General features: G+C 59.9%; 131 protein-coding genes and 1 other RNA gene (1 of these 132 running past the window's edge). 85 read left to right on the top strand and 47 right to left on the bottom strand.

The window, feature by feature from the left end:
• A protein-coding gene (locus tag TG4357_RS16820; RefSeq protein WP_058264066.1) for a glutathione S-transferase family protein crosses the window boundary here: on the bottom strand, positions 1 to 548 show its 5' portion. 94 nt of this gene lie to the left of the window's left edge; the window shows 548 of its 642 coding nt (coding positions 1-548); it begins with the start codon at positions 546 to 548; the stop codon falls past the left edge of the window.
• A gap of 277 nt (positions 549 to 825) precedes the next feature.
• On the opposite strand from TG4357_RS16820, the gene TG4357_RS16815 reads away from it, so the two are divergent.
• Genes TG4357_RS16815 through TG4357_RS16805 form a run of 3 tightly spaced genes read left to right on the top strand, consistent with a single transcriptional unit; the run spans position 826 to position 3,437 of the window.
• Complete coding sequence (locus tag TG4357_RS16815) at positions 826 to 2,010, top strand: zinc-dependent alcohol dehydrogenase (RefSeq protein WP_233487549.1); 1,185 nt, start codon at positions 826 to 828, stop codon at positions 2,008 to 2,010.
• 17 nt (positions 2,011 to 2,027) lie between these two features.
• Complete coding sequence (locus tag TG4357_RS16810; RefSeq protein ID WP_074646868.1) at positions 2,028 to 2,954, top strand: dihydrodipicolinate synthase family protein; 927 nt, start codon at positions 2,028 to 2,030, stop codon at positions 2,952 to 2,954.
• Positions 2,955 to 2,966: 12 nt separating this feature from the next.
• Positions 2,967 to 3,437 (top strand): cupin domain-containing protein, encoded by a 471-nt coding sequence (locus TG4357_RS16805; RefSeq protein ID WP_139193600.1) that lies wholly within the window; start codon positions 2,967 to 2,969, stop codon positions 3,435 to 3,437.
• A gap of 40 nt (positions 3,438 to 3,477) precedes the next feature.
• On the opposite strand, the gene TG4357_RS16800 is transcribed toward TG4357_RS16805, so the two are convergent.
• The 4 genes from TG4357_RS16800 to TG4357_RS16785 form a co-directional block, all read right to left on the bottom strand.
• Entirely contained in the window at positions 3,478 to 4,329 is an 852-nt protein-coding gene (locus TG4357_RS16800; protein WP_058264064.1) for an NAD(P)-dependent oxidoreductase, read from the bottom strand.
• Positions 4,326 to 5,396 carry a Gfo/Idh/MocA family protein gene (locus TG4357_RS16795; protein WP_058264183.1) on the bottom strand — a complete coding sequence of 357 codons (1,071 nt, stop codon included), beginning with the start codon at positions 5,394 to 5,396 and terminating at the stop codon, positions 4,326 to 4,328. The genes TG4357_RS16800 and TG4357_RS16795 overlap by 4 nt, the downstream gene beginning before the upstream one ends.
• A 101-nt stretch (positions 5,397 to 5,497) precedes the next feature.
• On the bottom strand, positions 5,498 to 6,175 hold the full coding sequence (locus TG4357_RS16790; RefSeq protein ID WP_074646838.1) for a FadR/GntR family transcriptional regulator: 678 nt from the start codon (positions 6,173 to 6,175) through the stop codon (positions 5,498 to 5,500).
• 167 nt (positions 6,176 to 6,342) lie between these two features.
• The gene (locus TG4357_RS16785; RefSeq protein WP_058264062.1) at positions 6,343 to 6,747 is read right to left on the bottom strand and encodes a cupin domain-containing protein; all 405 of its coding nucleotides are present in this window, start codon (positions 6,745 to 6,747) and stop codon (positions 6,343 to 6,345) included.
• A 65-nt stretch (positions 6,748 to 6,812) separates the two neighbouring features.
• Here TG4357_RS16785 and TG4357_RS16780 point away from each other — a divergent pair, with 65 nt between their 5' ends.
• A complete protein-coding gene (locus TG4357_RS16780) occupies positions 6,813 to 7,865 on the top strand; it encodes an Ldh family oxidoreductase (RefSeq protein WP_058264061.1) in 1,053 nt (350 codons plus the stop codon).
• Positions 7,866 to 8,131: 266 nt separating this feature from the next.
• Here TG4357_RS16780 and TG4357_RS16775 read toward each other — a convergent pair whose 3' ends face one another.
• The 11 genes from TG4357_RS16775 to TG4357_RS16725 all read right to left on the bottom strand — a co-directional run bounded on the left by TG4357_RS16775 (position 8,132) and on the right by TG4357_RS16725 (position 18,421).
• Positions 8,132 to 9,103, bottom strand: a complete 972-nt coding sequence (locus TG4357_RS16775) for a Bug family tripartite tricarboxylate transporter substrate binding protein (protein WP_082644180.1) — start codon at positions 9,101 to 9,103, stop codon at positions 8,132 to 8,134.
• A gap of 74 nt (positions 9,104 to 9,177) precedes the next feature.
• Positions 9,178 to 10,662 carry a tripartite tricarboxylate transporter permease gene (locus TG4357_RS16770; RefSeq protein WP_058264059.1) on the bottom strand — a complete coding sequence of 495 codons (1,485 nt, stop codon included), beginning with the start codon at positions 10,660 to 10,662 and terminating at the stop codon, positions 9,178 to 9,180.
• 33 nt (positions 10,663 to 10,695) lie between these two features.
• Positions 10,696 to 11,214, bottom strand: a complete 519-nt coding sequence (locus tag TG4357_RS16765; RefSeq protein WP_058264058.1) for a tripartite tricarboxylate transporter TctB family protein — start codon at positions 11,212 to 11,214, stop codon at positions 10,696 to 10,698.
• A 62-nt stretch (positions 11,215 to 11,276) separates the two neighbouring features.
• A complete protein-coding gene (locus TG4357_RS16760; protein ID WP_058264057.1) occupies positions 11,277 to 12,230 on the bottom strand; it encodes a TRAP transporter substrate-binding protein in 954 nt (317 codons plus the stop codon).
• Positions 12,227 to 13,357 (bottom strand): Gfo/Idh/MocA family protein, encoded by a 1,131-nt coding sequence (locus tag TG4357_RS16755; RefSeq protein WP_082644178.1) that lies wholly within the window; start codon positions 13,355 to 13,357, stop codon positions 12,227 to 12,229. Before TG4357_RS16755 ends, TG4357_RS16760 begins: the two co-directional genes overlap by 4 nt.
• A gap of 19 nt (positions 13,358 to 13,376) precedes the next feature.
• The gene (locus tag TG4357_RS16750) at positions 13,377 to 14,876 is read right to left on the bottom strand and encodes a tripartite tricarboxylate transporter permease (RefSeq protein ID WP_058264056.1); all 1,500 of its coding nucleotides are present in this window, start codon (positions 14,874 to 14,876) and stop codon (positions 13,377 to 13,379) included.
• A 3-nt stretch (positions 14,877 to 14,879) separates the two neighbouring features.
• Positions 14,880 to 15,446 (bottom strand): tripartite tricarboxylate transporter TctB family protein, encoded by a 567-nt coding sequence (locus TG4357_RS16745; protein WP_058264055.1) that lies wholly within the window; start codon positions 15,444 to 15,446, stop codon positions 14,880 to 14,882.
• Between the two features lie 77 nt (positions 15,447 to 15,523).
• Entirely contained in the window at positions 15,524 to 16,639 is a 1,116-nt protein-coding gene (locus TG4357_RS16740; protein ID WP_058264054.1) for a tripartite tricarboxylate transporter substrate binding protein, read from the bottom strand.
• Between the two features lie 124 nt (positions 16,640 to 16,763).
• The gene (locus tag TG4357_RS16735) at positions 16,764 to 16,973 is read right to left on the bottom strand and encodes a hypothetical protein (RefSeq protein ID WP_058264053.1); all 210 of its coding nucleotides are present in this window, start codon (positions 16,971 to 16,973) and stop codon (positions 16,764 to 16,766) included.
• Positions 16,970 to 17,887, bottom strand: a complete 918-nt coding sequence (locus TG4357_RS16730; protein WP_058264052.1) for an AEC family transporter — start codon at positions 17,885 to 17,887, stop codon at positions 16,970 to 16,972. The genes TG4357_RS16735 and TG4357_RS16730 overlap by 4 nt, the downstream gene beginning before the upstream one ends.
• Before the next feature lie 63 nt (positions 17,888 to 17,950).
• The gene (locus TG4357_RS16725; protein WP_058264051.1) at positions 17,951 to 18,421 is read right to left on the bottom strand and encodes an OsmC family protein; all 471 of its coding nucleotides are present in this window, start codon (positions 18,419 to 18,421) and stop codon (positions 17,951 to 17,953) included.
• 381 nt (positions 18,422 to 18,802) lie between these two features.
• Here TG4357_RS16725 and TG4357_RS16720 point away from each other — a divergent pair, with 381 nt between their 5' ends.
• Entirely contained in the window at positions 18,803 to 19,822 is a 1,020-nt protein-coding gene (locus TG4357_RS16720) for a Gfo/Idh/MocA family protein (RefSeq protein ID WP_058264050.1), read from the top strand.
• A gap of 31 nt (positions 19,823 to 19,853) precedes the next feature.
• On the opposite strand, the gene TG4357_RS16715 is transcribed toward TG4357_RS16720, so the two are convergent.
• Entirely contained in the window at positions 19,854 to 20,498 is a 645-nt protein-coding gene (locus tag TG4357_RS16715; RefSeq protein WP_082644175.1) for a TetR/AcrR family transcriptional regulator, read from the bottom strand.
• Between the two features lie 111 nt (positions 20,499 to 20,609).
• On the opposite strand from TG4357_RS16715, the gene TG4357_RS16710 reads away from it, so the two are divergent.
• On the top strand, positions 20,610 to 21,248 hold the full coding sequence (locus tag TG4357_RS16710; RefSeq protein ID WP_058264048.1) for a glutathione S-transferase family protein: 639 nt from the start codon (positions 20,610 to 20,612) through the stop codon (positions 21,246 to 21,248).
• Here the strand turns inward: TG4357_RS16710 and TG4357_RS16705 are convergent, their stop codons facing one another.
• From TG4357_RS16705 to TG4357_RS16695, 3 genes are all read right to left on the bottom strand, one after another.
• Complete coding sequence (locus TG4357_RS16705) at positions 21,249 to 22,028, bottom strand: alpha/beta fold hydrolase (RefSeq protein WP_058264047.1); 780 nt, start codon at positions 22,026 to 22,028, stop codon at positions 21,249 to 21,251. It lies immediately after the preceding gene.
• Positions 22,025 to 22,831: a hypothetical protein gene (locus tag TG4357_RS16700; RefSeq protein WP_058264046.1), complete on the bottom strand. Its 807-nt coding sequence runs from the start codon at positions 22,829 to 22,831 to the stop codon at positions 22,025 to 22,027. Before TG4357_RS16700 ends, TG4357_RS16705 begins: the two co-directional genes overlap by 4 nt.
• Before the next feature lie 129 nt (positions 22,832 to 22,960).
• Entirely contained in the window at positions 22,961 to 24,040 is a 1,080-nt protein-coding gene (locus TG4357_RS16695; RefSeq protein WP_058264045.1) for a C4-dicarboxylate TRAP transporter substrate-binding protein, read from the bottom strand.
• Between the two features lie 189 nt (positions 24,041 to 24,229).
• Here TG4357_RS16695 and TG4357_RS19575 point away from each other — a divergent pair, with 189 nt between their 5' ends.
• Together TG4357_RS19575 and TG4357_RS16685 are read left to right on the top strand one after the other, a co-directional pair.
• The gene (locus tag TG4357_RS19575; protein ID WP_058264044.1) at positions 24,230 to 24,769 is read left to right on the top strand and encodes a TRAP transporter small permease; all 540 of its coding nucleotides are present in this window, start codon (positions 24,230 to 24,232) and stop codon (positions 24,767 to 24,769) included.
• Positions 24,766 to 26,082, top strand: a complete 1,317-nt coding sequence (locus tag TG4357_RS16685; protein ID WP_058264043.1) for a TRAP transporter large permease — start codon at positions 24,766 to 24,768, stop codon at positions 26,080 to 26,082. The genes TG4357_RS19575 and TG4357_RS16685 overlap by 4 nt, the downstream gene beginning before the upstream one ends.
• A gap of 30 nt (positions 26,083 to 26,112) precedes the next feature.
• On the opposite strand, the gene TG4357_RS16680 is transcribed toward TG4357_RS16685, so the two are convergent.
• Entirely contained in the window at positions 26,113 to 27,036 is a 924-nt protein-coding gene (locus TG4357_RS16680) for a LysR family transcriptional regulator (protein ID WP_158509092.1), read from the bottom strand.
• A gap of 105 nt (positions 27,037 to 27,141) precedes the next feature.
• Between TG4357_RS16680 and TG4357_RS16675 the strand changes: the two genes are divergently transcribed.
• The gene (locus tag TG4357_RS16675; protein ID WP_058264041.1) at positions 27,142 to 27,651 is read left to right on the top strand and encodes a flavin reductase family protein; all 510 of its coding nucleotides are present in this window, start codon (positions 27,142 to 27,144) and stop codon (positions 27,649 to 27,651) included.
• Entirely contained in the window at positions 27,648 to 28,436 is a 789-nt protein-coding gene (locus tag TG4357_RS16670; protein WP_139193599.1) for a 3-keto-5-aminohexanoate cleavage protein, read from the top strand. The genes TG4357_RS16675 and TG4357_RS16670 overlap by 4 nt, the downstream gene beginning before the upstream one ends.
• Positions 28,437 to 28,673: 237 nt before the next feature.
• Here TG4357_RS16670 and TG4357_RS16665 read toward each other — a convergent pair whose 3' ends face one another.
• A complete protein-coding gene (locus TG4357_RS16665) occupies positions 28,674 to 29,777 on the bottom strand; it encodes an LLM class flavin-dependent oxidoreductase (RefSeq protein WP_058264039.1) in 1,104 nt (367 codons plus the stop codon).
• Positions 29,778 to 30,506: 729 nt separating this feature from the next.
• Between TG4357_RS16665 and TG4357_RS16660 the strand changes: the two genes are divergently transcribed.
• Entirely contained in the window at positions 30,507 to 30,821 is a 315-nt protein-coding gene (locus TG4357_RS16660) for a hypothetical protein (RefSeq protein WP_058264038.1), read from the top strand.
• Between the two features lie 19 nt (positions 30,822 to 30,840).
• Here the strand turns inward: TG4357_RS16660 and TG4357_RS19380 are convergent, their stop codons facing one another.
• Both TG4357_RS19380 and TG4357_RS19375 read right to left on the bottom strand, forming a co-directional pair.
• Entirely contained in the window at positions 30,841 to 31,152 is a 312-nt protein-coding gene (locus TG4357_RS19380; RefSeq protein WP_139193598.1) for a hypothetical protein, read from the bottom strand.
• 69 nt (positions 31,153 to 31,221) lie between these two features.
• The gene (locus TG4357_RS19375) at positions 31,222 to 31,917 is read right to left on the bottom strand and encodes a S24 family peptidase (RefSeq protein ID WP_074646836.1); all 696 of its coding nucleotides are present in this window, start codon (positions 31,915 to 31,917) and stop codon (positions 31,222 to 31,224) included.
• A 91-nt stretch (positions 31,918 to 32,008) separates the two neighbouring features.
• Here TG4357_RS19375 and TG4357_RS16650 point away from each other — a divergent pair, with 91 nt between their 5' ends.
• Genes TG4357_RS16650 through TG4357_RS16640 form a run of 3 tightly spaced genes read left to right on the top strand, consistent with a single transcriptional unit; the run spans position 32,009 to position 32,954 of the window.
• Positions 32,009 to 32,257 carry a hypothetical protein gene (locus TG4357_RS16650; RefSeq protein ID WP_058264036.1) on the top strand — a complete coding sequence of 83 codons (249 nt, stop codon included), beginning with the start codon at positions 32,009 to 32,011 and terminating at the stop codon, positions 32,255 to 32,257.
• The gene (locus TG4357_RS16645) at positions 32,257 to 32,670 is read left to right on the top strand and encodes a hypothetical protein (RefSeq protein WP_058264035.1); all 414 of its coding nucleotides are present in this window, start codon (positions 32,257 to 32,259) and stop codon (positions 32,668 to 32,670) included. The genes TG4357_RS16650 and TG4357_RS16645 overlap by 1 nt, the downstream gene beginning before the upstream one ends.
• Positions 32,667 to 32,954, top strand: a complete 288-nt coding sequence (locus TG4357_RS16640; protein ID WP_058264034.1) for a hypothetical protein — start codon at positions 32,667 to 32,669, stop codon at positions 32,952 to 32,954. The genes TG4357_RS16645 and TG4357_RS16640 overlap by 4 nt, the downstream gene beginning before the upstream one ends.
• A 138-nt stretch (positions 32,955 to 33,092) precedes the next feature.
• Here TG4357_RS16640 and TG4357_RS16635 read toward each other — a convergent pair whose 3' ends face one another.
• On the bottom strand, positions 33,093 to 33,326 hold the full coding sequence (locus TG4357_RS16635; protein WP_139193597.1) for a hypothetical protein: 234 nt from the start codon (positions 33,324 to 33,326) through the stop codon (positions 33,093 to 33,095).
• Between the two features lie 112 nt (positions 33,327 to 33,438).
• Between TG4357_RS16635 and TG4357_RS16630 the strand changes: the two genes are divergently transcribed.
• The 21 genes from TG4357_RS16630 to TG4357_RS16545 all read left to right on the top strand — a co-directional run bounded on the left by TG4357_RS16630 (position 33,439) and on the right by TG4357_RS16545 (position 44,718).
• Positions 33,439 to 34,287 (top strand): ParB/RepB/Spo0J family partition protein, encoded by an 849-nt coding sequence (locus TG4357_RS16630; RefSeq protein WP_058264181.1) that lies wholly within the window; start codon positions 33,439 to 33,441, stop codon positions 34,285 to 34,287.
• Positions 34,287 to 36,464 carry a transposase domain-containing protein gene (locus tag TG4357_RS16625; protein WP_058264032.1) on the top strand — a complete coding sequence of 726 codons (2,178 nt, stop codon included), beginning with the start codon at positions 34,287 to 34,289 and terminating at the stop codon, positions 36,462 to 36,464. Before TG4357_RS16630 ends, TG4357_RS16625 begins: the two co-directional genes overlap by 1 nt.
• Before the next feature lie 39 nt (positions 36,465 to 36,503).
• Complete coding sequence (locus tag TG4357_RS16620) at positions 36,504 to 37,244, top strand: AAA family ATPase (protein WP_058264031.1); 741 nt, start codon at positions 36,504 to 36,506, stop codon at positions 37,242 to 37,244.
• Positions 37,244 to 37,810 (top strand): hypothetical protein, encoded by a 567-nt coding sequence (locus TG4357_RS16615; RefSeq protein ID WP_058264030.1) that lies wholly within the window; start codon positions 37,244 to 37,246, stop codon positions 37,808 to 37,810. Before TG4357_RS16620 ends, TG4357_RS16615 begins: the two co-directional genes overlap by 1 nt.
• Positions 37,807 to 38,181 carry a hypothetical protein gene (locus TG4357_RS16610; protein WP_058264029.1) on the top strand — a complete coding sequence of 125 codons (375 nt, stop codon included), beginning with the start codon at positions 37,807 to 37,809 and terminating at the stop codon, positions 38,179 to 38,181. Before TG4357_RS16615 ends, TG4357_RS16610 begins: the two co-directional genes overlap by 4 nt.
• 14 nt (positions 38,182 to 38,195) lie before the next feature.
• Entirely contained in the window at positions 38,196 to 38,393 is a 198-nt protein-coding gene (locus TG4357_RS16605; RefSeq protein WP_074646835.1) for a hypothetical protein, read from the top strand.
• Between the two features lies 1 nt (position 38,394).
• The gene (locus TG4357_RS16600; RefSeq protein ID WP_082644173.1) at positions 38,395 to 39,249 is read left to right on the top strand and encodes a DUF3164 family protein; all 855 of its coding nucleotides are present in this window, start codon (positions 38,395 to 38,397) and stop codon (positions 39,247 to 39,249) included.
• Positions 39,250 to 39,300: 51 nt separating this feature from the next.
• Positions 39,301 to 39,591, top strand: coding sequence for an HU family DNA-binding protein (locus tag TG4357_RS16595; RefSeq protein ID WP_058264027.1), 291 nt, complete (start codon positions 39,301 to 39,303; stop codon positions 39,589 to 39,591).
• An RNA gene (locus tag TG4357_RS19190) (hammerhead ribozyme type II) lies at positions 39,592 to 39,664 on the top strand. It abuts the gene before it with no gap.
• Positions 39,665 to 39,673: 9 nt separating this feature from the next.
• Complete coding sequence (locus tag TG4357_RS16590) at positions 39,674 to 40,276, top strand: hypothetical protein (RefSeq protein WP_058264026.1); 603 nt, start codon at positions 39,674 to 39,676, stop codon at positions 40,274 to 40,276.
• Entirely contained in the window at positions 40,269 to 40,436 is a 168-nt protein-coding gene (locus TG4357_RS19570; protein WP_158509091.1) for a hypothetical protein, read from the top strand. Before TG4357_RS16590 ends, TG4357_RS19570 begins: the two co-directional genes overlap by 8 nt.
• Positions 40,423 to 40,551 carry a hypothetical protein gene (locus TG4357_RS19945; RefSeq protein ID WP_267886203.1) on the top strand — a complete coding sequence of 43 codons (129 nt, stop codon included), beginning with the start codon at positions 40,423 to 40,425 and terminating at the stop codon, positions 40,549 to 40,551. The genes TG4357_RS19570 and TG4357_RS19945 overlap by 14 nt, the downstream gene beginning before the upstream one ends.
• Positions 40,544 to 40,990, top strand: a complete 447-nt coding sequence (locus tag TG4357_RS16585; protein WP_058264025.1) for a gp16 family protein — start codon at positions 40,544 to 40,546, stop codon at positions 40,988 to 40,990. Before TG4357_RS19945 ends, TG4357_RS16585 begins: the two co-directional genes overlap by 8 nt.
• The gene (locus TG4357_RS16580) at positions 40,990 to 41,241 is read left to right on the top strand and encodes a hypothetical protein (RefSeq protein WP_058264024.1); all 252 of its coding nucleotides are present in this window, start codon (positions 40,990 to 40,992) and stop codon (positions 41,239 to 41,241) included. Before TG4357_RS16585 ends, TG4357_RS16580 begins: the two co-directional genes overlap by 1 nt.
• Positions 41,242 to 41,271: 30 nt before the next feature.
• Positions 41,272 to 41,649, top strand: coding sequence for a helix-turn-helix domain-containing protein (locus tag TG4357_RS16575; protein ID WP_058264023.1), 378 nt, complete (start codon positions 41,272 to 41,274; stop codon positions 41,647 to 41,649).
• 103 nt (positions 41,650 to 41,752) lie between these two features.
• A complete protein-coding gene (locus TG4357_RS16570; RefSeq protein WP_058264022.1) occupies positions 41,753 to 42,682 on the top strand; it encodes a glycoside hydrolase family protein in 930 nt (309 codons plus the stop codon).
• Entirely contained in the window at positions 42,682 to 43,215 is a 534-nt protein-coding gene (locus TG4357_RS16565; protein WP_058264021.1) for a 3TM-type holin, read from the top strand. Before TG4357_RS16570 ends, TG4357_RS16565 begins: the two co-directional genes overlap by 1 nt.
• A complete protein-coding gene (locus TG4357_RS19865; RefSeq protein ID WP_233487547.1) occupies positions 43,212 to 43,559 on the top strand; it encodes a DUF2730 family protein in 348 nt (115 codons plus the stop codon). The genes TG4357_RS16565 and TG4357_RS19865 overlap by 4 nt, the downstream gene beginning before the upstream one ends.
• Positions 43,556 to 43,855: a VpaChn25_0724 family phage protein gene (locus TG4357_RS16555; RefSeq protein WP_058264020.1), complete on the top strand. Its 300-nt coding sequence runs from the start codon at positions 43,556 to 43,558 to the stop codon at positions 43,853 to 43,855. Before TG4357_RS19865 ends, TG4357_RS16555 begins: the two co-directional genes overlap by 4 nt.
• A gap of 3 nt (positions 43,856 to 43,858) precedes the next feature.
• The gene (locus TG4357_RS16550) at positions 43,859 to 44,425 is read left to right on the top strand and encodes a phage protein Gp27 family protein (protein ID WP_058264019.1); all 567 of its coding nucleotides are present in this window, start codon (positions 43,859 to 43,861) and stop codon (positions 44,423 to 44,425) included.
• Positions 44,422 to 44,718: a ubiquitination-like system serine protease family protein gene (locus TG4357_RS16545; protein WP_058264018.1), complete on the top strand. Its 297-nt coding sequence runs from the start codon at positions 44,422 to 44,424 to the stop codon at positions 44,716 to 44,718. The genes TG4357_RS16550 and TG4357_RS16545 overlap by 4 nt, the downstream gene beginning before the upstream one ends.
• Positions 44,719 to 44,732: 14 nt before the next feature.
• Here the strand turns inward: TG4357_RS16545 and TG4357_RS16540 are convergent, their stop codons facing one another.
• Complete coding sequence (locus tag TG4357_RS16540) at positions 44,733 to 45,212, bottom strand: hypothetical protein (protein WP_058264017.1); 480 nt, start codon at positions 45,210 to 45,212, stop codon at positions 44,733 to 44,735.
• Positions 45,213 to 45,286: 74 nt separating this feature from the next.
• On the opposite strand from TG4357_RS16540, the gene TG4357_RS16535 reads away from it, so the two are divergent.
• The 33 genes from TG4357_RS16535 (at position 45,287) to TG4357_RS16390 (ending at position 74,715) form a co-directional block, all read left to right on the top strand.
• Positions 45,287 to 47,044: a hypothetical protein gene (locus TG4357_RS16535; RefSeq protein ID WP_233487545.1), complete on the top strand. Its 1,758-nt coding sequence runs from the start codon at positions 45,287 to 45,289 to the stop codon at positions 47,042 to 47,044.
• Between the two features lie 106 nt (positions 47,045 to 47,150).
• Positions 47,151 to 48,794 (top strand): DUF935 domain-containing protein, encoded by a 1,644-nt coding sequence (locus TG4357_RS16530; RefSeq protein ID WP_058264016.1) that lies wholly within the window; start codon positions 47,151 to 47,153, stop codon positions 48,792 to 48,794.
• Positions 48,781 to 49,938 carry a phage minor head protein gene (locus TG4357_RS16525; protein WP_233487543.1) on the top strand — a complete coding sequence of 386 codons (1,158 nt, stop codon included), beginning with the start codon at positions 48,781 to 48,783 and terminating at the stop codon, positions 49,936 to 49,938. The genes TG4357_RS16530 and TG4357_RS16525 overlap by 14 nt, the downstream gene beginning before the upstream one ends.
• A gap of 346 nt (positions 49,939 to 50,284) precedes the next feature.
• Entirely contained in the window at positions 50,285 to 50,767 is a 483-nt protein-coding gene (locus tag TG4357_RS16520) for a phage virion morphogenesis protein (RefSeq protein WP_058264015.1), read from the top strand.
• A gap of 103 nt (positions 50,768 to 50,870) precedes the next feature.
• A complete protein-coding gene (locus TG4357_RS16515) occupies positions 50,871 to 51,953 on the top strand; it encodes a phage protease (RefSeq protein ID WP_058264014.1) in 1,083 nt (360 codons plus the stop codon).
• A gap of 3 nt (positions 51,954 to 51,956) precedes the next feature.
• Positions 51,957 to 52,208, top strand: a complete 252-nt coding sequence (locus TG4357_RS19860; protein WP_233487542.1) for a hypothetical protein — start codon at positions 51,957 to 51,959, stop codon at positions 52,206 to 52,208.
• A complete protein-coding gene (locus TG4357_RS19855) occupies positions 52,201 to 52,389 on the top strand; it encodes a hypothetical protein (protein WP_233487541.1) in 189 nt (62 codons plus the stop codon). Before TG4357_RS19860 ends, TG4357_RS19855 begins: the two co-directional genes overlap by 8 nt.
• Positions 52,390 to 52,401: 12 nt before the next feature.
• Positions 52,402 to 53,295 (top strand): Mu-like prophage major head subunit gpT family protein, encoded by an 894-nt coding sequence (locus tag TG4357_RS16505; RefSeq protein WP_058264013.1) that lies wholly within the window; start codon positions 52,402 to 52,404, stop codon positions 53,293 to 53,295.
• Positions 53,296 to 53,306: 11 nt separating this feature from the next.
• Complete coding sequence (locus TG4357_RS16500) at positions 53,307 to 53,597, top strand: HI1506-related protein (RefSeq protein WP_058264012.1); 291 nt, start codon at positions 53,307 to 53,309, stop codon at positions 53,595 to 53,597.
• Between the two features lie 113 nt (positions 53,598 to 53,710).
• Positions 53,711 to 54,139, top strand: a complete 429-nt coding sequence (locus tag TG4357_RS16495; RefSeq protein WP_058264011.1) for a gp436 family protein — start codon at positions 53,711 to 53,713, stop codon at positions 54,137 to 54,139.
• Positions 54,139 to 54,567: a phage tail terminator protein gene (locus TG4357_RS16490; protein ID WP_058264010.1), complete on the top strand. Its 429-nt coding sequence runs from the start codon at positions 54,139 to 54,141 to the stop codon at positions 54,565 to 54,567. Before TG4357_RS16495 ends, TG4357_RS16490 begins: the two co-directional genes overlap by 1 nt.
• Positions 54,564 to 54,731 (top strand): hypothetical protein, encoded by a 168-nt coding sequence (locus TG4357_RS19565; protein ID WP_158509090.1) that lies wholly within the window; start codon positions 54,564 to 54,566, stop codon positions 54,729 to 54,731. Before TG4357_RS16490 ends, TG4357_RS19565 begins: the two co-directional genes overlap by 4 nt.
• A 3-nt stretch (positions 54,732 to 54,734) precedes the next feature.
• Positions 54,735 to 55,664, top strand: a complete 930-nt coding sequence (locus TG4357_RS16485; protein ID WP_058264009.1) for a phage tail tube protein — start codon at positions 54,735 to 54,737, stop codon at positions 55,662 to 55,664.
• Between the two features lie 10 nt (positions 55,665 to 55,674).
• Positions 55,675 to 56,004 (top strand): hypothetical protein, encoded by a 330-nt coding sequence (locus TG4357_RS16480; protein ID WP_058264008.1) that lies wholly within the window; start codon positions 55,675 to 55,677, stop codon positions 56,002 to 56,004.
• Between the two features lie 95 nt (positions 56,005 to 56,099).
• Entirely contained in the window at positions 56,100 to 56,369 is a 270-nt protein-coding gene (locus TG4357_RS16475) for a DUF1799 domain-containing protein (RefSeq protein ID WP_074646832.1), read from the top strand.
• Entirely contained in the window at positions 56,366 to 58,720 is a 2,355-nt protein-coding gene (locus tag TG4357_RS16470; protein WP_058264007.1) for a phage tail length tape measure family protein, read from the top strand. Before TG4357_RS16475 ends, TG4357_RS16470 begins: the two co-directional genes overlap by 4 nt.
• Entirely contained in the window at positions 58,720 to 59,379 is a 660-nt protein-coding gene (locus tag TG4357_RS16465) for a hypothetical protein (protein WP_058264006.1), read from the top strand. Before TG4357_RS16470 ends, TG4357_RS16465 begins: the two co-directional genes overlap by 1 nt.
• Positions 59,380 to 59,382: 3 nt before the next feature.
• Positions 59,383 to 60,030 carry a hypothetical protein gene (locus TG4357_RS16460; protein ID WP_058264005.1) on the top strand — a complete coding sequence of 216 codons (648 nt, stop codon included), beginning with the start codon at positions 59,383 to 59,385 and terminating at the stop codon, positions 60,028 to 60,030.
• A 4-nt stretch (positions 60,031 to 60,034) separates the two neighbouring features.
• The gene (locus tag TG4357_RS16455; RefSeq protein WP_058264004.1) at positions 60,035 to 60,439 is read left to right on the top strand and encodes a DUF6950 family protein; all 405 of its coding nucleotides are present in this window, start codon (positions 60,035 to 60,037) and stop codon (positions 60,437 to 60,439) included.
• Complete coding sequence (locus tag TG4357_RS16450; RefSeq protein ID WP_058264003.1) at positions 60,439 to 64,899, top strand: hypothetical protein; 4,461 nt, start codon at positions 60,439 to 60,441, stop codon at positions 64,897 to 64,899. Before TG4357_RS16455 ends, TG4357_RS16450 begins: the two co-directional genes overlap by 1 nt.
• The gene (locus TG4357_RS16445; protein WP_058264002.1) at positions 64,899 to 65,291 is read left to right on the top strand and encodes a tail fiber assembly protein; all 393 of its coding nucleotides are present in this window, start codon (positions 64,899 to 64,901) and stop codon (positions 65,289 to 65,291) included. The genes TG4357_RS16450 and TG4357_RS16445 overlap by 1 nt, the downstream gene beginning before the upstream one ends.
• On the top strand, positions 65,288 to 66,502 hold the full coding sequence (locus TG4357_RS16440; protein ID WP_058264001.1) for a pyocin knob domain-containing protein: 1,215 nt from the start codon (positions 65,288 to 65,290) through the stop codon (positions 66,500 to 66,502). Before TG4357_RS16445 ends, TG4357_RS16440 begins: the two co-directional genes overlap by 4 nt.
• A gap of 10 nt (positions 66,503 to 66,512) precedes the next feature.
• On the top strand, positions 66,513 to 66,830 hold the full coding sequence (locus TG4357_RS16435) for a hypothetical protein (RefSeq protein WP_058264000.1): 318 nt from the start codon (positions 66,513 to 66,515) through the stop codon (positions 66,828 to 66,830).
• Positions 66,831 to 66,920: 90 nt separating this feature from the next.
• Positions 66,921 to 67,178, top strand: coding sequence for a Com family DNA-binding transcriptional regulator (locus TG4357_RS20090; RefSeq protein WP_074646830.1), 258 nt, complete (start codon positions 66,921 to 66,923; stop codon positions 67,176 to 67,178).
• Complete coding sequence (locus TG4357_RS16430) at positions 67,150 to 68,049, top strand: DNA cytosine methyltransferase (protein WP_233487540.1); 900 nt, start codon at positions 67,150 to 67,152, stop codon at positions 68,047 to 68,049. Before TG4357_RS20090 ends, TG4357_RS16430 begins: the two co-directional genes overlap by 29 nt.
• The gene (locus TG4357_RS16425) at positions 68,046 to 68,849 is read left to right on the top strand and encodes a DNA adenine methylase (RefSeq protein WP_058263998.1); all 804 of its coding nucleotides are present in this window, start codon (positions 68,046 to 68,048) and stop codon (positions 68,847 to 68,849) included. The genes TG4357_RS16430 and TG4357_RS16425 overlap by 4 nt, the downstream gene beginning before the upstream one ends.
• A 120-nt stretch (positions 68,850 to 68,969) precedes the next feature.
• The gene (locus TG4357_RS16420; RefSeq protein ID WP_058263997.1) at positions 68,970 to 69,908 is read left to right on the top strand and encodes a hypothetical protein; all 939 of its coding nucleotides are present in this window, start codon (positions 68,970 to 68,972) and stop codon (positions 69,906 to 69,908) included.
• 11 nt (positions 69,909 to 69,919) lie between these two features.
• Complete coding sequence (locus TG4357_RS16415) at positions 69,920 to 70,414, top strand: hypothetical protein (protein WP_233487539.1); 495 nt, start codon at positions 69,920 to 69,922, stop codon at positions 70,412 to 70,414.
• 450 nt (positions 70,415 to 70,864) lie between these two features.
• A complete protein-coding gene (locus TG4357_RS16410; RefSeq protein ID WP_058263996.1) occupies positions 70,865 to 71,365 on the top strand; it encodes a type III secretion system chaperone family protein in 501 nt (166 codons plus the stop codon).
• A 40-nt stretch (positions 71,366 to 71,405) separates the two neighbouring features.
• Entirely contained in the window at positions 71,406 to 72,221 is an 816-nt protein-coding gene (proC, locus tag TG4357_RS16405) for a pyrroline-5-carboxylate reductase (protein WP_058263995.1), read from the top strand.
• Positions 72,214 to 72,552, top strand: coding sequence for a tRNA-binding protein (locus tag TG4357_RS16400; protein ID WP_058263994.1), 339 nt, complete (start codon positions 72,214 to 72,216; stop codon positions 72,550 to 72,552). Before proC ends, TG4357_RS16400 begins: the two co-directional genes overlap by 8 nt.
• Positions 72,549 to 73,511, top strand: coding sequence for a 2-hydroxyacid dehydrogenase (locus TG4357_RS16395; RefSeq protein ID WP_267886202.1), 963 nt, complete (start codon positions 72,549 to 72,551; stop codon positions 73,509 to 73,511). Before TG4357_RS16400 ends, TG4357_RS16395 begins: the two co-directional genes overlap by 4 nt.
• Positions 73,512 to 73,593: 82 nt before the next feature.
• Positions 73,594 to 74,715, top strand: coding sequence for a beta-ketoacyl-ACP synthase III (locus tag TG4357_RS16390; protein WP_058264174.1), 1,122 nt, complete (start codon positions 73,594 to 73,596; stop codon positions 74,713 to 74,715).
• Positions 74,716 to 74,752: 37 nt separating this feature from the next.
• On the opposite strand, the gene TG4357_RS16385 is transcribed toward TG4357_RS16390, so the two are convergent.
• Entirely contained in the window at positions 74,753 to 75,334 is a 582-nt protein-coding gene (locus tag TG4357_RS16385) for a thymidine kinase (RefSeq protein ID WP_058263993.1), read from the bottom strand.
• 328 nt (positions 75,335 to 75,662) lie between these two features.
• On the opposite strand from TG4357_RS16385, the gene TG4357_RS16380 reads away from it, so the two are divergent.
• Positions 75,663 to 76,118 carry a hypothetical protein gene (locus tag TG4357_RS16380; protein ID WP_058264173.1) on the top strand — a complete coding sequence of 152 codons (456 nt, stop codon included), beginning with the start codon at positions 75,663 to 75,665 and terminating at the stop codon, positions 76,116 to 76,118.
• Between the two features lie 3 nt (positions 76,119 to 76,121).
• Positions 76,122 to 77,039, top strand: a complete 918-nt coding sequence (locus TG4357_RS16375; RefSeq protein WP_058263992.1) for a helix-turn-helix transcriptional regulator — start codon at positions 76,122 to 76,124, stop codon at positions 77,037 to 77,039.
• A 372-nt stretch (positions 77,040 to 77,411) separates the two neighbouring features.
• Here TG4357_RS16375 and carB read toward each other — a convergent pair whose 3' ends face one another.
• Positions 77,412 to 80,741, bottom strand: a complete 3,330-nt coding sequence (carB, locus tag TG4357_RS16370; RefSeq protein ID WP_058264172.1) for a carbamoyl-phosphate synthase large subunit — start codon at positions 80,739 to 80,741, stop codon at positions 77,412 to 77,414.
• A 350-nt stretch (positions 80,742 to 81,091) separates the two neighbouring features.
• Here carB and aspS point away from each other — a divergent pair, with 350 nt between their 5' ends.
• The 3 genes from aspS (at position 81,092) to TG4357_RS16355 (ending at position 85,764) form a co-directional block, all read left to right on the top strand.
• Complete coding sequence (gene aspS / locus TG4357_RS16365; RefSeq protein ID WP_058263991.1) at positions 81,092 to 82,942, top strand: aspartate--tRNA ligase; 1,851 nt, start codon at positions 81,092 to 81,094, stop codon at positions 82,940 to 82,942.
• Between the two features lie 166 nt (positions 82,943 to 83,108).
• Complete coding sequence (locus TG4357_RS16360; protein ID WP_058263990.1) at positions 83,109 to 84,509, top strand: DUF1800 domain-containing protein; 1,401 nt, start codon at positions 83,109 to 83,111, stop codon at positions 84,507 to 84,509.
• A gap of 10 nt (positions 84,510 to 84,519) precedes the next feature.
• Positions 84,520 to 85,764 carry a DUF1501 domain-containing protein gene (locus TG4357_RS16355; protein ID WP_058263989.1) on the top strand — a complete coding sequence of 415 codons (1,245 nt, stop codon included), beginning with the start codon at positions 84,520 to 84,522 and terminating at the stop codon, positions 85,762 to 85,764.
• A gap of 112 nt (positions 85,765 to 85,876) precedes the next feature.
• On the opposite strand, the gene rpmE is transcribed toward TG4357_RS16355, so the two are convergent.
• From rpmE to TG4357_RS16340, 3 genes are all read right to left on the bottom strand, one after another.
• Complete coding sequence (gene rpmE / locus TG4357_RS16350) at positions 85,877 to 86,098, bottom strand: 50S ribosomal protein L31 (RefSeq protein ID WP_058263988.1); 222 nt, start codon at positions 86,096 to 86,098, stop codon at positions 85,877 to 85,879.
• 11 nt (positions 86,099 to 86,109) lie between these two features.
• On the bottom strand, positions 86,110 to 86,493 hold the full coding sequence (rplS, locus tag TG4357_RS16345) for a 50S ribosomal protein L19 (protein WP_058263987.1): 384 nt from the start codon (positions 86,491 to 86,493) through the stop codon (positions 86,110 to 86,112).
• A gap of 282 nt (positions 86,494 to 86,775) precedes the next feature.
• Positions 86,776 to 87,111: a YegP family protein gene (locus TG4357_RS16340; RefSeq protein ID WP_058263986.1), complete on the bottom strand. Its 336-nt coding sequence runs from the start codon at positions 87,109 to 87,111 to the stop codon at positions 86,776 to 86,778.
• A 276-nt stretch (positions 87,112 to 87,387) separates the two neighbouring features.
• Between TG4357_RS16340 and TG4357_RS16335 the strand changes: the two genes are divergently transcribed.
• Positions 87,388 to 87,840 carry a TspO/MBR family protein gene (locus TG4357_RS16335; RefSeq protein WP_058263985.1) on the top strand — a complete coding sequence of 151 codons (453 nt, stop codon included), beginning with the start codon at positions 87,388 to 87,390 and terminating at the stop codon, positions 87,838 to 87,840.
• A 64-nt stretch (positions 87,841 to 87,904) separates the two neighbouring features.
• On the opposite strand, the gene trmD is transcribed toward TG4357_RS16335, so the two are convergent.
• From trmD to TG4357_RS16310, 5 genes are all read right to left on the bottom strand, one after another.
• Positions 87,905 to 88,708: a tRNA (guanosine(37)-N1)-methyltransferase TrmD gene (trmD, locus tag TG4357_RS16330; protein WP_058263984.1), complete on the bottom strand. Its 804-nt coding sequence runs from the start codon at positions 88,706 to 88,708 to the stop codon at positions 87,905 to 87,907.
• A 39-nt stretch (positions 88,709 to 88,747) separates the two neighbouring features.
• On the bottom strand, positions 88,748 to 89,557 hold the full coding sequence (locus TG4357_RS16325) for a hypothetical protein (RefSeq protein WP_058263983.1): 810 nt from the start codon (positions 89,555 to 89,557) through the stop codon (positions 88,748 to 88,750).
• Positions 89,554 to 90,072, bottom strand: a complete 519-nt coding sequence (gene rimM, locus TG4357_RS16320) for a ribosome maturation factor RimM (RefSeq protein ID WP_058263982.1) — start codon at positions 90,070 to 90,072, stop codon at positions 89,554 to 89,556. The genes TG4357_RS16325 and rimM overlap by 4 nt, the downstream gene beginning before the upstream one ends.
• 103 nt (positions 90,073 to 90,175) lie before the next feature.
• Positions 90,176 to 91,450, bottom strand: a complete 1,275-nt coding sequence (locus TG4357_RS16315; RefSeq protein ID WP_233487538.1) for an MFS transporter — start codon at positions 91,448 to 91,450, stop codon at positions 90,176 to 90,178.
• A 21-nt stretch (positions 91,451 to 91,471) separates the two neighbouring features.
• Entirely contained in the window at positions 91,472 to 91,717 is a 246-nt protein-coding gene (locus tag TG4357_RS16310) for an accessory factor UbiK family protein (RefSeq protein ID WP_058263981.1), read from the bottom strand.
• Between the two features lie 95 nt (positions 91,718 to 91,812).
• On the opposite strand from TG4357_RS16310, the gene lgt reads away from it, so the two are divergent.
• The 5 genes from lgt to TG4357_RS16290 all read left to right on the top strand — a co-directional run bounded on the left by lgt (position 91,813) and on the right by TG4357_RS16290 (position 96,052).
• Entirely contained in the window at positions 91,813 to 92,700 is an 888-nt protein-coding gene (lgt, locus tag TG4357_RS16305; RefSeq protein ID WP_058263980.1) for a prolipoprotein diacylglyceryl transferase, read from the top strand.
• Complete coding sequence (locus TG4357_RS16300) at positions 92,697 to 93,758, top strand: class I SAM-dependent methyltransferase (RefSeq protein ID WP_058263979.1); 1,062 nt, start codon at positions 92,697 to 92,699, stop codon at positions 93,756 to 93,758. Before lgt ends, TG4357_RS16300 begins: the two co-directional genes overlap by 4 nt.
• Positions 93,755 to 94,510 carry a peptidoglycan editing factor PgeF gene (gene pgeF, locus TG4357_RS16295; protein ID WP_058263978.1) on the top strand — a complete coding sequence of 252 codons (756 nt, stop codon included), beginning with the start codon at positions 93,755 to 93,757 and terminating at the stop codon, positions 94,508 to 94,510. The genes TG4357_RS16300 and pgeF overlap by 4 nt, the downstream gene beginning before the upstream one ends.
• A 271-nt stretch (positions 94,511 to 94,781) precedes the next feature.
• Entirely contained in the window at positions 94,782 to 94,913 is a 132-nt protein-coding gene (locus TG4357_RS19940) for a hypothetical protein (protein WP_267886201.1), read from the top strand.
• 371 nt (positions 94,914 to 95,284) lie between these two features.
• Entirely contained in the window at positions 95,285 to 96,052 is a 768-nt protein-coding gene (locus tag TG4357_RS16290) for a Hint domain-containing protein (protein ID WP_139193596.1), read from the top strand.
• A 41-nt stretch (positions 96,053 to 96,093) separates the two neighbouring features.
• Here the strand turns inward: TG4357_RS16290 and TG4357_RS16285 are convergent, their stop codons facing one another.
• The gene (locus tag TG4357_RS16285) at positions 96,094 to 96,594 is read right to left on the bottom strand and encodes an Lrp/AsnC family transcriptional regulator (protein WP_058263976.1); all 501 of its coding nucleotides are present in this window, start codon (positions 96,592 to 96,594) and stop codon (positions 96,094 to 96,096) included.
• 195 nt (positions 96,595 to 96,789) lie between these two features.
• Between TG4357_RS16285 and trxB the strand changes: the two genes are divergently transcribed.
• Both trxB and TG4357_RS16275 read left to right on the top strand, forming a co-directional pair.
• Positions 96,790 to 97,734 (top strand): thioredoxin-disulfide reductase, encoded by a 945-nt coding sequence (gene trxB, locus TG4357_RS16280; RefSeq protein WP_058264170.1) that lies wholly within the window; start codon positions 96,790 to 96,792, stop codon positions 97,732 to 97,734.
• Between the two features lie 155 nt (positions 97,735 to 97,889).
• Positions 97,890 to 99,611 (top strand): bifunctional sulfate adenylyltransferase/adenylylsulfate kinase, encoded by a 1,722-nt coding sequence (locus TG4357_RS16275; protein WP_058263975.1) that lies wholly within the window; start codon positions 97,890 to 97,892, stop codon positions 99,609 to 99,611.
• 98 nt (positions 99,612 to 99,709) lie between these two features.
• Here the strand turns inward: TG4357_RS16275 and TG4357_RS16270 are convergent, their stop codons facing one another.
• The 3 genes from TG4357_RS16270 to TG4357_RS16260 all read right to left on the bottom strand — a co-directional run bounded on the left by TG4357_RS16270 (position 99,710) and on the right by TG4357_RS16260 (position 100,963).
• Entirely contained in the window at positions 99,710 to 100,189 is a 480-nt protein-coding gene (locus tag TG4357_RS16270) for a cytochrome b (RefSeq protein ID WP_058263974.1), read from the bottom strand.
• Positions 100,190 to 100,317: 128 nt separating this feature from the next.
• Positions 100,318 to 100,545, bottom strand: coding sequence for a DUF1150 family protein (locus TG4357_RS16265; RefSeq protein ID WP_058263973.1), 228 nt, complete (start codon positions 100,543 to 100,545; stop codon positions 100,318 to 100,320).
• Positions 100,546 to 100,549: 4 nt separating this feature from the next.
• Complete coding sequence (locus TG4357_RS16260) at positions 100,550 to 100,963, bottom strand: Hsp20 family protein (RefSeq protein ID WP_058263972.1); 414 nt, start codon at positions 100,961 to 100,963, stop codon at positions 100,550 to 100,552.
• 161 nt (positions 100,964 to 101,124) lie between these two features.
• Here TG4357_RS16260 and TG4357_RS16255 point away from each other — a divergent pair, with 161 nt between their 5' ends.
• Genes TG4357_RS16255 through TG4357_RS16245 form a run of 3 tightly spaced genes read left to right on the top strand, consistent with a single transcriptional unit; the run spans position 101,125 to position 102,945 of the window.
• Positions 101,125 to 101,349: a YdcH family protein gene (locus TG4357_RS16255; protein ID WP_058263971.1), complete on the top strand. Its 225-nt coding sequence runs from the start codon at positions 101,125 to 101,127 to the stop codon at positions 101,347 to 101,349.
• A gap of 47 nt (positions 101,350 to 101,396) precedes the next feature.
• Positions 101,397 to 101,885: a 5-(carboxyamino)imidazole ribonucleotide mutase gene (purE, locus tag TG4357_RS16250; RefSeq protein WP_058263970.1), complete on the top strand. Its 489-nt coding sequence runs from the start codon at positions 101,397 to 101,399 to the stop codon at positions 101,883 to 101,885.
• Positions 101,878 to 102,945 (top strand): 5-(carboxyamino)imidazole ribonucleotide synthase, encoded by a 1,068-nt coding sequence (locus TG4357_RS16245; RefSeq protein ID WP_058263969.1) that lies wholly within the window; start codon positions 101,878 to 101,880, stop codon positions 102,943 to 102,945. Before purE ends, TG4357_RS16245 begins: the two co-directional genes overlap by 8 nt.
• A 91-nt stretch (positions 102,946 to 103,036) precedes the next feature.
• Here TG4357_RS16245 and TG4357_RS16240 read toward each other — a convergent pair whose 3' ends face one another.
• The 4 genes from TG4357_RS16240 to TG4357_RS16225 all read right to left on the bottom strand — a co-directional run bounded on the left by TG4357_RS16240 (position 103,037) and on the right by TG4357_RS16225 (position 106,365).
• Complete coding sequence (locus TG4357_RS16240; RefSeq protein ID WP_058264169.1) at positions 103,037 to 104,164, bottom strand: alpha-D-ribose 1-methylphosphonate 5-triphosphate diphosphatase; 1,128 nt, start codon at positions 104,162 to 104,164, stop codon at positions 103,037 to 103,039.
• Positions 104,165 to 104,170: 6 nt separating this feature from the next.
• Positions 104,171 to 104,896, bottom strand: coding sequence for an alpha/beta fold hydrolase (locus tag TG4357_RS16235; RefSeq protein WP_058264168.1), 726 nt, complete (start codon positions 104,894 to 104,896; stop codon positions 104,171 to 104,173).
• 47 nt (positions 104,897 to 104,943) lie between these two features.
• Entirely contained in the window at positions 104,944 to 105,423 is a 480-nt protein-coding gene (locus TG4357_RS16230; protein WP_158509088.1) for a GNAT family N-acetyltransferase, read from the bottom strand.
• 141 nt (positions 105,424 to 105,564) lie between these two features.
• Positions 105,565 to 106,365, bottom strand: a complete 801-nt coding sequence (locus TG4357_RS16225) for a DUF6473 family protein (RefSeq protein WP_058263967.1) — start codon at positions 106,363 to 106,365, stop codon at positions 105,565 to 105,567.
• Between the two features lie 161 nt (positions 106,366 to 106,526).
• Between TG4357_RS16225 and TG4357_RS16220 the strand changes: the two genes are divergently transcribed.
• The gene (locus TG4357_RS16220; RefSeq protein WP_058263966.1) at positions 106,527 to 107,402 is read left to right on the top strand and encodes a 3-hydroxybutyryl-CoA dehydrogenase; all 876 of its coding nucleotides are present in this window, start codon (positions 106,527 to 106,529) and stop codon (positions 107,400 to 107,402) included.
• A 27-nt stretch (positions 107,403 to 107,429) separates the two neighbouring features.
• Here the strand turns inward: TG4357_RS16220 and TG4357_RS16215 are convergent, their stop codons facing one another.
• Genes TG4357_RS16215 through TG4357_RS16205 form a run of 3 tightly spaced genes read right to left on the bottom strand, consistent with a single transcriptional unit; the run spans position 107,430 to position 109,025 of the window.
• Positions 107,430 to 108,305 carry a lysophospholipid acyltransferase family protein gene (locus tag TG4357_RS16215; protein ID WP_074646856.1) on the bottom strand — a complete coding sequence of 292 codons (876 nt, stop codon included), beginning with the start codon at positions 108,303 to 108,305 and terminating at the stop codon, positions 107,430 to 107,432.
• A gap of 40 nt (positions 108,306 to 108,345) precedes the next feature.
• Positions 108,346 to 108,624 (bottom strand): HPr family phosphocarrier protein, encoded by a 279-nt coding sequence (locus tag TG4357_RS16210; protein WP_058263964.1) that lies wholly within the window; start codon positions 108,622 to 108,624, stop codon positions 108,346 to 108,348.
• Positions 108,625 to 108,629: 5 nt separating this feature from the next.
• Complete coding sequence (locus TG4357_RS16205; protein ID WP_058263963.1) at positions 108,630 to 109,025, bottom strand: PTS sugar transporter subunit IIA; 396 nt, start codon at positions 109,023 to 109,025, stop codon at positions 108,630 to 108,632.
• Positions 109,026 to 109,139 lie beyond the last annotated feature (114 nt).

Raw genomic sequence — 109,139 nt, 5'->3', positions numbered from 1 at the left:
ATATTGGCGAAGTCGGCCAGATCGATGCCCTGCCAATCGTAGCGCGAAATCCACGGCCAGATCGCCATGTCAGCGATCGTATAGCTGCCCTTGCCTTCGCCAACGACATAATCGCGCCCCTCAAGCCGGGTATTCAACACCTTGTAAAGCCGCTGCGCTTCCTTGCTGTAACGCTCTTCGGCATAGGGCGACTTTCCGGCGTTGTATTTCACGAAATGATGCACCTGGCCCAGCATCGGACCCAAGCCGCCCATCTGCCACATCAACCATTCCACCATGCGCCAGTATTCGTCTCCGGCCACCTGAAACCGGTCATATTTTTGCGCCAGATACATCATGATCGCGCCGGTTTCCATCAGATGGATGCCGGTGTCGTGATCGACGATGGCGGGGATTCGATTGTTCGGTGCGATCTTTAAAAACTCGGGCGCGAACTGTTCGTCTTTGGAAATATCGATGGGTTTGACGGTGTAGGGCACACCAAGTTCTTCAAGCAGGATGGAAACCTTGCGCCCGTTCGGGGTGGTCCAGGAATAGAGATCAATCATGTTCGGTCCTGTCAAATGGGCCTGACTTTGGCGCCAGGGTCGGGTGAAGTCTAGGCCGGAACCAACCGGCAGGGAAGCCAGAAATGGGTTTTCCTTGGCCTAATTGGTTATCCAATGAGCCAACAAATGGTATATTCACAATGGCACGAGCGCAAGAATAACGCCTTTTTTGGTCAGCTATAAAAGAAACTTCTTGCCATTCACATCCAATTTATTGCACTTGGTTCTCAATTGGACCAATCACACAATTGGTCAACCAATAGCGAGGAAAGCAGCAATGCACGATGACGCCATGACCACCAGCAAACCCGCCGCTTCGGCATCGCGTGGATTGGGGGACGAATTACCCGACACCATGCGGGCCTGGGTCCTGGGCGGACCGGACGAACTCAGCCTTCAATCCAAACCGATGCCGGTGCCGGGCCGCGCCGAAGTACTGGTGCGTATTGATGCCGTGGCAATCTGCGCCACCGACCTCGAAGTAATCAGCTACGGCACCCCCGCGATGATCGAAGGTGGCGCCCCGTTCAACAAGAATTTTACCCCGGGCCATGAATACATGGGCACGGTTGCCGCGCTTGGACCGGGCGTCGATGAATTTCGCGTTGGCGAACGGGTGACGGTCGAAATCCACGCCGGCTGCGGCCAGTGCAAGCGCTGCCGGATGGGCATGTATACCTCGTGCCACAATTACGGGATGAACTACGGCGACCACGACAAGGGACACCGCGCCAACGGCTTCACCACCAATGGCGGCTTTGCCGAATATGCTGTGAATAACATCAATACCCTGATCCGCGTACCGGATCAGATGTCGGACGAAGAAGCGACCCTCGTCGTGACCGCAGGCACCTCGATGTATGGGCTGACCGAACTGGGCGGTCTGGTCGCGGGTGAAAGCGTCGTGGTGATCGGCCCCGGTCCCATCGGTCTGCTGGCGGTGGCCGTGGCCAAGGCGCTTGGTGCGTCCCCGGTGATCCTGATCGGCACCCGCGAAAGCCGCAATGCGATCGGTCAGAAGCTGGGCGCGGATCATGTGATCGACGCCCGTTCCGAAGACGTCGTGGCGCGGGTGAAAGAACTGACCGGGAAAGGCGCCGATTACGTGGTTGATTGCGCTGGGACCGAAACCACTGTCAATCAAGCGGTACACATGACCAATCGCGGCGGGCGGATTTGCCTGGCGGCGTTTCCGAAATCTGCCGTGTCGTTCGATCTGGGCGCATTGGCGGTTAACAACATCTATCTTTACGGCATCCGTGGCGAAGGCAAATCGGCCACCCACCGCGCCATGGCTTTCATGGAGGCGGGGCGCTTTGACGCCAGCCTGGTGCATACGCACACCTTCCCGCTGGACGATCTGCCGACCGCGCTGAAACACGCCCGCGAACGGATCGACGACGCGATCAAGGTGGTGGTTTCGAACCAGCCGGGCATCACCGGCGGGGCCAAAGGCAAATGAAAGCAAAGGAACCTTCGATGACCAAAGCAAGACGCGGTATCTATGCCGCTGCCATTTCACCCTTTGGCGCGGATGGCGCGCTCGACCACGCCAAACTGCTGAACTATTGCCAACACCTGCTAACCGACGGTGGCTGTGACGGCGTCGCTCCCACCGGCACCACCGGCGAAGGCACCTCGGTGCCGATGGTGGATCGGCTGGCCCTGCCCGGTGTTTTTGCCGAAGCCGGGATCGAAACCGATCGCGTGATCTTCGGCACCGGTGCCCCCTCGGCCCAGGATTGCGTCGCCCTGACCAAGGCGGCCTGCGACGCGGGCTATGTCAATGTTCTGGTGCTGCCACCCTATTATTACAAATCGCCATCCGATGAGGGGCTTTTTGCCTATTACGCCAATCTTGTCGAAAAAATCGGGCGGGATGATCTGCGGATCTATCTCTACCACTTCCCGCAAATGTCTCAGGTGCCGCTATCGACCGATCTGGTGAACCGGCTGAGGTCGGAATTCGGTCCGGTGATTGCGGGCCTGAAGGACAGCAGCGGTGATTTCGAACAATCACGCGCCTTTGTCGAAGCAACCGGTGGCGTAGCCGAAAATTTCGACGTCTATCCGTCGTCCGAGGCGTTCTTGTGGGACGGCCTGTCGATCGGCACCGCCGGGATCATTTCGGGATCGACCAACATCTTTGCGCCAAAGGTGCAGATCGCCCGCCATGCCGCAGAAGGCCCCGAACGCGAAACCGCCATGCAGGCGGTGCGCGCAGCGCGGGCCGTCGCGCAAAAATACCCGCTGATGGCGGCGATGAAAACCGCCGAAGCCTGGCGCAGTGGCGACGATGGCTGGCTGCGCATGGCACCGCCGCTGCTGCCACTGACACCCGCGCAAAAAGACGCACTGAAGTCAGATCTGGCCGCGCTTGTCAGCACCATTGAACCCGCCAGCTAAGAAGGAAAAAAGATGACACAAACCAACACACACGGTCCCGATCATGTGGAAATGAATCCCGATCCTGCTGCCTTTGATCATTGGCCGGAAGGGATGTATCAGGAAATGCTCGGCGATGTGGATAATGGTTGCGTCGGTTCGGTGCTGGTGTCGGAAACCGACACGATGCGGATTTGGCACCTGCGCATTCCGCCGGGCAAACGCTGCCGGTTCCACCGCCATGTGAATCGGTATTTCTGGACCGCCGTCGTCCCGGGCAAAGCGCGTGGCTTCTTCTCGTCCGGCGAAATCCGCGATGTTGACCATTTTCAGGGGGAAACCCGCCACTTCAACTATGGGGAAGGCGATCAGATGCTGCATTCGGTGCAGAATATCGGTGATAGCGAACTGATTTTCACCACGGTTGAATTCATCGATGGGCCCAACGCCCCTCTGCCGGTGCCCGACAGTGTCCGCCTTGCCGCGCAAGGCAACCAGAAGTGACAATTAACATGCCCCACCAGATATCTGGCGGGGCACAAGTTTATCGCGGCAGACTGCGGGCGATTGGCAGCAACACCGCCGCATTGTCGAGATCGCCTTCGCCCTGCGCAATCGCGTCCCGCATCATTTCCAGATAGGTTTCTGTAAAGGGCAAGCCCTGCCCGGCCGCCACCGCCCCGGCCCGGATCAGGTCGAAATCCTTGGCCGATTGCACGATCCGGCCCTGTGCCGCAAAATCCCGATCGACCATCATCTGACCCTTGGCATCCATGACCGCGGAATAGGCGGCAGATGCCCGCGCCATTGTCAGAAAATCGTCCGGTGCCAGACCCATCGCTTCGGCGAAAACCATGCCTTCGGCCAATGCGGCGCGATTCAACCCAAGCACCAGATTGATGGCAAGCTTGGCACGATTGCCGTTGCCGATCGCCCCGACATGCAGATGCTGGCGCGACAGTAAATCAAAAACCGGGGCCAGTTCCTGTGCCACCCGCAGGTTCCCCGCCACCAGCAGCAGAACATCCCCCTTCGCCAGCGCCCGGCTGGACCCGGAAATCGGAGCCTCGATCAAGGTGATCCCCCGCGCCGCGGCGGTTTCTGCCAGCGCCTGCATCCGATCAGGGTCGCAGGTGCTGAGCGATACCAGAACCGTACGGCACTCTGGCGCGCGCTCGATCAGGGCTGACAACTGGTCGGTGTCGAAGACGCAGGAAAACACATAGTCGGACTGCCAGACCTTGGCGGCATCGCAAGCGTTGCCGCCAAGCCGGTCAAGCCGGGTCATATTTGCCGGATCAGGATCAAAGCCGCGCAGATCATGCCCGGCCCCGATCAAGCGCTCAGCAACGGCGCTGCCGATCAACCCAAGCCCGAAAATGCCGAACCGGCTCACTTTCCGGCTTTCATGTCCGCCAGCGTCGCCAGCGCATGATTGGACAACGGCAGCGAAACCACCTCGCCGGTTTCCGCAGAAATGTCGGCGGCGAGGTAGCTTTCCATCACCATCCGCGCATGTTCCGGGGCCACCAGCGGCGGCCGGTCCAACAGAACGGATTCCAGAAAATGCAGCGTTTCCGGCCCCATCTGGCCGGCATACATATGATCGACATGTTCACCCGGCATCGTGGACATCGGAAAACGGGTGCCATTCTCGACCGTATTCAGCCAATTGTCGCGCGACGTGTCGTCCAGAACCAGGGATCCTTCGGTCCCGGTGATCTCGATCCAGGTGGCGCAATAATTGGGATAGCTTGGCGGCAGGTTCCAGCCCCCGCCGACGACAACCAATGTGCCGTTATCCATGTTCACGGTATTCCACATGCAATCATAGGAGCCGTTCAGATCCTTCATGAAGCCATAGGCACCCTGCGAATAGACCTTGACCGGCTTGGCGCCCAACAACCAGTAGACGAAGTCCAGATCATGGGTCGATTCCATCGCCGCAGGCGACAGCTTGACCCGGTTGGCGATCTTTGCACCAAGGCTGCGCGACAGGTGGCGGCTGACCATCACATTGACGATCTTGCCCAACTTGCCTTCGGCGATAGCTTTTTTGGCATAGGCGATTTTCGGGTTGAAGCGCTGCGAATAGCCGATCGTGAACTTCACCCCTTTGTCGCGTGAAATGGCGATTAGGTCATCGGCTTCGGCCAGTTCCATTGCGATGGGTTTTTCCAGCAACACATGCTTACCCGCCTTCAGGCAGTCGCGCGCGATCGGGTAATGGGTCGGTTCGGGCGTGGTCGAAATATAGACCACCTCGATTGCCGGGTTCTTCACGATGTCCTGGTAATCTGCTGTGGTGGTCGCGGGATTGGTCAGCGCCGCGACTTCGGCCAACCGCTCGGGATTGATTTCACAGATATGCAGGCGATCGACCAAAGCCGATTTGGCCAGCGTTTCCGCCCGCATTCCGCCGCACCATCCGGTTCCGATCACCGCTACTTCTACCTGTCTCATTCGCACATCCATTTCTACCTAAGTCATTGATCAGATTTTACATTTGATCAATGTACCGGGCCAACAAGCTTTGCTGATACCTGCTATGTGTTCTTCTGATTTCAGCCCTCGGCGGTCATAGCGGAAACCGTACTGTTAAGATGCGCCTGCATCGCCGCGCTGGCCGCGGCACCGTCGCGGTTTTCCAGCGCAGTCAGGATCACATCATGTTCGGCAAAGGAATGGTAGGATGGATCCGGCCCCAGGTCAGAGGTTTTCAGCCGACGCCAGACCACCACCAGGCGCACGCCATTCATGATCTTGTGGAGCGCCTGAAGCAAAGAATTCCCCGAAGCCGCAGCCATGGTTTCGTGGAATTCGCCATCCAGAACCTCATATGCGCTCCAACTGGAGGCGGCACGCATTGCACCCGCCAACCGTCGCAATTCGCGCAACTGCATCGGCGTGGCGTTCATCGCCGCCAGCCGGGCGATTTCGGGTTCCAGCACCAGACGCGCCTTCATCGCATCAACCGGACCGGTGCTTTCGGCGAGCGTGGCAATGGCATCATCGATGCCACCGCCCCGGGCCGGGCGCGGGGCCTTCGACAGAAAGGTGCCGCGCCCGACATGACGGGTCAGCAACCCCTCGGATTCCAGCACCAAATTGGCTTTGCGAAGTTCGGCGCGGCTGACGCCGAGCCGCGCGCACAACTCGCGCTCGGGCGGCAGCCGACCGCCTTCCGTCAGCCCGGAACTGGCGATCCAATTCCGCACTCGTGTCAAGACTTTATCACTCATTGGTTCACCATAATTCGTGAAAAACCCAAAGCCATTAGCTCAATTTTTCTTTTATTTCAATTTAGTTGCAGTATATTCGGGACATGCCCCGCCAAAATGGCACACAAATGATACAATGGTCAACCATTTTGAACGACGCCACCCTTCAGCCCGGCGCGCCCCTCTTTTCAAACCTGATCCCGAGGCGACATATGCGCGACTGTTTCCCCCGTTTCAACAAAAGTCCGGGTCACGTCGCGCGCGCCGTAGATCCACAGGATCGTCAGTTGCCCGGCACCGGTATTGCGGAAATAATGCGGTACGTCGGCAGGCACAAAGCTGGTATCCAGCGGCCCCAGTTGCACCACTTCGCCCCCCACCATCGCTTCGGCGGTGCCGGACAGGATCGTCACCTGTTCAGCGCAGTTGTGGCTGTGCAAGGGGGCGGCGCTGCCCGCGGGAAACACGGTGGTCCCGGTGGTAAACGGCGCCGAAGGATCGGTGCCGCGCCCCACCATAAGTCGTGTTTCGACAAGGTCGCCACGGGCAAAGGGCACAATTTCCTCGTAGCGCACGATTTTTCCATCCGTCATGTTCTGATCCTTTCGATTTTCCGGACTGTCATCTGTTCTTCTTTCATCCCCCCAAGAGGTATCCCATGTCCCTGAACCAAACCGTTGCTCATGCCGATCTGAAAGCTTTCATCGCGCGATGCCTGGGGGCCTGCGGCATGCCCGAATCCGACGCCGCGACGGTTGCCGGACTGATGGCGCAGGCCGATCTTATGGGACAGGACGGGCACGGGGTGTTTCGCCTGCCGATGTATATCAAACGCATTCATGCCGGCGGCATGAACATGACGCCCAATTTCACCCGATTGCACGAACGCCCGGCCACCGCGCTGATTGATGGCGACAACGGAATGGGCCATTTGGTGATGCATCACGCCACCGAACTGGCGATGCAGAAGGCGCGCGGCACCGGCGTCGCCTGGGTTGGGGCGCGCCATTCCAACCATGCCGGGCCAGCATCGCTTTACGCGATGATGCCCGCGCGCGAAAACATGATTGGTCTTTACCTCGCGGTGGGCAGCGCCAACCATATGCCGCCCTGGGGCGGAACGGACATGTTGCTTAGCACCAATCCGATCGCTGTCGCCCTGCCTTCGCGGGATTTTCCGCCGATCGTTCTGGACATGGCAACAACGGTTGCGGCCTATGGCAAGGTCAAGACCGCTGCACAGCGCGGCGAAATGATGCCCGAAGGCTGGATGATCGACCGCGACGGCAAACCCTTGACCGATCCCAATCGCGCCGCCGACGGGTTCCTGCTGCCGATTGGCGGGCCCAAAGGATATGGGCTGTCGCTGATCTTCGGCATACTCGCGGGGGTTCTGAATGGCGCGGCCTTTGGCCGTGACGTGGTGGATTTCAATGCCGACGCGACCAGCACCACCAATACCGGCCATGTGATCCTTGCGTTGGATATCGCGGCGTTTGCCGATCCGGTCAAGTTCCGCGCCGATATCGATGATGTCTGGCGGCAAATGAAATCTTCGGCCCGCATGACCGGCGTCGATGAAATCCGTCTGCCCGGCGAGCGGCTGAACAAGGTGACCCGGGACCGCACCGCGCAGGGTATTCCCATCCCTGCCCCGCTGCGCGAGACGCTGGCCGATCTGGCCCGTGATCTGGGTGTCGCCGCTTTGTAGCGCAAGCCATGTCAATAACGTCGGCGGATTCAGTGAAATCCGCCGGCACCTCTTCCCGGCAGGTGCGCCGGGAAAGGTGGCATTCGGTTCACATGATCTGACACGGTCCGGCGTGGTGATGCCATTGAGGTACGCGATACTCTGCGCCCTTTGCGCAGATCCTTTACAAGCCCGAAATGGCCGGCTCAAACCATCGGCAAAGCGCCGGGCACTGGTCCCGGCGCTTTCCCTATTTGCACCGCAATCCATCGGTTGCGGCAACCGCATCACTGCGACGTCAGATCATTGACAAGTTCATGATAGGCCGTGGCCTGACTTTCGCGCAGCGCCTGATATTCCGGGCCGGTCATCGGATCGACGCTTTCGCCCAAGCGGGCCATCAATTTGGTGAACGTCGCATCCTTGGAAAGATCCGCAAAGGCCGCCGACAGTTTTTCCAATGCTTCGGGCGGGGTTCCCGCCGGGGCCAGCACAAAGCGGTGCATGAAACCGATATCGCCATCTACACCCACTTCTTCCAGGGTCGGAACGTCATCATAAATGCGCGTGGTGCCTGCCGTAGCCAAAACGCGGATCTTGCCCGCCTTGAGCAATTCACCGATCGCCGAAGGGAAGGCCAGTGAAATATCGGAATCTCCAGCCAACAGCGCCTGCATGGCAGGACCGCCCCCTTGATGCGGAACGAGATTCAGGGACAGATCCAGCTTTTTCATCATCAGCGCGGCAGGGACAAAGAACGCGCCCCAATTGCCGGAATGGCTCAGTTGAACCTTGCCCGGATTGGCCTTCGCGTCGTCTACGAAATCCTGAAACGTCTGATAGGGGCTGTCGCTGCGCACGATAACCGATGCCGGGGCATAGTTCACGCGGGCAATCGGAACGAAATCCTTGAGCGGCTCATAGGGTACGTTTTCGACATATTGCTGCAACATGTCGATGTAGTTGTGCGTAAACAGCAGCGTATAGCCATCGGCCGGCGCGCGCGCGACCTCTTGCGTGCCCTTCTGCCCACCTGCACCTGGGGTCAGCCGCACGATCATTGCCTGGCCCAGATAGCTGGGAATGACTGACGTGATGATCCGGGCGTTCAGATCATGCGATCCGCCAGCACCCAGCGGGATTACCATCGTCACCGGCTTTTCAGGGTATTCCGCCTGCGCAGGCGACATTGACGCCGCCAAAGCCGTCGCAGTAACGGCCAGTGCCGCCAGCGATTTCCTTGCCATTGAAGTAAACATTTTCTCTCTCCCTTGGTTGATTGATATTGTGGTTGGTTTTGGTAGGCGCGGCGGATCATCGCCGCGCCGTTGGATCAGGCCGTTTTCGGGCTGCTATAAAGCCGCTTCCAAAGCAGGAAGCCGAGAACCGGAGTGACAAGAAGAACCGCCAGCGCGCCGACCCGTTCGGTCAGGAAAAAGCTCAACGCATTACCGCCGGACATCGCGACGGTCTGGCCAAAGGCGTATTCCATCGATGGCCCGAGGATGAAGCCCATCACCATGGGCATCACGTCAAACCGGGCGGCCTTGGCGACGATGCCGAAGATACCGAAGCCCACGAGGATCAGCAGATCGACGGGATCGGACCGATAGACATAGGTGCCGGCAAAAGCGAACATGATGACCAGCGGGATCAGCACCGATGTCTTGATTGTCACCAAGCGCGAAAAGAACGGGATCGACAGATAGCCAATTGCCAGGAACAACAGGTTGGCAATCACCATCGCCACCAGGATGGCAAAAACGGTGGCCCCTTGTTCTTCGAACAGCTGCGGGCCGGGACGCAGACCCTGGGCCACAAAGGCCCCCAGCAGGATGGCGGTCACGTTGTCGCCCGGAATGCCCAACGTCAGCAGCGGCACCATCGTTGGCCCGTTCACGGCATTGTTGGCCGCCTCGGCTGCGGCGACGCCTTCGATTTCGCCCTCGCCAAAGGTTTCAGGATGTTTCGAAGCGTTCTTGGCGGCGGAATAGCCCATCATCGCGGCGACGATCTGCCCAAGGCCCGGCACGATGCCGATCGCCGTCCCAATCACAGTCGAGCGGCAAATGGTCGGCAGACAGCGGCGAAACTCGACCCGGCTAAGCCGTTCCCCCATCAGGGCCGCCAATTTGCGCCCTTTTTCGTTGCGGATCACCACAGACGCCACTTCGGGCAGGGCAAAGACACCGATCAGCATCGGCAGCAGTGGAATGCCGGATTTCAGGTCAAACAGGCCGAAGGTGAACCGTTCGACACCGCCCAACGGGTCTGTCCCGATAAATGACAGCCACAATCCCAGCATCATCATGATCAGGCTTTTCATCGGGTTGGCCCCCGACGTGGCGGCGATGATGACAAGGCTCATCAGCAGCACGGCAAACAATTCCGGCGGGCCGAACTGCATCACCAGAAAGGCGATGGGAAAGATCATCAGGATGGTGAAAACGTCACTGGCGGTATCGCCAAAAACCGACGCAAACAGCGCCATATCCAACGCTTTTCGGGATTTCCCTTGTTGGGTTAGCTTGTAGCCATCGCGAGACGTCGCAACCGCCGCCCCGGTGCCCGGCATCGAAATCAGGATGGCCGGGACGCTGCCGCCAAAGATTCCGCCCTTGTAGATGCCCAGCAAAAACGGAATGCCGACAATCGGGTCAAGGAAGAAGGAAATGGGCAGCAGGATCGCCATCGCCATCAAGGTGGTGAACCCGGGCAAGGACCCGACAAGCATACCGGCGAACAGGCCTATGCTCATCATGGCCATGGTGTCCAGGCGCATGGCCATGAAGAAGCCTTCGGTGAGTTGATCAATCATTGAGGTCTCGGAGTTTGGAGGGTTTCATCTGGATCACAGGGCCAGCAGACGTGCATAGGCCAACTCGATCACATTGAGTTCGGGAAGCGACACCGCCAGCAGGCGCGTCGCGGCAAGGTAAAGCAGCACCGGGCCGAGGACCGCAACGCAGGCCATCTGTGGCACCGACCGTGCCCCCATATGCAGTGAAATCAGCGTGGTCGCGATCGCCGTCGAGATCAGGAACCCGAACGGCGCCATGGTTAGGGCATAAAGCGTCATGATGCCGAATAGGGTGATCGCGCGAAGCCACTCGGTGCGCGTCATTCCCTTGGAAGGCTCGGCCACCGTGCCGGACCGGATCAGCAGCAGCGCACAGGCACAAAGCACCACGATCAGCGCCAATACGATACTGGGGAACAAGCTGGGCGGAATGGCAGATAGCGACCGGCCAAACAGCGCCTTTGGCGCGGCAACCAAACTGCTGAGGAAAACCAGCGACAGCCCAGACATCACCATAAGCGCCATCAAGGTCACGGTTTCGGGTGAAGATAGAAAGGTCTTGCGGGTCATGGAAATTCTCCTTCCAAAGCCTGGTCGTCCGGAGTGTAGTTCGGGGGTAGCAATCTGGTCGCTCATGCGGACACCTGCCTTTCGGTTGGGGGTAGAGTTTCAAAGAGCGCAAGCAGCCCAGGGTCCAGCCGCGCGCGACTTTGCCCGACTTCGGCACTGACGGCGGCCCGGTAACTCTGACGCTCGGATTCGTTCAGCGGAATCAGGGCGGCTCCGTCCGCCCGAAGCTTCTGTGCACAGATGTCGTCATCTTCACGCGCGAAGGCACGTTGGGCATCGGTGGCTGCGGCAACGGCACGGGTCACCGCGTCCCGAATGTCGTCGGGCCAGCTTTGCAGCCGCGTACGGTTGAACAGAACCGGCGCAATGCCCAGCAGATGACCGGTCAGGGTGATTGTCGCCTGGGTCTTGTGCAAGTCAAAATTGTAGATGTTGGTCAGCGGGTTTTCCTGCGCATCGACCTCGCCGCGGGTAACCGCCGCGGGCAGATCCTTTACGTCGATGACACGAGGATCGAAGCCCAGCGCCCGAAAGATGCGCTGATGATCCTCATTCGCCAATGTACGCAGCACCAGCCCGCGGCATTGCTCCGGCTGGTTCAAGGGGCGGTCGACGGTCGAGATATGCCGCAATCCGTTATCCCATGCCCCCAGCATCGCATAGCCGGTGTGCTGCGCGACCTCTTGCGCCAATCGATCACCCAACGCGCCATCCAGCATGGCAAATGTCTGCGCCCGGTCGGGCACCGCAAAATGCATGTCAAAGATCGAAAGCGCCGGAACCCGACCCGCCAGATAGCTGGACGAAAAATAGCAACCGTCCAGTTCGCCGCTTTCGGTCAGGCTCAGCAGATCGGCCGCCTTGTGCCCTTCCTCGATGATGTTTGGACGGAACACCACCTCGACCCGGTCCCCGGCCAGCCGGCGCAAGGTGTCGCAAAACACCTGCGCCCCACGGGTATGAACCGAACCCGGCCCTTGATAGCCGCCAAACGTGATACGGGTCCGTCCGGTCATCCAACCAATTCCCGCATCAATTCGTCCGGATCGACCGGAAAATCGACCGGCTGGCCGCGCTTGGCCGACAGGTCCATCGCCATGGTCATCAAAAGGTTGCGATGTCCGTCCGCGGCGGTCGCATGCGGTGTGGCTTGGCCAGAATACAGCCGTTGATACCACGCGTTGGTTTCTTCGCGCATCGGCCCCCAAAGCTGACCATTGTGAAGATCCCCCGGCGGGTAGCTGGTCAGGAAATCGACATGCCGGGGCGGAGCGACAAAGCCTTCGGGCACATACCCGCCGCCCTGTGCCACTTCGCTTGCCAGCACGACATCGCGATGGGTGTCCTCGATGTCGATCACGCCCTTGTCGCCGACGATACCGATCTCGAGACCATAGACAGCACCGGGCCAGACTTCAGGCAGGGCCCAGCTGATATTCATCGACCAGATCGTGCCATCGGTCATGGTAAAGACGCCAAAGGTTGAATCCTTGGTGCCGTGCTTGCTCAGCACCCGGTCGCAGGATTGGGCAAAGACTGACTTGGGCGTTTTCCCCTCCATCAGCCACATCGACATGTCCAGACTATGGGTGCCGGACACCACCATGGGCGTCAATGTCGCGCGTTCCTGGGTGCGTCGGGTGGTGGCAATCGGCACCATGCGGTTCATGAAAGCGCGGGTCACCACCGAATGCACATCACCGATCTGCCCGGTGATCAGTTTTTCCTTGATCGTCAGGAACCGGCGGCGGAATCGCTGGGTATATCCGACGACGGCATCGACACCTGCCGCCTCGATCGCTGCAAGGATCTGCGCCGACTGGCGCGCATCGGTAGCCAATGGCTTTTCGATGAACAGGTCGTGTCCCTGCTCAATCGCAAGCATGGTCGGATCGAAGTGGAAATTCTCATCCGTGGCGATGATCGTCGCCGTGACTTCGGGCCGTTTCAGTAATTCGCGGTAGTCATTTGTATAGAAATCGGCATCGACATCAGCGGCCAGCTTTTCACCAATATCCGACTTGATATCGCACAGCCCGATCCAGCCGACACCGGGAAAGGACCGCGCCAATTCGGCACGAATTCGTCCGATGGTTCCACAACCAACAATCGCCAGACCGATTTCTTTTCTTTGGGTTTTCACGTATATTTCTCCCTTTAACTCAGCTTGCCGCGACGGCGTCGGGCTGCGCACGCGCCGCCCGCAATCCGCGCAGAATGCCTTCGATGATGACGAACAGCACTGCGGCCATCAGGATGGTCCCGATCCATTGCGACAGGACAAATCCCAAGCTCTTGCCTTCAAAGACGAACAGCGCCCGACGCAGGTTTTCGTCCGCAAGTGGCGCCAGAATTACCCCCAAAACGATCGGAGCGACCGGAAAGCGGAACACCGTCAGCAACCATCCCGCCACGCCTGCGCCGAACATCACCCAGACGTCGAACATCGACAGCTTCACCGAATAGGCGCCAATCACGCAAACCGGGATGATCAGTGGCATCAGGATACCGCGCGGCAGGCTGAACAGCTTGACGCAGGGTTTGATCAGCGCAAAAGCGGCCAGATACATCAGGATGTTGGCGATGATCAGCGCGCCATAGATAAAATAGATCAAGCCGGGATGATCGACCTCGATGGTGGGTCCGACGCTGACATTCTTCAGCGTCAGCGCAGCCAGCAAAGCGGCCGCAGCGGCATTGCCGGGAATGCCCAGCGCCAGCGTTGGCAGCATCGACCCGCCGATATTGGCGTTGTTTGATGTTTCCGCACAAACCAGCGCCTGATAGCTGCCCTTGCCCCAGCGCGCCGCTTCTTCCGGGCTGGCCCGGCGGCGACCGATATCATAGGCAAGAAAGGATGCCACATTGGCCCCTGCCCCCGGAATTGCGCCGATCACCGCGCCCAGAACACCCGACCGGATCGCAGCCGGGCAATAGCGCATCAGCAAACCAAGCTGCGGCATGGTGCGGCCGACTTCGCCGGGAATGGTGGGGGCGTTTTTCGATGGCAATGTCCGCAGGATCTCGGACAGGCCGAACAGACCAATCAGGATCGCGACATAGGAAACGCCATCATACAGCATGAAACTGCCGAAGGTGAACCGGGGCACCGCGTGGATCTCGTCCAGACCGACCAAGGCGATCAGAATGCCGATCCAACCGGCGATCCAGCCCTTCAAAGGCATTGATCCTGCCGCCATCGACCCTGAAACCATGATTCCGATCACTGCCAGCCAGAACATTTCCCACGATTTGAAATTCAACGCGAATGTCAGGATCAGCGGAATGAAAAGGATCAGCAGGATAATCCCCACCGAGCCACCGACAAACGATGCGGCGATGGACATGCCAAGCGCCTGCCCGCCTTCGCCACGCTGCGCCAATTGATGACCTTCGATCATCGTGGGCACCGCATCGGGCGTGCCCGGAATGTTGATCAGGATGGCCGAAATCGCACCACCAAAGACCGATCCAGTATAAACCCCCAACATGAAACAAATCGAAATTTCCTGCGACATCCCTGCCGACAGACCGATCAGAAGCCCCATTGCCATCGTCGTGGACAGCCCCGGCAGAGCCCCCCAGATGATGCCAAGACAAACCCCTGCAAGGGTCATCGCCAGCAGAATCGGCGACATGAGTTGGGCAAAAGCATCAAGCATGTCTCAGAAGCCTCCAGGAAGCGGAATATTGAACAGTTTCTGGAACGTCAGCGACAGCGCCAGGGTCCAGCCCATGGCGGTCAGCACGGTAATCCAAAGCGGGCCGCGCCATGACGTGTGAATGATCGCGGCCAGCGCCAGCACAGTGACAGGCTCGAAGGCGGACAGAACGAAAGGGACGCTGCCGATCGAAAAATAGACCTGAAACGCCAGCACCTGCAGCGCGAGGATATAGAGCGCCACCGTCCCAGCCAGCGCCACCGTGCGCTTGTCTTGCGGCACGTCGCGGATGTCCTCGGGCTGGGCGGTCACTCCGGCGCGATGGCGGCGCAGCGCCGACAGGCCCAGCAACACGGCCATCGCCGCCAGCGATCCGGCCGCAATGAACGGCAACAGACCCGGCGCCGTCAGCACAGTGCCCGGCACCGGCAACCGCAGCGACGCGACCATAACCACGACAGCCAGCGCGAACAGGAAACCCGCAGCGATCAGGTCCAGCCGCGGCGGAGCATGACCTGAATTGGCGTCTTCGCCTTCGAATTTTATGTCATCCGCATTTACTTGTGTCATCTCGTGCCTCTGGTCGCGCAAATAGGATCGACGTTCGGGCCAGGGTCGATACCCGACCCGAACGCGGTTTCTATGCCTTAGGTAAAGGAAGGCGGGGTATACCCCTGCGGCGGCCACCAGGTATCGAAATCCTCTGGTGCGGGCAGGCCCAGTTCGGCAGCGGATTTGACTTCAGCGCCGATGGCGTCCTTGTTGTTGTTGAAGATGTCAACGGTGATCGTTTCCATCAACGCGCCCTGCCGGTCAGCAGCTTCGCCCACCAGCAAATCCAGATCAAAGAACTTCGCCTCCATCATTTCGCGGAAGCCCTCAGAAGACGCGGCAGCGCGGAACGCATCCGCCAATTCCTGCTGAATCTCGGGTGGCAGGCTTCGCTGCATCATGAAGTTGTAGGTTGCGCCCACCGGCAGGATTTTCTGGCTTTCTGGAATGATCCCACCAATCGACGGCAACACCGTTCCGTTCGGCAGGGTAATGTCCTTGGCGCCGGCATGGCACAGGTTGCGCATCTCGCCGGTGCGGATCAGGTCGATATGTTCGTGCAGACCACCACCGGCGATATCTGTTTCGCCCTGAAGCCCTGCCAGCGTCGCCGGTTTGCCGCCTTTATAGGGCACGTATTTCAGCTCGATTCCGGCCATCTTCGCAAGGATCAGCGCCACTTCGTGCCACACCCCTCCGGTCCCCGAAGTTGAAATCGTCAAGCTGCCGGGATCTGCCTTGGCTGCTGCGATCACGTCCTGCATGGATTGGAACGGCGAATCCTTGCGCACCGACCAGCTTGCGGGCGCATTGGCAGCTTTCATCGGGACCCAGTCTTCCCAAGGTACGAAATCGGCATGTCCAAGAACCCGCACGAAGCGGTTGTAGTTGGCCGCCCCCATCAGCGTATAGCCATCGGGCCGGGCGGCATCGACGAATTGGGTCGCCACGCCGCCAACCGCGCCGGGCTTATTGATGACATTGATCGTCCAGCCCTTGGCCCGCGCCATTTCATCGGCCAGTTTGCGCATGATCGCATCGGTACCGCCACCGGCCGCATACATCACCACAAGCGTGATCGGTCGCCGGGGATAGCTCTGCGCAAAGGCAGATCCGGGGATCGTGATGCTGAGCGCAGACAGACCCGCAGTCGCGGTGCCCGCTGCTAGGAAATTTCGACGGCTGACACCTGTCGTGTTAATTTTAGTCATATTTTCCTCCCTAATGAATTGAGCGCTCCACTCGCTCTGCCGTCTGACGCGGCTTTTTCACCGCCCCGCTAAGGGGTCAGTAAAAGATCGCTCTGTTCAGTGCCTTCTTTGGTCGACCTTTTTTTCATATTGAACCTTCAAAAACCATTAACGGATTTTTGTCGATATTGATACTATATTTGTTGCAATATCGGGTTTGTTTTACGAATTTTTCGGCGATTTTCGCACATTTTGGGCGACCAAAGAGAAACATTGGTTGCCGCCGGTTACCCCGTCGCGCAACAGCTGTATTTCCGTCCTGCCCCGGCACCGGATGCACTGCCAGCCGGGTCATTCTTGCGCCACCGAAACCGGCAATCCGCCACCTGAAATCTCTAGCGCCGTCCAGACCAGCACGGGCAGGCAGACAAAGGTTAACAGGGTCGAAACCACCACCGAACCGGCCACTTGCCGGGCGTCCCTCTGATAGCGTTCGGCAAAGACGTAGCTGATGATCGCCGTCGGCATCGTGGCCAGCAGGAACACCGTGCCCGCCGCGACGCCACTCAGGCCCAATACGAAAATGACGATCGCCGCCGAAAGAACACCGATCAGCAACCGGCCCACCGCCACCATCAGCGCGGGCCGCAAATCGGCGATTTGCAACGAAGCGAGCGACGTTCCCAGTAGCAACAACATCGCGGGAATCATCATGCCGCCCAACATTTCCGTCGTAGTCAGCAGGATCTGCGGTACCGGCAGATCGAACCATGTAACCAGCAACACCGCCGCCACCGAATAGATCAGCGGCTGCCGCGCCAGGGCCCGCAGCCGAAGCGTTCCGGCATAGATCGACAGGCCCACCGTGTGCTGCACCAACGCCACCACGAAGAAATAGGCCACACCCAGCTGCATGCCCTCGGACCCAAAGGCCAACACCACCAGCGGCAGCCCCATATTGCCCGAATTCGGCAGCATCAGGGGCGGCAGGAAGCTGCGCACCGATCCACCAACAAGAAGCAGCACCGCCAATCCAAGACCACCCGCCAGCGACAGGCATAACAGCGCAGCCGCGGCCATCCGCCCGATCGTTTCGGGCGTCACATGCAAAGACGTCAGCGTGTTGAAGATCAACGCAGGCGTCGCGACCAGAATGACCACCGTGCTCAGGGTTCGCGTTTCCAACCCAAGCGAAGACCGCCCCATTACATAGCCGATCAGGGTCATCGCAAGAATCGGACCCAGAATATTGACCATTTGTATCAACATGCGTGCGCGACCCTTGCCGGGTTGAACGATATGACGAAAGCGATGATTGCATGCGACACGGACCTAAACCGGCTCACCGTTCAGAATCCAGTTTTCGACCACCTTAGTGCCTGATTCCTGCAACATCTTAGACACCGCGCAATAGTCGCGCAGGATCTGCGTCACCCTGACGGCGCTTTCGCGCGGACCTTCGAAATCGGCATTGATGGTCAGCGTGACATCTGGAAACGGCACATCGATCGGATGGACCAGCCGGGTGCCATGACTGTCCATCGTGACGGCAATATCGATATCCATCGCGGTAAAGGTCACCCCATTCGCCGCCGCCAGCTTGTTCGAAATCACATGCGTGCACCCCACCAGCCCCATGAAAACATATTCCACCGGCATCGGACCTTCGTCGGTGCCGCCGCGCGGCACGGGTTCGTCAATGATCACGCTTTTGCCACGCGCCGATGCCACCGATTGAGTCGAAGACTTGTGACGCCCAGTCACGTTGAATTTCCAGATCGGCTTTTCTTTGACGGTCGACATGCGCATTCCTAAGGTGTGTGTGCGTCGTACCGGGAAAGGGCCTGATGTCTGGGCGGATCGCAAAAGCCTGTATAGGTAGCTTCGATCCTGACGCCAAATCGCGGGCTCCTCCCCAGAGTTCGCGGCTTGATCCGGAAAACATGCAGGCAACGGGCCCTCAAAGGAAATTGTGTTTTCTCCTATCATCCATCAACATTCATGATGGTGACGAGCAACACAGGGCTATCCAATTTCCTGAAGGATAGCATCAGGATACATCATTTGTTCGCACATCGGGGCTGTCGCTACTGTCCCGCTACCCGCCCGGATCGCGCCGCGCCTCCGGGCTTGTGGCGTAGCGCAGGTGTTACGCAGGACATTACTTCAAGCACGGAGCTTACCATGACCAAGGCCACCCCCGTCTTTACCGTCGCTATCGCTGGCTTTGGATGGTGGGGCAAACACATCGCCACGCGCTTGGCGGGACATCCTTGGCTGCGCGTCGTCGGAATCGTCGAACCCGTCGTTGAAAATCATGCCGGTATTCTGGATCTCGGGCTGACGGCCTGGACCGAATTGGCGCAGCCGCTGGCAGTACCGGATATCGACGCCGTCATCCTGACGACCCCCAACACGCTGCACGAAGCGCAAATCGCCGAAATCGCCAAATCCGGCAAACATGTATTTTGTGAAAAACCGCTTGGGTTGACCGCCGACAGTGCGCGCCGTTCCGTGCAGGCCTGTGCGGATGCCGGCGTACAACTGGGCATTGGCCATGAACGCCGTTTTGAACCGGCCATGCTGGCCCTGCGCACCGCGCTGGAATCGGGCGATCTGGGAACCATTATGCATGCCGAAGCGGCCTTCAGCCACGACAAGTTAATCAACGTACCGGCCAATGACTGGCGCACCCGCAAAGCGGTATCGCCAGCCGCAGGCATGACCGCGATGGGCATCCATCTCAGCGATCTTCTGATTTCGTTCTTCGGTCCGATCCGCACCTTGCACGCCTTCACAGCCGACCGGTCGCTGGGTTGGGAAACCGGCGACGTCGTCACCGTGCAAATGGCCTTCGAGGCGGGGATGACCGCAACATTCAGTTCCGTGCTTCACACCCCGCATTTCATTCGGATGCATGTCTTTGGCACCGAAAAATGGATCGAAGTGCTGAATGACAGCCATCCCGATACGCCCGACGGCATCGTTCGCATGCTGACGGCGCAGACCGGCAAACCCGTCGATCAGATCAACTATGACTGGGAAGATTCGGTAACCGCCAACCTTGAAGCCTTTGCAGATGCCGCCTGTGGTCGCGCGCCCTATCCCTTCACCACCGAAGAGATGGTGCACAACATTCAGGTGCTCGAAGCGATCGCGCTGTCCGCCGAAATCGGGCAAGCCGTGCAACTCGTCGATATCTGAACGACGCGGGCCGCCCCTGCGGCCCGTCGCTTCATCCGGCCTGCGCTTCGGTCATCAAAAAATACATGTTCAGGGCCTGCGCGATCATATGTTCGCGCCCCATATCGGCATCGATGCCCAGCACGTGCCGTCGCAACCCGTGATGCAACAGCCCACCATGCAGCAACCACGGCACCTCCAGGTCGGCGCGGCTGACCTGGAATCTCTGATCACGGCCCAGTTCAACGCGCCGCTCACGCACCAACGGTTTGAGTATCTGTTCTTCGACGACATGGTTATACCATTGGTAAATCTGCGCATCGCGCAGCGCCGCGAAATTCCACAACCGCAACCACACCGGGTCAAACACCGTTTCCGTGTAAGCTTCGTAAAACCGCTGGAACCGGTCACGCACCGGCAGGCTGCGATCCGCCAGCATCGCGTCCCATTCGGAATTCCAACTTTCCAGAAAAACCCGAGCATAGACCGCTTCGATCAGGCTCTCCTTGTTGGGGAAATACCGATAGAGCAGCGGTTGCGTGATCCCGGCACCACGCGCCACGTCGCGGGTGCTGCCGTCAAACCCGTTTTCGGCAAACAGCGCGACCGCGGCAGAGACGATTTCGTCTTTGCGGGCATCCGGCGACAGCCGACGACGCGACTGCAAAGCCGTTTTTGATTGACTGACACTGGCCACCTTCGCCCCGCCGTGATGATGCTACTTCGTCTCTATAACAGAACGCATTCCGTCCTTGCAGTCCAGAAAATTATCATGCGATAAATAACGGCAAACGCGGGGAGAGCAACAATGCGCCTTTGGGGACGGACAACTTCGGTCAATGTACAAAAGGTACTTTGGACGCTGGAAGAGCTGGGACTGGACTATGACAGACTGGATGCGGGCGGCGCCTTTGGCGGGCTGGACACGGCAGAATATGCCGCGCTGAACCCGACCCGCCGGGTGCCGACGCTTCTGGATGGCGAACTGGTGATCTGGGAATCGAATGTGATCGTGCGTTACCTTGCGCGGGCCTATGGCGACGGCACTTTGGCCGGGGCCACCGCCGCCGAAACTGCGCGCGCCGACATGTGGATGGAATGGTTTCAGAACAATCCCTATTCGGATTTCATCGCGCTGTTCTATCAGACCGTCCGGCTGCCACAATCGCAGCGCGATCCGGCGGCGCTTGATCGCGCGGTCAAGGGTTTGACCGATCATTTCCGGGTGCTTGATGCGCATCTGTCCGACCGGCCCTATGTCGCGGGGGATCGGTTCTCCATGGGCGATATCACCGTCGGAGCCAGCCTTTGGCGGTACTACAGGATGGATTTTGACCGCCCCGCCCTGCCCGCTCTGGCCGAATATTACGACCGGCTCGGGCAGCGGGCGGCCTACCGCAGCACTGTCATGACGTCCTATGACAGCCTGCGGCCGACCACCGGCTGATTAAACTTCCAGCCCAAGGAAACCCATGATCGCCACGGCAAAATCGTCGGGGCGGTCAATGTTGATCACATGTTTGGCCCCCGGCACCACGGTATATGCCGATCCCGGGCAGGCATCGGCCATCGCACGCATGGTTTCGGGGGTGGCACCGGCATCGTTTTCACCCGCAACAAACAAAGTGGGCACGGTCATGCCGCCCAACTGACGCAAGTAATCCAGCCCCATCAATGCATGGGCACAACCGCGATAGCCTTCTTCAGTGGTTTGCAGAAAGCTTTCGCGCAGCTTGGCTTCCCGTTCAGGATGGGCCGCGCGTGTTTCTTCGCTCAACCAGAACCCGACAGTGCCGTTCCAGACCGCCTCGATACCGCCATCTTCCATCTTGGCCAGCCGGTCATGCCAGCTTTGCACGAATGGCGGCGGCGCATCGGCACGCGCGGCGCAGCAGATCACCCGGTCGATCCGCTCGGGCGCGGCCAATCCCAGACCCAAAGCCGTCATGCCACCCAATGACAGGCCCATCACGCTGGCAGTCTTGACGTTATGCGCATCCAGAACCCCCAGCGCATCCGCAACGATGTCGTCAAAGCTGTAGGGCGAAGCCGGAGTCGGGCTTTGGCCGTGGCCGCGCGTATCACAGCGGATAACTCGGTAATGGCGTTCCAGCAGGGCCAATTGCGGCTCCCACATCGCCTCGGTCGCGCCAAGGCTGTTCAGCAACAGCAGCACCGGAATTTCTTTTTCTCCCGAAGCGGTGGAATGAAGGGTCTGAGTGGTCATGCGTATTCAAGCTTTCTGGTTTTGTGACGCATCTGCGCCTGATAGGTCGGCAGGACGGCGCCTGCAAACAAGGTCATGGACTGACGCGCCAGCGCGCGGTCGGGCCAATGATGATCCACCAAGGTCAGCGTCCCGAAGGCGGCCGACACTTCGGTGATGTCTTGCAGCCGATCCAGAACAGAGACCGGCGTACCATAGAGAACACAGCCATCGATCAATGCGTCGATCGAGGCATCATCCGCACCCGCCGGCGCGTGGCTGCGATAATAGGCGCGGCAGGGGCTGTCAGGATCCTTCGCCGCCGCCTCGGCGCGGGCCGGATCGTTGCTGACGATCACCGTGCGGGCGACCCGCCAATCATCGGGACGGGCGCGGCGCGCGGCATGGGTACAGCCGGTGACATGCGCGGCCCAATGTCGGGCCAATGTATCCGTATCCAGCCAACTGACCGACAGCGGGGCGTGCCCCTGAAATGACTGTGCCCGCACGTCGCAGGCCGTGCGCACGGGTGCGGCCAGAGGGTTTGTCGGCAACTGCGCAAAAGTTCGAATCTCGCCGTTCTGCGCGATCAGGCGCGGCATCGACCGTGCCGGTACATCCGGCAGGATGCGTAGAAAGGGTTCCTGTTCCGGTCTAAGCTCGGGCGGCAGCGCACAACCCGGCTTCAGGTAGGGTGCCGCAGTGTAAAATTCTGAAAAGCCCAGCGCGCGGGCCAGTTGGGCACGCCCATGCGATGGCGCGGCTCCCCGTCCGCCACATGCCGCAACGGCCTCTGCCGGGATATTGAGATATCCGAGTTTCATCAGGCCTCCTCCACAAGGCAGAGGCACATGACACCTCCTGCCATCAAGGCTAATGGCAACAGGCCCAACAGATGAAATTAACATTATTCGCAGCACCCATCAGGAATGTTGATGGGTGCTGCATTCAAGTCAATCGAAGGTGTATTCGACCGGCCACACATGCCCACCGGCTTTGGCGGCCTCGATGAAATCCTTCATCACCTTTGTGCCCGGCATCCCCCGCGAGTTCGCATCTCTGGCGCTTTTGCGCGGGAATTCAGCAAGGCTTTGCGCCCATTCGGCCTGCACATCATTGGGCAGTTCGGTGATGATCGCACCGTTTTCCCGCAGCGCCGCCAGACCGGCCGCTTGGCTGTCATCCATCGCCTTGCCGTTTCTGTGTTCCCATTGTGCACCGACTTCAGAGATGATTTGGCGCAGGTCATCCGGCAGGCTGGCCATCTTCTTCTGATTGGCGGTCAGAACGACGACCGGCATCGCCCCGAATCCGATCAGCGTGTAATAGGGCGACGGTTCATAGTATTTGAACCCGTTGTACCCGGCTGGCGTCATCAGCCAACCATCATAAACGCCGGTCTTCATGGCCATATAGCCTTCGGGCAGGCTTGATTGCACCGGCACTGCCCCCGCATATTCCAGCCACGGCAGGTTCGGTCCCGCACCGCCGATCTTGACGCCTTTGAGGTCGGACACCTGTGTCCACGCCATCTTGGTGCCCAGATGGTAATTGTCCCACGCCCCCAGTCCCAGCAACTGCTGACCGAATTCTTCTTCGAACACCTCAGAAAGCCAAGGGTTCTTGTCATAGACCACCCGCACTGCGGCGATTGCATCCGAAGACGCCTGCGGCCCGAACGGTTCGAAATAAGGGAAATTGTGCAGGTAAAGATTGGAAGGCTCAAAGCACACACAATAGCCGCCGAAATCCAACAACCCGCGCTGCACCGCCTCCAAAGTTTCAGACACGCCCGCGATGCCGCCACCATAGGATTCGATGAAAGTCACTTTATGTTCGGTTTCTTCTTCAGCGCGGCGCTTGACCTCGGCGACGAAGAAATCCGACATCGTCGTCACATAGGGTGCCGGGCCCTTGGGGTGCCCGGACCCGATGCGGAATGTGAACCGGTCCGCCTGCGCCGTGCCTGCTGCAACCGTCAGTCCCAGCGCTGCAATCGCCAGATTGCGCACCATCTTTGCCGTGAATGTCATTGTTTTCGACCCTCCCTTGCGTTGTTATGCCGTGTTCTGCCTCCCGGGAATGCGCATTTCCCTGCGCAAACCACCAGAATCGCGGCGATACCGCATTGTTACGCTAAATTATCACTCGATAAACAAAAATATTGCGCATTGAGGTTTCGAAACCTAATCTGCCCGGACGCATCTGGAGGAGGCACCAAGATGAATTCGCAATTGTTGATCGCGCGTTGGGCACATTTGCTGTCAGCAGGGTGGGTTTTCCTGCTAGCGCTGCTGATCATCGCCGATGTGCTGGGACGGACACTTTTCCTGCACCCGATCGCCGGAACTAAGGAAATCCTGCAAAACTCGGTCATCGCGGTCACTTTCTTGCAACTGCCTCTTGCGATCTATTCCGGATCGATGCTGCGCACCACCTTGCTGCAGGACCACCTTGGCCCGACTGGGACGCGTGCGCTGCGGCTGCTTGCCTGGCTGCTTGGCGCGCTGCTGTTTGCCGGGATCGCCTATGCCTGCTGGCCTGCGGCGCTCGATGCCGTGCGGTTGGGTGAATACGAAGGCGAAGGCGCGATGCGCATCTATACCTGGCCGGTACGGTTCCTGCTGGTCGCAACCTGCCTGTTTGCCGCCATCGCTTATGTTTCGATGCTGATCGCCGATCTGCGCGGAAAGCTGGAAGCAGACGGCAGAACCCTGATCCGCCCCATCCCCAAAGCCCCCGACGGAGCAGATAATACATGACTTTTATGATATTTGCTGTTCTGGGACTGCTGATGCTGCTGGTTTTGATGGGCGTCCACCTTGCGGTAGCCTTGGGCACGGTCAGTTTTATTGGCGTCACCTGGATGATGGGCAGCGTCGATATCGGCTTTTCCATCCTCAGCACCACGGCCTACGAAGCCCTGCGCAAAGATATCTTCATCATCATTCCATTATTCGTCCTGATGGGCGATTTTGTCAGCCGGTCGGGATCGGCCAACGATCTTTACGCGCTGTGCAACCGGGCCTTTCGTCGGTTGCCGGGCTGCCTTGGCGTGGCGACCGTGGCCGGAAATGCGATTTTCGCCGCCATCACCGGCGTGTCGATCGCGGCGGCTGCCACCTTTTCGCGTATCGCCTACCCCGAAATGGTCGCGCTTGGGTACAGCAAGCGGTTCTCGCTTGGCACCGTCGCAGGCAGCGCCTGCCTGGGCATGCTGATCCCGCCCTCGATCCTGATGATCGTCTGGGCGGTCCTGACCGAACAATCGATCGGGGCGCTGTTTATCGCCGGACTGGTTCCCGGCCTGCTTCTGGCAGCGGCCTTCTGTGTCTATTGCGTGATCTACGCGCTGCGCCATCCGGACTGTGCGCCCTGCCAACCCGCCCCTGACCCGTCAACACAAGGCACGGCCCTGTTGCTGCGGCAGTCGCTGGGTGGCCTGTCGATCCTGGGCCTGATCGCCGTGGTGATCGGGGGAATCTGGGGCGGTTTTCTGACCCCGACCGAAGCCGCAGGCTTCGGCGCGATCGGTGCGTTTCTCATCGGCCTGGCCAAGGGCATGACCTGGCGCGATGCCAAGGACGCGATCTACAGCGCCGGGCGCACCACCGCGCCGATCATGATCCTGTTGATTGCAGCCTCGATGTATTCGCGTTTTCTGGCGATGGGCGGGGCAACGCAGGTGATCGGGGATCTGCTGTTTTCGGTCAGTGAATCGCCGATCGTGGTGTTGGGGATCATCTTTACCGTCTGGATTCTGTTGGGAATGTTCATCGATTCCACCTCGATTATCCTGCTGACCGTACCGATCTTTGCCCCCGTCGCCACCACCATCGGGCTTGATCCGCTGGCCTTTGCGATCTTCGGCATCTTGGTGATCGAAGCCGGGCTGTTGACGCCCCCCTTCGGCATCATCGTCTTTACAGTCAAGGCCGCGGTGCCGGACCCCGATGTGGAACTGGCCGATATCTTCAAGGGCGCAATTCCGTTCTGGATCCTGATCCTTGCCGTTGCCGTGCTATGCGTCGCCTTCCCGCAGCTTTGCACCTGGTTGCCGGAAAACTTCATGTGACAAGGCATAACCGGGCGATACCGCCGCTCATCAGTGCGCGCTGATGGGCGGTATTTCCAATGCCGAATTCAGTTCTTCCTGCAAAATATCCGCAAAGGCCTGTGCCGCGACACCCAAAGGTTGCTTGCGGGTCTGGATACGCATGTAATTCACCATCAACGGTGGATCGATCAGCGGCACCACCTTGCGGCGCTTGCCATCCAGATCCGGCAGGCACAACACCCCCGGCAGGATCGACATCCAGTCCGATCTCGCCACCAGGTCCAGAGTGCCATGCATCGTGTCCAGTTCAAGCAATTCCGAAACCTCGATCCCATTGACCGCCAGATAGGTTTCAATCCTGTGCCGCCGCGCATTTCCCGGCCCCGGCAGCACCAGACGCAGCGGCGACAGGTCGGACAGCATGACACCATCCTTGCGCATCGGGATCACCCGATCCGCCGCACAGACCAGACATTCCAGATCCTCCCCCATCGGGGTCGCAACCAAAGTATCGTCCAGCTCGAACGCTGCCGGAACCACCCCGAAATCAAGCCGCCCAGCGGCCACTTCATCGGCGATCGCACCGGAATAGGCTTCGGAAATCGACAACCGTACCTCTGGATATTCGTCGGCAAACCGCAGCAGAACAGAGGTCAGTACCGACCGGGTAAAGGTCGGCATCAGCCCGACGTTAATATGCCCGACCACCGATTTCGACAATGTCTGCAACCGGTCTTCGGCATGCCGCGCGGCAGCCAGAACCTTGACCGCCTCGGCATAGAACAACCGCCCCGCCTCGGTCGGGGTCACACCGGAAGAACTGCGCTGAAACAACAGGACGCCATAGCGCTTTTCGATCTGGCTGACATGCATCGAAAGACCCGACTGGGTGGCATTCACCTGCTCGGCCGCAGCAGAAAACGATCCCTGCTCGTAGACCGCCGCAAAATAGCGCAATCGTTGTAACTTCATCCACCCCATCCGATTTTATTGTAGCTTATATATATTATTATTAGTTGTTCTGAAGGATCAACCATCCATATCGTAGCCGGCAAGAAATGCTTAGAGGAGTGCGCCATGCACGCGACAATCACCACGGAACCCGACCTGATCGATGCGCGTAAACTGCGCGATGTTTTCGGCAGCTTTGCCACCGGCGTTACCGTCGTCACCTCGATCGGTGAAAATGGCGCTCCTGTCGGGCTGGTGGTGAATTCGTTTTCGTCGGTCTCTCTCGATCCGCCTCAGATCTTGTGGAGCATCGGGCTGAGTTCGCCTTCGCACAAAGCGTTTTGCACCCATCCGGGCTTTGCGGTGAATGTCATGGGCGCGGATCACAAGGATGAAACGATGCGGTTCTGCACGCCCAGCGAAGACAAATTCAAAGACGTCGACTGGTGGGCCGGCAATCACGGCGTTCCGGTGCTCAGCAATGCCGTCGCCACGCTGGAATGCGAAACCGAAAAACGCATCGTCAGTGGTGACCACGAAATCTTTATCGGTCGCGTTCTGCGGGTCGATTCCCGCGACGCCGCACCGTTGATTTTTCACCGCGGTCAGTTCGCGCAGCTGGGGCAATCATTGTGACGCCACTGCCCAGACTGATGGTGGCCCCCAACGGTGCCCGCCGCAGCAAAGCCGACCACCCCGCCCTACCCATCACCGATGACGAAGTCGTGGCGACGGCGCGCGCCTGTCAGGCCGCCGGGGCCGATGGCATTCATCTGCATATCCGCGACGCTCAGGGCCGCCATCTGATCGACGCGGCGCGCTACCGCGCCCTGCTGGATCGGCTGCAAGTCGACGTGCCGGGTATGTACCTTCAGGTCACCTCAGAATCCGCCGGTCGTTACGAAGCCGCCGATCAGCGTGCGATGATGCGGGTCTTGCAGCCCCGGCATGTGTCCGTCGCGCTGCGCGAAATGGTCCGACTTCCAAGCGACTGGCCTGCAGCGCGTGATTTCTACCACTGGGCCGCCGGTGCCGGGGTCGAGATTCAGCACATCCTGTATTCTCCCGATGAAGTGCGAAGCTTTGTCATCGCGATTGAAACGGGGCGCATACCGGGGCGCCACCATCTGGTGCAACTGGTTCAAGGAACCTATGCCGACGACGCGCGCGGCGCCTTCGATCTGCAGGACTATCTGACCCATCTGGACCCCGGTTGCGGCCACAGCTTCGACTGGATGCTCTGCGCCTTTGGCGACAGCGAAACCGCCAGCCTGGTCGCGGCGGCCCGGCAGGGTGGCAAGGCGCGCGTCGGGTTCGAAAATTCGTTCCAGAATGCCGATGGCAGCAAAGCTGTCGACAATGCCGCCCGCGTCCGCGAAGTCGATGCCGCCCTGCGCGCCTTCGTGTCACAACCGGCCTGACACCCGGACTTGATCCCAACCGGAGCCACCTGGACCTCCCACCACTGGCCCCACCAGCGACCAGTCCCGTGCATATGATGCGCAGGACGGGTTTTTCGTTTTTCCCACAGCCCCAGACAAGAGCCGCACCAACGGCCCCCCACCGCCTTTATCCCCAGACACAGAAAAAAGACCCGTGATCCGGGGAGGGATCACGGGCCTGAACAGCGACAGGAAGGTTACAGCGTGCGGCGCAACTCAGGCTGCGGCGGCTTCGCTCCGGGTTGCGTCCTGAAGTTGCGGCAACACTTTTTCAGCCATCAACACCATCGAACGCTTGCCAAGATCATAATCGGTCCAGTCATGTCCGGCATAAACCAGATGCTTGAACGGGCCGGTTTCTTCACGCAGGGCAAGGATTTGATCGGTAACCGAATTGGCATCGCCGTGGATCACCAGCCGGTCCAGCACATAGTCCAGCGTCACATCGTCATCGGGCATCGACTGATCTTCCTTGAACAGGTTCAGCCGACCCCCGACACGCATCTTGGTCAATAGTTGCGAATAATAAAGCACATAGGGGCTGCCCGGATCGCGTGCATAGGCCCGCGCGGTTTCCATATCGTCGGCCACGCAGATATTCTTGGCCACGCGCCAATCGGCGTAATCGGGGACGATCCCCGCCTTGTTGCAGCCTTCGACATATTTGTGCCAATGGGTCGCGGCCCATTTCGGCAACAGGAAATTGCCCGAAATCGGCTGCCAGCCCCGTTCGGCCATGGCCGCAACACCTTGGGAAAACGGGGCCACTGCGGTCCCCACCACCGGCGGATGCGGATCCTGATACGGCTTCATGATCTCGCCTTGCCCGATTTCGGGCATCATCGTGCGCTCGGTCGAGATTTCCCAGAATTTACCCTTGAGGTTATAGGGGGCCTGACCGGCCCAGATGTCGAGAACCATGTTGATGCTTTCGACGAACATCGCGTTGCGGTCCTTGTCCATCGACCCGAAAATCTCGGCGTCCGACATCAACCCGCCCGGCGAAATGCCGAAATTCAACCGCCCTTCAAGCATGTGATCCAGCATCGCCACCTCCGCCGCGATCCGGGCCGGGTGGGAATTGGGCATGTTCACCGTGCCGGTGCCAAGACGAATGTTCTTCGTCTCGTAAGCCAGACTCGCCAGAAAGGCCACGCAGGATGTAATGATTTCAGCATGATCGGTGGTGTGTTCACCGCAATAGGCTTCGGCATAGCCAAGCCGGTCCGCGAGAATGAATGCTTCACGATCCTCTGCAAGGCTCTGGGCGAACGGTTTGCCCAAAGGGTGAATGGGCATCGTAAAGAACGACAGTTTCATGAATTCCTCCTCGACATGTCGCGCCAATCTGAAGCAGCCGAGCCAATTGAAAAACTGAAACTTTCTGATGATTACTATCTGGGTTCCTGATAGCCCCAAACGTCCGGCTTCCGCGCTCCCGGCGCTGGAATAGGATCACCCCCCCAGCCAAGCCTGACGGGTTCGATTTCCGCAATCTGGCGCTGCAAGACCTCGTTTCGAACTGCGGTCGACACCGCGTGGCGGGCTACAGCGGGCCACAATGTTAGTTGACACCTATTCTTACAGTGAAGGCGGAAGAGACCAGCTGAGGCCGGAAGTGTGCGGACAGCATTGAAAACATAGGGGTTTTCGAGCGCAAGCCTGTCTCGATGTGGCGCGGGGCGCTGACAAAAGAATTTGCCATAAATGGGCCTTCAACGGCCGTTCAACGCTGATTGACCAATGCCAGGGAAGCATTGGCCGGTTATCAGCTAAGTGCAGTTCAATAAAGGGTATTTAGCGTTAAAGCACCGCTCAGACAGGGGCTTTGCAACGGTATTTCTCGACGCGGAACTGGGACGTTCGGGTCCCAGAAAGAAATTAGCGTCCCAGAAACGGGTATTGCGTTAATAAACAAATAGTTACTCAATACTCACCACAGATGGGCTGCGCAGCGAACTGGGACGCGTTACGACATGTTTCGCACATCGCTAGCGTTTCCGTCCGTAATGGATACAATCACAGGTGGCCAGTTAACGGAGTGTAGTCATGACCTATTTGAAACTCACCGCCTATGCGGCATTCGTGCTGTCGGTGATTGTCCTGATCGTTGCCATTGCAAACGAAGCAGTACTGCTGATCGGGGGATCCATTTGGGCTGCCCTGATAGGGATAGCGATGTTGGCGGCGTCCGAGGCCATAGGGTATCTCAGGGAGATGAGAGACGCGCTGGTCGGTGCGCGATCCGACATTGATACCGCGTCGGCACAAGATCGAGGTGCTCAGTCAACAGACACCGCGCCAGAACTTCGCAGCATCACAGAAATCTCGAATGACCTAGAACGGATAAAGACCAGAATGTAATTCTTCGATAACGTGCGGATCAATCTTTGCGAGGCAATATCGACCCGCTTTGGTAGCACTTCACAGTCCAAGTGTTGGAAAATTCGTCAACAGCATATTGGCGAGTTTCTGTGGTCAGCATGCGGGGTTGACTATAAGCATCCAAGATCATGTCGCGAAGACCGGGCTCACTTCCTAGTTTACTCATCATCTCGGAGATGGACCATCCCCCCATCTGCCGATGCGTTGCAATCGTATTTGCAGTTATTGTATCGAACATACAGTCGTCTTGGGCTGACAATGAAGAAGCCGCCACAGCAATAGCCGCTGCAGAAAGAAAATAGGTTTTCATCGATATTACCTCTTTGGATTATTGGCGACATCTGACCGCACAAAACCACGGCACCCCTGATTGCGCAAACTACTCCCGACTCGTATGGCCCCACCACATTACCTTGCCAATGATCGAAAGCGTTTCAATTTTTGCAAATTCGGGGCCGTGATCAGGATTGTCTGACAACAGCAGCACCTGATCATCGGTCGGGCGTTCGATGCGTTTCACGCGGGCATGGCCGTCATCCAGTAGCGCGTATACTGGGCTGCTATTTCGAGGTTTAGAACCAATTTTTCTGACCGGCACATCGGTCCGGCTGCGGTCGATCAATACGATATCGCCGGACCAGATCGACGGGTGCATACTGTCGCCTTCGACCCGCGCCAGAGTGGCGTTGGCCGGCGCGACGCCGATCCGGCGCAGCCAGTCGCGCCGGAAGGAGAGGTAGTCGACAATCATTTCGCTGCCGTTTTGATGTCCGTTACCGGCGGCCAGGCTGGCATTGTGCAGAGGTATCCTAGCAAATTCCTCAGGGTCTGCTGCAGGGGGTTGGTCGATGCCAGCCACGTCTCTTGTTGGGCCAATGTAAATCTCTAAGCCCAAAGCATCGCAGACATCTTTAGCTCGATTGAGCGTAGTCCCTGACTTTTTTCCTCCACGCAGAATGCTTCTCACTGCGTCCACAGGTAGTCCTGCTGCCTTCTCGACAGCAAAAGCGTTTGTTTCCAGCTCCTTAAGTCGGCTGGCAACAACGCGGGCAAGGGTTTGTTCAGCAGTTTCCACGAATCGGAGAAAATACCGAATTTTCGTCCCCTTGACTATCGGTAAATTCTCCGCCTATATTTTTGGAGTAATCTCCGAATATGAGGGTGGAATGGAAACCGATTGCATCGTTGAGTTGGCGGAAGCGTTTGCAAGCCATTGCGGATTGAAGCTTTCGACTGTCTCAACCTACGCGGCGAATGATGGGAAGTGGCTCGACGGCCTGAAGGGAAACGCCAGTTGCACCCTACGCAAAGCGTCTGTGGTGATCCGCTGGTTCTCCGACAATTGGCCAAGCGACCTAGAATGGCCGGCAGATATTCCGCGCCCAAAAAAAACTAAACAGAAGAGGGCGGCGTGATGCTTCTGACCCGCTCCGATATCGAAGCGCGGGCCGAGACGATCTCGTCTGGCCTGACCGACGCCCAGCGGCTTGCAGTTGGGCTGGAACTGATCCGCAGCGTGAAAAGCCAAGAGCGTTGGCAGCAAGTGCGGATCGTCGCGAATGAAGCTCAGCTCCATTCTGCCCGACTGTGCATGGATGGATTTCTCCCTGCGCATGAGCGCCGTTTACAGATCAACCCGTCAGTCACCACTCACGAAAACCAAAGACGGGATGCAGAGCCCCCGCGCCATAGCAGGGCGCGGGCGGTTCTTGCGAAGCTGCGCGAGATCGATGAGTTCGTCGACAATTCCATCATTGGGGATCTGATCGGGGCGGCTGCGCTTGCCACGATCCTGATCGTCGGGCTGTTCTGGGGGTATCTGCAATGAGCAAGATACCCCTCTACCGTGTCCGGCAGATCGGCCTGCAATTCGCCGTTGTGAACCGCGCGAATGAGCGTGTCAGTCCGTTTTTCCGCCGCAAGGATGATGCCGAAGATATCTGCCAAAAGCGGATTGAAAAAGTCGGCACAGGCCTGCGGCGCTGCCTGAGCTGCCGCGCAGAGTTCCAAAGCGACGGGGCACATCACCGGATGTGTTCGTATTGCCGCAGCCGCGGCGCTGCATCGGTGACGCCGGTGTCCGTGGTGCTGAACAGCGGTGCGCAGATTTGACCAGAGATTTTCGAATTCCTGAAACGACATTGAAAGGGCCAAAACCGATGTCTGACCATCATGATTTTGACAGCGAACTGGAGCTTCGCCGGGTTCATTGACTTAGATGTAGCGCGGAAACATGCAGCAGAGCGGCGTTCAGCCTTCGCGGGGCAAGTCGCACAAAGAAGAAATTTCATCTGCTGCGGCGGAGAGAAGTGCGGAGGCCAGTTTGTTTCCGCGTCGCACTGCTGCTGTCGCCTGAGCATCAAGGGCGATGGCTGTTTCCCGTCCGCTTCCGTCGAGCAAAATGTCGACGGCGGAAATGTGAGCCATGAGCACCGCTTCAAGTCGGTTCAGCTTGTTTTCAATAAGTTCAAGTCTCTTTTCCATGAGTTCCTCCATCGGTTAGTTGGCCCTTCCGATGGTAGGCGCCACCCGGCGCAGGGCCAAGCGCAAAGCGCGGCCGCGCCGGGTGGTTCGAATGCAGAGGATGGTCGCTCCGATGCGTGAACCGAAGTTGCTACAGATTGGCAAGGTTCCAGTTGCCGGTGTCGATGACAGTCAGCGCCTGCGCCCGGTCAGCGAAGCGGGTGTCGAGAGCCTGATCGCTTCGGTCGAGGAACTGGGCGTTATGAAAGACCCGATCCACGTTCGTCAGGTCAAAAGTGGCGTTCTGGTTCTGATCGCTGGCGGTCACCGTTTGGAAATGGCCCGGCGATTGGGCTGGGAAGAGATCGAGGCAAAGGTCTGGACGGATGTGACCGACGATTGGGCCTGCCTGATGGAGATCGATGACAACCTTGCCGGGGCGGAAATGAATGCTCTGGACACGGCGATATTCTTGGCCACCCGCAAACGCGTCTACGAGAAGCTGCACCCGGAGACCAAGGCCGGTTTGGCAGGCGCTGCGGCGCGTTGGAATGCAAGCGACATCGTGTCGTTTGCATCTGCAACCGCCGAAAAGTTCGGGGTCAGCAAGCGCCACATTGAACGTCTGGTCGCTGCCGGTGGATGTCTTGGCGGCGACGAAATCGACCTTTTGCGCGGGTCGACCCGCCAGGTCACCCTGAAAGACCTGACCGAAATCGCCAAGATCGGGCAGGATGACGAACGAAAACAGGTGGTTTTACGGCTTTCCAGCGGAAATGCCAAATCTGCATCTGACGCCCGCAAATCGCTGGCGAAAGAGGCCGGAACTGCGCCAGTTAAAGACCCTGTTGAAGATGAGTTTCAGGCGCTTTTGAAGCGTTGGAAACGCGCATCCCCGGCGATCCGGCGTCGGTTCGTAACCGAGGCCTATGACGATCTTTCCGACCTCGTTTCGGATGAATGCGAACGGAGGGAACGGTGATGACCGGGGTTCAGCCGACACAAGTATGGTGGTCCGCCGATGAAATTGCGGCGGCGGCTTTGCCGGATTTGCCCACAACGAAGCGCCGCGTGAATGCTATGGCGGATCGTTTCAACTGGCGCGCCCAGACCGGCCATGCCCGACGGCGTCAGGGGCGCGGCGGCGGTTGGGAATATCATTGGGCGCTGTTTCCGTCACGGGCGCAGGCCGCGCTTCTGGCCGTGTCGGCCCCGACGGAAACGGCCCCGTCCCGGCAGGTCGATCGCGCCGAAATCTGGACGTGGTTCGACGCCCTGCCCGCGAAGCCCAAGGCAGAGGCACAGCGACGGTTGGACATTCTTCAGTCAGTCGAATTGCTGGAACGCGGCGGGCAGACCAAGGACCTGTCTGTTCACATGATCGCCACCCGACGGGATGTTTCCCATCGCACCATCTGGAATTGGTTCGCGGCAGTTGAAGGGGTGCGCCCGGATGATCGTCTGCCGCATCTGGCCCCCCGGCATCGCGCGACCCGTCGCAAGGTGAAACGCGTCGAGGTGTCCGAGGCGTTCTGGGATTTCCTGAAATCCGATTTCCTGCGGCCAGAGCGGCCCACATTTGCGGCATGCTATCGTCGCGCCGCTCGGATCGCAGACACTGAAGGTTGGCAGACCGCCCCCGAGCGCACCATGCGGCGGCGGCTGGAAACAGAGGTTTCCGCGACGACGATCACGCTATGTCGCAAAGGCGTTGACGCCCTGAAGGCTATGTACCCCGCGCAGACCCGCGATCGGATGAGCCTGCATGCGATGGAAGCGGTCAATGCCGACTATCACCGTTTCGATGTCTTCGTGCGCTGGCCGTCTGAGCCGGGATCGAATTCTGCTCAGGATGAAATAGTACGCCCTCAAATGGTGGCATTTCAGGACATCTTCTCGGGTCGCATTCTAAGTTGGCGGATCGACAAGACGCCAAACAAGGTGGGCGTATCTCTGGCCCTTGGCGACATGATCGAACGCTTCGGAATTCCCGATCGTATTGTCCTGGATAACGGTCGTGAATTTGCCAACAAGTTCCTGACGGGCGGCACCCCGACCCGGTTCCGTTTCAAGGTCAAGGACGACGATATTCCCGGTGTCCTGACAACGCTTGGTGTCAAGGTGCATTGGGCCACGCCCTATTCGGGTCAGTCCAAACCGATCGAGCGGGCGTTCCGCGACCTAGCGGAGGACATTGCCAAAGACCCGCGCTTTGCCGGCGCATATACCGGCAACGGGATCGACGCGAAGCCGGACAATTACGGATCAAAGGCAATCCCGCTGGATCGCTTCATCGAAGTGGTGGCGGAAGGGATCGAGGAACATAATGCCCGGGCCGGTCGGCGTGGCCAGACCACGATGGGTCGCAGCATTCTGGAAACCTTTGAAGCCAGCTATGCCGAGGCTCCGATCCGCAAGGCAACAGCCGAGCAGCGCAGGTTGTGGCTGATGGGGGCAGAAGGTCTGAAGGCTGACAGCCGCAGCGGCGCCATCAAGTTCATGGGCAACAAGTATTACGCCGAGTGGATGTACGAGATCGCGGGCCAAAAGGTGGTGGTGCGGTTCGATCCTGCCAACATTTGGGATGGGTTGCACATTTACGCCCTGAGCGGGGAATATCTGGGCGTTGCAGATTGCACAGAAAACGCCGGTTTCTTCGACTTGGCGGAAGCCCGCAATCATGCCTCTGCCCGCCGCAAGTGGATGAATGCCGAGAAAGAGGCCGCCAAGGCTGCCGCCGTGTTCGACGCTGCACAGCTTGGTTCGTTTATGGATGGGGCTGCGGCGAAGGCCCCGCAAGAAACCACGCCAGTCGAGGCCAAGATCGTGCGCCCCGCAGCCTTCGAGAAAGCCCCGCGCCCGGTTCCATCGGCCCGCACTCTCAGCGCCGCAGAGCAGGAGCAACGCGCCGTGTTCGTGGCGAATTTTGGCGACCATTCGAAAGCGTCGGAACAGGCGGAAACATCCGCGAAAGAAGATATGCGCACCCGGTTCGCCAAAGCGCAGGAAATGGAGGCGCGTCTGGCCGATGGCGAGGCGTTGTCGCCAGATATGGAACGTTGGCTTTCGGGCTATCGGACCACCCCCGAATACAAGGCCATGCGCGACCTGCTGGGCGCGTTTGGAAGTGCTGAAGGGGAAGGTGGCGCGGCTGGGTAGACGCCAGACCGCGCCGGATTGCAGAGCAATGAGGGAAGAATGACACAGAGCAGTCAACTACACAACACACTGGCCCCGCTGCGCAACGTTATGAGCTTCATGACCATGTTGCAGCGTCTGGAAGATCGCAGCTCTGGGCTGCCCGGGATGGGATGTTTCTATGGTCCCAGCGGGTTTGGCAAAACGATGGCCAGCATATTTGCGGCCAATCAGCGCCGGGCCTGCCTGGTCCAGGTCAAAAGCGTCTGGACACAAAAGGCGCTGTGCGAAGCCATCCTCGAAGAGTTGGGGGTGAAGCCGGAAAAGGTGATCTACCGGATGGTGGATCAGATCGGTCAGGTGCTGGCGCAGGAGAATATTCCCCTGATCATCGACGAGGCGGATTTCCTTGTGAAAAAGAAGATGATCGAGATCGTCCGCGACATCTACGAGGCTTCTTTTGTCCCGGTCATTCTGATCGGCGAAGAGGCTTTGCCGGGCAAGCTGCGTCAATGGGAGCGCATTAACAGCCGCATGCTGGAGCGCGTGGCCGCCGAGCCGCTTGATGAACAGGACTTCGCCCTGTTGATGGGCATCCGGTGCAAGGGGGTTACGCTGGAGCCAGACTTGCAGGCCGCCATCAAGGCCGCCAGCCGGGGGTCGGCCCGTCTGATCGTCAATAACCTCGATACCGCCCAGCTGTGTGCCCGGACTTTGGGGAAAAGCGCGATCTCGCTCAGCGATCTGGACCGCAAAGGCCTACATGACGGCAAAGCCCCTGACATGCGGAGGTTCGGCTAATGACCCGGCACAGCAGGAAGCTGATCAATCGCGAACATCTGTGGAACCTTGCAAAGATCCACGAGGAGTTCACGGCGCACGATCTTGCCGCCGCCGCCCATCGCAGCCTTGAGCATGTGCGTCAGTCGATCAAGGATTGGGTGCGCTGGGGATATGCAAAAGCGGATGGCAAGCGCGGCAACCGTGATCTTTACCGTGTGGTGAAGGGAAAGACCGGCACCCCTCCGGCGACCGATCCGTCGGGGCGCGTGATCGCCAATGTCACGCCCCACCAGTCGATGTGGTTCGTGATCCGCAAGTCCGGTGTCTTCAGCTATCGGGACGTCGCAATGCAGGCAAATACGCAGGACGTGGCCGTGATCGAGGATCAGGCGCGGGATTACTGCCAGATGCTGGCCAATGCCGGGTATTTGGATGTCGTGCGGAAAGCGGACGGCAAGGGGCGTTTGGCGCTGTACCGGCTGGTGAAAAACACCGGCCCGCTGCCGCCGCGCGAAAAGCGTATTCGTGCCGTCTGGGACGATAATGCGCGGGATTACACCTACGTTTCGCGGGGGATGAAATGAGTATTGAAACCCCGATTGAAAAGGCCTGTCGATGCTGGGGCGATGACATGCCCGACTGGATCGACGGATTGGCCCGCGCCTGCATGGACAGCAGCCAAAACAAGGTCGCCAAGGAGATGGGGTATTCCGCAGCCCTTGTCTCGAACGTGCTGGCGCACCGCTATCCCGGCGACATGGAACGTGTCGAGGCGGTATATCGTGGCGTCTTTGAGAAAGCTGTGGTCGATTGCCCCGCTCTTGGCGAATTGGGCATGGATGTTTGCCGGAACTGGCGCAGGAAGGCCAAGCGTCTGAACCCGGCGAACAGCCAGAACGTGATGATGTTCCGCGCCTGCCGGTCCTGCCCGCTCAATCAGGAGGAAAAGCCGTGAAGGACGCCACGCCCATGACCGAAACCGAAATGCTGGCCCATTGCGGCCGGGCACTTCGCAAGATCGATCAGCGCGGCCCGCGCGGGGTCGAAATGGTCACACTTGATGAAATCACCGCATTGGCGGTCCTGGTCGATCTGACCGGCGCAGGACCGCTTTGCATCGAAACCGCCATCGCCGTGGATCGGCTGAACGAACAGGAAGGAACCTGATATGACCGCTTTAAGCCTGGCCCAGGTGGCCGCAATTTTCCCGATCAGCAGTGAGGTCTATTACTTCCCTGTCTCTGGCGATGATCACCCAGAATATTGCCACGCTGAAATCCGCTCGGAGCCTTGGGTCTTGGGTAGCGGCGACACTGTGATCAAGATCACTGGTCGCACGGGCGGCGTTCACGTCGGCCACTTGGTGAAGGTGGTTCGCGAACACAGCCCACACCCCCTCGGAAATAGTCGGCAGGTGATCGACGGTACAGAATATTTGTCCGATGCAAAGGGTAGCCTTGTGCCCGTGTCTTTAATCAGGCCGCAGCATCTTCTGGAAGACGAGGTGGTGCGCAAGATCATCGGCTATGCCATTTCTCTATCCGATCAGGTTGCCCGGTTCAAAGGCCACACATTCGAGGATCTGTCGGACTTCGAAGCGCTGCTGGATCAGGAATACGGCACCACCAAGGGCGGTGCCAAAGGCAACAAGACGTTCATGTCGCATGACGGTCTTTACAAGGTGCAGATCGCGGTCGCCGATCACATCGAATTCGGGTCCGAATTGCAGATCGCCAAATCGCTGGTCGACGAATGCCTGAACGAATGGTCGGCCGAGGCGCGCGAGGAGCTGCGCGCCGTGGTGACCCGGGCCTTCAACACCGACAAGGCCGGTCAGATCAATCGCGCCGAAATCTTCAGTCTGTTGCGGTTGGAAATCGGCGATGACCGCTGGACACGGGCCATGAAGGCGATCCGGGACGCCATGCGTGTGGTCGGATCGAAGACCTATGTGCGCTGCTATCACCGGCCCACGCAAGACGCGGGCTGGCAGGCGATCACTATCGATCTGGCGAAGGCGTGATCCGCGAAAGCATCCACGACGAAATCACCCGCCATCAAGAGGAGACCTGACATGGCACAGAAGACCACCACCACCGACCTGATCGCAGCAATGGCTACTGCGGCCTGCACCACTAAGGCCGAGGCCGCTACGCTTCTGGACGCTTTCAAGGCCGTCACGGCTGACAGCCTGAAGAGCGGCAAGGAAGTCCAGATCGCGGGCTTTGGCACGTTGAAACCCCGACATCGCGCGGCGCGCGACGGGCGCAATCCTGCGACCGGCGAAGCCATCCAGATCGCCGCCTCTGTCGGGGTCGGCTTCACACCGGCCAAGGCCCTGAAAGACGCCTTGAACGATCATTGAACGCGAAACATCCCCGGCCAGCGCCGGGGGTGTCGTCGGGGCGTGGTTGCCCCGGCCTGATGAGCAGCCACAGGAGGGCAGAATGCTGGACAAAGAGTTTTTCGCAGAAGCGACGGGCGACGGTGGCTTTCGGGTTCTCCAGATGCGGCCCGTTGAGGTGGCTCGCTGTGCGGATGAAATGATGGCGTACACAATTGCGGGCATGCTGAACGGTCAGTCCCAAGGAAGCACTGACGACGTGCCAACGGGCGAAGAAGAGACATCAGACCAGGAAGTCGAAGACGACCCCGCACAGATTTCAAGTCCGCCTGCGGCACCCGATAGTTCCGACGATGCCTGGACCGAAGCGGAACTGGACGATGCTTTCGAGATGCTTTTGGCAGGACAGAAGCTGCGTGAGGTGGCCGAAAAATTCGACAAAAGCTGGACCAAACTGCGAGGTCATTGGGCCCGTCATTCGCGTCAGATGAAACAAGATGACGCCACATCGGAAATTCAGGAAGAAGCATCAGAAGTCGCCCCGCAGCCGTCGTCGGCTCTCGTACCGCTGACCCAGACCGCCTACGACAAAGTTGCTCTGGCGATCACCGATGTGAGCGAACAGGCGCGCTGTATCACTTGCGGGCGGCATTTCACCCGGACGCCGGATCAGTTGGACCACTGCGCGAGGTGCTCAGATGGCTGAGACCGGATCGCAGCCCAAAATAGACCATCTGATGCGGTTGGTGCGGGACCTGTATTCCGCCCTCTGCGTCCGCCTCGACGGAACACCGCTGCGGGACGAAGAGCTGGCAGCACTGGTCGAATGTCAGCGGATCATGGGGGGCGATCATGCAACTGACTGATTACCAGAAGGCAACCCGGATCGGTCCGCTGATCCCTTTCGTCTGCGACTATTGTGGTCCGAACGGCCGCGCCTTCGGCCTTGACAGCTATTGCGGGGTCTACGGCCATGAGTGATGCGCTGCGCAAGATGATTTTCGTTGGTTGTCGGGAATTGGGAATTGATACCGAGACCCGCAAGGAAATGCAGGCCCGGTTGACCGGCAAGTCCAGCCTTGTGGATATGACAGAGGCCGAACTGAAGCTGGTCGTGGACAACCTGAAACAGCGTGGGTTCAAGGCACAATCCGGCAGAAAGCGAAAGGCCGCGCCCCGTGCCGATCTGCGGCTGATACATGTCCTGTGGGCAAAACTGGGCGAAGCCGGCGCGCTAAACGATCCGTCGCGCGCCGGGCTGAATGCTTTCATTCGAAAACAGTTCGGGAACAACTGGCAGAGCGTTCCGGCGGACGTGGACATGCTGCGCGATTGGCACCAGATCGACGATGTCGTGCAGGCGCTAAAAGCGTGGGCCCGCCGCATCGGTGCCGATTTCGATTTCAAGCGGGTACGCTGATGAAAAAGCCGCTGCATCCCGTCACCGATCATGCCGTGATCCGCTATCTGGAGCGGGTTGAAGGCATGGATATCGAAGTCATCCGCCGCCAGATCGGCAGAACGGTTGACGAAGCGGTGCGGCGCGGGGCAGCAGGCACCGTTGCAGGTGGCTTTTGCTACAAGATTAAGGACGGCACGGTCGTGACCATCTGGGAGCAGAACCTGCCGGACAAGCGAACCCATCGCGGACGCCCGAAAGGGGGCAAGTGATGGACTGGCCCTTTGGCGAACTTACCTATCATGTCTGACGCCCCGCAATATCCCCGCCCGCCGGCGCATATCGAGACCTATGTCGATATCCTCGGCCCGGATCTGGCCTTCGAGTTCCTGATGCAGTTTGGCGGAGCAGAGCTCTATCTGGCCACCGCCCCCAAGCGGTCGCGCCTGGCGCAAGTGATTGGCGTGGACAAGGCGGCTGATCTGGCCGCAGCAGCCCACCGTCTGTCAGCCCGCGTTCCGGTCGCCAAACGCTGGTTGGCGCGGGTGATGAAATCAAAGGGCTTGTCCAATGCGGAAATTGCCCGCAAACTGCACGTCACTGACGTCACCGTGCGCGCCTATCTGAAAGGCACGGAGATGACGGACAACTACGATCCCCGCCAACTTCCGCTTTTCTGACCTGCCCCCCGCAAATGCTTGCGGGTGATCCTCGCGTGACTTTCCCGCCATTCTGGATGCAACCTTGGGGCTATCCGCCCCTTTTGCATTTCCAGGGGGCAGCATGGCGACCACTTCCGAAAAAGGCATTGCAACGCTCGACCTTCTCGAAGGCGTAGTCCTGAAGGCCTATCGCGACGCCGTTGGTCGCTGGACCATCGGGTCCGGCCTGACCAAGGCGTCAGGTGTGATCGATCCCAAGCCGGGCATGGTGATTTCACGCAAAGAAAGCGACCGTCTGACCCGGCTGGCGCTGGCACGCAATTATGAACCGGCCGTCAATAAGGCGATGCCCGGAGCCAGTCAGAATGAATTTGATGCAGGGTCCCTGTTTCAGTGGAACACCGGCGCGATCGGTCGGGCCAGTTGGGTCCGGGTATGGCGCAATCAGGTAAAGGACTGGGGGTTGATCGGTTCGAAAATGCGCGCCTGGAACAAGGGCGGCGGCAAGGTTTTGCCCGGCCTGACCCGCCGCCGACAGATCGAATTCGACATCCTTCGCTTCGGTATCTACCCGGTCACCAAGCCGAATGCGCCTGCCACCGGACTGGCCCGGATCGTGGTGTCGATCGAACCCGCGCGCATTGCCACGATCCGGGCAGCTTTCGCAAAGCTCGGATACGAGCCCGGCAAGGACCCGTCTGGTATCTCGCGCAATGCCGTCAAGACCTTCCAGCGCGATCACGACCTGACCGTCGACGGGGTGATCGGCAAGGCGACGCTGTCCACCCTGCAGCGGATGATCGACGCCCGCGCCAAGGCGGCGGCCCCGGCGGCAACTGCCGTTGCCGCAGGCGGGTTTGAAGCCGCCCCCATGCCAGACGGTTCAATCGAAGCGCTGTCCGGTCTGCCCCATGCCGACTGGATCGTTCCGGCGGTTCTGGTTCTGGCCCTGGGCTGGGCTGCCTGGCGGGCATGGCAATACCGCGATGCCATCGCCGTTAAGGCCCAGAACCGTTTCCCCCAAATTGCCGCAAAACTGAGGAGCATCTGATGAGTGCCGCCCTGATCTCGCTTGCCACGTCCGTTGGCGCCCCCTTTGTCCGCGATATCCTTTCGCGCAAGATCGGTGCGGGTAACACCCAGCTTGCCGAAGACGTCATCGCCGCGATCGCCGCGCGTGCCGGCGTCGAACCTGTGAACCTTGATCGGCTGGCCACGACCGATCCGGAGACCGTCACGGATGCAATCCTGAGGACCGAGAATATCGCCCCTGAAATGGTCGCGACCTACAACCGCGAACTCGAACTGCAGGCCGCCCTGATCGAGGCCGAGAAAAACGATCCTGTATGGGTCCGCGCCTGGCGGCCTCTGGGGATGTATTTCACCATGTTCCTCTGGGGCTGGCAGATCGTGATCCTGCATGTGTTGAATGCCATCTTCAAGACTGCTTTACCGCCCGCCGATTGGCAGGCGATGACGCTTTGGACCACGCTTTACCTGTCGCTCTACATGGGTGGTCACACCGTCAAATCGGTCGCCAGCACCTTCGCCGCCAAGCTGGCCGGGAAAGGCGGCGCGGCGTGACCCTTGATCTCGATGTGTTTCTGAAGCTTTCCAGTTTTGGTCTTTCTCTCGGGGCGATCGTCTGGACCTTCTTCGCGACCCGCCAGAAGGACACTGACAAGCGGTTCAAGGAAGGGTCTGACCGGATGGATCGGCATGAAAACCGTATCCTGTCGCTGGAACAGACCGTCAAGGTCATGCCCGGCAAAGATGACCTGCATGCGGTGCAAATCGAACTGACCCGGATGAGCGGCACGATGGAAACCATGTCGGCGATCATGGAGGGAAACCAGAAAATCATGAGCCGGCTGGAAACGATTGTGAGCCGCCATGAAGACCACCTTTTGAGCGAGGGTCGAAAATGAGCAGTTACCAGGAAACCCTGCGCGAACATGCCCGCATCGCAATTCTGCGCCTGTTGGAAGATGCCCCCAAATACACCTCGAACGTTTCAATGATCGCCCAGCTGCTGCATCCGCTGGGCATCGCCTTTACGCGTGATCAGGTCGCGGGCGAAATTACCTGGCTGCAAGAGCAGGGATTGATCACGACCGAAGATCACGGTGGCTTCATCGTGGTCACCGCCACCTTGCGCGGGATCGAGGTGGCGCAGGGCATCGCGCGGCATCCCGGTATTCAGCGTCCCCGGCCGGGGAGCTGAGCCATGCCCACACCCGCCAAACTGGATCTGCTGCCTGCCGAGCTTCGCAAGTGGCTCAAGGAAGAACTGGAGACACGCGGCTTTGGCGACATCCTCGACGTCACCGAAGCGCTGAACTTCCGCCTTCAGGAGGAAGGGCTGGAGATCACCGTGGGCAAGACGGCGGTCGGCAAGTTTTCCAAAGCGCTCAAAGACCAGCGCGAAGCCTTCCAGATCGCCGAGACGCTGCTGTCGGACATGGACATCGAAGGCGAGGGCGAGCTGCACAAGGTGCTGATGCAGATGATCGCCACCAGCGCGGTCCACATGATCCAGAGTGTGCGCGAGGAAGACGGCCATCTGGAGCCCAAGGACCTGATGGCCCTCGGGCGGATGCTGAAGGACCTCATGGCCAGTTCCGGCATGCGCGAGAAGTTGCTGGACGATGAGCGCAAGCGCGTCGCCCGCGAGGCTCGAGAAGCGGCCGAGGCCGACGCCGCCGAACGGTTCGAGGAAGCGGTGACCGAGGCGGGGATGAGCGAAGAGCGGATCGCGCTCATGCGCAACAAGTTCCTGGGGCTGAAAACATGATCCGCGCCATCCATTTCCCGAACCCGGATGCATTCCGCGCCTCGCAACATCCCGGCGCCACGCATTTTGACCTGACCAAGGGCGCGACCGACGAGGCGATCCTGTGGTTCTTCTGCCCCTGCGGCTGCGGCGGGCTGGTGCGGATCAAGGTCGGGATCGACGTGAAGCCGGCCGACAGCCCCAGCTGGAACTGGAACGGGTCGGTCGCCGACCCGACGCTTTCACCCTCCGTTAACCGCCTCGACTGCGGCTGGCATGGCTGGCTGCGCGACGGGTATTGGGAGGAGGCGTGATGCTCACGACCAGTTCAGTAGACCTCTGCTGTGTCCCAGGTGACATTCGGAAATACCGAGTTGCAGTTCGCGCATTTGAGATCGAAATGATCGGAGCTGCCCTGAAGAGGGACGATTTTTTGGTTGTTCACCGCGCAGATCGGGCAGATGAGTTCCCAATGTTCAGAGGCGTCATCGACGCCTTGCTTGAGTTTCAAAACCTTGCCGCCTTGGGGCAATTTGAACGGTGCATAAAGCGCTCGCGTTTGTTTGAATTCGTCTTCTTTCTCTGCCTGCCGCTGCAAGTCTTGAAGCTGGGTTACGACCTCGAGATTGGCGATCCTCACCTGGTAAAGCTGGTCCGCGAGTTCTCCCGCAAGCGCTTTGGCTTCGCTATCATCTTTGGAGCCGACAAGGTTCTTAAGCTTGCCGACAACATCAACCGCCTGCCCCGTGGCACTGGCCCCTGCACTTGCCGCCCCGAGGACGGCGGTGATCGTCGCAATATCAATCATGCTTTCATTCCCGCTGTTCTGAAAATCCAATCCGGCAACTCTGTCAGTTTCGTCGCTTTCTGCAAAGTTTTTCCATGACCGACACAGAGAGCCATCTTGTCCCCGCCGAACCGATCCTGACGCGCGACCCGGCGGCGCTGCCGGAGGAATTACCGCGTGGTGCGCAGATCCCCGAAGATCTGGACCCGCTGGCCGATGGCATCCTCATGCAGCACCAAAAGGACTGGCTGGAGGATCAGTCAGACCTGAAGCTTGCCGAGAAAGGCCGCCGTACCGGCATCACCTTTGCCGAAGCACTGGACGACACGCTGATCGCCGCCGCCAGCCGCAAGGCAGGTGGGTCGAACGTGTTCTACATCGGCGACACCAAGGACAAGGGCCGCGAATTCATCGGCTACGTGGCGCATTTCGCCAAGATAATCGCGGGCGAGCTGCACCAGATCGAAGAGTTCATCTTCAAGGACGAACGCGAAGACGGCACCTCGAAGGGCATCACCGCCTATCGCGTCACCTTCAACAGCGGCTTCCGGGTCGAGGCGCTGAGTTCCAACCCGGCCAACATCCGAGGCCTTCAGGGCGTCGTGGTGATCGACGAGGCGGCGTTCCACAAGAACGTCCGAGAAGTCATCGACGCGGTGAACGCGCTGCTGATCTGGGGCGGCAAGGTGCGGGTGATTTCGACCCATAACGGGGTGCTGAACGCCTTCAACGAGCTGATCCGCGAGGCCAAGGCCGGCAAGAACCCCTTTAAGGTCCATTTCATCCCGTTTTCAAAGGCTGTTGAAAACGGTCTTTACCAGCGCGTCTGCCTGATGCGCGGCAAGGAATGGTCACAGGACGCCCAGGACAAATGGGAAGCGCAGATCCGCAGCTCCTATGGTTCCCGCACCGCCGCCATGCGTCAGGAGCTGGACGCGATCCCGGCCGAGATGGAAGGCGCAGCACTGACCCGCGTCCAGATCGAGGCGGTCATGGCCGGTGGCATTCCCGTGGAACGCTGGGCCCAGGGCGATGATTTCAAGAACGCACCGGACGAAGAGCGCATTCGCAAGGCCAAGGACTGGTGTGAAACCACCCTTAAACCGGTGCTTAAACGGCTTGACGAGAACCGGCAGCATTTCATGGGCGAGGACTTCGCGCGTTCCGGCGATGTCACCGACATCGTGATTTATGAGCTGGGCGAAGATCTGGTGCGTCGGGTCAAGCTGGTGGTGGAACTGCGCAATATTCCGTTCGATCAGCAGCGCGACATCCTGTTCTACATCTGCGATCGCATTCCGAATTTCGCTAAAGGCGCGCTCGATAAAACCGGCAACGGCGCCTACCTGGCCGAGAAAGCCGCGCAGCGCTACGGATCGCGCATTATCGAAGTCGCCTTTTCCCGGCAGTGGTACGAGCTGGAAATGCCGCCCTATATCGAGGCGTTTGGCGACAAGACCGTGGTTCTGCCCAAGCATGCCGACGTGCTGGCCGATCACCAGGCGTTGCAATTCGTGGATGGCATCATCCGGGTGCCGCGCGATTTCCGCTTCAAGGGATCGGACGGGTTCGACCGGCACGGCGACAGCGCAGTCGCTTGCGCGCTGGGGTATTTCGCCAGCCGGCAGGATTACGTCGAATACGACTATCGCGGCGTGAACACGTCTTCACAGGGCCACAACGGTGCCCTCCCGACGGATGGCGACGACGCGCCTACGCGCAGCTGGTGGCGCCCCCCGCTTGGCGCAAGGCTGCGGGGGGAATTTGAAGATGCCGAAGGTACGTGTCTGCGAAGCCGAGGAAATATTGGCCGAGGCAAAGGGCGACTTTTGCGAGTGCGGCGCGGTTCCTGAAGAGGGAAGCGAATACTGCTTCATTTGTGGGTCGTATTGGGAAGACGTGGCTCTCGGCGTTTTCAGCGACTTGGAAGAAGATTGAAGGCGGCGGAAGGAAAACATTATGGCTAAAACTCCACAGCTTCTCGACCAATACGGCCGCCCGGTGGAACGGCATAGCCTGACCGAAGAGATTGCGGCCCCCACCTTTGGCGGGGTGCGATCACCGATTACCGGATACCCGGCCGATGGCCTGACGCCGCTGCGCCTGGGCCAGATCCTGCGCGAAGCGGATGCCGGTGATCCGGTGCGTTACCTGGAACTGGCCGAGGCGATCGAGGAACGCGATCTGCACTATGTCGGTGTTCTGGGCACCCGCCGCCGTTCGGTCAGTCAGCTTGATATCACGGTCAAGCCGGGGGACGACAGCCCACAGGCCGAAAGGATCGCGCAACGCATCCGCGACTGGCTGACCCGCGACGAGCTGTCCGACGAGCTGTTCGACACGCTCGATTGTATCGGCAAAGGCTATTCGATGACCGAAATCATCTGGGACAGGTCGTCGGCCCAGTGGGAACCTGCCCGGCTGGAATGGCGTGATCCGCGCTGGTTTACCTTTGACCCTCTCGATCTGACCACGCCGTTGCAGCTCGATGAGAACGGCCAGCGCCAGCCCTTGAAGCCGTTCAAGTTCGTCTATGCCAGGATCAAGGCCAAGTCCGGCCTGCCGTTGCGGTCGGGTCTGGCCCGCATTGCGCTCTGGGCCTATCTGTTCAAGAAATACACAGAGCGCGATTGGGCGATCTTCAGCCAGACCTACGGCCAGCCGTTGCGCGTCGGCAAATATGGCCCGGGCACCTCCAAGGAAGACCGCGAGAAGCTGTTCCAGGCCGTGGCCAATATCGCAGGCGACTGCGCCGCGATCGTGCCCGAAGGCATGATGATCGAATTCATCGAGACCGGGAACCTGGGCGCTGCGGTTTCGCTCTATGAAAAGCGTGCCGACTGGTACGACAAACAGATGTCCAAGGCGGTTCTGGGGCAAACCGCGACCACCGATGCCGTCACTGGCGGCCTGGGATCGGGGAAAGAGCACCGGGAGGTGCAAGAGGATATCGAACGCGCCGATGCGAAATCCCTGCAAGCCATCCTGAACCGCGATCTGATCCGGCCTTGGGTGCAGCTAGAATTCGGCCCGCAGAAAACCTACCCGCGCCTGATCATCGCCCGGCCCGAGGATGAAGACCTCAAAGCATTCGCGGATGGGCTGACGCCATTCGTCCAGTTGGGTCTGCCGGTGAAGCAATCCGAAATCCATGCCAAGTTCGGCTTGTCGCAACCCGGCGAAAACGATGAAATCATCGGCGGATCGGCCCAAACTCCGCCCGATCGCGAAAACGACACCGTCCCCTCTCCGTCAAAATCGCCGTTAAACACCCATTTAACGGGTCAGGAGCGCGATGATGAAGATCAGGGCACCGATGCCGCGCTTCAGGCCGAAACAGCCGCTGTGGCGCGTTCTGGCGAACCCGACCCGGTGGAGACCCTGGCAGCGCGGCTTGAAGTCGAAGCCGCCCCTGCAATGACGGCGATGATTTCGCGGATCGAGGCGATGGTAAATGCTGCCGGGTCGCTTGAGGAATTGCGCGAAAATCTGCTGGCCGGCTTCCCCGATCTCGATCACCAGAAACTGGCTGCCGTGCTGGCAATGGCGAGCATGGCGTCGCATGCCGGTGGCCGCGCGGTACAGGAGGATGAAAGTGCCTGACCTTCAGGGCATCTTCCACCGGCCGTTTCCAGAGCAGCTTGCCGCGTTCCGGCTTCGTCTGGGCAATCTGGTCCCCACCAGCCGCTGGGACGATCTGCGCCATTCCGCCCATGACCGGGCCTTCATGGTGGCCGGGGCGACCAAGGCGGACTTGCTGGCCGATCTTGCACAGGCGGTCGACAAGGCGATCGAGAAAGGCACAAGTCTCGAGGAGTTCCGCCGCGACTTCCGCCAGATCGTGGAAGACCATGGCTGGCACGGCTGGACCGGTGAGGGCACCAAGGGCGGCGAGGCATGGCGCACCCGCGTGATCTACCGCACCAACGCGAAGACCAGTTATGCCGCCGGACGCTGGGCCCAGCTGATGGAGGGCGGGTTCAAATATGGCGTCTATCGGCATGGCGCATCGCGGGAACCGCGCGAATGGCATCTGGCCTGGGACGGGCTGATACTGCCGATCGACCATCCATTCTGGCAAACCCACGCCCCGCCCAACGGCTGGGGCTGCAGCTGCTATGTCAACGGGGCGAGGTCGATGAAGGGCGCGATCCGGCTCGGCGGCGATCCTTCGAAACGGCTGCCGCCGGATTGGGACAAGATCGATCCACGGACCGGCGCCCCGGCCGGGATCGACAAGGGCTGGGCTTATGCGCCGGGCGCTAGTGTCAGCGGCACGGTGCTGAGCCTGCGCGACAAGCTGGAGAAGCTGCCCGAACGGCCGTCAATTGACCTGATCCAGAGCTGGCTGACCGAAAGCCTGTTCGGCGCATGGCTGGATAACCCCGTCGGGCTGTGGCCTCTGGCCCGCATCCCCCAGTCGTTGGCAGACGAAATGGGTACGAAGGTAACCATCGCCAAGCTGTCACCGCAAACGGCCGCGAAACAGCTCCGGCAGCATCCTGAATTGTCGATCCTCGACTATGGCCATGCGCAGGAAGTGGTCAGCGACGCGACCGAGATCATCCGCGATGGCGCCAATAACCTGATTTTCGTGAAGGTGCCGCCCGATGCCAACGGCCACGTCCTGGTGGTGAAGGCCACCCTGTCTGGCAATGAACTCTATGTCACCAGCTTCCGGCGGCTGAGCGCGGATGTTGAGGAGCGAGATCGCGCTCTTCTCCGGTTGCGCAGAAAGGAGCGCTGATATGGGTTTCATTAGAAATAGACTGCGGGCGTTTTTATGCGCGCATGCTTGGAAAGCGGCTGCGCAGCCTGGCTACGAGTTCTCCAAACGGTTCCATTGTCGCCGATGCGGTGGATGGCGTGGTCCGGCCCCCTATTCGCATGCAGTGGAATATCCAACAAAACCATAGACTGATGCCAAGCCCTATGGTTTCGATGCTGAAAAGTTGGATGCTGGGGGGAGTAGGTGCAGGCGGCAGGGCCCCGCAACCCGGTTTCCCGGAAACCCTGCATAGCACTCCGATCCGAAGATCGTGTTACGGCCGCGAGAATATTACCGTGTCACGCCTGCATGGAGGAATATAACCTTGATCACCGAGAAATTCAACGCCACCGACGCGCTGGCCGGGCTTGCCCGGCTGGACCAGGGCCTCGGTAATCCGCAGCAGTTGATGCAGGACATCGGCGAGTTGATGGTCGAGCGCACCAAGCAGCGTTTCAAGGAAGGCACTACGCCCGACGGCACGGCCTGGGCGTCCAACAGTGCCGTCACCTTGAAACGAAAGGCACCTGAAACCCGCCCACTCTTTGGCTCGACCGGGCGGCTCAGTTCGGAGATCTTCTACGAGGCCGACGCCACCCAGGTCAGCTGGGGGTCGAACCTGATTTATGCCGCTGTCCAGCATTTTGGCGCATCGCAGGGCGCGTTCGGATCGATGTCGAACGGCAGTCAGATCCCTTGGGGCGACATCCCGGCCCGGCCTTTTCTGGGCATTTCCGAAGAGGATGGCCTGTTGCTCACCGAACTGGTCGAGGAATGGCTCGAGGATCTTTCTCAAGGTGGCAATTGACGGCGCGCGGATCAGGCGTCACCTTGTAGCCAGAGCCCAAATCAACCTGCCCCACAAGCGCTTGCGGGTATATTGATATAAGTAAAGCAGCGATATTCGCTGTATGAAACTGCGCTCCGATATCGCCATGATGACTGCACTCAGCCTGCCCGAACGGGCGGGTGAAACCGTGCCTGAGTGGATCCACATTCTACCGAAAGGCGGAGAGCCAATCGCCACCCACAAAGGCGACGGCCCTTACCGCTATGCGCGGGCGAGCGAATTGATCGCGGCCAGCATGGGGCGCAAGCAGCGCGTGATCGTCGACGTCAATCACTCGACCTTCCTGTCTGGTGCGCGCGGTGGCGATGCGCCGGCGGTCGGATACATCACCGACATGGAGGCGCGCGACGACGGTATCTGGGCCAAGGTCGATTGGACCTCGAAGGGCCAGTCGCTGATGTCGGACCGCGCCTATTGGGGGGTCTCGCCTGTCTTCCGCCACACCAAGGCGGGCGACATCACGACGATCCTCAATGTTTCCCTGACAAACGAACCCAACCTGCGCGGCCTGACCGCGCTCAACCAGGAGAGCGAAATGGACTTTATCGCCCGACTGGCCGAGATCCTCGGCCTGGCGGCAGGCGCGACCGAAGATGCGGTCGCAGACGCCGTCACCACGATGCATTCCGAGCTGCAGGAAGCTCGGGACAGCCAAACTGACGAAGGCGCTGCAGAGCTTGTCTCTCAGATGTCCGAAATCGCTGTCGCCTTGGGGCTGCCTGAAGCCAGCGAAGCAGCCGACGTTCTGAAAGCAGCCAAGACCACCGGCGACGACGGTAAGGCGTTCATCGCTTTGCAGTCCGAACTAAAGGACGTCACGACCCAGATGAATGAACTGCGCACCGAGGCCGTCAATACCAAGGCCGCAGCCTTTGTCGATGGCGCGATCAAGGAAGGCCGGGTTGGCGTTTCGGTCCAGCGTGACCGCCTTATCGCCATGCATACCGAAAACCCGGCCCGCACCGAGGATCTGATCAAGGCCATGCCGATCATTGAACCGGGCCGCACCATTCCCCTGGTTCCGCCGAAAAACACCGACGGCTCGATTGCGCTGAATTCCGAACAGCAAACCATCGCCGCCCAGTTGGGCATTGCATCCGACGCCTTCTCGAAGGCGTTGGGCGAAGATCAAAAGGAGGCCTGATCGATGACGGCTTTGACCAAAGACCGCAACACGCCCCGTTTGCAGGGCGATGACCGCCAGGGATTGGTGGCCGCGTCGACCATGATCTACGCCGGGGCCATGCTGATGCGCAACGCCTCTGGCTATGTCGTCAAGGGCCAGACCGCGACCGGCTTGGTCGGGATCGGCCGGGCCGAAGAACAAGTCGACAATTCGTCCGGGTCCGCTGGCAATTTGACCGTGTCCTACCGGCCCGGCACCTATCGCTATGCCTAATTCAGCGGCCGCCGACGAAATCACCATCGCCGATATCGGCAACAAGGCTTACGCCGTCGATGATCAGACCGTCGCCAAGACCGACGGCACCGCGACCCGTTCGCCGGCCGGGATCATCGATGACGTCGATGCCAATGGCGTCTGGGTTCGTTTCGACGAAGCCCTGACCAACGCTTCCTAAGGAGATCCTCAGATGCTCGTGAACGCAGCAAACCTCAACACCCTGCGCGTCGGCTTCTCGACCCTGTTCCAGAACGGGTTGGGTAAGGCGCAATCCATGCATACCAGCGTGGCCACCATTGTCAGTGCGACCCAGAAAGAACAGAAATACGGCTGGCTGGGCAAGGTGCCAAACGTGCGTGAATGGATCGGTGCCCGTGCGGTTCAGAACCTGCAACAGCACGACTATTCGATCAAGGAAAAGCCCTGGGAACTGACCATCGGTGTCGATCGCGATGACATCGAAACCGATAATCTCGGGATCTACGGCCCGCTGTTCACCGAACTGGGCCAGTCGGCCGGTTCCAAGTGGGACATGCTTGTCTTCGAACTGCTGAAGGCCGGTTTTACCACCGCCTGTTATGACGGCCAGTATTTCTTCGACACCGATCACCCTGTGCTCGACAAAGCTGGCGAAGTCACCTCGGTTGCCAATACCGATGGCGGTTCCGGGACGCCCTGGTTCTTGCTTGACGTCAGCCGCGCGCTGAAGCCGATCATTCTGCAAAAACGCCGCGACTTCACCTTCACCAGCAAGGACCGCCTGACCGACGACAACGTCTTCGACAATAACGAATTCGTTTATGGCACCGATGCGCGTGGGAATGCGGGTTTCGGCTTCTGGCAGTTCGCCTGGGGGTCCAAGCAGACCCTGAATGCCAGCAACTACGCCATCGCGCGCGCCGCGCTGACCGGCATGAAGGGCGACGGTGGCCGTCCGCTTGGGATCATGCCCAAGCTGCTGGTGGTGCCGCCCACCTTGGAAAGCGCAGCCCGCAAGATCCTGAACAGCGAAAACGCGTCGGGTGGCGAAACCAACGAATGGAAGGGCACCGCCGAATTGCTGGTCGTGCCGTGGCTGGCTTAAGGAGCTGAGCGATGACCGATCCGAACAACACGCAGACCGCACCTGACACGACCCAGGCGACCACTGCCGACAAGCCGAAAGCTCCGGTAAAACCGAAGTCCGCGACCAAACCGAAAGCCCCGGCCAAGGACAAGGTCGAGGTGATCGAGGTGGTCGGCCCCGCCGCCGGTTTCCGCCGGGCAGGCCACACCTTCGGGAAGGACCCCGTCCGGATCCCGATCGGTGACCTGAGCAAAGCCCAGCTTGCTTTGATCGAAGGCGAACCGAAGCTGATCTCGGCTCGCAAGGAAATCGAAGCCTGATCCTCAGCGCGCCCTCCTCCCATCCCAAGGCGCGCCTGCTCTGACACCAGAGCCTGCCGGCGGGCGGCTGAGATCGCCCCCGGTATCCCTCCCACCCAGAATTCAGAGCCATCATGACCTATGCCACGCAACAGGATCTGATCGACCGCTACGGCGAAGACCGGCTGATCGCGCTGACCGACCGGGCCGAAACCCCGACCGGCGCGTTCGATACCGCTCTGATCGCGCGTGTTCTGGCCGATACCGATGCGCTGATCGATGGCTACCTGATGGCCCGCTACGCCCTGCCGCTGGCCGTCGTGCCGCCGCAGTTGCGCCCGCTGGCCGAGGTTCTCGGCTATTACGACCTGCACCTCTACGAACCGGACGAAAAGGCCAAGGCCGATCACAAGCTGGCCCTAGACAGCCTCAAGGACATTGCCAAAGGCATTATCCAGCTTGAGGTCGGCGGCGCGGAACCGGACGTCAACGATGCCGGCGGCGTGACGACGACCGACCGTGACCGGCCCTTTACCGCCAGCAACCTGAAAAGCTTCATCTGATGCTGGACCAGGTGATCGCACGTCTGAACGCCAAGGTGCCCGACCTGGAACGCGTCGATGACACGGCAAGCCTTGCCGAATTGCTGGCTTCCAAAGCGCTCTCGCCGGCGCCGGTGATGGCTTACGTGGTGCCGCTTGGCCTGGTCGGCACCGGGGCCGACGCGATGTCTGGCGTCATCGACCAGGGCGTCAAGGAAACCATCGGCGTTGTCCTGGTCATTCGTGGCACCGATCCGAAGGGCAGCCGGGTCCTGAAAACACTCCATCCGTTCATCATCGACGTGATCGCCGCCATCGTGGGCTGGGCCCCTAATGATGAAACCGGCGTGTTCGAACTCAATCGCGGGGCGCAGCTGAGCATGGCGCAGGGCGTCCTGATTTACCAACTCGACTTTTCCATCAACGACCAGCTGAGGATCACACCATGACCGGCCCTATCCCGAAGCTGCCCTCGGCGGGCGGCAGTTACACCCGCGATGCCAAAGGCAAGCTGAAGCAGTCGCAGGCACCGACCAAACCCGCCGTTCCCGGTGCTGTAAAACCGACCGCACCGGAACCCCAGGCGGCAAAACCCGCTCGAGAGGAGGGCTGATAGATGATCCGATGGAATTCGAAAGTCCTGCTACTGAAGCTGGAAACCACCTATGGCACAGACGCCGCCCCGACCGGCGCGGCCGATGCGGTGCTGGCCAAGAATATCAGCCTGAGCCCGATGAAGGGCGAAAAGGTCCAGCGCGAGTTGGACAAGGCGCATCTCGGTGCGGATCCGTCGATCCTGACCGGGCTGCACAGCGTGATCAGCTTCGATATTGAACTGGCCCCTTCCGGTACCGCCGGAACTGCCCCGGCATGGGGGGCTCTGCTGCGCTGCTGCGGTATGGCCGAAACCATCGTCGCCACCACCTCGGTCACCTATAACCCGGTCACCGACGGCCATGAAAGCGCCACGGTTTACCTGTGGGTCGGGGCCACGCTCTATGCGCTGACCGGTGTGCGCGGCGCGGTCAAGTTGGAAACCAACGCCCAAGGCATCCCCTACCTGAAATTCGAACTGACCGGGTTGTTCAACATGCCGACCGAACAGCCGCAGCCGACCATTGTCACCACCAGCTGGAAAAAGCCGAAAGTCGCCAGCGCGACGAATACTCCGACCTACACGATCGGGGGGCTCGCTTTGGTGGCGAACAGTCTGATGCTGGATGCCGGCATCCAGATCGAAAAGCGGTTCCTGTTCAACGTCGACGAAATCATCATCGCTGATCGGTCCGAAACGGTCGATGCGAAGGTCGACGCGGTCGCGCTTACCACCTTTAACCCGTTCCAGAAGGCCAATGATGGGGCCACCGTCGCGATCCAGATGGTGCATGGAACAACGGCAGGCAACATCGCCACGCTCGATATCCCGGCCGCCGAGATGCAGGCGCTTGATAGCCTGGAAGAAAGCCAGAAGGCCAAGCAATGGCCGCTGAGCATGGTCCCGCTGCCGGTTGCAGGCAACGACCAATGGACCCTGACCCTGACCTGACGAGGCCCCCATGTTCACAGTAGTCAACGAACCCACCTTCCGGCATGACATCGACATCCACGAACCCGTGGATGGCGGTCACCGTATCCAGAAACTGAATGTCACCTTCCGCCTTGTCCCTGAAGAGGATGGCGATGAAGAGATCGCGATGAGCGATGAGCAGATCAAGGACCACCTGCGCCGCCGCATTGTCTGCTTCAATGATCTGGGCGACGAAAAGGGCAACCCGTTGCCTTACAACGACGAGATCCGTGAACAGCTTTTGGCGCGTCAGGATGTCCGTCTCGGGCTGATCCGGGGCTATGCGAAGGCGGTAACGAAGGGTGCGACGGGAAACTGACCTGGGCCGGCCGCGCCTGGGCAAACGGATCTCTGTTTAACGAGACCGCCCAGGAAGACGAGGCCCTGAAAGACGCGCGCCGCTTTGGGCTGGAAATGACCCCGGAGGACCTGGGGAAACCAGATCGCCAGGGTGTGTGGGTGATGCACGAGGCCGCTGTTTCTGCCTTTCTCGTGGTCGCGACGCAATGGCGCGAGGTTGCCAATCGGGACGGGCCGGCGCGGGTGACCGGGCTGGATTACACCGCCGCCAAGGCCGGGCTGGAAATGGCCGGGATCACCATAGGCCCCGACGATTTTACAAGGCTCAGGATCATCGAAAGCGGCGCGGTGGCCGCAATGAACGAGGAAAGAGGCTGGCGATGACCTTTGTGGTCAACATGCAGATTACCGCCGACGGCCAGATCGCTCAGGCCGAAGTGCGCAAGACCCGCGGCGAAGTCGAAAGCCTCGGCACTGCCAGCGAAAGCATGGGCCGAAAGGGGCGCAAGGCAGGTAGTGATCTGAAATCCCTCGCCGGATCTGCCGACATGACCGAACGCGAAATCCGCCAGTTGATCGTGGCGGAAAAAACGGCAGGTCAGACCGCGATCCAAACCGGCAACGCGCATCGCGTGGCGGCGGGCAGCATGGGCAACCTGGTCGCCCAGTTCAACGATGTCGGCATGATGATGGCAGCAGGCCAGAACCCGCTGCAATTGGCCCTTCAACAAGGCACCCAGATCACCCAGGTCATCGGGCCAATGGGCGCGGCAGGCGCGGCGCGCGCCCTGGGCGGTGCATTCCTGTCGATGCTGAGCCCGATCAACCTTGTGACCATCGGCGCGATTGCTGCCGGCGCGGCGATGACCCAATGGCTGGTTGGTTCCGAAGAGGACGCGATGAAGCTCGAGGACCGGATCGAGGCCACGCGTGAAGCGCTTGAGGCATTCAGCGACAGTTCGGAAAAATCGCGTCTGTCCGTCCTTGGCATGGTCGATGAGTTCGGAACGGCAGATCCGGTTCTTCGGGCGATCCTTGCAGACATGGCTGCGATGAAGAAGGTCGACCTTTACCAGTCTCTCGATGCACAAGCCGATGGCATTCGCAACCTCGTGCTTGACCTCTCCTACTGGGATGATCGCTCGGGTCAATCGGCGGCGCAGGATTTCCTTGGGCTGAATTCGATCAGTTCCTCGGCGCGTGAAGCGGGCACCTTGTTCCAACAAAATCTCGAGTTGCTCAGCCGGAGCGAGGAACCTGCGGTCAAGCTTCGAACTGCACTGGATCTGCGGGAGCAACTTCTGGAAACGGCTGGCGGGTTGGAAAACCTTAACGCGCAACAGGAGGATTTTTATAATGGACTGGCCGCGATCATTCGCGATCTGATCCTGAGCGGTGCCAAGGTCGATGAAGCGACCAAAGACACATCGGCTCGTGCCAATATGCAGGCGCTGACCAGCCTTTGGGATGGCTTAAAGACAAGCGCCACAGACTACCTTCAAACCCGCCTGAAAGAGGATCAGGCCGCCCGCCGCATTCTTGCCGACCTGAATGAACAGAATGCGATCCAGCAGGCCATCAACCGCTACGGCAAGGAAAGCGCCGAAGTGGCCCATTTGCGCCAGCAGGCAGAACGCCGGGCCTATGAGGAACTGGTCAACAGTAAGAACGTTTCTGATGATCTGAAAAAGGAGATCATGGCTTCGTTCGATGCTGGCCAGAAAATGGCGGGCCTGAATATCGCACCCGGCCTCAGCGCCGCAGCGGATGAGGCGCGGCGAATTGCCGATGAACTCACCCGCGCGATCGGTGCATCTCAGGCGTTGGGTTCTCAAAGTATCGCGACGCTTGCGGAAAGCGAAATACAGCTACAATACGCCGATGATCCGGTTGCCCGGGCCGGTGCATTGGCGCGCCGACGGATCACCACTGCTCAGGGTGTTCGGCGCGACGGTGCTGAAGGGGCTGAACTAGCGGCTCTGGATGCAGAACGCGAAGCATATGTGCGCAATATGACGCAGATTGAGCGCAACAATCAGGCCCGGCAGGAGCTTTTAAGAACACAGCGTTCAGGAAGCCGCGCGGCTGGAAACGAGGCGGAAGCTGTCACCCATCTGATCATTCAGATGCAGGACGAACTCGATCTTCTGCGGGAAACCGATCCGGTGCGGCAGGAATTGTTGCGCCACCGTCAGGTTCTTGCAGGGGCCACGGCGGCAGAACGGGCAGAGATCGAGCAACTGATCACGACCCGGCTGGCCGAACAGCAGGCGATCGAAGCCGTTCAAGGGGCAGAAGATTTCCTGAACCAGACGCTTTACGACAGTTTCCGCAGCTCGATGAGCGAGGGCGAAGGACTGATCGGTGTGTTGAACCGCATTGGGATCGCAGCACTCGACGCCGCTGCCCAGGCGGTTTTCCTGGGTGAAGGATGGATGGCCGACCTGCTGGGCATCTCAGGGCCGATGTTCAGCCTTGGAAGCAAAACAGTGTCGACGAGCGCCGTCGCGTCGATCGCCAAAACCAGCACAGCCGCTCCAGTGGCCGGATATGCCACCAGCAGCGGCGGTCAAACCGTGATGCGGGTGGAATTGTCGAAGGAATTGATCGGCACCATCCTGCAGCAAGGGGCGAACGCATCTGTCGAAATCATGCAGTCAGGATTGACCGATTATGACCGCAACCTGCCTGCGCGAATGAAGGAAGTGCAGGATGATCCGAGGGGGATTGGCTGATGGCATTGTCTTTTCCGCTTTCTTCTGCCGCGTTTTTCGACCTGCTGCCGATCCGCAGCGTGGCCTTCCATCTGCCCGGCGCGTTTGGGGCCGATGAAACAGGCGATGGCGATATCTATACCTGGTCTCTCGGCACCCGGCTGTGGGAGGGCGAAATCACGCTGGGACGGATGCGCTATGACGAAATCGCCCAGGCCGAGGTTTATCTGACCCTGCTACAGGAACCGGGCCGGTCGTTCATGCTGTATGACACGCGCCGACCGGTGCCCAGACAAGACCCCGGCGGCGCGATCCTTGGCGCGATCACGCCGCAGATCAATTCGCTGGAAGTCGATGCGCGTGAACTGTCGCTGACCAATCTGCCCGCCGCCTACGAGCTGACGGTTGGCGATTACATCGCCTTTGATTACGGCACCTCGCCCACCCGCCGGGGCCTGCACCGCGTGGTGACGTCTTCGGTGATATCCAGCGGTGGCGGCGTGACCCCCGTATTCGAAGTTACGCCGCCGATCCGCCCCGGTGCCACGGTAGGCACCGGCGTGTCGCTGATCCGCCCGTCCTGCAAGGCGCTCATGATCCCCGACAGCGTGACACCGGGCACGAATGCCAGATCATTCAATGATGGCATGAGTTTTCGTTTTCGTCAGACGTTGAGGTGATCCATGCGCGACTATGATGCCAACACCGCCGCCTATCTGGCCGACCGGACCGCTGCACACATCCATATCCTCTATTGGTTCAAGGCCAAGAACCGCACGACCGGCGCGGTAGAAACGCTGGGGCTGTGGACCGGTGATGATCACCAGGACTTTACCATCGGGGGCGATGTCCGCACCTATTACGGCGCCGGTACCGTCGCGGGGACCGAAACGCTGACCTATGAAACCGGCCTGTCGGTGCGGACCCATCGGATCCCGTTCAAGGGGCTGAAACCCGAAATCGAGCAACTGCTGAAAGGCTATGACCCGCGCCTGGCACCGGTCGAAATGCACCGCGTCTTCTACGATCCGGATACGGCGCAGCAGATCGCGCCACCAACCCGGATATTCACCGGATCGATCGACGCGGCACCGGTGACGGTCCCGGCCAAGGGCGGCACAGTCAAGGTCGAAGTCGCCGTGGTCGGTGCGGCGCGGTCGCTGACCATTCCACTGTCTTTGAAAAAATCGGACGAGGTCCAGAAGCTGCGCGGCGGCGACAGGTTTCGCCGCTACATAGATGTGAGCGGTCAGACCGACGTTTGGTGGGGCGAAACCCGCGCCAGCACTTCGCCGCCGCCCGCGCCTGTCACGACTGTTCCGGAAAGGTGATCGAATGCGATATCCCGACTGGAACAGCCGCCTGATCAAATACCTTTCAACCGCCGTTGAAACCCCCTTTCAACCGGGCATTCACGATTGCGCTTTGTTCTTTGCCGGCGCGGTCGAGGCCCAGACCGGAAAGGACCATGCCGCGCCCTATCGCGGCCGCTACACCACGCTGCGCGGCGGTCTGCGGGTGCTGCGAAAAGATGGCTTTGGCGACCATATCGCGCTGGCCGCTCATCACCTGCCAGAGATCCCGCCGTCTTTCGCCCAACCCGGCGACGGCGCTGTAATCGACACGCCCGATGGGCCTGCGCTGGGGGTTGTTCAGGGTGAACGCATCTATGTGCTGGGCATCGACAGGCTGCATCTGATGCCACGGCTGAACGCCACCCGCGCCTTTGGGGTCCGCTGATGCCACAGGCTGCACCCTTCATCGCTGGAATGGTCGGGGCCTCGGCCCCCGCGCTTGGGACCGCTGCGTTCGGGGCCTGGGCCGCCGGGGCGGGGTTTTCCAGCTGGCTGACGACGAGCACGGTCGGCCGCCTGTTGGCCGGCGTGGCCATTTCGGCACTGCAGACGGCGCTGACGCCCAAGCCGCGCGCGCCGGGGATCAAATCCTCCACCACTGCCGGCGGCGGGACCAACCCGCTAAGCTTCATCCTTGGTAAATATGCGACCGGCGGCACGATGGTGTGCCCCGCGATGAGCCATTCGCGGCCGGGCAAGAACCGGAATTACTACCTGACCTATGTCATCGAGCTTGGCGATATCCCGGGCCATACGCTGGAAGGGCTGATCCTTGATGGCAACGAGGTCGAAATCGGCACCCCCGCCGAAGCGCATTCCGATTACGGATTGCCGGTCAAAGGCGATTACGATGGCTATGCCTGGATCAAATATTACGACGGCAGCCAGACCACCGCCGATCCGATGCTGCTGGACAAATACAGCGATTATCCAGACCGGCCTTGGTCGGCTGATATGGTCGGCACCGATATTTGCTATGCGATCCTGACCTTCCGCTACAATCGCGAACTTTTTAATAACCTGCCGCAGGTCCGTTTTGTCATTGGCGGCATCCCGCTTTACGACCCTCGCAAAGACAGCACGGTCGGCGGGACCGGATCGCATCGCTGGGCCGACCGATCGACGTGGGAACCGTCCGAAAACCTCGCCGTGCAGATCTACAACATCAAGCGCGGGATCGAATTGCCGGGTCTGGGCACTTGGGGTGGCGAAGCGTCGGCCGATGATCTGCCGCTCGATAATTGGTTCGCCGGCATGAATGCCTGCGGCGTCGATATCGCCCTGTCCGGCGGCGGGACCGAACCGCAATTCCGCGCCAGTTTCGAAGTTGCCGTTGACGAAGAACCTGCCGACGTGATCGAAGAACTGCTCAAGGGGGCCGGGGGCAAAATCGCCGAAGTAGGCGGTGTTTGGAAAATCCGGATCGGTGGGCCCGGCCTGCCGGTGTTCTTTTTCACCGACGACAATATCGTGATCACCAAATCACAGGACCTTGATCCCTTTCCCGGCCTCAATCAGACCTATAACGCGGTGCTGGCCTCGCACCCGGATCCGGACAGCAACTGGGAAGCCCATGACGCGCCCGGCCGTTTCTGCGACGAATACGAAGCTCAGGATCAGGGCAAGCGCCTGCCCGCCACCCTGTCGCTTCCAGCGGTTCCCTATGCCAATCAGGTCCAGCGTATCATGCGCGCCTATCTGGAAGATCAACGCAGGTTCCGCCGCCATGTGCTGACCCTGACAATGGCTGCAGCAGTGCTGGAACCCTTGGATGTGGTGGCCTGGACATCCGCCGCGAATGGCTATGGCGCGAAGTCCTTCGAAATCGGGCGCAACGAGGATCATCTGCGCAGCGGCATGCAGCGGTTGGCCTTGCGTGAGGTCGATCCCAGCGATTACGACTGGTCGTCCAGCTATGAACTTCCCACGACCCCGACTGCGGTGGGTTGGTCACTGCCCGCCGCGCAACCGGTCGAAGGGTTTGGCGTCACCGCGACATCGATCGACGATGCCACCAGCACCGCGCGGCGTCCGGCGCTGTCGCTGGTTTGGGACCCCGATCTGGGCGACACCGCGCGCGGCATCGCGTGGGAAATCCGCCTGACCGCCACTGCCGAAGTGGTGCTGCGCGGATCGACGCAGGACGTGGCAGCCGGCGGGACCGTGGTGGCGGACGGTGTGCTGCCCGCGACCGGATATGAGGTCCGTGCAGAGCTGGTACAGGACAGCCCGACGGCCTGGACGACTTGGGTGCCGGTGATCACGCCGGATGTGCGTTTGGGCGCGGCAGATATCGCCACGGCGATCACCGGCGCGATCGACGCGGCCCAGGCCGATGCCGACGCGGCCGCCGCCCGTGCCGAAGAAGTGCTGGTCGATGCCAGCGGTCAGGTCGATGTGCTGCGCGGGGAGACCACCGATGCGCTCAATGAACTGATCACCGACATCACCACTGCCGAAGGACGGCTGGACGGTCTCGATGCCGGTATGGCGTCGCGGATCGACGACATCGCCCGGATCGATCGCGATCTGGAATTGCGGCTGCCGCGCGAGGTGCAGACAGCGGCAGCGGTCGAGCAGATCAATGAAATGATGCTATCGGCGCAGCTGGATATGGCCGGGTTGTCGTCGCGCATGGCCGATGCCGGCATCGTGGTCGATCCAGATACCGGCCGGGTCAGCATCGAAGCGGTGGCGCGGATCGATGACGAAATGGGTCTGGTACGCGCAGATTTCGACGCGGCCCTGGCCTCGATCGAATTGCGCGCGACTTATACCGATATGGCGCTGGCCATTGCCCAGGCGCAGCTCGATCCGGCGGATATGCCGATCCTGATCGACTTCAACGGACGGCTCAGCGTTGCCGAGGCCAATATCGACGCGCTGAATGGCGCGATCACGCTCAAGGCCGATACATTGGTGGTCGACGGGTTGTCGGCCACCCTGACGCAGGCGGTTGCGGATATCGACAGCCTGGAGGCAGAGATCGCGCTGCGGGTTACCCAGACCGATTTCAACGAACTGGCGACGGACGTCTCGAATGTGGAGCTGTCGTTGTCGGCCTTCGACGGTGCCCGGTTCGGCGTGGCGCTGTCCGATATTCACCAGGCGCGGCAAGACCTGGAAGACCAGGCGATCGCCAGCTTGCGCCAGCTTCTGGACATGCACGGCGCCGCTGAGACGCAGCGCGCCGATCTGGCCTATCTGCGTCAGGACATGGTTGCGCTGGTCGATGAGGACCGCGAAAGCCTTGCGCAGGTCAGCACCGCACTTGGCGTGGCCTATGACGATGCTGTTGCGCTGATCGAGGCGGAAACAACCGCCCGGGCCACCGAGACAACGGCGCTGGCCGAGGACATAACGGCGATGGAGGCCAGTGTCGGCGATGTCGAGGCTGGTCTGACCGAGGTCAACCGGATCGAAGCCGACAGCGCCAGCGCCGCCGCCCGGGCGCTGCACCAGGTGCAGATCGATCTGGGCGTGGTCAGCGGTGACCTGGCGGGCCAGGTAGAGGCGATCGACACGCTGGACGGCCGCGTCGAAGATACCGAGGGCGGGCTGGTCGCCGCCGCCAATTCCCGCCGCCAACTGACCGCAGGTATCAGCCAGGCTGGCGAGGACGCCGCGCTGGCTGCCCTGCGGGCGCTGCTGTTCGATCACGGCGGGCGCGAAGCGCTGCAGGCCGCACTTGCGGTCGCGCGTTCTGATTTCTACGCCCGCGTCACTGATGGGGAAGAGGCGACGGCAGGATCGATCGAGGAACTGACTGTCGGTCTGGGAGATGCGGTATCGCAGATCGTGACCGAGCGGATCGCCCGTGTCACGGCGTTGCAGGCAGAAGCGCTGGCGCGCGAAGCGCTTGCCGTCTCATTGGGCGATGCTGAGGCCGCGATCACGTCCGAGCAGGTCGCGCGCGCCGATGCCGACAGCGCTTTGAGCGGGCGGGTCGATACGGTAGAGGCGAGTGCCGGAGCGAATGCCGCCGCGATCACCTCCGAACAGGTTGCCCGCGCCAGTGCCGACAGCGCTTTGAGCGGGCGGGTCGATACGGTAGAGGCGACCGCCGGGGCGAATGCCGCCGCGATCACTTCCGAACAGACGGCCCGCGCCAATGCCGACAGCGCTCTGAGCGGTCGGGTCGATACGGTAGAGGCGACTGTCGGGTCGATATCTGCCACGGTGACACAGCAGGCGACGGCGATCACGACGCTTGAAGGGTATGCCGCCGCAACTCTGACGTGGCGCGTTGGTGCCGGTGGAGCCTCGGCCGGGATCGAACTGGTCGCGGCGGATGATCCGGTCGACGGGCCGACCGAACTGATCAGGTTGAATTCTCAGCACATCAAGCTCGACGGCGATGTCGAAGTGACGGGCAGCTTCCTTTCCGACACATTGCTGGCGACGACCGCTTGGATCACCAACGCGAATATTACCCATGCGGCGGTCGGAACGCTGCAGGTGGCAGGTCAGTCCATCACGCTTGATTTTGATGCTGAAATGACCGTCACCACCAGCGACACCGGCTATACTGGCCCCGCCGATCCATGGACCGATTACATGCAGATTACGGTCGATCTGACCGAGGATGCGCAATCGGTCATCGTCAGCGGGGATGTGGTGATCACCACGACCACGGACGCGCCCTGGTCGCTGCGCATCATCCGGTCCGACACCCTTGGCGTCCTGCATTCGGTCGGGTCTGAAGTCGCCCAGCCCGTCGTGCATCTCTCGGGCAAGGACGCACCTGTCGGCAAGGGCCTGAAGACATTCATCCTGCAATACCGGCTGGGATCCGGGCTGGGGCTTGAGAACGCAAAGATGACAGCGGAGGTGAAATATCGCTGATGCATAAGTTCGTGATTTTCGACACCAAAACCGGCCAGATTACCGGGCGGGCGACAGGCACAGTGCGCAGCGTTGCCTGTGATCTTAAGCCCGGTCAGGACGTATTGCGCGGTGTTGCTGACCCTATGCTTGACCGGGTCGAACATGGCCGGATCGTGCCGCGTGGCAAAGCAGAACAGCGCGGTGTGGAGCGCACGGCGATGGCCCGCAATGCCCGCGCCGGCCGGGATCGGCTGCTGGCCGCCTGTGACTGGACCCAATTGCCAGATGCGCAATGCGACAGCAGCGCCTGGGCTGCCTATCGCCAGGCCCTGCGCGACCTGACCGACCAAGCCGGGTTTCCCCATCAAATCAACTGGCCCGCGAAGCCGGGCCGAAAGGAGAGCAAATGAGCTGGATCAAGACAGGCACGATCAGTGTCACCAATGGCAGCGCCACGGTCACAGGTATCGGCACGAGCTGGGTCGGCACCGCGCAGGCGGGATATGGTATCCTCATGCCGAACGGTCTGCTTTACGAAATCGAGGGAGTGGTGAGCGACACGTCGATCACGCTGGCAAAAACATACGAAGGCACCACGCAGACCGGCCAAGCCTACGCCATTGTCCCGACCCAGGGTCTGACAGCTGTCCTGGTCGATGCGGTCAACGCTCTTATGACGAACTATCAGGGCGTCTATGACACCATTGGTCAGGGCAAGTTCCCGGATGGGTCGCTGAGTGCGGGGGGTATGCGCTTCAATGCTGATGAAGATACCGGTATCCGCCGCACAGCCGCAAACGCTGCTTCTTTGGTGGCCGGTGGGGCTGATATCATCGAGTGGCTGTCTGGTGGCATCAAGCTGAACAAGCCTGTCACCGGGACGGCGGTGCAGTCCAGCGCATCAGATGCCACATCTGGGCGAATTCTCACAAACGGTGCTCATGGCCTCGGCGGGTCAGCCATCAACCTGACCGCAAGTGATGATCTGGACGATATCACGGCAAGCGGTTTTTACTACAACACGACCGGCGGCAACACGACTGGCAATCATTACCCGGTTGCATCCGCCGGATCGTTGTTGGTGATCTATGACGATTCTGGTCGCGCCACGCAATATTTCACCGAATATGGCAGCGCGGACCCAAGCACTTATGTCCGCGCTCTCGGCGGCACGGCGACGTGGAGTGCATGGCGCGAAATCTACACCGCCGGGACGATCGTTGGGACAGTTGCTCAGTCTAGCGGCGCCCCTACGGGGGCGGTGATCGAGAAGGGCAGCAACGCCAATGGGGCCTATACCAGATGGGCTGATGGCACTCAGATATGCACACATAAAATTGACTTGGGAAGCATTATTGCTGCTGGGAGCGGCACGCGGTCAGCGCCCTATTTCACATCGACAACGACATGGACCTATCCGGCGGCATTTGCAGCGGCGCCTATTGTGCCTTGTGGTGTGGCACCAGACGGTACTGGGAATGCATATGACCGCGCAGTCGCGCTGGTCGTGCTGTCGCCGGGCACAACAGCGACGGGCAGCATCAACGCATACCGTTTCACGGATAGCTCTGCTGATCTGAACGTGACGGCCCACCTATCCGCCATTGGCCGCTGGTACTAAGGAGAATCTAATGAAAATCACCCTGTTCCCCCAGCGCCGCGATGACAGCCTCAGCCTGTCCAAAACCGGTGACATCCTGACAGTAAACGGCACGGACTTCGATTTCTCTACCCTGACCGAGGGCGAAGTTTTGCCGCGCGAAGACGTGGCATGCGACTGGATCGCCTCCGACGTCACCCGAACGGGTGGTGTTCTGCATCTGGCGCTGATCCTGCCGCATGGGTCCGATGCACCGGTAGAAACAAAGTTTCCCGCCCCGCTCACGATCACGGCGGATGGGCCGATCACCCTGCCGCCGCCCAGCGCGCCGGACGCAGCCGCCACATAACCAGCAGCAGGAGGCCGGACCGCGCATAAACGCGGCCCGACACGGGGCCTAAACTTCTCACAGCAGGACCCCGCCGACCAGACTAAGCTTATGGCCGCTCCTCACCCACCGGTGGGGGGCCCCAAGCTAAAGCGATTCTACCGAATGGAGAAAGAGCAACGTTGCGCCCAATGCGGCCGACTGCTATTCAAGATGATAGGTCTCGTGATCAGCGGATCGATCTCGATCAAATGCCCGCGATGCCGTATTCTTAACACCCTGAGGCCCCTAGAGAGCCCTTCACCCAAGCGACCAGATCGCGACGGAAAAGAGGTCTCATGTGGCTGTTTGTCCCACCTCAAGACATGAAGAAATTTTCGGCGTCAGCCTTTGTGCCGGCGTCGGAGGACTGGATCTCGGGCTGCACCTGGCAGAACCCGGATATCGAACCGTGTGCTATGTCGAGCGAAACAGTTTCGCCGCGGCCACTCTCGTGGCGCGGATGGCGGACGCGTCCCTGGCTGCGGCTCCTGTCTGGGACGATCTGCGATCCTTCGACGGCCGAGCGTGGCGCGGAAAGGTTCATCTCCTCTCTGCCGGATATCCCTGCCAGCCCTTCACGCTCTCCGGGTTGCGCCGGGGCGAGGACGACCCCCGCCACCTATGGCCGCAGGTCGCGCGCATCGTCGCTGAGATCGCCCCGGAATGGTGCTTCTTCGAAAACGTCCCCGGCCATCTTACCCTTGGCCTCCAGGACGTCGCCCGAGACCTTCAGGCAATGGGCTACCGGGTTGCAGCGCGCATCCAACCGGCGGCTGAAGTCGGCGCAAGCCACCGGCGCGATCGTCTCTTCATTCTGGCCCACGCCGACCTACAAAGGGTCGGGCAACCGGGCCTGCGTGATGGTGGGGCCGGACGGTCTGAAGTTTCAGCACGACCTCAATCAGACAGGGTCGCAAGTGGGGATCAAGAACGCGACCAGCGCATGGACGCTTCTGTGGGATCTGTTGAAGGCCAGCGGCTGGACACCGGCCCGGTTCCCTTCTTCGCACCGGGTCCGGGTGAGTTTGACCTGTGGGGCGAAACACTCGACCGATGGCCTGGCCTTAAACCCGGACTTTACCGACCTGATGATGGGCTGGCCTCCGGGCTGGACCGAACCGCTGCGGCCGGTAACGGGGTGGTCCCGTTGGCTGCAGCAAGGGCGTTCACTCTGCTCAGAAGGGAGCTTCAACAATGACTTTAACCCCCGTTCAACCGGTCAAACCGGTCGCCCCTTGGCTCGGCGGCAAGCGCAACCTCGCCAAGCGGATCACGGCGATACTCGACGCGACACCGCATAGCTCCTATGCCGAACCATTCGTCGGTATGGGTGGCATCTTCCTGCGCCGTTCCCGGCAACCCCGGGCCGAGGTGATCAACGACCTCGGCCGGGACGTGGCGAACCTGTTCCGCATCCTGCAGCGCCACTATCCGCAATTTCTCGACACGTTGCGTTTCCAGCTGACCACGCGGGTCGAATTCGAACGGCTGGTCGCCACCCGCCCCGAAACCCTGACCGATCTCGAACGCGCAGCGCGCTTCCTCTACCTGCAGCGCACCGCGTTCGGCGGCAAGGTGTCGGGGCGCAATTTCGGGGTGTCGATTGACCGCTCGGCTCGGTTCAACCTGACCACGCTGGAACCGATGCTCGAGGACTTGCATTCGCGTCTTTCCGGCGTGGTGATCGAATGCCTGGACTATGCCGAATTCATCCGGCGCTACGACAGCCCGGGGACGCTGTTCTATCTCGACCCGCCCTACTGGGGCAGCGAGGACGATTACGGCAAGGCGATGTTCGCCCCAGAGGATTTCGACCGGCTGGCTGGGCAACTGGCTGGGATAAAGGGGAGGTTCCTGATGTCGATCAACGATGTGGAGCCGATCCGCGAGCGGTTCGCGGGTTTCCATATCGAGGAAGTCAGCACGAGCTATACGATCGGAAAGCAGGCCAAGAGCCGAGGGGAGCGACGGGAGTTGCTTATATCCAGCCCTAATTGAGACCTAGAAAGTCTGGTTGAACGCACCAATATCAGGGGTAGTTTGCGAAATATTCGAAAAACCTTGTGGCGAATCATTCACATTTCCTTAGCATCCCTCACCGATCTAAGAGGATGTACTATGGAAAAAGTCTATCGTTTCGCTGAGTACCGGCGGGCAGCTTGGTTTTCAGTCGAAGGCAACGTCGAAAAGTACCTACGAGATGCTTGGAAGATAGGGCCCAACTCCGGTGATCGCATCGTTTATCGACCGGATGGTTCGTCTATTATGGCCAATGAGATTTTTGACTATGGAGAACACGGGGTTGGTCTTCAATGCGTGCGCTACGTTGATGGTCAACCTGTTGGAGTGGTTCCCATGACGGGTAATTCTGCCGCCAGTCTCGCGGAGAAACAGCCTGGAAACTCCGAAAACTATTTAGAGACCGCCATTTTTGCACTGATTTCTGACAACAACATTGCGTCGGTAAATGCAGGGAGAGGCGGCGCCACGCTTCGCGAGTTTCTTCGGGGATACTTCCAAAATATGGGGTTGGAAGAAGATGCGGCCAAATTCGACCTGACTAGGATCGCTGCCGTGGACAAGATCCAAAAAATTCAAAATTCCGGTGGTGTCGAGAAAGTCCAGTTGGACCTAGCTTTGAAAGAGGCCACAATGATGCACATCGAGGAAACCATTGATGGGAAATTGAGAGCTGACGGTCTACGATCTCAACTCGCGGCAGTTGCTCAAAAAATCTTCGCATCGCAAGGTCATCCAGCCAAGCTAGCAAACAGCAACAACGGCAAGATGCGCCTAACTATCTCGGTCCCCTCTCGTGACCCTCAACCTGCAAAAGAGGGGCTGGATGCTGTAGCAGGCGTTCTCACCGAAGACGAATTTTCTGATGATTACGTGCTAATGTTGAGGAACGGTGATACGATTACGCCAAGTGAGATTTCCGCGAAGTGCCGGATCAGGGTATCGCGCTATGCCAATACATTAGACTTAAATGAGGTCATGACAGCATTGCGTGGATACATGGCTGAGCTATATCTCAACGGTCAAACTGACGTTTAGGTGCAAAGATAATGCCCGTTTCAAGCTTTATTCCGCGCGCAATCGGGCTGGTCGTGACGATAGGCTTTTCCGTCGCGGCTGGGTATTGGGGGCAGCCGCTCGTTTCAAACAACACCGATGCCATCAATACGATTGTGACAGTGTTTTCAATATTGGCGGGTTTTCTGATCGCTGTGATCACCTTTCTAGGAGACCCGGGCGCGCGTGGATGGGATCAGCTCCAACTAGATAAGAAAAGTATGGAGGCGAAACTCTGGCGCCATGAAGTCCTTTTTTATCTCTATCTGGTTACGCTTGGTCTCGCCCTCTTTATGTTCGTTCTTCCAGAGGAGTATGAAAAAACCACATTGTGGCTTGAGCGGTTGTTTGTTGGATCTGCAGTTTTTGTCTTCCTTGCATCGTTCGCTCTTCCACAATCTCTTTCGGCTCTTCAGATGGAACGCTATCAGTCCAAGTTGGACGACGATCTACCGCAAGTCCTGAAGGATTTGCATAAGGAAGAATAGCCAACAGAGTTTTACGTCGCAGTTTGAATAGGCCAGTTCGCAGACCCCAGCATTTGATGCCGAACTTCAAGTAGGGCTTGAAGACGCGTTAAACACCGCTTCAAAGCGCTCCGAAACGGTCAGATTGCGGGAACCGTTATGCTGCAAACATAAGTGACAATCACTGCAAATTTCGCTGACCGGCTACACACAAGCAGCCGGTGCGATCCGTTCAAGCCACACCCGAAATCAACGGCGCGGTCGCCCCCCGTCCCCTGCCTCAATATTCAGCGTGAATATGCCATTCATCCACAACTTATTGCGGTTATCCCCAAAATTTAGCTTTACAGGTGAATCTTTGAAGCCCACCATATCTTGTAGGACGGGGGGACACGTCCCCGACCTTTAGAGCAGGCAACAAGCGCTTGGGGCGCATATCTACCCCAGTGCAAGCAAAAATGAGGTGGCGTCATGGCATTATCCGAGCAGTTTATGCACGAAGATTTGCACCCCATCGATATCGTCGAATATATCGCCGAACATCACCAATGGGATTTCGACCGGATCGGCGAAGATCAGATCGCCATGGTGGTCGAAGGCCAGTGGCGCAACTATACCCTGACTTTGGCATGGTCGGCGCATGATGAAACACTGCGGTTGATCTGTACCTTTGAAATGGAACCACCCAGGGACCGGATACCGGCGCTGTATGAAACGCTGAACGCGGTCAACGATCAGTGTTGGGCGGGATCGTTCACCTTCTGGGCGGAACAGAACCTGATGGTGTACCGCTACGGTCTGGTGCTGGCGGGCGGACAAGAAGCCTGCGCCGAACAGATCGACACCATGATCAATGCCGCCGTGCTGAGTTCGGAACGCTATTATCCGGCGCTGCAACTGGTGGTGTGGGGAAACCGCTCAACCGAAAACGCAATGCAGGTCGCCATTGCAGAGGCTTACGGCCGCGCGTAACACTGCCCCCCGAACCGGAAAGTAAGGCAAGGGGGATTGCATGGATATGGATCATGTCGCCAGCAACGGGCTGGTATTGCTGGGCTGTGGCAAGATGGGATCGGCCATGCTGGCAGGCTGGCTGAAGCAAGGATTGCCCAGCGGGTCAGTTTGGGTCATCGATCCGAACCCGTCGGACTGGCTGCAATCGACCGGCGTGCATATCAATGCGGATTTGCCGAACACCCCCGCCGTGGTCCTGATCGCGGTCAAACCACAGATGATGGGTGCCGCATTGCCGACGCTGGCCGCAATGGGCAATGGCGAAACGGTTTTTGTTTCGGTCGCCGCAGGCACCCCGATTGCACAGTTTGAAAAGGTTTTGGGGGCGCAAACGCCGATCGTGCGGGCGATGCCCAACACGCCTGCTGCCATTGGCCGGGGCATTACCGCGATCATCGGCAATACCCATGTCAGCGATGCCGCGCTGGATCTGGCCGAAGCGCTGCTTGCCGCAGTGGGTCAGGTCGTGCGGCTGGAAAGCGAAACTCAGATGGATGCCGTCACCGGCCTGTCCGGGTCCGGCCCGGCCTATGTGTTCCACCTGATCGAAACGCTGGCCGCCGCCGGGCAGGCACAAGGGCTGTCTGCCGATCTGGCAATGCAATTGGCCAAGGCAACGGTGGCCGGGGCCGGGGCGCTGGCCGAAGCTGCCACAGAAGACCCGGCGCAATTGCGGGTCAACGTGACCAGCCCCAACGGCACCACGCAAGCGGCGCTTGAAGTGCTGATGGATGAAACCAACGGCTTCCCGGCGTTGCTGAAACGGGCGGTAAAGGCGGCCACTGACCGCTCGAAGGAGCTGGCCAATGGCTGAGATCAGTTTTGACGATTTCCTGAACGTGGATATCCGCGCCGGTCGCGTGACCCGCGCCGAACCCTATCCCGAAGCGCGCACGCCCGCGATCAAGATGTGGATCGATTTCGGCCCTGAGATTGGCGAAAAAAAGACCTCGGCTCAAGTAACGGCGCATTACACGCCCGAAAGCCTGACCGGCAAAATGGTGATGGCAGTGGTGAATTTCCCACCGCGCCAGATCGGCAAATTCATGTCCGAAGTTCTGGTGCTGGGCGTATCGGACCCCGAGGGCGGTATCGTTCTGGTCGCCCCGGACCAAGACGTCCCGCCGGGCGGGAGGCTGCATTGACCCGTAAAACGCCCCGGGTGCTGATCGCCCGCCCGATGCCGCCCGCCGTGATGGCGCGGGCTGAAACCCTATTCGATGTTGAAAACCGCGACAACAACGCCCCGATGAGCGGGTCGGAAATGCGTTCCGCGCTGGCGCTTTATGACGGCATCATGCCGACCCTGGGGGATCGGTTTACCGCCGATATCTTTGCCGAATTCGGTCGCCCGCGCTGCAAGATGCTGGCGAATTTCGGGGTTGGCTACAATCATATCGATGTCGCGGCAGCACGCGATCACGGCGTCACGGTCAGCAACACGCCCGGCGCGGTGACCGATGCCACCGCCGATATCGCGATGACCTTGCTGTTGATGAGCGCCCGGCGCACCGCCGAAGGTGAAAGGCTGGTGCGATCAGGCAACTGGGCCGGCTGGCACCCGACCCAGATGCTTGGGCTGCATGTCAGCGGTAAAACGGTGGGCATCATCGGCATGGGTCGGATCGGTCAGGCAATCGCGCAGCGCTGCCATTTCGGTTTCGGAATGCAGGTTCTCTATGCCAACAGGTCGCATAAAGAGGTCGATTTCCCCGCCCGTCAGGTCAGTCTGACCGATCTGGCCGAACACTCCGATATCGTCGTCGTCGCGGTGCCCGGCGGGGCCGAAACCCGTCATATGATCGGGTCTACCTTTTTCAACACAATGCAGGATCACGCCCATTTCATCAATATCGCCCGTGGCGATGTGGTTGACGAAGCGGCGCTGATCGACGCCTTGCAGGCCGGTCGCATCGGCGGGGCGGGATTGGATGTCTATGAATTCGAACCCGAGGTGCCGCAGGCGCTGACCCGGCTCGACAACGTGACGCTGCTGCCGCATCTGGGCACCGCAGCATTGGAAGTGCGGACCGCGATGGGGATGCTGGCGCTGGACAACCTGCAAGCGTTTTTTGACGGGGAAACGCCGCCGAATGCGGTTTGAAACCGCAAACTTCCCTAGGGGCAAGGGTTGACCCGGCCCCATGTCTGGGGTGATCTGGGGGACGCTTTTCTTGGGGGATCAGATGTACACGCCAGCGATCACCGGAACCGGGGTGTTCACCCCGCCGGAAACCATTTCCAACGAAGAACTGGTCGAGGCGTTCAACGCCTATGCCGATCTGTACAATGCCGAACATGCCGACGCTATCGCGGCCGGGGAAATCGCCGCGAAGGAACATTCTTCGCCCGAATTCATTTTCAAGGCATCAGGGATCGAACGGCGTCATGTGATGGACAAAGAAGGCATTCTGGACCCGACCCGGATGTACCCCCGGCTGCGCCAGCGCAGCGATGATGAACCCGGCATCATGACCGAAATCGCGCTCAAGGCCTGCAAGACCGCCTTGGAACAGGCGGGCCGCACTGGCGATGAGGTCGATCTGGTGATCTGTGCCGCGTCCAACATGGAACGGGCCTATCCTGCGGTGGCGATCGAGATTCAGAAGGAACTCGGCGCCAAGGGCTTTGGTTTTGACATGAATGTGGCCTGTTCTTCTGCCACGTTCGGGATTCAGGCTGCCGCCGACATGATCAGGTCCGGATCGGTGCGCTGTGCCATCGTGGTGGACCCGGAAATCACCAGCGGCCATCTGGAATGGCGCGACCGCGATTGCCATTTCATTTTCGGCGATGTCGCCACCGCGACAGTTCTGGAACGGGCCGAAGACGCCAAGGGCAACCATTGGATCGTGCATTCGACCCGCTGCGCAACCGAATTTTCCAACAACATTCGCAACAATAACGGCTTCCTGCGCCGCAATCGCCCCGACGGGGTGAAGGATCGCCGCGACATGCAATTCATGCAAAACGGTCGCAAAGTGTTCAAGGAAGTGGTGCCGATGGTGTCGGCGCATATGCTGCAACATCTGGCCGATGCGGGCCACAAACCCGAAGATCTGCGTCGGATGTGGCTGCATCAGGCCAACAAGGCGATGAATGATTTCATTGGCCGCAAAGTGTTGGGCCGCGACCCGGATCGGGACGAGCAGCCGAATATTTTGCAGGAATACGCCAATACATCCTCTGCCGGGTCGATCATCGCCTTTGCGCAGAATTCCGAAGATATGGTCAAAGGGGATCTGGGGATGATCTGTTCCTTTGGTGCCGGGTATTCGGTGGGATCGGTTCTGTTGGAACGGGCCTGATCTCTGACGGTCGTTCCCCGGATGGAACCAAGCGCGGCTACTGGTCGCCGACCGCGTCGCGCCAATGCCGGCGGCAAAGCGAAACATAGGTTTCATTGCCGCCGATCTGAACCTGTGCGCCTTCTTTCAACGCCTGACCGTCGGGGCCCATCCGCACCACCATCGTCGCCTTCTTGCCGCAATGGCAAATGGTGCGCACTTCGCGCATTTCATCGGCCAGAGCCAGCAACGCGGCCGAACCGGGAAACAGTTCACCGCGAAAATCGACGCGCAGGCCATAGCACATGACCGGCACGTCCAGATCGTCCACCACCCGCGCCAATTGCCAGACCTGATCTTTTTCCAGAAACTGGGATTCATCGATGAAAATGCAGGCGACGGACCCGTCGCTCAGCCGAGCCTGCACCTTGGCGAACAAATCATCCCCCGGCGCGAACGTGTCGGCCCGACTGTCGATCCCAATACGCGACGCGACCTTGCCCTGCCCGGCGCGATTGTCGAATTGCGCGGTCAGAACATAGGTGTCCATACCGCGTTCGCGGTAATTGTAGGACGCTTGCAACAACACCGTCGATTTGCCGGCATTCATCGTCGAGTAGTGAAAATAGAGCTTGGCCATGGCCGCATTTATCGTCGGTCGCGCCCCGAAGGCAAGGGGCGCACTGGCAGGTTCAGCACACAAAAAATCGGTGATGAACCTGCCTTCCCGATGCGCATTTGTAGGGGATGACGCGCCGGGCACTCGTTACGTTTGCGGGCAGGTTTTCTTACCCTGAACGGACCGGACCCCTCAATTTGATCCAAAATCCGGGGGAAAGAACCATCTCCCGCAACGTCCCAACCGAGGAGGGACGGATTAATAAATGACAATTTGGGAACAAAACAGTAATGGGAATAAGGGCAAGCAATTCCCCGGCGCTGTGCCGGAAAAAAATGCGGGGTTAACGATGTCGGTCGTCGCGAGTTATTTGAAAAAACATACCGAAGCCTTGGTCAAGGATGTCGGCATTGAAGCCGCCTGCCAACTGACCGGGAAATCCAAGGCGACGCTGGGCCGGTATTATTCCGATCATGCCGATCACGCCGACCGTTTCATGCCCGTCGATGCGGTCGCCGCGCTGGAAGAAGCGGCATCGCACCCACATGTCACCAGCGCCCTGGCGGACCTGCGCGGCATTACCCTATCCTATGACGACACCCGCGAAAATTCCGATAAGGGCGGGGTGAATTCCGACGTTATTGCGTTGAGTCAACGTTTTGCTATGTTGATGGCGGAATATAACCAGTCAATCGAAGACGGTGTGATCAGTGTGAACGAAGCCAAGCGATTGCTGCGTGAAACCTTGGCATTGCAACATGTGCTGATCGACATGAAATTGCATTTGGAAGAAGAAAGCGGGTAATGCATGCCGGCTCCGCACGAGCCAAAGAAGCGCGACTTGTTGGCGGCGGAACAACAAACGCCTCAGCTTCTGCATGATTTTCTGCGCGACATCGAATCTACCCGCCATTCGGTTGAAGTCTGGGATCTGCTGGTAGGGCTGGGCCGACAGCTTGACCTGCCCTTCATCGATTTCATCACCGCCAGCAATTTCTCTGAATTGCAGCGTATCCTGTTTGTACGCTGCTCGTACGATTCCCGGTGGCTGGGGCACGAAAACGAAGATCCCGAAAGCGCGAAATGGTCCTATTTTCGCAGCCATGCGGCGCGGCACCTGACCCCTATTCTGGTCGGACTGGAATTCATCGACGACTATCTGCACCTGCCCGAATGCCGGGTCGAGGTGTTGCGTGAAGCGGCGCGGCGGGGAATGCGGGCGGGGTTTTCGGTGCCGTTGCGGGTGAATGCGCCACCACAGGCCGGGATGATCACGTTTTCGGGCGATCATTCCAAACGGGATATGTTGGCCATCGTCAAGGCGCATGGCTGGGCGTTGAACGTGGCGGCGCTGATTGCGCATCAACGCTATGTGGCCCATTTCGCAACCGAATTTTTCGACCGTAATCAGATCAGCGACAAGCAGCGCGAATTGCTGGAACTGATCGGGCGCGGCTTGCAGGACAAACAGATCGCCGCCGATCTGGGGATTTCGGTTTCCGCGCTACGGCAGCGGATGCACAACCTGATGATCAAAACCAAATGCAGCAATCGGGCCGAAATCGCCGCCCTTGCCATGAGCGCTGGCATGCTTCCCGATCCGCAGCGGTCGAAAGATCCGAAAGCACATTATTTCCTGGTGCAGATGGATGGCGTCGGCGTCGATCAGATCGAGGTGAAATCAGCACAGGCGCAATCGTCCGGGGCCGATACGGGCAATAGCTGACAGAATAAGAGGCCCTCCTTTCGGAAGGCCCCTGACAGTTTCAAATGGCTCATGAAATGGGTATTTACATGTAACAACTGTCGCGCCGGAACCTTCGGGGACGGGCTTGGGGATGACATTGTCCCCGACGCTTTCCTTACCCTAAAGTATAGGGTGACTGAGGGGGGACTGTCTTGGGGAAACCGGCCTGACGGCCCCGCAATGGCCTGCAATTATCTGTAGGTATCTTTGAGTTACCTGTAAGAAATTGTAGTCAGCACGGCTATGCCGCAGGCTGTCACCCACGGGATTGCGACTCGTGTGGGCGGATTCGAATCGAAACCCTGTCGTAAAACGCCGCCCGGCTGACTGTGCGGGCGGCGGTGATCAGGATTAACCTTGCAGGCTCATCACCCCGAAATCGCCTTCGGTGCGGGCCTGAATGGCCTGTGCAGCGGCCTGGGCACCAGCGGCGGTGGTGTAATAGGGGATCTTGTCATACAGCGCGACCGAGCGGATTTCGCGGCTGTCTTCGACCGCCTGCGTGCCTTCGGTGGTGTTCAACACCAGCGCGATCTGGCCGTCTTTCAACAGGTCGACGATATTCGGACGACCCTCATAGACCTTGTTGACGGTTTCGCAACCAATCCCGTTTTCAGCCAGCCAAGCCGCCGTGCCGCGGGTGGCGACGATGGTGAAGCCTTGGTCGGTCAGGGTCTTGGCGGCGTCGACCATCAGCGCGGTCTTGTCATCATCCTTGATCGAGATGAACACACGTCCTTCGGACGGCAGATCGGTACCCGCCCCAAGCTGCGCCTTGAGGAAGGCCAAAGCAAAGGAGGTGTCCCAGCCCATGACTTCACCGGTCGAGCGCATTTCCGGGCCCAGAATGGTATCAACGCCGGGGAAACGGGCAAAGGGCAGCACTGCTTCCTTCACGCTGAACCATGGCATGTTGGGATCGGCCAGCGTCATCGGGTCGGCCATCGGCAGGGTGCCGGGCTTGGCATCTTTGGGATATTCGCCGCGCAGCGGGAAATTTTCCATCGGTTCGCCCGCCATCAGCCGCGCCGCGATCGACGCAATGGCGCTGTCGGTGGCCTTGGCCACAAAAGGCACGGTACGCGATGCACGGGGGTTGACTTCGATCAGGTAAATCTCGCCGTCCTTGACCGCGAATTGCACGTTCATCAACCCAACCACGCCAAGCGACAACGCCAACGCTTCGGTCTGACGTTTGATTTCCACGATGATATCCTGCGGCAACGAATAAGGCGGCAACGAACAGGCGCTGTCGCCCGAATGCACGCCCGCTTCTTCGATATGCTGCATGATGCCGGTCACATGTACGGTCTTGCCATCGGACAACGCGTCCACGTCGCATTCGATGGCACCGGAAAGATAACTGTCCAACAACACCGGGCTGTCGCCCGACACCACCACCGCTTCGGCGATATAACGTTCCAGCTGCGCCATGTCGCGGACGATTTCCATCGCCCGGCCGCCCAACACATAAGACGGGCGGATCACCAGCGGGAAACCGATTTCTTCGGCGATGGCCAGCGCCTGGGCATCGGTCGAAGCAATGCCGTTATGCGGCTGTTTCAGCTCCAGCTTATTCACCAGTTGCTGAAACCGTTCGCGGTCTTCGGCAAGGTCAATCGCGTCGGGCGTGGTGCCGAGGATCGGAATGCCCTCTTCATACAGCGCATTGGCCAGCTTCAGCGGCGTCTGACCGCCGAATTGCACGATCACCCCGTGCAGGGTGCCGTTTTCCTGTTCCACACGCAGGATTTCCATCACATGTTCGAACGTCAGCGGTTCGAAATACAGCCGGTCCGATGTGTCATAGTCGGTCGACACGGTTTCCGGGTTGCAGTTGATCATGATGGTTTCATACCCGACCTCGGTCAGTGCGAAACAGGCATGGCAACAGCAATAGTCGAATTCGATCCCCTGCCCGATCCGGTTCGGACCGCCGCCCAGAATGACCACCTTTTTGCGGTCGCTGGGGCGCGCTTCGCATTCAACATCGCCCATCGCCGGGGCTTCGTAAGTCGAATACATATAAGGCGTCTGCGCTTCGAATTCGGCGGCACAGGTATCGATCCGCTTGAACACTGCGGTGACACCCAGATTTTGCCGGGCGCGGCGGACATTGGCTTCGGTCCGTCCGGTCAGCATGGCCAGCCGGGCATCGGTGAAGCCCATCATTTTCAACCGGCGCAACCCGTCCTCAGTCACCGGCAAGCCGTCCTTTTTGACAACGTCTTCGGTTTCGACGATTTCGCGAATACGGGCCAGGAACCAAGGGTCGAACATGGTGACGACGTGGATTTCATCATCCGTCAGCCCGTGGCGCATCGCCTGTGCAATGGTGCGCATCCGGTCGGGGGTTTGTTTGCTGATCGCCTTGATCACGGCGGCCTTGTCCGGCGCACCGTCGATGTCGACCTCGTCAAAGCCGGTCAGACCCGATTCCATCGACGCCAGCGCCTTTTGCAGCGATTCATGGATGGTGCGGCCGATCGCCATCGCTTCGCCCACCGATTTCATCGCCGTTGTCAGATGCGGTTCGGAACCGGGGAATTTTTCAAAGGCGAATTTCGGGATCTTGGTGACGACATAATCGATGGTCGGCTCGAACGACGCCGGTGTCACCTTGGTGATGTCATTGTCCAGCTCGTCCAGCGTATACCCGATCGCCAGCTTGGCGGCGATTTTCGCGATCGGGAACCCGGTCGCTTTCGACGCCAGCGCCGAAGATCGCGACACCCGCGGGTTCATTTCGATCACCACCATGCGGCCGTCTTCGGGGTTGATCGCCCATTGCACGTTCGACCCGCCGGTTTCGACGCCGATTTCACGCAGCACGGCGATCGAGCCGTTGCGCATGATCTGGTATTCCTTGTCGGTCAGGGTCAGCGCCGGGGCCACGGTGATGCTGTCGCCGGTATGCACGCCCATCGGATCGACGTTTTCAATCGCGCAGACGATGATCGCATTGTCGGCCTTGTCGCGCACGACCTCCATTTCGAATTCTTTCCAGCCCAGCAACGATTCATCGACCAGGATCTGGTTCACCGGCGAAGCATCCATGCCGGTGCGGCAGTAATGAATGTAATCTTCGCGGTTATAGGCTACGCCACCGCCGGTGCCGCCCAAGGTAAAGGCGGGGCGGATGATCGCCGGCAGGCCGATGCCTTCCAGTTCGTCCAGCGCGATTTGCACGCCCGCTTCCAGATCGGCGTTGCCATTGCCCTTGACCGGGGCGGTGACAATGGTGGCCTTGGGATTTTCCAGCCCGATCCGGTCCATCGCTTCGCGGAACAGCTTGCGATCCTCGGCCATTTCAATGGCGTCGCGGTTGGCGCCGATCAATTCAACGCCGAACTTGTCCAGCACGCCCATATCGGCCAGCGCCAGCGAAGTGTTCAGGCCCGTTTGCCCGCCCATCGTGGGCAGCAATGCGTCGGGGCGCTCTTTCTCGATGATCTTGGCGACAACTTCCGGCGTGATCGGTTCGATATATGTGGCGTCGGCCAGCCCCGGATCGGTCATGATCGTCGCCGGGTTCGAATTGACCAGAATGACGCGGTAACCTTCTTCGCGCAGCGCCTTGCAGGCCTGGGCACCGGAATAGTCGAATTCGCAGGCCTGACCGATGACGATGGGCCCCGCCCCGATGATCATGATCGAGGAGATATCGGTTCTTTTGGGCATGGCGGACCTCTTTTTTTCTGCGGGCAGCATCGTGCAGGGGTATGACTCACCCCGCGCAAATTGTTGCGGGTTATAGACATCCCGGACCGCTGCGCAAGAGGCAACGGCAAACATCTGTTGCCTGCACCGGCACCTGCCCGACAAAACCGATGGGTTGGCCGTTCCCGGCACCGTGGTGCACAGCGCACGGGGCAATCGGACGGACTCTTGGCGATCCGGCGAAGCGGAAGGGTCGATTTGACCTGTCTTTTGGGCCTTGCGCTTGACATCCGGGGCACAAAAAGGTGTATCGGCCCGGATGAATTCCGCGCGCGTGGGCGCGCCGACGACGCCTGACGAAAGGTCAAACCATGCACACTTTCCGCAGCCATACCTGCGCCGAACTGAACAAGGCCCATGTGGGTGAAACCGTCCGTCTGTCGGGCTGGGTCCATCGGGTCCGCGATCATGGCGGCGTGTTGTTCATCGACCTGCGCGACCATTACGGCATGACACAGGTAATCGCCGACGGCGACAGCCCGGTTTTTGCCGAACTGGACAAGGTCCGGTCCGAATGGTGTATCCGTATCGACGGCAACGTTCTGGCGCGCGACGAAAGCCTGGTGAATCCGGGACTGCCCACCGGCGAGATCGAAGTCTTCGTGCGCGATCTCGAAATTCTGGGCGCGGCGGATGAATTGCCGCTGATGGTGTTCGGCGATCAGGAATACCCCGAAGAAACCCGCCTGAAATACCGCTTCCTCGACCTGCGCCGCGAAGCGATGCAAACCAACATGAAACTGCGCTCTGACGTGGTGATGTCGATGCGCAAACGGATGTGGGATCAGGGTTTCCGCGAATATCAGACCCCGATCATCACCGCCTCCAGCCCCGAAGGCGCGCGCGACTTCCTGGTGCCGTCGCGTCTGCATCCAGGCAAGTTCTATGCGCTGCCGCAGGCCCCGCAGCAGTTCAAACAGCTGATGATGGTCGCCGGGTTCGACAAGTATTTCCAGATCGCGCCCTGTTTCCGCGACGAAGACCCCCGCGCCGACCGGTCGCCCACCGATTTCTATCAGCTCGACATGGAAATGTCCTTTGTCAGCCAGCAGGATGTGTTCGACACGATCGAACCGGTGCTGCAAGGCGTGTTCGAAGAATTCGGCGGCGGTCGCAAAGTCGATACCGACTGGCCGCAGATTTCCCATGCCGACGCGGCCCTGTGGTACGGCACCGACAAACCCGATCTGCGCAACCCGATCAAGATGCAGATCGTATCCGAGCATTTCGCCGGGTCCGGTTTCGCCATCTTCGCCAGCCTTTTGGAACAGGATGGCACCGAAATCCGCGCCATCCCCGCCCCCACCGGCGGTAGCCGCAAATTCTGTGACCGGATGAACAAATTCGCACAACAAGAAGGTCTGCCCGGCATGGGCTATATCTTCTGGCGGGAAAAGACCGCGGATTCCGTGGCGCAAGAGCTGGGCATTCCGGTGAAAGAAGCGCAAGCCAAGCTGAAATCCGGCGAAGTCGAAGGTGGCATGGAAGCCGCCGGACCGCTGGCGAAAAACATCGGCCCAGAACGCACCGAAGCGATCCGTCAGCAACTGGGCCTTGGCGTCGGTGACGCGGCCTTCTTCCTTGGTGGCAAACCGAAAGCCTTCGAACCGGTCGCGGGCCGTGCCCGCAACGTGATCGGCGAAGACCTGGGCCTGATCGACAAGGACCGTTTCGCCTTTGCTTGGATCGTCGATTTCCCGATTTTCCAGCTCGACGAAGAAAACGGCGGTCTGGATTTCGACCACAACCCGTTCTCGATGCCGCAGGGCGGCTTGGACGCCCTGTTGGGCGATCCGCTGCATGTGAAGGGCTATCAGTACGATCTGGCCTGTAACGGCTACGAATTGGTGTCGGGCGCGATCCGGAACCACAAGCCGGAAATCATGTTCAAGGCGTTCGAACTGGCCGGTTACGGCAAGGACGAAGTGATGAAACGCTTCGGCGGAATGGTCAACGCGTTCAAATACGGCGCCCCGCCGCACGGTGGCTGTGCCGCCGGTGTCGACCGCATCGTGATGCTGCTGGCCGACGAAGCGAATATCCGCGAAGTGGTGATGTTCCCAATGAACCAGCGCGCCGAAGACCTGATGATGAACGCGCCCAGCGATCCGACGTCGGATCAGTTGATGGAACTGGGCCTGCGGGTCATCCCGCAGGACTAAGGTCCGGTCACAGCGAACGATTGGGCCCGATGGCAATACGCCGTCGGGCCTTTTTGCATCTGACCGGCAAAGCGCCGCCGAAAAGGATTAGCCCGACACGGTTTTAAGATGGCATGGCGCGTTTCCTGCACTATCTTCGCAACAGGCGGGTGCCGGAGGCAAATCAGTGACATTCGATCCCATTCTGGCGGAAAAACGGTTTGGCTACGGACTGTCGCCGCGACGGGCGGCACCGGAATCGGTGGCGGATATGCTGACCCGGTTACAAGCGTCGGACGACATCGCCGCGCAATTCCCGGTCGAGCCGTTTTCGATCTTCCTCGGCCGAATGCACGACGCTCAGATGATCCGCAAAGACTTCAAGAAGCTGCGCGGCACCGATGCGGGCAAAGCCCTGCAAAAACAATTGAAGCTGATCAAGAAGGATGCGCGGCAGCAACACCGGCACTGGCTGGTGCAAACGATGCTGCGCCGGGTCTGGACCGGGGACGGCTTCCGCGAAAGACTGTCGGCCTTCTGGGCCGATCATTTCACCGCGCAGGGCAAGGCCGGGCTGCTGAAACGCGGCACCACGCCCTATATCGAAGACGCGATCAGGCCGCACCTGACCGGGCGCTTTGCCGATCTGTTATACGCTGTCACCACCAGCCCGCTGATGGTGCATTATCTCGATCAGGAAAATTCCATGGGCCCCGGCAGCCGCAGGGCGGAAAAGCGTGGAGCAAAGGCGGGGCTGAACGAAAATCTGGCGCGCGAACTGTTGGAATTGCACACGCTGGGGGTTGGTGCGCCGTATGGCCAAGCCGATGTGCGGCAGTTGGCCGAATTGCTGACCGGACTGACCTATTCGGCGCAGGACGGCACCAAGTTCCGCAAGGATTTTGCAGAACCGGGGACCGAAACCGTGTTGGGCAAAACCTATGGCGGCGGACAGCCGGGATTGGGCGATATCCGCGCCGTGCTGGAAGATCTGGCAGCCCATCCCGCCACCGCGCAGCACATCGCGCGCAAATTGGCGGTGCATTTCGTGTCCGACACGCCCGATCCCGATCTGGTGCAGGCGCTGGCACAGCGCTACCGCGATACCGGCGGCGATCTGGCGCAGGTTTACGACGCCTTGCTGACCCACCCCGCCGCTTGGCAACCCGAACCGGGAAATATCAAACTACCGGATGAATTCATCGCCTCCACGATGCGGGCGCTGGCGGTCGATCCGCAGGTCTTCAGCACGGTCGAAACTGGCGACCAGCACGAAAAACTGGTGATCCGGTTGTTCCTGAAACCGTTGCAATTGATGGGGCAGCCATGGCAGGCCCCGCTGGGCCCCGATGGCTGGACCGAAGTGGACACCGCGTGGTTGACCCCGCAGGGATTGACCGCGCGGATCGACTGGGCGATGTCGGTCCCCGCCAAGCTGCGCAACCCGCTGCCTGATCCACGCCACTTTGTCACCGATGCCTTGGGACGCTGGGCCCCAGAACCGGTGCAGTTCGCGGCCAAGGCGGCAGAAAACCGGCGGGTCGGGATCGCGCTGATCCTGGCCTCGCCCGCCTTTCAACGGAAATAGGAACAAGCCCATGACCGCATCGCTGTCGCGCCGCGCCTTTCTGACCCGATCCGCGATCCTGGGCTGTTCGGCGGCGGCCAGCCCGTTGTTGACACCGATCAGCCTGGCCGCGGCCCCTTGGGATCAGCGACTGGTGGTCATCATCCTACGCGGCGCGATGGATGGGCTGGACGTGGTGCAGCCTTACGGCGATCCATCCTTTCCCGGCTTGCGCCGCACCCTGACGGCTGGCCCCGCAGCCGGGGCGCTGGATCTGGACGGTTTTTTCGCGCTGCATCCCGCGCTGGCGCCGCTTTACCCGCTGTGGCAGGCCCGCGATCTGGGGTTTGTGCACGCGGTGTCCACCCCCTACCGCGACAAGCGCAGCCATTTCGACGGTCAGGATCTGCTGGAGGCGGGCACCGCGACGCTGGGTTCGGCGGCGGGGCGCGACGGCTGGCTGAACCGGCTGCTGCAAAGCGTGCCGGGGGTCGAAGCGGAAACCGCCTATTCGATCGGGCATGACAACATGTTGCTGCTGACCGGCGCGGCCCCGGTGGCCAACTGGTCGCCCGACATCAGTCTGGGTCTCAGCCCGCAAGCGGTGCGGCTGGCCGAATTGGTGATGCATGACGATCCGTTGTTCCGAGATGCCTTCGCCGAGGCGCAGGCGCTGTCGGGTTCGATGCAAACGATGGCAGAAAACGCGATGATGGCGGTGGACGGGATGTCAGGGATGTCGGACATGGCCACCATGGACGCGCGCCCCAAGGGCAAGGCCAAGGGGATAGAATTGATCGCCGAATTCACCGCCCAGCGGTTGAAGGCCGACACAAGGATCGCGGCGTTTTCCATTGGCGGATGGGATACCCATGACGGGCAGCAAAGGGCGCTGCCGCGCGCGTTGGGCCAACTGTCGCAAGCGATCCTGACCCTGAAGGCGGAACTGGGCCCGCAGTGGAAGAAAACCACGGTTCTGGCGATGACCGAATTCGGCCGCACGGTGCGCGAAAACGGCACCAAGGGCACCGATCACGGCACCGGCGGGGCAATGCTGCTGGCCGGCGGCACGGTGCGCGGCGGCAAGGTTTACGGAGATTGGCCGGGGTTGAGCGAAGCGGATCTCTATCAACGCCGCGACCTGATGCCGACGCGGGATGTGCGCGCCTATGCCGGTTGGGCGATGCGCGGGCTTTATGGGTTCGACCGGTCGGTGCTGGAACAGGCGGTGTTTCCGGGGCTGGACCTCGGAACCGATCCGGGGATTTTGCGTTAGTCAAAAAACTGCGCTTATGCAGGGCAGTTCGGATCACGACCAAACATATCCTCACCCCAAACAAAAAGCCCCGCCAATGGCGGGGCTTTCTTTTCGTCGGTCAGGAAAAAGCTTAGAAGCCCAGACCTGCATATTTGTTCTTGAACTTGGACACGCGGCCGCCAGCATCCAGCAGGCGCGACGTGCCGCCGGTCCATGCCGGGTGAACGGTCGGATCGATGTCCAGCGCCAAGGTGTCGCCTTCTGCGCCCCAGGTCGAGCGCATGGTCAACATCGTGCCGTCGGTCATTTTCACTTCGATGAAGTGATATTCGGGGTGGATACCGTCTTTCATCGTTCCGCTCCTTACGCTTGTGCGCCCGATTTGGGCTTGTAGTTGGTGACTTCTGCGATCCGGGCGGATTTACCGCGACGTGCGCGCAGATAGTAAAGTTTGGCGCGACGGACGCGGCCACGACGAACAACTTCGATCGATTCGATGTTGGTCGAGTGGAGCGGGAACACACGTTCCACGCCTTCGCCGAACGAAATCTTGCGGACGGTGAACGACCCGGCAATGCCCGAACCGTTTTTACGGCTGATGCAGACGCCTTCGTAATTCTGCACCCGGCTGCGGGTGCCTTCGGTCACTTTGTAACCGACGCGAATGGTATCACCGGCTTTGAAATCGGGGATGGTTTTCCCCAGGGCGGCAACTTGTTCCGCCTCCAGCTGTGCGATCAGATCCATCTGATCCTCTCCTATTTTGCTTGCGGTTGTTCCGCAAAGGTAATGTGCCGTCCTCAGAGCTCTCGGCCTTCGACCGGGTCCGCTTGCCGCGCCCGCCAGAGTTCAGGTCGTTCTTCTTGTTCGCTATCGGGCTGACCGTTGCTGATGCCGAAGAAGCACCTCTCCATACCCAATATGTCCGACAGCCGATTCCGGCTCCGAACGGGCGGTGTATAGGGGCGGGGGGGCAAAGGATCAAGGCCTTTCTGCGGCATTGGCAGAAAGGCCCGACAGGGGTCCGGCTCAGGCGGTCAGGTCTTTGATATCCGCGTCCGGCGCGTTTTTCTTGACCGATTCAATACCATTGTCGCGCCCCGAGGTGCTTTCATAGCTTTCCGAGGTGCCGATCACCTGGCCATTGGTGGCTTTCAGGTTGAACATGTGCTTACCCGACTTGGTTTCCTTACGCTCGTAACGCGCATCTTCGGGGGCGTTTTTCTTGACCGATGCGATGCCGTTCTCGGCACTGGCGCGTTGCTTGTAGCCTTCGCTGGCCAGAATGATTTCACCGTTGCCCGCTTTCAGGCGGAACCGGAATTCCCCGGCCTTGTCGGTGTAAAGCTCGAACTTACCTGCCACTGCTCAATCTCCTTCGTTCAATTTGGGCTGGTCGAACTATTCACCACCGGGCGCAGGGCTGCAATCCCCTGCCATACCCCCAAGGCCGATCAGCACGGATTTGAAACCGCCCTGGCAATTCAGAAACCAGGTGATCGACAGATTGCCAACAGCGGCGATCAGCGGCTAGGCTGACAGCCTCGACAAAGTGACCCTTCGCGCTGCCGTGATCGCGCCTTAGACGCGGCCCACTGCCCGGCAATGATCGGGCGACACAAGAACAGGATCGACCGTGCCATGACAGAACGACTTGCCTTGATCCTCTTTCTTGCACTGGTGTTGGGCGGGGGACTGTCCATCGGCTATGTAACCGCGCCGGGCGAATGGTATGCGCAGTTGGTGAAACCGTCCTTCAACCCGCCGGGCTGGGTGTTTGGCCCGGTCTGGTCGGTGCTCTATATCCTGATTGCAATTGCTGGCTGGCGCAGTTGGCGTTCCGGGCGCGGGGAATGGCAGATGAAATTGTGGTGGTTGCAACTGGGGCTCAATTTCCTGTGGTCGCCGACGTTCTTTGCCGCGCAGCAAACCGGGCTGGCCGTTGTCGTCATTTTGCTGCTGCTGGCAACCGTTCTGGGCTTCATCGCAACAGCATGGCAGCGGGATCGGCTGTCTGCCTGGTTGTTTATCCCCTACGCCGCCTGGGTCGGTTTCGCTTCGGTGCTGAACGCATCGATTGCGATCCTGAACTAGCGGCGTTGCCTGTCACTGCGAAAAAAATGCACAGACACAATGCTAACCGGGCTGTTCCGACCGCCTAACGTTCGTTGTCCGACTTGCCACGATAGGCCGCCCACATGTCGGAACGTCGGGTCCGGGTCAGGTCTTCCGCCATCTGGTGACGCCATTGTGCGATCTTGCCGTGATGGCCGGACATCAGCACGTCGGGGATTTCTAACCCGTTCCATTCGGCGGGCCGGGTGTATTGCGGATGTTCCAGCAACCCGTTCGAATGGCTTTCGTCCTCGATGCTTTCGGCATTGCCCAAAACCGATGGCAGCAGCCGCACCGTGGCATCGATCATCGCCTGTGCCGCGATTTCGCCGCCGGTCAGGACGAAATCGCCAAGACTGACCTCTTCGATCCCGTAATAGTCCAGCACCCGCTGATCGACCCCTTCGAACCGGCCACACAGCAGCGTCACGCCATCACCTTCGGACCAATCCCGCGCCATCGCCTGATCGAACCGCCGCCCGCGCGGACTGAGATAGACCAACCGCGGGGTCCCCCGAACGCCGCGCAGCGTGTGGTCGATCGCATTGCCCAACACGTCGGGGCGCAGCACCATGCCAGCCCCGCCACCGGCAGGGGTGTCATCGACATTGCGATGCTTGCCGATGCCGAAATCGCGCAGATCGGTGGTTTCCAACTGCCATTTTCCGTCTTTCAACGCCTTGCCGGTCAGGCTTTCACCCAAAACACCGGGAAAGGCCTGCGGGAACAACGTGATGATCCGCGCGGTCCAGACCCCTGCAAGGGTCGGCGACGGGGTCATCAACTGCCGAGGCGTCAAAGACAGCTTGATGGATTTACGGCCATGGGATTTGGGTGTGTCGGTCATAGCGCGGTCCTAGCGGGTTCGGTTGGCTTTCGACAACCCTCAATCAAGCGTCTGGCGATGGTTATCGATCATCTTTTCCTTGCTCTTGCGCAGCGCTGCCTTGGGCTTGCCTGACCGGTTGAGGGCCAGAAATTCCGCTTCAAGCTGCTTGGTCTGACCGACATTTTCCCGCTTTGCTGCGGGCAATGTGTCCTGCACCGCTTCAGGCACCCCAATCAGGTCAAGCACCATTCCGGCGGGGCCATGACGGTGGCCGGTGTAGTTTTCCAGCGCGATGATATGCGTTTTACAGGGCCGCAATCCATTGGCAATGCGATGGGCTTCGGCGGTGGGATTGGGCAGGCCCATAAACTGCGCCAGAAAATCCTCGTAACTTTCGGTCAGATGGATCGACCGCAGCAGATGGCCATAGACCGAACGCAGCCATTTATCGGCGGCCCGCGTCGTCAGCAGGAATTCAACCTCGACATCGGGGCCGAACCGGCGGCGCAGTTCGCGGATGATTTCGCGGCCGATCGGCACCGCGGAATGGGCGTAATCATGGATCACCCGTCCGCGCCAATCACGGTGGCCCGGCATGGTTCCGGCCAATGTTTCGCGCGATATGAAAATCACCGGGTCGGCAGGAATACCGGCCAGAAAACGGCGAAACGCCCGGCGAAACATGATCCGGCGATGCCAGAACGGTTTTTGCGCGTATTTGCGGGCATGTGTCCCGGCGGCGATGAAATCGTTCTTGCCGTAATAGGTCATGAAAGGTTTCAGCGGTTTGCGCAGCCGGATCAGGTGCTGTTGCAGGCTGGTGGTGCCGGTTTTGTGAAACCCGGCATGAACGATCACCTTCGTCATTCGGGGAACAACCCGTCCGGCGGGTCGGCGATGACCCGGCCCCGGTTCAGGTCGACGGTCGGCACCGCGTCCCGGGTAAAGGGCAGCAGAACCGAAGACTTCAGCCCCGGACCCTGGACTTCCAGCAAATCGCCAGCCCCGTGATTGAGTACCGATTTGATCTGACCCAGCGTGGTACCTCCGGTATCGACCACGTCCAGTCCGATCAGGTCGGCATGGTAGAATTCATCGTCAGGCAGCGAAGGCAACCGGTCGCGCGGGACATAAAGCTTGACCCCTTTCAGCGCGTCGGCCTGTTCCTTGGTACTGACCGCAGTCAGCCGCACCGACAGCCCGTTCTTGATCTGGTGCAGGATGCCGACCTCGAAGCTTTGGCTGCCGTCTTCGGTGGTCAAGGGGTTATAATCCTCGATCGCCTCGGGATCGGCGGTATAGCTTTTCAGCCGGACTTCACCGCGCACGCCAAAGGCACCCGCGATAACACCGACACAGATCAGATCGTCAGGTTTCGTCATGATCCAACATGTCCTTTATCATTCTGTTCCGGTGATACCGCTTTGTAATGGCCGGGGCAATTCGGCTGTTGGGTCGCCGCATGTCCGGGGGGACCGCAACCGTTCAGACGCTGTCGGCTCCGCTCTGAGCCGCCTTATTGGACCGCAGCACACGCCGCAGCGGGATCATCCCGACAAGGGCAAGCACAGCCAGAGCAGCCCCGGTAAGGAAAGTGCCGTTCGGCCCCACACTGTCCCACAAAATACCCGCGATGACGCTGGCCAACAGAATCATCACCCCAGTCAACAGGTTCAACATGCCAAAGGCGGTGCCGCGCAGTTCTGCCGGGGCCGTATCGGCCACGAGGCTGGAAAACACCCCTTGGGTGAACCCCATATGTACGCCCCAGATGGCAAGACCGAAAAACACACCGGTCAATCCCGGGATCAGAACGAAAACCAGATCAGCCACGACCAAAAGCCCCATCCCAAAGGCCAGAACGCGCAACCGTGACCCGTTGTCCGACAACACACCGGCGGGATAGGCGGCGGCGGCATAGAATATGTTCATCACCACCAAAACGACCGGGATCAGGCCGGTGGGGGCCCCTTCGGCATGCGCTTTGAGAATCAGGAAGGCTTCGCTGAACCGGGCCAGCGTAAAGACCGACGCCACGCCGACGACCCACCAGAACGCGCGCCCCAACCGCCGCAATTCCCGCAGGCTGAGCGGGGATTTGACCTTTGGCATGTCGGCGGGCCGTTCCGGTTCCGGCACCAGCGTGAACAGCAACCCTACCGAGATAAAGGCCGGGATGACCGCAATCCAGAACACAACGGGGATGTTGTCGGCGGTCAGCCACATCAACAGAACCGCGATGACCGGACCAAGGAAAGCCCCGACCGTATCCAACGCTTGACGCAGGCCGAAACTGGCCCCGCGCAGATCGCGGGGGGAAATATCGGCGATCAGCGCGTCGCGCGGTGCGCCGCGTATGCCCTTGCCGACGCGATCAATGAACCGCGCCCCGATCAGCCAACCAATGGTCGGGGCCAGCGGAAACACCGGCTTGGTCACAGCGGCAAGCCCGTATCCGATCACCGCAAGGATCTTGCGCTTGCCAAGCCAGTCGCTCAACGCGCCGGAAAACACTTTCGTGATGGCGGCGATGGCTTCGGCAAAGCCTTCGATCAACCCGATCGTCACCATCGAGGCCCCCATGAACCCCACCAGATAGACCGGCAGCAGCGCGTGGATCATTTCCGATGAAATATCCATCCACAGCGATACGAACCCCAACGCCCAGATGCCGCGCGGCAACCGGCGCAGCGTGGCACGATCAAGACTTGGGGTTTCGGACTTATGAATGGGGCACCTGCCTTGGCTTTGTTCCGTCAAAGCCCCACCGATGCGCAGGCGCTACTTCGTCGCCGCTTCCAGCGCGTCGAGCCGGGCTTTCAGCGCTTCGTTTTCTTCCCGCGCCTTCTGTGCCATCGCGCGCACCGCGTCGAATTCTTCGCGGGTGACGAAATCGCGGTCGGCCAGCCAGCGGTCAACAAGGCTTTTGGCGGCGTTTTCCGCTTCGTCCTTGGCCCCCTGCGCCACGCCCATCGCGTTGGTCATCAGCTGCGACATGTCGTCGAAAAATTTGTTCCGCGTCTGCATCTGGTTCTCCACCGTTCCTTTTCTTCCTATATGGGCCGCATCGCCGCCGTTCACAAGGTTGACTTCCCGGTTCCGCCAAAGGCACACAGACGCACATGCAGGCCCTCATTCCCTTCCCCGATATCTCGCCCGAGATTTTCACCATCGCGCTGTTCGGCGTGGAATTTTCGCTGCGCTGGTACGCGCTGGCCTATATCGCGGGCATCTTGATCGGCTGGCGGCTGATCGTGATGGCGGTCAGGCGTCCCCGGCTTTGGCCCGGCGACACGCCACCGATGACCCCCGAACAGGTCGAAGAATTGCTCAGCTGGATCATCGTCGGCGTGATTCTTGGTGGCCGCCTGGGCTATGTGCTGTTTTACCAAGCCGGGTATTACCTGCGCCATCCACAGGAAATCCTGATGGTCTGGCAGGGTGGCATGTCGTTCCATGGCGGTTTTCTGGGCGTCGTTATCGCCGCGCTGATCTATGCCGCCCGGCACAAGATCCCGCGCCTGTCGCTGGGCGACAGCCTTGCCTTGGCGGTGCCGACCGGGCTGATGCTGGGCCGGATTGCCAATTTCATCAATGCCGAACTTTGGGGTCGGCCCACTGACCTGCCTTGGGGCGTCGCCTTTCCCGGGGCTTCGGCGCAGACCTGCGAAGGCGTCACCGGCATCTGCGCCCGCCATCCTTCGCAGCTCTACGAGGCCGCATTGGAAGGACTGGTTCTGGGGCTGCTGCTGCTCGTTTTGGCGTTCCGCCGCAATGGGCTGAAAATTCCGGGACAAATCATGGGCTTGTTCATCGCAGGCTATGGCCTTGCCCGCTTCATCGTGGAATTTTTCCGTCAGGCCGATGATCAATTCATCAGCGTCGGCAACCCGATGGGCTATATTCTGCAACTGGGCCCCACCGGCGTCAGCATGGGCCAATTATTGTCCTTGCCGATGCTGTTGCTTGGGATCGTCATCGTGGTGGCGGCCCGGAACCGCGCGACATGACGACAATGCGCGATCACCTAGCGGACCGGATCGCGGCCACCGGCCCGATCACGCTGGCCGATTACATGGCCGATTGCCTGCTGCATCCGACGCTTGGCTATTACACCACCCGCGATCCGCTGGGCGCAGCGGGTGATTTCACCACAGCCCCTGAAATCAGCCAGATGTTCGGCGAACTTATCGGGCTGGCCTTGGCGCAGGCATGGATCGATCAAGGCCAACCCGCCCCGTTCACCCTTGCCGAAGCCGGCCCCGGCCGTGGCACCCTGATGGCCGACATCCTGCGCGCCACCCAAGCGGTGCCGGGATTTCACGCCGCGATGCGCTTGCACCTGATCGAAGCCTCGCCGGTGCTGCGCGACAAACAGCGCGACACCATCGCGCGCGACGACATTATATGGTGCGACGGCATCGGTGATCTGCCCGACCGGCCGCTTTTCTTCGTGGCCAATGAATTCTTCGATGCGCTGCCGATCCGGCAATTTGTCCGCGACGGGGCCGGTTGGCGCGAAAAACGGGTGACGGTCGAAGACGGCAAGTTGACCTTCGCCCTTGGCGGCGCCGCCCCGGTTGCCGCGCTTGCGGATCGGCTTGCCGATACCAAGGATGGCGATCTGGTCGAACTCTGCCCCGCCGCAGCGGGATTGGCCGCCGAAATCGGCCAGCGGATCGAAACCCGCGGCGGCGCGGCCCTGATTATCGATTATGGCGACTGGCGGTCGCAGGGCGACACGTTGCAGGCGCTGCAAGCACATGAAACCATCGGCCCGCTCGATGCGCCAGGCGGTTCTGACCTGACCGCGCATGTGGATTTCGAAGCCTTGGCCGCAGCCACACCATCGGCCCATACCCGGCTGACCGCTCAGGGCGTGTTTCTCGAACGGCTTGGGATCACCGCGCGGGCACAGGCTTTGGCCGGCGGATCAACGGGGGATCGGCTGGAAAACCTGATTGCCGCACATCGGCGCTTGACGCATCCGCACGAAATGGGGACGCTCTTCAAAGTGATCGGCTTTTATCCGAAATCGCAAACACCCCCACCGGGATTGGATTCATGACACTGGAAATCCTGACCTCAGACCTGTTGACCGATACCAAACACGGCTTTTTCACCCGCAAGGGCGGCGCGTCTTCGGGCGTGTTCACCGGGTTGAACTGCGGGCAAGGGTCATCGGATCAGTCTGAAATTGTCGCGATCAACCGCAGCCGCGTGGCCGACGCGATGGCGGTCCCGCTGCCGCATCTGGTAAATGTCCATCAGGTCCATTCCGCCAAGGTCGCCGTGATCGATGAACCGCTGGTGGCTCGTCCCGAAGCCGACGCGCTGGTCACGGCAACGCCGGGTCTGGCGCTGGCCGTGCTGACCGCCGATTGCCAGCCGGTGCTGTTCGCCGATCGGCAGGCCGGTGTGATCGGTGCCGCTCATGCCGGTTGGCGCGGCGCGCTGGACGGCATATTGGAAGCCACGCTGGACGCGATGGAAACCCTTGGCGCGTCACGCACCAACACCGTCGCCGCCATCGGCCCCACGATTTCACAACGCGCCTATGAGGTCGGACCGGAATTCCTGGACGATTTCATCGCCGAAGACCCGTCGAATTCCCGCTTTTTCGCCAATGGCAATGGCGACCGCTATCTGTTCGACCTGCCCGCCTTCGGACTGCATCGTCTGCGACAGGCCGGGATCGGCAATGCCGAATGGATTCGCCATTGCACCTATTCCGACCCGGCCCGATTCTATTCCTACCGCCGCAGCACCCATGAAGGGCAGGCCGATTACGGCCGGTTGATTTCGTCCATTCGCCTTTAGCGCGACCCCTTCAATCCCGCCACATTGTTAAAGTCGAAACCTGCCGCGGGATTGTCCGATTCCCCGCGACAGGCCGCAGGCCGTGTCAATCTGCGATCAGTTTAAGTGTTTATTTTCAACACATTAGAAAAAACATCACCAAATTTTCGGGAAAAGTGTCAATTCACCAAATTGCCCTAATTACCCGCTGCGCCGCCCCATCATGGCCGCAATGCAACGGCAGATTGGGAGCAACAGAAACAAACGTGAATGGCAAAAGTAGGGTTTTACCATGAAAACGCAAAAACGCTGGATGACCTCCGTGATTACAACATCGAAATCCGATCTGCCCGTGCTGCCTTGGGCGCGCAGAAAAGCCAACAACGCTGCCCTTGCTCCACAGACGAAGCGCCGCAGCGCCTGAGCCACCGTTTCGCCCTGACCGATCAGGGCAACCAGACGAGTAACCAGTGCCGAAGTGCGTGTCAGTGAAGGGCCGCCTCCTCCCTCGAGGTGGCCCATTCTGTTTCGGACCCGCCCTTCGCTTCACCCCGGCCCAAAGATCGACCCGAATGAACATGCCGAATCAAAATATGGCTAAACTGTTCACAACTCGGAAACATCCCCCAGCCAAAACCGAAACTGCATCCAAATCAGCCACCAATGATGTCCCTTTTTTGACAATCGTCAGATTTTTGGATCATTATCCTGACGTCTACAGATGGAACTGAAACAGTCTTTCTGTCGTCGTCGGTGGGGGCCGGCACGGATGCGACACTGCGAAAGCGCGTGAACTTGAGCCATTATTCCCCCCCGTCCCGGTACCAGACCCCGGAATCCGTTTCCCTGCGCCATACCCCCGGAATTGCCCAGACCAACCGGGCAAAAACCACGCTGATGCGGCGATACGAAATGCTGTATCTGGACCCCGGTAATGTGCCGGCGCGCTATACCGCCATCGCCCCGGCGACACCGATGTTCGAAGCCGCCTTTTCCGCCTTCGCACGCGGTACCCTGATCAAAACCACCAACGGCCCCTGCGCGGTCGAAGACCTTGAACCCGGCATGATGATCGAAACCTTGGATTTCGGGCCGCAGCCGTTGCTGTGGCGCGGCATGATGAACATCATCCCCAACGCCCCGGCGGAACGGCCCGAACAGGCGCAACTGACCCGGGTGATGGCCGACACGTTCGGCATGGGGCGTCCCGCATCGGATTTGGTGTTGGGGGCGGCGGCACAGATGCTGCGCCGGGGCGCGACCGACCGGCTGACGCCGGTCAGCAAGTTCTGCGATGGCGACAGCGTGTTTCAAACCACCCCGCCCTCACCGGTACAGGTGTTTCATATCTGCCTGCCGGTCCAGGCGATGATCAGCGCCAACGATCTCTATCTGGCCAGTTTTCATCCACGGTCGGGACTGGGCGAAATTCTCGGCCCGCAAATGCTGCGACTGTTCCTGTCGCTGTTCCCGCATGTGTCAAATCTGCTTGATTTCGGTCCCGCCCTGTTTCCCGAACGCGCCGCAGAACGGGTCGGTTTGATGGACAGTTGCGCGGTTTGACGCGGCGCAACGCCCCCCAAGCCAACGAAACTATTCGGGCGTCACGCCGACCGGTTCAGCCGTTCTTCCAACACGTCGAACGGCACGCCGGGATCATCCTTGGCGCTGCGGATCACCAGGCTGGTCTTGACCGATGCCACGTTTCGCGCGGTCAGCAATTGCCCGGTCAGGAAGCTCTGGAAGGTGCTCAGGTCGGGGGCCACGCATTTCAGGATGAAATCGACCTCGCCATTCAGCATGTTGCATTCACGAACCAAAGACCATTTGCGGCACAGATCTTCAAACGCGCTCAAGTCTGATTCCGCCTGGCTTTGCAGCCCGACCATGGCATAGACCTGCACTTCGAATCCCAGTTCGCGCGCATCCACATCGGCGTGATAGCCCTTGATGAACCCCGCCTCTTCCAACGTGCGAACCCGGCGCAGACAGGGCGGCGCGGAAATCCCCACCCGCTTGGCCAATTCAACATTGGTCATCCGGCCATCCGCCTGAAGTTCAGCCAGAATTTTCCGATCGATGGGATCAAGCCGGGTCGTGGGCATTCGCGGTCTCCTTTGGTCGAATTCATATACCTGCAACTTTTCCTGCGCAACAATATTTCACGGCAGCGCAAGATCATTACCATATCTTCGCATCAACCCGCATTTTATGACGTCTTGCCGCGCCCCCCTTCCCCCGCTGACCGGTGCCGTCTATATGCGATACTGGTTCTGAAATTTCTCAAAAAGGGTCCTGTCATGGCCGAAACGCGTCACACCAAGGTTCTGATCATCGGCTCCGGCCCGGCGGGTTATACCGCAGGCATCTATGCCTCCCGCGCGATGCTGTCGCCCATCTTGGTACAGGGCATCGAACCGGGCGGTCAGTTGACCACCACAACCGAGGTGGAAAACTATCCCGGCTTCACCGAAGTGCAGGGCCCCGACCTGATGATCAAAATGCAGGAACACGCCACTGAAATGGGCTGTGACATCGTCGGCGATATCATCACCGACCTGGACACGTCCAAACGCCCGTTCACCGCCAAGGGTGACAGCGGCACCACCTACACCGCCGACGCGGTGATTCTGGCCACCGGAGCGCGCGCCAAATGGCTGGGACTGCCATCGGAAGACGCGTTCAAGGGCTTCGGCGTGTCGGCCTGCGCCACCTGCGACGGCTTCTTTTATCGCGGCCAGGAAATCGTGGTGATTGGTGGTGGCAATACCGCCGTGGAAGAAGCGCTGTTCCTGACCAACTTCGCCTCCAAGGTGACGCTGATCCATCGCCGCGACGAATTGCGCGCTGAAAAGATTCTTGTCGACCGGCTGATGAAAAACGAAAAGATCGAACCGCTGTGGTTCCATCAACTGGATGAAGTCGTCGGTGACGACAATCCCAAAGGTGTCACCGCAGTGCGCGTGAAGAACGTGAAATCCGGTGAAATCACCGAAATCCCCTGCAAGGGCGTCTTTGTCGCCATCGGCCATGCTCCCGCCAACGAACTGGTCAAGGATGTGCTCGAACTGCACAATGGCGGCTATGTCACGGTCAAGCCGGGCAGCACCGAAACCTCGATCCCCGGCATTTTCGCTGCGGGCGATCTGACCGATCACAAGTACCGCCAAGCCGTCACCAGCGCCGGCATGGGCTGCATGGCAGCCTTGGACGCTGAACGCTTTTTGGCGGAAAACGAAGGATAATAGCCCAAAAACTTGTAAAAACGTGGCATTTTGGCCCGTTTTTACAAGTTCCGGGTGAGAACACTTGAAACTCACCCGGCTCCGGGGCTAGGTCCGCGCCAAAGCGCGCCTCTGCTTCAAACGCCAATTGTGAATTGAATAACCGAGAGTTTCTAATGCAAGAGCAGAATCTGGCTCCTATCCCCGAGCTGTATGTTTCCTATGAATCGGCCCAAAAGCTGAAAGTCGAAGCCGCCGATCTGATCAGCTGGGATTTGACCCCGCGCCAGATCTGCGATCTGGAATTGCTGATGAATGGCGGTTTCAACCCGCTCAAAGGTTTCATGAGCGAAGAAGATTATAACGGTGTCGTCGACTCGATGCGCCTCAGCAACGGCGCGCTGTGGCCGATGCCGATCAATCTGGATGTGCCCGAGGACTTCGCGGCCAAACTGGAACTGGGTCAGGACATCGCGCTGCGCGATCAGGAAGGCGTCATTCTCGCCACCATGACCGTCACCGACCGCTGGGAACCGAACAAATCGCACGAGGCCGAAAAGGTCTTTGGGGCCGATGACATCGCCCACCCGGCGGTGAACTACCTGCACAATACCGCTGGTAAGATCTATCTCGGGGGGCCGATCGTCGGCATCCATCAGCCGGTGCATTACGATTTCCGCGGCCGCCGCGACACCCCGAACGAATTGCGCGCCTATTTCCGTAAAATGGGCTGGCGCAAAGTGGTGGCGTTCCAGACCCGCAACCCGCTGCACCGGGCGCATCAGGAACTGACGTTCCGCGCCGCCCGCGAAGCGCAGGCCAACCTGCTGATCCATCCGGTTGTCGGCATGACCAAGCCGGGCGACGTGGATCATTTCACTCGCGTGCGCTGCTACGAAGCCGTGTTGGATAAATACCCCGCCGCCACCACCGCGATGAGCCTTTTGAACCTCGCCATGCGGATGGCTGGCCCGCGCGAAGCGGTCTGGCACGGGCTGATCCGAGCCAACCACGGCTGCACCCATTTCATCGTTGGCCGCGATCATGCAGGTCCGGGCAAGAACTCGGCGGGTGAAGATTTCTACGGCCCCTATGACGCGCAGGATCTGTTCCGCGAATATCAGGATGAAATCGGCGTCGAAATGATCGATTTCAAACATATGGTCTATGTTCAGGAACGGGCCCAATACGAACCGGCGAACGAAATCGAAGACAAGGATGACGTGACCATCCTGAACATTTCGGGCACCGAACTGCGTCGCCGCCTGTCCGAAGGGCTGGAAATTCCCGAATGGTTCTCTTTCCCCGAAGTGGTCAGCGAACTGCGCCGCACCCGGCCGCCACGGGCCAAGCAGGGGTTCACCGTGTTCTTCACCGGCTTCTCAGGCTCCGGCAAATCGACCATCGCTAACGCGTTGATGGTGAAACTGATGGAAATGGGCGGGCGTCCGGTGACGCTGCTGGATGGCGACATCGTGCGGAAAAACCTCAGCTCGGAACTGGGCTTTTCCAAGGAACACCGCGATCTGAACATCCGCCGTATCGGCTATGTCGCCTCCGAGATCACTAAAAATGGCGGCATCGCCATCTGTGCCCCGATCGCGCCCTATGCCACCACCCGCCGCGCGGTGCGCGAAGATGTCGAACAATTCGGCGCCTTTGTCGAAATCCACGTTGCCACCTCGATCGAGGAATGCGAACGCCGCGACCGCAAAGGTCTGTACAAACTGGCACGCGAAGGCAAGATCAAGGAATTCACCGGCATTTCCGATCCCTATGACGTGCCGGAAACCCCCGAACTGCGGGTGGAAACCCAAAATGTCGAAGTCGACAACTGCGCCCATCAGGTTCTGCTGAAGCTGGAATCGATGGGGCTGATTTCCGGCAACTGGGGCTAAGCCCCACGCTACAAGACCTAAAAAAGGGCGCTCCGACCGGGGCGCCCTTTTCATTTCTTACAATCATCTCAGCATCGAACCGGCATCGGCCGTCAGAATTATTTCATCCGCGCCATCAGGTTATCTTTCAGCACGAACTGATGCATCAATGCGGCGGCCACGTGCAGAATGACAAACGCGATACCGATATTGAACAAAACCTCATGGGCTTCGGCGGCCAGTTTGACACCGCCAAACCACGCCGACAGCCCCGCCACCGGAATCGCCAACATGCACAGATAGAGCCCGATATGGATCACTTGGGCCAACCTGTCCTGCAACGGCTTGCCGGTTTTGATCGGGTCCGGAACGCCCTGCACCTTGCGCATGACCAGACGCAGCACCACCAGCGCCAGAACCAAGGCACCGATCACCACATGCACCCGCACACCGAGGGTCGGTTCCACGGTTCCGGTCTTCATCAACGCGCGCCACGCCGCGCTCATCGCATCACTGCTGAAAAAACTGATCACCATCAGACCCGCGATGCCCCAATGCAACGCGATCTGAACTTTGCTATATTTTTCTGGCTGCGCCATTCCGGCCTCCATTTTAACCCCCGTTACGGGACTGATTACGGAGCCAGTTAGACGTCTATTTCAGTCCGGAAACAAGCCGGGTTCTAATCGCTGCGCGGGCACGTCGCGGCGCGCCCGCGCCAAGCCGATCAATGCACCGTCACCGGTTCATAATCGTGCTGCCGCGCCAACAGGAAAGCAAGTTTGCGATTCTCTACCAAAGCCAGCCTCTCGCCGTCTTCGGTGCAAACCGCGTAAACCTGATCCATGGTTCCCGCCTGCGCCTGCAATTCCTTGGGTAGATCGGCAACCTTCACCGACCGCACATAGACGATTTGATTGTCGTCATCTTGTCCGAAATCATACTGTGTATCCATTGCGTTACCCTTTCCTGATATTGATCGTTTGCACCACTGTTTCCGGTTGAACCCGGGTCAGATCGACATGAAGAAGACCGTTTTCCATCACCGCCTCGCCCACTTCGACCCCATCGGCCAGAACGAAAGACCGCTGGAATTGCCGCGCCGCAATGCCGCGATGCAGGAACACGCGGCCTTCGGCCTCGTCGCGCTGTCGGCCCCGGATGACCAGTTGCTGATCTTCGACGGTGATCGACAGGTCGCCTTCGGCAAATCCGGCCACGGCAAGCGTGATCCGATAGGAATTCTGCGAGGTCTGCTCGATATTGAAAGGGGGATACCCCTCGTTGCCGGATTTCGCATTACGTTCCAGCAAGCGTTCCAACTGATCGAACCCCAAAAGATAGGGGTGCGACCCCAGGGTAAGCTTTGTCATCGACACGTCCTCATGATCAAGCGACAGTCCAAATTCCGCAGGCCCCGTTACGGCGACCCACAAACAAAATATGGGGGTCGCTGATCCGCTGTGCAAGGTCTTTGCGAAACCGCGTTTTTTCAGTATCTTAAACCCGACAGGCAATCGACGGAATCACACCTATGAATGCACCTTCCGATCTTTCGATGAAAACGGACGAAGTCTTGCGCGTCGAATTGGAAGTGTTCCGCCGCGAACATCGTGATCTGGATGCCGCGATCATGGCCCTTGTCGAACGCCCCACCGCTGACCAACTGACGCTGCAGCGGCTGAAAAAGAAGAAATTGCGGCTCAAGGATCTGATCTCCCGGATCGAAGATCGGCTGACACCGGATATCATTGCGTAAGCCGCAGCCTTGGCTATAGTGCGCCCTCCATTGGCAAGGGGCGATATATGGCACAGGTCAAAGTGGGCATCATCATGGGCAGCCAATCAGATTGGCCAACCATGAAAGAAGCCGCCGATATTCTCGATGAATTGAACATCCCGTACGAGGCGAAAATCGTCTCCGCCCATCGCACGCCAGACCGGTTGTGGGACTATGGCAAAACCGCCGTTGATCGCGGCTTGCAAGTGATCATCGCCGGTGCGGGCGGCGCGGCGCACCTGCCCGGCATGATGGCCTCCAAAACCCGGGTGCCAGTGATCGGCGTCCCGGTTCAGACCAAGGCGCTGTCGGGCGTCGACAGCCTTTATTCTATCCTGCAAATGCCGCGCGGCTTCCCGGTCGCCACCATGGCCATCGGCGGCGCGGGCGCGAAAAACGCGGGCCTGATGGCTGCTGCGATCCTCGCCAATACCGATGCCGCACTCGCCCAGCGCCTCGACGATTGGCGCACCGCCCTTTCCGCCTCGATCCCAGAGGAGCCCATTGATGACTGATCCTTTGCAGACCGGTGCCACTATCGGCATTCTCGGCGGTGGCCAACTGGGCCGGATGCTGTCGGTCGCAGCCTCCCGGCTCGGCTTCAAAACCCATGTCTTTGACCCCGGCACCAACCCACCAGCGGGCGATGTCGCCCACCGCGTCACCACCGCCCCCTACGAAGACGAAACCGCGCTGCGGGCCTTTGCCGAAACCGTCGATATGATCACCTACGAATTCGAAAACATCCCCACCTCGGCGCTCGACATCCTTGAAAAAATCCGCCCGATCCGGCCCAGCCGCCGGGCGCTCGCTGTGTCGCAGGACCGGCTGATCGAAAAAGCATTCCTCAGCGAAAAAGGCTTGCAAACCGCCTCTTTCGCCGCCGTTGACGACGCCGAAGACCTGGCCGAAGCCATTGCCGAAATCGGCACGCCTGCGATCCTGAAAACCCGCCGTTTCGGCTATGATGGCAAGGGCCAGTCCCGGCTGCAATCCGCCGATGACGCCGCGCAAGCGCTGGCCGACATGGCCGGGGCCCCGGCGATCCTCGAAGGCTTTATCGATTTCAGCCGCGAAATCTCGGTCATCGGCACCCGCAGCCTGTCAGGCGAAGTCGCCTGTTTCGATCCCGGCGAAAACGTCCACCGCGACGGTATCTTGCACACCACCACCGTCCCGGCGACCCTGACCTCCAGTCAGCGAATGGATGCGGTGCTGCTGACCGCGAAAATCCTCAACGCGCTGGATTATGTCGGCACAATGGGGGTGGAACTTTTCGTCACCCCCGGCGGGCTGATCGTCAATGAAATCGCCCCCCGGGTGCATAATTCCGGCCACTGGACCCAAAACGGCTGTGCTGTCGATCAGTTCGAACAGCATATCCGCGCCGTGGCCGGTTGGCCGCTGGGCGATGGCAAACGTCATTCCGACGTGGTGATGGAAAACCTGATCGGCGATGACATGAACAAGGTGCCCGAAATCGCCCGCGAACCGGGGGCTGCGCTGCATCTTTATGGCAAGGCCGATGTCAAACCGGGCCGCAAAATGGGCCATGTGAACCGGATCAAGTCCTGATGTCGCCAGCCGGGCGTCGCCCCCTGCCGCGCCCGGCTTTCACCGTTCCTGAAATACGCCCCGCAGAGCGTCCCACAGCCCCCTTGGGTGCTCAACCCAGGAACCGCTCGGCCACCGCGCCACTCAGATAACTGACCCGCCCGCTCGCGATGGTCGCACCGATCCGGCCATCCTGATCCAGCACCAACAGATCGGCGCGCTTGCCCGGCTTCAGCACCCCGCGATCCGTCAGTCCCAACACCTGCGCCGGGCGTTGCGATACCAGCGCCCAAGCCGGTTCCAGCCCGATCTCTTCGGCCAGCATCAACGCCGCCTGACGCGGCGCGGGGTAGTGATAATCCGACGCCAAACCATCGCACAGCCCATCCCGCACCAATTCAGCGGCACTGATATTGCCGGAATGCGATCCCCCCCGCACCACGTTGGGCGCACCCAGAACGATTGCATCGCCCAGTTCGCGCGCCGATTCTGCCGCGCTTCGCGTTTCGGGAAATTCCGCGATCGTCACCCCACGCTTGTGCCACTGCCACCGCAATGACGTGGTGGCGTCGTCATGACTGCCCAAGGCCACACCATCCCCGGCCAGATCCGCCGCCAACCCCGCCACCGAAGGGGCCACGGCGGTCATATGCCTGTGTAACTCCTGCATCATCGCCAGATGCGCCTCGGGGCTGCGCCCCCCTTTCAACGCCTGACCGGTCAACCGCGGTGGCCGCTTGCCGCGTGCCAACGCCTGATGCGGCAGGTGATCGTTGAACACCACGTAATCGACCCCGAATTCGGCCACCGCAGCGCTGAAATCGGCATAGTCCTGCAACAAGAACAATTCAAAGCGCAACTGCACCCGCAAATCGGTGCCCAACCCGCGATAGCCTTTCAGCGCCACCAGAAACCGCAGCGCGAAATCACGCCCGCGCATCCCGCCTTCCCAGCTCCAGAATTGCGCCAGATAGGCGGTGGTGATGCCGTTCGCGGCCAATTCCGCCTCGGCCGATGCCAATCCCGCTGACAGGTCCTTCATCGCACCCCGGCGCGGTGCCAGATGTCGCTCGAATCCATCGCCATGCAGATCGACAATGCCGGGCAGAACGCGAAACCCGCTCAGATCGATCCGCCGCCCGGACCCGGATTTGGTCAACAAACCGCCCGCAATTCCCAGATCCGCCCGCACCAATCCGCCGGGCAACAACACCTCTGCCCCGCCCAACACCAGCTCCAGCACGGATCAGTCCTCCTCGGACAGTTTCAACAACGCATCCGGCCAGCTCAGGCCATGATCGAAGGCCCCTTTTTCGATGAATTCCAACGTCTGCGCAATCACCATCGGATTGTTCATCATAAAGGTATGGGTGACCGGCAGCACGATATGGTCCGCCATCCCATCGACCCGGGTCGATGCAACGGAAACCTTGCCGTCATCCGGCCCCTCGATCAACGCGGAAAACATCGCGTTCAGGGACTGGTTGCCGGCGATCACCCCAAGGTCGAAATCCACCTTTGGCAAATGCGATGGAAACCCGGCCTCTCCGGTGCGTAACTGCTTGCCCGCCGGGCCGTTGAACCACCCGAAAGGTTCCAGTTCCGCGAACACATCCACCACCTGCGACCCGCCATTGGGCGGCGACAACATCACCACCCGCCCCAGATCAGGATCATGTCCGATCAGCCAATAGCGCAGCAATATCCCGCCCATCGAATGGGAGACGAAATGGATCGGCCTTTCACCGCATTGCGCCACCGCGCGTGGCAGGACTTCCAGCGCTAGATTGGAAATGGTTTCCTCGGTCGACGCATAGCCAGGTCGCACCACCTCGTATCCCTTGTGGCGCAACACGTTTTCCATGAACACGAAGGAGTTCTCGGTCCGCGCCAGCCCATGCAACAGTACCACGCAGTCCGCGCTGGCCCGCAGCGGTATTGCCAACAACAGTATCAGGATCGCAAATCGCATGGTTCCGAAATAGGTGCTCCGGCCCTTGCACGAAACCCCCGATGCGCTCAAAGGCGGGAAAATGCCGGCGGATAGCGCAATTCGCCTATCGTTTCCGCCGTGTCGGGCTGAATGGGATAAAGCAGCGTGTTTTCGTCTGAAAAGGGCGTCGTCAGGTTGCGCGCCGCAGCCCGGGTGAACCCGAAACGGCAGTAAAACCCCGACGGTCCCAACACGGTGATCGCCGGAACGCCGCGACTGCGCGCAAATTCCAACCCATAACGCACCAAGGCGCTGCCCCTGCCGTTGCCTTGCAATGCGGCGGGCACCGCAACAGCGCACAGGCTCCACCATCCGACCGGTGCGGGATGCGCGGCAAAGCAGATACAGCCAACCACCGCCCCGTCCTGTTCCAGGACGAACTCGGCGGCAACATCGCCATTTTCGCGCAAGGCTCTGATCAGCCAGGGTTCATAGCTTCGGCCATAGGCGCGCCCGATCAGAGTCGCCACCTGATCGCGGTCGCTGCATTCAAAATTTCGTATCATTTCGCCAATCGGGTCAGGCCACCCATCACTCATCAACCACCGGTCTCTATCAATACATACGGCGTATCTGAAAAATAATTCAGATATCAAACCGTTACGGAGATACAATTAATGGTAGAATGATACAAGCACGAATGCGCCTCAGCGGGTTCGTCGCTGCACAAAAGGCGTCACAGTTTGCGCGACAAGACGATGATAGGCAAAGCTGAGACAGTTATGCGCCGCCCGTGCATCGCCCCGGTCAAAGATCATACCCTCCAGCCCTTGCGCAGATACCCAGTGATCGGGATTGATCCGCAAAACCTCGACCCGGTCGGTTTCCAACTGTGACAATAGCTGCCGATCCAACAGGTCGGCCGGGGTCTTGCTGCCCTCGTCCAGCCACAACAACACAACCGGCCGCGCAAACAATTGCACCGCCATGTTCATCCGTTGGACCCAGTTCTGTTGCAACCCCTGCCGCAGGGTTTGAAACTTGCGCGGCGATGCCTTCTGCAACCGACGGATCAGATGCCCGACAAAGGTGAATTCGGTAAAATCGATCGATGGGTAAAGCCGCTTCAGCGGTGCATTGGCCTTGATGAATCGGTCATTGCGGCGCGGATGCACCGAATAGAACCGGTTCGACATGAATTGCGGTCCCATCACCTGCAACACCACCATCTGCGCATTCCGCGCCAGCGAAATCACCGTCGGGTCCTGAATGAAACTGTCCAGTCCGGCATTGGCACTGCCCAGATTGAGACAGCGCGTTCTCGTCATCTCCTCGACCAGCGCCGGAAACGGTCGGGCCACGAATTTGCCATAGGTTTCAGTGCTGCCGACAAAGGCAACGTAATCTCGTGGCATCGGGCGCATCGGCCCGCGAAATTTCAACTTCGACCTGCCGTAATAGCACGGCGCATAATCAAGCTCGGCGACACCGCCGTCTTTGTTCAGCATAGCTCCCACCAGAGTTTTTCAAGCCCGGTCAACAGCTTCGGCGCAACAAGTTGAAAAAGAACTAAACATAAAATTTTCAGTTTTTGATTTGACCGGCGTGCAGCCTTGCAGCCCCGACCGTCCCATGGCTATGGTCACAGGGACAAACGAAGGGTGACATCATGGAAATTCAGAAAATCGGCATCATCGGAGCCGGACAGATGGGCAACGGGATCGCCCATGTCATGGCTTTGGCAGGGTACGACGTTCTGCTGACCGATATCAGCCAGGATGCGCTCGACGCCGCGCTGTCGCTGGTGGCGCGCAACCTCGATCGTCAGGTCAGCCGCGATTTGATCAGCGCCGAAGACAAAGACGCCACGATGGCGCGGATCGGCACCACCTTGACCCTGACCGATCTGGGCCAAACCGACCTGATCATCGAAGCGGCCACCGAACGCGAAACCGTGAAACAGGCGATCTTCGACGAACTGTTGCCGCATCTTCAGCCGCATACGATCCTGACCTCGAACACGTCGTCCATTTCGATCACCCGCCTGGCCAGCCGCACCGACCGGCCGGAAAAATTCATGGGCTTCCATTTCATGAACCCGGTGCCATTGATGAAACTGGTCGAACTGATCCGCGGCATCGCCACCGATGAACCGACCTACAAAGCCTGTCTCGGCGTGGTTGAACGGTTGGGCAAAACCGCAGCCAGCGCCGAAGATTTCCCCGCCTTCATCGTCAATCGGATCTTGGTGCCGATGATCAACGAAGCGGTCTATACGCTCTACGAAGGCGTCGGCAACGTCAAATCTATCGACGAATCGATGAAGCTGGGCGCCAACCACCCGATGGGGCCGCTGGAACTAGCCGATTTCATCGGGCTGGATACCTGTCTGGCGATCATGAATGTGTTGCATGACGGGTTGGCCGATACCAAATACCGGCCTTGCCCGCTGCTGGTGAAATATGTCGAAGCCGGCTGGCTGGGCCGCAAATCGGGCCGCGGTTTTTACGACTACCGCGGCGAGGTCCCGGTGCCGACCCGCTAAGGCGAACCGGTCGGACCCGCGCCGGGTTCAGTCGCTCAGGCTCAGCGTATAGTCTCGCAGCCACGCGATGAAACCGCGCGGGTCCGACGACAACCGTTCCATCTGGGCCGCCGTCAGCGGTTCCCCCACGACGGGCTTCTGCGGCCGGTTGCAGCTATGCACGATCTCATGCAGCAGCAGGCCCTGACGCAGGGTGGCAGAAATCTGGTTCGCGATCTGATACCAGCGCGAATTTTGCCCCATGAACCGGATCGGCACCACCTTGGCACCCGAACGGCGGATCAACTGGGCGGTGAACACGTTCCATTCCGCCTCGATCACCGGACCGAACACGCTTTTCGACGATGCCACCACGCCCGACGGAAACACGCTGACCACGCCGCCCTGTTTAAGGTAATCCATCGCGGCGGCGCGCATTTCCACGCTTTTACGCTGGGCGTCTTCCTCATGCGGGAATGGGACCGGGATCAGGTAAGACGATGCGACCTCGTCGATACCGGTCAGCAATTCACGGGTCAGGATACGGTAATCGGGACGGCGCCGACCAATCAGTTCGGCCAAAACCATCCCGTCGACCAACCCGTGCGGATGGTTGGCCACCACCACCACAGGGCCCTCGGCGGGGATGCGATCGATCTGGTCCTGCGGGGTCTGGAAATCGATCCCCATCACGTCCAGACAGGCCATCCAGAACGCTTGCCCCTCGGGCGCGCCACGGCGTTCGAATTCGCGGATCATCCGCAAAATGGAAATCTTTCCGGTCATCCATTCCAGCGCCTTGATCATCAACGCCGTGGCGTTGCTGTCAAAGGTGCTGGCATAGGTCAGGCTGCGCCGGTCATAGGTCGTAAAATTGACGCCCTGCCCCGGTTGGCCGATCTGATGGTTGTGAGTTGAGTTCACCACGCGCGCCCCGCACCGTCAAATTCACGCGTAATCGCGCTTACATTTCTTCACCGAACCGGGCCGCGACCAACGCCTCAATAGCATCGGCAAGCGCATCCGCATCCGGTCCGGAGGTCTGAACCTCAATAGTGGTTCCTTTGGAGGCTGCCAACATCAAAAGCCCCATAATACTGTCACCGGAGGCCGACATTCCGTCACGGCATACCTCTGCCGTGGCGTCAAAGCCTTCGACAACTTCCACCAATTTCGCGGAAGCCCGGGCATGAAGCCCTTTTTCATTGATGATCTTGAGTTTGCGAAGGGTTGTTTCGGGCATTTTTTCTATTGCGCTTTGGTTACGATTTGACTGTCGATATATTTGCGCCCGGCCTCCATCGCCGCGCGGACAGCATCTGCTACACCAAGATGACGGGATTTGGCCAGCTTGATCAGCATCGGAAGGTTGGCCCCATACAAAATCCGGCGATTTTCCGGCTGACAAGCCAGCAAAGACAGGTTCGACGGCGATCCACCGAACATATCCGTGACCAGAACGACGCCTTGTCCTTGATCAACCGCATCGGCGGCGTCGCAGATTTCGCGCTGCTTTTGCGCCCGGTCATGGTCGGCGTCAATCGATATGGACCGAATACCCGATTGCGGCCCAACGACATGTTCTATCGCGGCCAAATATTCGTGGGCTAAGCCCCCATGCGCGACGATCACGATACCGATCACGCTTACCTTCCTTTATCTACATTCGCGGCCATTCCCAATGGCGTCGCCTGAAAGGCGACCTGCCCCCGTTCAAGTTCGCGATGTCTAGTTGACACCTGCCAGCCTTCATTCGCA

It is taken from the genome of Thalassovita gelatinovora (assembly GCF_001458355.1).
Lineage (GTDB): Bacteria > Pseudomonadota > Alphaproteobacteria > Rhodobacterales > Rhodobacteraceae > Thalassobius > Thalassobius gelatinovorus.
The sequence above is the reverse complement of the archived record's forward strand: the minus strand, read 5'-3'. Positions and strand labels throughout refer to the sequence as shown.

Coding starts and splice junctions, on each gene's coding strand:
- TG4357_RS16815 (WP_233487549.1), top strand. CDS start 826: ATGCACGATGACGCCATGACCACCAGCAAACCCGCCGCTTCGGCATCG.
- TG4357_RS16810 (WP_074646868.1), top strand. CDS start 2,028: ATGACCAAAGCAAGACGCGGTATCTATGCCGCTGCCATTTCACCCTTT.
- TG4357_RS16805 (WP_139193600.1), top strand. CDS start 2,967: ATGACACAAACCAACACACACGGTCCCGATCATGTGGAAATGAATCCC.
- TG4357_RS16795 (WP_058264183.1), bottom strand. CDS start 5,396: ATGAGACAGGTAGAAGTAGCGGTGATCGGAACCGGATGGTGCGGCGGA.
- TG4357_RS16790 (WP_074646838.1), bottom strand. CDS start 6,175: ATGAGTGATAAAGTCTTGACACGAGTGCGGAATTGGATCGCCAGTTCC.
- TG4357_RS16785 (WP_058264062.1), bottom strand. CDS start 6,747: ATGACGGATGGAAAAATCGTGCGCTACGAGGAAATTGTGCCCTTTGCC.
- TG4357_RS16780 (WP_058264061.1), top strand. CDS start 6,813: ATGTCCCTGAACCAAACCGTTGCTCATGCCGATCTGAAAGCTTTCATC.
- TG4357_RS16775 (WP_082644180.1), bottom strand. CDS start 9,103: ATGTTTACTTCAATGGCAAGGAAATCGCTGGCGGCACTGGCCGTTACT.
- TG4357_RS16770 (WP_058264059.1), bottom strand. CDS start 10,662: ATGATTGATCAACTCACCGAAGGCTTCTTCATGGCCATGCGCCTGGAC.
- TG4357_RS16765 (WP_058264058.1), bottom strand. CDS start 11,214: ATGACCCGCAAGACCTTTCTATCTTCACCCGAAACCGTGACCTTGATG.
- TG4357_RS16760 (WP_058264057.1), bottom strand. CDS start 12,230: ATGACCGGACGGACCCGTATCACGTTTGGCGGCTATCAAGGGCCGGGT.
- TG4357_RS16750 (WP_058264056.1), bottom strand. CDS start 14,876: ATGCTTGATGCTTTTGCCCAACTCATGTCGCCGATTCTGCTGGCGATG.
- TG4357_RS16745 (WP_058264055.1), bottom strand. CDS start 15,446: ATGACACAAGTAAATGCGGATGACATAAAATTCGAAGGCGAAGACGCC.
- TG4357_RS16740 (WP_058264054.1), bottom strand. CDS start 16,639: ATGACTAAAATTAACACGACAGGTGTCAGCCGTCGAAATTTCCTAGCA.
- TG4357_RS16735 (WP_058264053.1), bottom strand. CDS start 16,973: ATGACCCGGCTGGCAGTGCATCCGGTGCCGGGGCAGGACGGAAATACA.
- TG4357_RS16730 (WP_058264052.1), bottom strand. CDS start 17,887: ATGTTGATACAAATGGTCAATATTCTGGGTCCGATTCTTGCGATGACC.
- TG4357_RS16725 (WP_058264051.1), bottom strand. CDS start 18,421: ATGTCGACCGTCAAAGAAAAGCCGATCTGGAAATTCAACGTGACTGGG.
- TG4357_RS16720 (WP_058264050.1), top strand. CDS start 18,803: ATGACCAAGGCCACCCCCGTCTTTACCGTCGCTATCGCTGGCTTTGGA.
- TG4357_RS16710 (WP_058264048.1), top strand. CDS start 20,610: ATGCGCCTTTGGGGACGGACAACTTCGGTCAATGTACAAAAGGTACTT.
- TG4357_RS16705 (WP_058264047.1), bottom strand. CDS start 22,028: ATGACCACTCAGACCCTTCATTCCACCGCTTCGGGAGAAAAAGAAATT.
- TG4357_RS16700 (WP_058264046.1), bottom strand. CDS start 22,831: ATGAAACTCGGATATCTCAATATCCCGGCAGAGGCCGTTGCGGCATGT.
- TG4357_RS16695 (WP_058264045.1), bottom strand. CDS start 24,040: ATGACATTCACGGCAAAGATGGTGCGCAATCTGGCGATTGCAGCGCTG.
- TG4357_RS19575 (WP_058264044.1), top strand. CDS start 24,230: ATGAATTCGCAATTGTTGATCGCGCGTTGGGCACATTTGCTGTCAGCA.
- TG4357_RS16685 (WP_058264043.1), top strand. CDS start 24,766: ATGACTTTTATGATATTTGCTGTTCTGGGACTGCTGATGCTGCTGGTT.
- TG4357_RS16680 (WP_158509092.1), bottom strand. CDS start 27,036: ATGAAGTTACAACGATTGCGCTATTTTGCGGCGGTCTACGAGCAGGGA.
- TG4357_RS16675 (WP_058264041.1), top strand. CDS start 27,142: ATGCACGCGACAATCACCACGGAACCCGACCTGATCGATGCGCGTAAA.
- TG4357_RS16665 (WP_058264039.1), bottom strand. CDS start 29,777: ATGAAACTGTCGTTCTTTACGATGCCCATTCACCCTTTGGGCAAACCG.
- TG4357_RS16660 (WP_058264038.1), top strand. CDS start 30,507: ATGACCTATTTGAAACTCACCGCCTATGCGGCATTCGTGCTGTCGGTG.
- TG4357_RS19380 (WP_139193598.1), bottom strand. CDS start 31,152: ATGAAAACCTATTTTCTTTCTGCAGCGGCTATTGCTGTGGCGGCTTCT.
- TG4357_RS16650 (WP_058264036.1), top strand. CDS start 32,009: ATGGAAACCGATTGCATCGTTGAGTTGGCGGAAGCGTTTGCAAGCCAT.
- TG4357_RS16645 (WP_058264035.1), top strand. CDS start 32,257: ATGCTTCTGACCCGCTCCGATATCGAAGCGCGGGCCGAGACGATCTCG.
- TG4357_RS16640 (WP_058264034.1), top strand. CDS start 32,667: ATGAGCAAGATACCCCTCTACCGTGTCCGGCAGATCGGCCTGCAATTC.
- TG4357_RS16635 (WP_139193597.1), bottom strand. CDS start 33,326: ATGGAAAAGAGACTTGAACTTATTGAAAACAAGCTGAACCGACTTGAA.
- TG4357_RS16630 (WP_058264181.1), top strand. CDS start 33,439: ATGCGTGAACCGAAGTTGCTACAGATTGGCAAGGTTCCAGTTGCCGGT.
- TG4357_RS16625 (WP_058264032.1), top strand. CDS start 34,287: ATGACCGGGGTTCAGCCGACACAAGTATGGTGGTCCGCCGATGAAATT.
- TG4357_RS16620 (WP_058264031.1), top strand. CDS start 36,504: ATGACACAGAGCAGTCAACTACACAACACACTGGCCCCGCTGCGCAAC.
- TG4357_RS16615 (WP_058264030.1), top strand. CDS start 37,244: ATGACCCGGCACAGCAGGAAGCTGATCAATCGCGAACATCTGTGGAAC.
- TG4357_RS16610 (WP_058264029.1), top strand. CDS start 37,807: ATGAGTATTGAAACCCCGATTGAAAAGGCCTGTCGATGCTGGGGCGAT.
- TG4357_RS16605 (WP_074646835.1), top strand. CDS start 38,196: ATGACCGAAACCGAAATGCTGGCCCATTGCGGCCGGGCACTTCGCAAG.
- TG4357_RS16600 (WP_082644173.1), top strand. CDS start 38,395: ATGACCGCTTTAAGCCTGGCCCAGGTGGCCGCAATTTTCCCGATCAGC.
- TG4357_RS16595 (WP_058264027.1), top strand. CDS start 39,301: ATGGCACAGAAGACCACCACCACCGACCTGATCGCAGCAATGGCTACT.
- TG4357_RS16590 (WP_058264026.1), top strand. CDS start 39,674: ATGCTGGACAAAGAGTTTTTCGCAGAAGCGACGGGCGACGGTGGCTTT.
- TG4357_RS19570 (WP_158509091.1), top strand. CDS start 40,269: ATGGCTGAGACCGGATCGCAGCCCAAAATAGACCATCTGATGCGGTTG.
- TG4357_RS19945 (WP_267886203.1), top strand. CDS start 40,423: ATGCAACTGACTGATTACCAGAAGGCAACCCGGATCGGTCCGCTGATC.
- TG4357_RS16585 (WP_058264025.1), top strand. CDS start 40,544: ATGAGTGATGCGCTGCGCAAGATGATTTTCGTTGGTTGTCGGGAATTG.
- TG4357_RS16580 (WP_058264024.1), top strand. CDS start 40,990: ATGAAAAAGCCGCTGCATCCCGTCACCGATCATGCCGTGATCCGCTAT.
- TG4357_RS16575 (WP_058264023.1), top strand. CDS start 41,272: ATGTCTGACGCCCCGCAATATCCCCGCCCGCCGGCGCATATCGAGACC.
- TG4357_RS16570 (WP_058264022.1), top strand. CDS start 41,753: ATGGCGACCACTTCCGAAAAAGGCATTGCAACGCTCGACCTTCTCGAA.
- TG4357_RS16565 (WP_058264021.1), top strand. CDS start 42,682: ATGAGTGCCGCCCTGATCTCGCTTGCCACGTCCGTTGGCGCCCCCTTT.
- TG4357_RS16555 (WP_058264020.1), top strand. CDS start 43,556: ATGAGCAGTTACCAGGAAACCCTGCGCGAACATGCCCGCATCGCAATT.
- TG4357_RS16550 (WP_058264019.1), top strand. CDS start 43,859: ATGCCCACACCCGCCAAACTGGATCTGCTGCCTGCCGAGCTTCGCAAG.
- TG4357_RS16545 (WP_058264018.1), top strand. CDS start 44,422: ATGATCCGCGCCATCCATTTCCCGAACCCGGATGCATTCCGCGCCTCG.
- TG4357_RS16540 (WP_058264017.1), bottom strand. CDS start 45,212: ATGATTGATATTGCGACGATCACCGCCGTCCTCGGGGCGGCAAGTGCA.
- TG4357_RS16535 (WP_233487545.1), top strand. CDS start 45,287: ATGACCGACACAGAGAGCCATCTTGTCCCCGCCGAACCGATCCTGACG.
- TG4357_RS16530 (WP_058264016.1), top strand. CDS start 47,151: ATGGCTAAAACTCCACAGCTTCTCGACCAATACGGCCGCCCGGTGGAA.
- TG4357_RS16525 (WP_233487543.1), top strand. CDS start 48,781: ATGAAAGTGCCTGACCTTCAGGGCATCTTCCACCGGCCGTTTCCAGAG.
- TG4357_RS16515 (WP_058264014.1), top strand. CDS start 50,871: ATGAAACTGCGCTCCGATATCGCCATGATGACTGCACTCAGCCTGCCC.
- TG4357_RS19860 (WP_233487542.1), top strand. CDS start 51,957: ATGACGGCTTTGACCAAAGACCGCAACACGCCCCGTTTGCAGGGCGAT.
- TG4357_RS19855 (WP_233487541.1), top strand. CDS start 52,201: ATGCCTAATTCAGCGGCCGCCGACGAAATCACCATCGCCGATATCGGC.
- TG4357_RS16505 (WP_058264013.1), top strand. CDS start 52,402: ATGCTCGTGAACGCAGCAAACCTCAACACCCTGCGCGTCGGCTTCTCG.
- TG4357_RS16500 (WP_058264012.1), top strand. CDS start 53,307: ATGACCGATCCGAACAACACGCAGACCGCACCTGACACGACCCAGGCG.
- TG4357_RS16495 (WP_058264011.1), top strand. CDS start 53,711: ATGACCTATGCCACGCAACAGGATCTGATCGACCGCTACGGCGAAGAC.
- TG4357_RS16490 (WP_058264010.1), top strand. CDS start 54,139: ATGCTGGACCAGGTGATCGCACGTCTGAACGCCAAGGTGCCCGACCTG.
- TG4357_RS19565 (WP_158509090.1), top strand. CDS start 54,564: ATGACCGGCCCTATCCCGAAGCTGCCCTCGGCGGGCGGCAGTTACACC.
- TG4357_RS16485 (WP_058264009.1), top strand. CDS start 54,735: ATGATCCGATGGAATTCGAAAGTCCTGCTACTGAAGCTGGAAACCACC.
- TG4357_RS16480 (WP_058264008.1), top strand. CDS start 55,675: ATGTTCACAGTAGTCAACGAACCCACCTTCCGGCATGACATCGACATC.
- TG4357_RS16475 (WP_074646832.1), top strand. CDS start 56,100: ATGACCCCGGAGGACCTGGGGAAACCAGATCGCCAGGGTGTGTGGGTG.
- TG4357_RS16470 (WP_058264007.1), top strand. CDS start 56,366: ATGACCTTTGTGGTCAACATGCAGATTACCGCCGACGGCCAGATCGCT.
- TG4357_RS16465 (WP_058264006.1), top strand. CDS start 58,720: ATGGCATTGTCTTTTCCGCTTTCTTCTGCCGCGTTTTTCGACCTGCTG.
- TG4357_RS16460 (WP_058264005.1), top strand. CDS start 59,383: ATGCGCGACTATGATGCCAACACCGCCGCCTATCTGGCCGACCGGACC.
- TG4357_RS16455 (WP_058264004.1), top strand. CDS start 60,035: ATGCGATATCCCGACTGGAACAGCCGCCTGATCAAATACCTTTCAACC.
- TG4357_RS16450 (WP_058264003.1), top strand. CDS start 60,439: ATGCCACAGGCTGCACCCTTCATCGCTGGAATGGTCGGGGCCTCGGCC.
- TG4357_RS16445 (WP_058264002.1), top strand. CDS start 64,899: ATGCATAAGTTCGTGATTTTCGACACCAAAACCGGCCAGATTACCGGG.
- TG4357_RS16440 (WP_058264001.1), top strand. CDS start 65,288: ATGAGCTGGATCAAGACAGGCACGATCAGTGTCACCAATGGCAGCGCC.
- TG4357_RS16435 (WP_058264000.1), top strand. CDS start 66,513: ATGAAAATCACCCTGTTCCCCCAGCGCCGCGATGACAGCCTCAGCCTG.
- TG4357_RS20090 (WP_074646830.1), top strand. CDS start 66,921: ATGGCCGCTCCTCACCCACCGGTGGGGGGCCCCAAGCTAAAGCGATTC.
- TG4357_RS16425 (WP_058263998.1), top strand. CDS start 68,046: ATGACTTTAACCCCCGTTCAACCGGTCAAACCGGTCGCCCCTTGGCTC.
- TG4357_RS16420 (WP_058263997.1), top strand. CDS start 68,970: ATGGAAAAAGTCTATCGTTTCGCTGAGTACCGGCGGGCAGCTTGGTTT.
- TG4357_RS16415 (WP_233487539.1), top strand. CDS start 69,920: ATGCCCGTTTCAAGCTTTATTCCGCGCGCAATCGGGCTGGTCGTGACG.
- TG4357_RS16410 (WP_058263996.1), top strand. CDS start 70,865: ATGGCATTATCCGAGCAGTTTATGCACGAAGATTTGCACCCCATCGAT.
- proC (WP_058263995.1), top strand. CDS start 71,406: ATGGATATGGATCATGTCGCCAGCAACGGGCTGGTATTGCTGGGCTGT.
- TG4357_RS16400 (WP_058263994.1), top strand. CDS start 72,214: ATGGCTGAGATCAGTTTTGACGATTTCCTGAACGTGGATATCCGCGCC.
- TG4357_RS16390 (WP_058264174.1), top strand. CDS start 73,594: ATGTACACGCCAGCGATCACCGGAACCGGGGTGTTCACCCCGCCGGAA.
- TG4357_RS16385 (WP_058263993.1), bottom strand. CDS start 75,334: ATGGCCAAGCTCTATTTTCACTACTCGACGATGAATGCCGGCAAATCG.
- TG4357_RS16380 (WP_058264173.1), top strand. CDS start 75,663: ATGTCGGTCGTCGCGAGTTATTTGAAAAAACATACCGAAGCCTTGGTC.
- TG4357_RS16375 (WP_058263992.1), top strand. CDS start 76,122: ATGCCGGCTCCGCACGAGCCAAAGAAGCGCGACTTGTTGGCGGCGGAA.
- carB (WP_058264172.1), bottom strand. CDS start 80,741: ATGCCCAAAAGAACCGATATCTCCTCGATCATGATCATCGGGGCGGGG.
- aspS (WP_058263991.1), top strand. CDS start 81,092: ATGCACACTTTCCGCAGCCATACCTGCGCCGAACTGAACAAGGCCCAT.
- TG4357_RS16355 (WP_058263989.1), top strand. CDS start 84,520: ATGACCGCATCGCTGTCGCGCCGCGCCTTTCTGACCCGATCCGCGATC.
- rpmE (WP_058263988.1), bottom strand. CDS start 86,098: ATGAAAGACGGTATCCACCCCGAATATCACTTCATCGAAGTGAAAATG.
- rplS (WP_058263987.1), bottom strand. CDS start 86,493: ATGGATCTGATCGCACAGCTGGAGGCGGAACAAGTTGCCGCCCTGGGG.
- TG4357_RS16335 (WP_058263985.1), top strand. CDS start 87,388: ATGACAGAACGACTTGCCTTGATCCTCTTTCTTGCACTGGTGTTGGGC.
- trmD (WP_058263984.1), bottom strand. CDS start 88,708: ATGACCGACACACCCAAATCCCATGGCCGTAAATCCATCAAGCTGTCT.
- TG4357_RS16325 (WP_058263983.1), bottom strand. CDS start 89,557: ATGACGAAGGTGATCGTTCATGCCGGGTTTCACAAAACCGGCACCACC.
- rimM (WP_058263982.1), bottom strand. CDS start 90,072: ATGACGAAACCTGACGATCTGATCTGTGTCGGTGTTATCGCGGGTGCC.
- TG4357_RS16310 (WP_058263981.1), bottom strand. CDS start 91,717: ATGCAGACGCGGAACAAATTTTTCGACGACATGTCGCAGCTGATGACC.
- lgt (WP_058263980.1), top strand. CDS start 91,813: ATGCAGGCCCTCATTCCCTTCCCCGATATCTCGCCCGAGATTTTCACC.
- TG4357_RS16300 (WP_058263979.1), top strand. CDS start 92,697: ATGACGACAATGCGCGATCACCTAGCGGACCGGATCGCGGCCACCGGC.
- pgeF (WP_058263978.1), top strand. CDS start 93,755: ATGACACTGGAAATCCTGACCTCAGACCTGTTGACCGATACCAAACAC.
- TG4357_RS19940 (WP_267886201.1), top strand. CDS start 94,782: ATGAAAACGCAAAAACGCTGGATGACCTCCGTGATTACAACATCGAAA.
- TG4357_RS16285 (WP_058263976.1), bottom strand. CDS start 96,594: ATGCCCACGACCCGGCTTGATCCCATCGATCGGAAAATTCTGGCTGAA.
- trxB (WP_058264170.1), top strand. CDS start 96,790: ATGGCCGAAACGCGTCACACCAAGGTTCTGATCATCGGCTCCGGCCCG.
- TG4357_RS16275 (WP_058263975.1), top strand. CDS start 97,890: ATGCAAGAGCAGAATCTGGCTCCTATCCCCGAGCTGTATGTTTCCTAT.
- TG4357_RS16270 (WP_058263974.1), bottom strand. CDS start 100,189: ATGGCGCAGCCAGAAAAATATAGCAAAGTTCAGATCGCGTTGCATTGG.
- TG4357_RS16265 (WP_058263973.1), bottom strand. CDS start 100,545: ATGGATACACAGTATGATTTCGGACAAGATGACGACAATCAAATCGTC.
- TG4357_RS16260 (WP_058263972.1), bottom strand. CDS start 100,963: ATGACAAAGCTTACCCTGGGGTCGCACCCCTATCTTTTGGGGTTCGAT.
- TG4357_RS16255 (WP_058263971.1), top strand. CDS start 101,125: ATGAATGCACCTTCCGATCTTTCGATGAAAACGGACGAAGTCTTGCGC.
- purE (WP_058263970.1), top strand. CDS start 101,397: ATGGCACAGGTCAAAGTGGGCATCATCATGGGCAGCCAATCAGATTGG.
- TG4357_RS16245 (WP_058263969.1), top strand. CDS start 101,878: ATGACTGATCCTTTGCAGACCGGTGCCACTATCGGCATTCTCGGCGGT.
- TG4357_RS16235 (WP_058264168.1), bottom strand. CDS start 104,896: ATGCGATTTGCGATCCTGATACTGTTGTTGGCAATACCGCTGCGGGCC.
- TG4357_RS16230 (WP_158509088.1), bottom strand. CDS start 105,423: ATGATACGAAATTTTGAATGCAGCGACCGCGATCAGGTGGCGACTCTG.
- TG4357_RS16225 (WP_058263967.1), bottom strand. CDS start 106,365: ATGCTGAACAAAGACGGCGGTGTCGCCGAGCTTGATTATGCGCCGTGC.
- TG4357_RS16220 (WP_058263966.1), top strand. CDS start 106,527: ATGGAAATTCAGAAAATCGGCATCATCGGAGCCGGACAGATGGGCAAC.
- TG4357_RS16210 (WP_058263964.1), bottom strand. CDS start 108,624: ATGCCCGAAACAACCCTTCGCAAACTCAAGATCATCAATGAAAAAGGG.